Source organism: Actinorhabdospora filicis (genome assembly GCF_030269765.1).
Classification (GTDB): domain Bacteria; phylum Actinomycetota; class Actinomycetes; order Mycobacteriales; family Micromonosporaceae; genus Actinorhabdospora; species Actinorhabdospora filicis.
This window is the reverse complement of record NZ_BSTX01000007.1, coordinates 114,021-201,459: the sequence shown is the minus strand read 5'-3', so window position 1 is coordinate 201,459 and position 87,439 is coordinate 114,021. Positions and strand designations below refer to the sequence as shown.

General features: G+C 71.5%; 74 protein-coding genes (1 of these 74 running past the window's edge). 34 read left to right on the top strand and 40 right to left on the bottom strand.

The window, feature by feature from the left end:
- Positions 1-649: 649 nt before the first annotated feature.
- From obgE to QSK10_RS32705, 6 genes are all read right to left on the bottom strand, one after another.
- Positions 650-2,092 carry a GTPase ObgE gene (gene obgE / locus QSK10_RS32730; protein ID WP_285667414.1) on the bottom strand — a complete coding sequence of 481 codons (1,443 nt, stop codon included), beginning with the start codon at positions 2,090-2,092 and terminating at the stop codon, positions 650-652.
- A gap of 115 nt (positions 2,093-2,207) precedes the next feature.
- On the bottom strand, positions 2,208-2,465 hold the full coding sequence (gene rpmA / locus QSK10_RS32725; RefSeq protein ID WP_285667413.1) for a 50S ribosomal protein L27: 258 nt from the start codon (positions 2,463-2,465) through the stop codon (positions 2,208-2,210).
- Positions 2,466-2,474: 9 nt separating this feature from the next.
- The gene (rplU, locus tag QSK10_RS32720; RefSeq protein WP_285667412.1) at positions 2,475-2,789 is read right to left on the bottom strand and encodes a 50S ribosomal protein L21; all 315 of its coding nucleotides are present in this window, start codon (positions 2,787-2,789) and stop codon (positions 2,475-2,477) included.
- 92 nt (positions 2,790-2,881) lie between these two features.
- Positions 2,882-5,149: an Rne/Rng family ribonuclease gene (locus QSK10_RS32715; RefSeq protein WP_432705390.1), complete on the bottom strand. Its 2,268-nt coding sequence runs from the start codon at positions 5,147-5,149 to the stop codon at positions 2,882-2,884.
- A gap of 140 nt (positions 5,150-5,289) precedes the next feature.
- A complete protein-coding gene (locus QSK10_RS32710) occupies positions 5,290-6,063 on the bottom strand; it encodes a TIGR03936 family radical SAM-associated protein (protein WP_432705391.1) in 774 nt (257 codons plus the stop codon).
- A gap of 78 nt (positions 6,064-6,141) precedes the next feature.
- Positions 6,142-8,115 carry a TIGR03960 family B12-binding radical SAM protein gene (locus QSK10_RS32705; protein WP_285667408.1) on the bottom strand — a complete coding sequence of 658 codons (1,974 nt, stop codon included), beginning with the start codon at positions 8,113-8,115 and terminating at the stop codon, positions 6,142-6,144.
- A gap of 93 nt (positions 8,116-8,208) precedes the next feature.
- On the opposite strand from QSK10_RS32705, the gene QSK10_RS32700 reads away from it, so the two are divergent.
- The 4 genes from QSK10_RS32700 (at position 8,209) to QSK10_RS32685 (ending at position 12,431) form a co-directional block, all read left to right on the top strand.
- Positions 8,209-8,886, top strand: a complete 678-nt coding sequence (locus tag QSK10_RS32700; protein ID WP_285667407.1) for a hypothetical protein — start codon at positions 8,209-8,211, stop codon at positions 8,884-8,886.
- 131 nt (positions 8,887-9,017) lie between these two features.
- Positions 9,018-9,998 (top strand): hypothetical protein, encoded by a 981-nt coding sequence (locus QSK10_RS32695; RefSeq protein WP_285667406.1) that lies wholly within the window; start codon positions 9,018-9,020, stop codon positions 9,996-9,998.
- A 109-nt stretch (positions 9,999-10,107) separates the two neighbouring features.
- The gene (locus tag QSK10_RS32690) at positions 10,108-11,061 is read left to right on the top strand and encodes a hypothetical protein (protein ID WP_285667405.1); all 954 of its coding nucleotides are present in this window, start codon (positions 10,108-10,110) and stop codon (positions 11,059-11,061) included.
- 125 nt (positions 11,062-11,186) lie between these two features.
- Positions 11,187-12,431: a hypothetical protein gene (locus QSK10_RS32685; RefSeq protein ID WP_285667403.1), complete on the top strand. Its 1,245-nt coding sequence runs from the start codon at positions 11,187-11,189 to the stop codon at positions 12,429-12,431.
- A 53-nt stretch (positions 12,432-12,484) separates the two neighbouring features.
- Here QSK10_RS32685 and QSK10_RS32680 read toward each other — a convergent pair whose 3' ends face one another.
- The 5 genes from QSK10_RS32680 to QSK10_RS32660 all read right to left on the bottom strand — a co-directional run bounded on the left by QSK10_RS32680 (position 12,485) and on the right by QSK10_RS32660 (position 18,658).
- Positions 12,485-13,933, bottom strand: coding sequence for a hypothetical protein (locus QSK10_RS32680; protein WP_285667402.1), 1,449 nt, complete (start codon positions 13,931-13,933; stop codon positions 12,485-12,487).
- Positions 13,930-15,174 (bottom strand): type VII secretion protein EccE, encoded by a 1,245-nt coding sequence (gene eccE, locus QSK10_RS32675; protein ID WP_285667401.1) that lies wholly within the window; start codon positions 15,172-15,174, stop codon positions 13,930-13,932. The genes QSK10_RS32680 and eccE overlap by 4 nt, the downstream gene beginning before the upstream one ends.
- Positions 15,175-15,301: 127 nt before the next feature.
- Positions 15,302-16,522: a S8 family serine peptidase gene (locus QSK10_RS32670; RefSeq protein WP_285667400.1), complete on the bottom strand. Its 1,221-nt coding sequence runs from the start codon at positions 16,520-16,522 to the stop codon at positions 15,302-15,304.
- 73 nt (positions 16,523-16,595) lie between these two features.
- A complete protein-coding gene (locus QSK10_RS32665; protein WP_285667399.1) occupies positions 16,596-18,215 on the bottom strand; it encodes a hypothetical protein in 1,620 nt (539 codons plus the stop codon).
- Between the two features lie 11 nt (positions 18,216-18,226).
- Entirely contained in the window at positions 18,227-18,658 is a 432-nt protein-coding gene (locus QSK10_RS32660; RefSeq protein ID WP_285667398.1) for a hypothetical protein, read from the bottom strand.
- 176 nt (positions 18,659-18,834) lie between these two features.
- On the opposite strand from QSK10_RS32660, the gene QSK10_RS32655 reads away from it, so the two are divergent.
- A complete protein-coding gene (locus QSK10_RS32655) occupies positions 18,835-19,368 on the top strand; it encodes a hypothetical protein (RefSeq protein WP_285667397.1) in 534 nt (177 codons plus the stop codon).
- Positions 19,369-19,461: 93 nt separating this feature from the next.
- Here the strand turns inward: QSK10_RS32655 and QSK10_RS32650 are convergent, their stop codons facing one another.
- From QSK10_RS32650 to eccCa (QSK10_RS32635), 4 genes are all read right to left on the bottom strand, one after another.
- Positions 19,462-19,899 (bottom strand): hypothetical protein, encoded by a 438-nt coding sequence (locus QSK10_RS32650; RefSeq protein WP_285667396.1) that lies wholly within the window; start codon positions 19,897-19,899, stop codon positions 19,462-19,464.
- A 9-nt stretch (positions 19,900-19,908) separates the two neighbouring features.
- Positions 19,909-21,651, bottom strand: coding sequence for an alpha/beta hydrolase (locus QSK10_RS32645; RefSeq protein ID WP_285667395.1), 1,743 nt, complete (start codon positions 21,649-21,651; stop codon positions 19,909-19,911).
- A gap of 484 nt (positions 21,652-22,135) precedes the next feature.
- Positions 22,136-22,429 carry a hypothetical protein gene (locus QSK10_RS32640; protein ID WP_285667394.1) on the bottom strand — a complete coding sequence of 98 codons (294 nt, stop codon included), beginning with the start codon at positions 22,427-22,429 and terminating at the stop codon, positions 22,136-22,138.
- 52 nt (positions 22,430-22,481) lie between these two features.
- On the bottom strand, positions 22,482-26,471 hold the full coding sequence (eccCa, locus tag QSK10_RS32635) for a type VII secretion protein EccCa (RefSeq protein WP_285667393.1): 3,990 nt from the start codon (positions 26,469-26,471) through the stop codon (positions 22,482-22,484).
- A gap of 196 nt (positions 26,472-26,667) precedes the next feature.
- Between eccCa (QSK10_RS32635) and eccD (QSK10_RS32630) the strand changes: the two genes are divergently transcribed.
- The 6 genes from eccD (QSK10_RS32630) (at position 26,668) to mycP (QSK10_RS32605) (ending at position 32,989) form a co-directional block, all read left to right on the top strand.
- Positions 26,668-28,062: a type VII secretion integral membrane protein EccD gene (gene eccD / locus QSK10_RS32630; RefSeq protein ID WP_432705389.1), complete on the top strand. Its 1,395-nt coding sequence runs from the start codon at positions 26,668-26,670 to the stop codon at positions 28,060-28,062.
- 179 nt (positions 28,063-28,241) lie between these two features.
- The gene (locus tag QSK10_RS32625; RefSeq protein WP_285667391.1) at positions 28,242-28,559 is read left to right on the top strand and encodes a WXG100 family type VII secretion target; all 318 of its coding nucleotides are present in this window, start codon (positions 28,242-28,244) and stop codon (positions 28,557-28,559) included.
- A 15-nt stretch (positions 28,560-28,574) separates the two neighbouring features.
- Complete coding sequence (locus QSK10_RS32620; protein WP_285667390.1) at positions 28,575-28,865, top strand: WXG100 family type VII secretion target; 291 nt, start codon at positions 28,575-28,577, stop codon at positions 28,863-28,865.
- Between the two features lie 206 nt (positions 28,866-29,071).
- Positions 29,072-30,463: a type VII secretion protein EccB gene (eccB, locus tag QSK10_RS32615; protein WP_285667389.1), complete on the top strand. Its 1,392-nt coding sequence runs from the start codon at positions 29,072-29,074 to the stop codon at positions 30,461-30,463.
- 9 nt (positions 30,464-30,472) lie between these two features.
- Positions 30,473-31,741, top strand: coding sequence for a S8 family serine peptidase (locus tag QSK10_RS32610; RefSeq protein WP_285667386.1), 1,269 nt, complete (start codon positions 30,473-30,475; stop codon positions 31,739-31,741).
- A 39-nt stretch (positions 31,742-31,780) separates the two neighbouring features.
- A complete protein-coding gene (gene mycP / locus QSK10_RS32605) occupies positions 31,781-32,989 on the top strand; it encodes a type VII secretion-associated serine protease mycosin (RefSeq protein WP_285667383.1) in 1,209 nt (402 codons plus the stop codon).
- Positions 32,990-33,365: 376 nt separating this feature from the next.
- On the opposite strand, the gene QSK10_RS32600 is transcribed toward mycP (QSK10_RS32605), so the two are convergent.
- From QSK10_RS32600 to QSK10_RS32590, 3 genes are all read right to left on the bottom strand, one after another.
- A complete protein-coding gene (locus QSK10_RS32600; protein ID WP_285667381.1) occupies positions 33,366-35,099 on the bottom strand; it encodes a hypothetical protein in 1,734 nt (577 codons plus the stop codon).
- Positions 35,100-35,172: 73 nt separating this feature from the next.
- Positions 35,173-35,472 carry a hypothetical protein gene (locus QSK10_RS32595; protein WP_285667379.1) on the bottom strand — a complete coding sequence of 100 codons (300 nt, stop codon included), beginning with the start codon at positions 35,470-35,472 and terminating at the stop codon, positions 35,173-35,175.
- Between the two features lie 33 nt (positions 35,473-35,505).
- On the bottom strand, positions 35,506-36,183 hold the full coding sequence (locus QSK10_RS32590; RefSeq protein ID WP_285667377.1) for a hypothetical protein: 678 nt from the start codon (positions 36,181-36,183) through the stop codon (positions 35,506-35,508).
- Between the two features lie 194 nt (positions 36,184-36,377).
- On the opposite strand from QSK10_RS32590, the gene QSK10_RS32585 reads away from it, so the two are divergent.
- Positions 36,378-37,784 carry an AAA family ATPase gene (locus QSK10_RS32585; RefSeq protein ID WP_285667376.1) on the top strand — a complete coding sequence of 469 codons (1,407 nt, stop codon included), beginning with the start codon at positions 36,378-36,380 and terminating at the stop codon, positions 37,782-37,784.
- Positions 37,785-37,914: 130 nt separating this feature from the next.
- On the opposite strand, the gene QSK10_RS32580 is transcribed toward QSK10_RS32585, so the two are convergent.
- The 3 genes from QSK10_RS32580 to eccCa (QSK10_RS32570) form a co-directional block, all read right to left on the bottom strand.
- On the bottom strand, positions 37,915-38,199 hold the full coding sequence (locus QSK10_RS32580; RefSeq protein WP_285667375.1) for a WXG100 family type VII secretion target: 285 nt from the start codon (positions 38,197-38,199) through the stop codon (positions 37,915-37,917).
- 31 nt (positions 38,200-38,230) lie between these two features.
- Positions 38,231-38,530: a WXG100 family type VII secretion target gene (locus QSK10_RS32575; protein ID WP_285667374.1), complete on the bottom strand. Its 300-nt coding sequence runs from the start codon at positions 38,528-38,530 to the stop codon at positions 38,231-38,233.
- A 161-nt stretch (positions 38,531-38,691) separates the two neighbouring features.
- A complete protein-coding gene (eccCa, locus tag QSK10_RS32570; RefSeq protein ID WP_285667372.1) occupies positions 38,692-42,669 on the bottom strand; it encodes a type VII secretion protein EccCa in 3,978 nt (1,325 codons plus the stop codon).
- A 197-nt stretch (positions 42,670-42,866) separates the two neighbouring features.
- Between eccCa (QSK10_RS32570) and eccD (QSK10_RS32565) the strand changes: the two genes are divergently transcribed.
- Positions 42,867-44,261, top strand: coding sequence for a type VII secretion integral membrane protein EccD (gene eccD / locus QSK10_RS32565; RefSeq protein ID WP_285667371.1), 1,395 nt, complete (start codon positions 42,867-42,869; stop codon positions 44,259-44,261).
- 50 nt (positions 44,262-44,311) lie between these two features.
- Here the strand turns inward: eccD (QSK10_RS32565) and QSK10_RS32560 are convergent, their stop codons facing one another.
- The gene (locus tag QSK10_RS32560; RefSeq protein WP_285667369.1) at positions 44,312-45,418 is read right to left on the bottom strand and encodes a S8 family serine peptidase; all 1,107 of its coding nucleotides are present in this window, start codon (positions 45,416-45,418) and stop codon (positions 44,312-44,314) included.
- Positions 45,419-45,551: 133 nt separating this feature from the next.
- Between QSK10_RS32560 and eccB (QSK10_RS32555) the strand changes: the two genes are divergently transcribed.
- The 12 genes from eccB (QSK10_RS32555) (at position 45,552) to mycP (QSK10_RS32500) (ending at position 55,611) form a co-directional block, all read left to right on the top strand.
- On the top strand, positions 45,552-46,982 hold the full coding sequence (eccB, locus tag QSK10_RS32555) for a type VII secretion protein EccB (protein ID WP_285667368.1): 1,431 nt from the start codon (positions 45,552-45,554) through the stop codon (positions 46,980-46,982).
- 713 nt (positions 46,983-47,695) lie between these two features.
- Complete coding sequence (locus tag QSK10_RS32550; protein ID WP_285667367.1) at positions 47,696-48,046, top strand: hypothetical protein; 351 nt, start codon at positions 47,696-47,698, stop codon at positions 48,044-48,046.
- A complete protein-coding gene (locus tag QSK10_RS32545; RefSeq protein WP_285667366.1) occupies positions 48,043-49,236 on the top strand; it encodes a hypothetical protein in 1,194 nt (397 codons plus the stop codon). Before QSK10_RS32550 ends, QSK10_RS32545 begins: the two co-directional genes overlap by 4 nt.
- 196 nt (positions 49,237-49,432) lie before the next feature.
- Positions 49,433-49,759, top strand: coding sequence for a hypothetical protein (locus QSK10_RS32540; protein WP_285667365.1), 327 nt, complete (start codon positions 49,433-49,435; stop codon positions 49,757-49,759).
- 27 nt (positions 49,760-49,786) lie between these two features.
- Positions 49,787-50,734, top strand: a complete 948-nt coding sequence (locus QSK10_RS32535; RefSeq protein ID WP_285667363.1) for a hypothetical protein — start codon at positions 49,787-49,789, stop codon at positions 50,732-50,734.
- On the top strand, positions 50,731-51,735 hold the full coding sequence (locus QSK10_RS32530) for a hypothetical protein (RefSeq protein WP_285667362.1): 1,005 nt from the start codon (positions 50,731-50,733) through the stop codon (positions 51,733-51,735). The genes QSK10_RS32535 and QSK10_RS32530 overlap by 4 nt, the downstream gene beginning before the upstream one ends.
- Positions 51,736-51,751: 16 nt before the next feature.
- The gene (locus QSK10_RS32525) at positions 51,752-52,111 is read left to right on the top strand and encodes a YbaB/EbfC family nucleoid-associated protein (RefSeq protein ID WP_285667361.1); all 360 of its coding nucleotides are present in this window, start codon (positions 51,752-51,754) and stop codon (positions 52,109-52,111) included.
- Between the two features lie 2 nt (positions 52,112-52,113).
- Positions 52,114-52,545: a YbaB/EbfC family nucleoid-associated protein gene (locus QSK10_RS32520; RefSeq protein ID WP_285667360.1), complete on the top strand. Its 432-nt coding sequence runs from the start codon at positions 52,114-52,116 to the stop codon at positions 52,543-52,545.
- Between the two features lie 72 nt (positions 52,546-52,617).
- Positions 52,618-53,214 carry a DUF4126 domain-containing protein gene (locus tag QSK10_RS32515; protein WP_285667359.1) on the top strand — a complete coding sequence of 199 codons (597 nt, stop codon included), beginning with the start codon at positions 52,618-52,620 and terminating at the stop codon, positions 53,212-53,214.
- Entirely contained in the window at positions 53,211-53,756 is a 546-nt protein-coding gene (locus QSK10_RS32510; RefSeq protein WP_285667357.1) for a hypothetical protein, read from the top strand. The genes QSK10_RS32515 and QSK10_RS32510 overlap by 4 nt, the downstream gene beginning before the upstream one ends.
- Positions 53,753-54,361, top strand: a complete 609-nt coding sequence (locus QSK10_RS32505; protein ID WP_285667356.1) for a hypothetical protein — start codon at positions 53,753-53,755, stop codon at positions 54,359-54,361. Before QSK10_RS32510 ends, QSK10_RS32505 begins: the two co-directional genes overlap by 4 nt.
- Positions 54,362-54,417: 56 nt before the next feature.
- Positions 54,418-55,611: a type VII secretion-associated serine protease mycosin gene (mycP, locus tag QSK10_RS32500; RefSeq protein WP_285667355.1), complete on the top strand. Its 1,194-nt coding sequence runs from the start codon at positions 54,418-54,420 to the stop codon at positions 55,609-55,611.
- 58 nt (positions 55,612-55,669) lie between these two features.
- Here the strand turns inward: mycP (QSK10_RS32500) and QSK10_RS32495 are convergent, their stop codons facing one another.
- The 3 genes from QSK10_RS32495 to eccCa (QSK10_RS32485) all read right to left on the bottom strand — a co-directional run bounded on the left by QSK10_RS32495 (position 55,670) and on the right by eccCa (QSK10_RS32485) (position 60,441).
- Entirely contained in the window at positions 55,670-55,954 is a 285-nt protein-coding gene (locus QSK10_RS32495; protein WP_285667354.1) for a WXG100 family type VII secretion target, read from the bottom strand.
- Between the two features lie 10 nt (positions 55,955-55,964).
- The gene (locus QSK10_RS32490) at positions 55,965-56,306 is read right to left on the bottom strand and encodes a WXG100 family type VII secretion target (RefSeq protein ID WP_285667353.1); all 342 of its coding nucleotides are present in this window, start codon (positions 56,304-56,306) and stop codon (positions 55,965-55,967) included.
- Between the two features lie 166 nt (positions 56,307-56,472).
- Positions 56,473-60,441, bottom strand: a complete 3,969-nt coding sequence (gene eccCa / locus QSK10_RS32485) for a type VII secretion protein EccCa (protein WP_285667352.1) — start codon at positions 60,439-60,441, stop codon at positions 56,473-56,475.
- 150 nt (positions 60,442-60,591) lie between these two features.
- Between eccCa (QSK10_RS32485) and eccD (QSK10_RS32480) the strand changes: the two genes are divergently transcribed.
- Positions 60,592-62,001, top strand: coding sequence for a type VII secretion integral membrane protein EccD (gene eccD / locus QSK10_RS32480; protein WP_285667351.1), 1,410 nt, complete (start codon positions 60,592-60,594; stop codon positions 61,999-62,001).
- Positions 62,002-62,066: 65 nt separating this feature from the next.
- On the opposite strand, the gene QSK10_RS32475 is transcribed toward eccD (QSK10_RS32480), so the two are convergent.
- The 3 genes from QSK10_RS32475 to QSK10_RS32465 are packed head-to-tail and all read right to left on the bottom strand — an operon-like array spanning position 62,067 to position 65,003.
- Positions 62,067-63,371 (bottom strand): hypothetical protein, encoded by a 1,305-nt coding sequence (locus QSK10_RS32475; RefSeq protein ID WP_285667350.1) that lies wholly within the window; start codon positions 63,369-63,371, stop codon positions 62,067-62,069.
- 9 nt (positions 63,372-63,380) lie between these two features.
- Positions 63,381-63,836 (bottom strand): hypothetical protein, encoded by a 456-nt coding sequence (locus QSK10_RS32470; RefSeq protein WP_285667349.1) that lies wholly within the window; start codon positions 63,834-63,836, stop codon positions 63,381-63,383.
- 9 nt (positions 63,837-63,845) lie between these two features.
- Entirely contained in the window at positions 63,846-65,003 is a 1,158-nt protein-coding gene (locus tag QSK10_RS32465) for a type VII secretion protein EccE (RefSeq protein WP_285667348.1), read from the bottom strand.
- A gap of 146 nt (positions 65,004-65,149) precedes the next feature.
- Here QSK10_RS32465 and eccB (QSK10_RS32460) point away from each other — a divergent pair, with 146 nt between their 5' ends.
- From eccB (QSK10_RS32460) to QSK10_RS32450, 3 genes are all read left to right on the top strand, one after another.
- Complete coding sequence (gene eccB, locus QSK10_RS32460; protein WP_285667347.1) at positions 65,150-66,532, top strand: type VII secretion protein EccB; 1,383 nt, start codon at positions 65,150-65,152, stop codon at positions 66,530-66,532.
- Positions 66,533-66,602: 70 nt separating this feature from the next.
- Positions 66,603-66,995 carry a hypothetical protein gene (locus QSK10_RS32455; RefSeq protein ID WP_285667346.1) on the top strand — a complete coding sequence of 131 codons (393 nt, stop codon included), beginning with the start codon at positions 66,603-66,605 and terminating at the stop codon, positions 66,993-66,995.
- Between the two features lie 3 nt (positions 66,996-66,998).
- A complete protein-coding gene (locus tag QSK10_RS32450) occupies positions 66,999-67,949 on the top strand; it encodes a WXG100 family type VII secretion target (protein ID WP_285667345.1) in 951 nt (316 codons plus the stop codon).
- Between the two features lie 151 nt (positions 67,950-68,100).
- On the opposite strand, the gene ileS is transcribed toward QSK10_RS32450, so the two are convergent.
- The 5 genes from ileS to QSK10_RS32425 form a co-directional block, all read right to left on the bottom strand.
- Entirely contained in the window at positions 68,101-71,232 is a 3,132-nt protein-coding gene (ileS, locus tag QSK10_RS32445; RefSeq protein ID WP_285667344.1) for an isoleucine--tRNA ligase, read from the bottom strand.
- 244 nt (positions 71,233-71,476) lie between these two features.
- Positions 71,477-72,352, bottom strand: coding sequence for an oligopeptide/dipeptide ABC transporter ATP-binding protein (locus tag QSK10_RS32440; protein ID WP_285667343.1), 876 nt, complete (start codon positions 72,350-72,352; stop codon positions 71,477-71,479).
- On the bottom strand, positions 72,349-73,320 hold the full coding sequence (locus QSK10_RS32435) for an ABC transporter ATP-binding protein (protein WP_285667342.1): 972 nt from the start codon (positions 73,318-73,320) through the stop codon (positions 72,349-72,351). Before QSK10_RS32435 ends, QSK10_RS32440 begins: the two co-directional genes overlap by 4 nt.
- Positions 73,317-73,952 carry an ABC transporter permease subunit gene (locus QSK10_RS32430; RefSeq protein WP_285667341.1) on the bottom strand — a complete coding sequence of 212 codons (636 nt, stop codon included), beginning with the start codon at positions 73,950-73,952 and terminating at the stop codon, positions 73,317-73,319. Before QSK10_RS32430 ends, QSK10_RS32435 begins: the two co-directional genes overlap by 4 nt.
- A complete protein-coding gene (locus QSK10_RS32425) occupies positions 73,945-74,793 on the bottom strand; it encodes an ABC transporter permease subunit (protein ID WP_285667340.1) in 849 nt (282 codons plus the stop codon). Before QSK10_RS32425 ends, QSK10_RS32430 begins: the two co-directional genes overlap by 8 nt.
- A gap of 350 nt (positions 74,794-75,143) precedes the next feature.
- Between QSK10_RS32425 and QSK10_RS32420 the strand changes: the two genes are divergently transcribed.
- From QSK10_RS32420 to QSK10_RS32410, 3 genes are all read left to right on the top strand, one after another.
- Positions 75,144-77,255, top strand: coding sequence for an anthranilate synthase component I (locus QSK10_RS32420; protein ID WP_285667339.1), 2,112 nt, complete (start codon positions 75,144-75,146; stop codon positions 77,253-77,255).
- 97 nt (positions 77,256-77,352) lie between these two features.
- A complete protein-coding gene (locus tag QSK10_RS32415) occupies positions 77,353-77,670 on the top strand; it encodes a hypothetical protein (protein WP_285667338.1) in 318 nt (105 codons plus the stop codon).
- Positions 77,671-77,673: 3 nt separating this feature from the next.
- Complete coding sequence (locus tag QSK10_RS32410) at positions 77,674-79,323, top strand: alpha/beta hydrolase (RefSeq protein WP_285667337.1); 1,650 nt, start codon at positions 77,674-77,676, stop codon at positions 79,321-79,323.
- Positions 79,324-79,345: 22 nt separating this feature from the next.
- Here the strand turns inward: QSK10_RS32410 and ndk are convergent, their stop codons facing one another.
- Entirely contained in the window at positions 79,346-79,747 is a 402-nt protein-coding gene (gene ndk / locus QSK10_RS32405; protein ID WP_285667336.1) for a nucleoside-diphosphate kinase, read from the bottom strand.
- 175 nt (positions 79,748-79,922) lie between these two features.
- Here ndk and QSK10_RS32400 point away from each other — a divergent pair, with 175 nt between their 5' ends.
- Positions 79,923-80,828 (top strand): VOC family protein, encoded by a 906-nt coding sequence (locus tag QSK10_RS32400; protein WP_285667335.1) that lies wholly within the window; start codon positions 79,923-79,925, stop codon positions 80,826-80,828.
- On the opposite strand, the gene rarD is transcribed toward QSK10_RS32400, so the two are convergent.
- Positions 80,815-81,735 carry an EamA family transporter RarD gene (gene rarD, locus QSK10_RS32395; protein ID WP_285667334.1) on the bottom strand — a complete coding sequence of 307 codons (921 nt, stop codon included), beginning with the start codon at positions 81,733-81,735 and terminating at the stop codon, positions 80,815-80,817. The two genes, QSK10_RS32400 and rarD, sit on opposite strands and share 14 nt — an antisense overlap.
- A gap of 182 nt (positions 81,736-81,917) precedes the next feature.
- Between rarD and QSK10_RS32390 the strand changes: the two genes are divergently transcribed.
- Entirely contained in the window at positions 81,918-83,180 is a 1,263-nt protein-coding gene (locus QSK10_RS32390) for a bifunctional folylpolyglutamate synthase/dihydrofolate synthase (RefSeq protein WP_285667416.1), read from the top strand.
- Here the strand turns inward: QSK10_RS32390 and QSK10_RS32385 are convergent, their stop codons facing one another.
- The 5 genes from QSK10_RS32385 to efeO form a co-directional block, all read right to left on the bottom strand.
- Positions 83,181-83,708: a DUF3592 domain-containing protein gene (locus QSK10_RS32385; RefSeq protein ID WP_285667333.1), complete on the bottom strand. Its 528-nt coding sequence runs from the start codon at positions 83,706-83,708 to the stop codon at positions 83,181-83,183.
- Complete coding sequence (locus tag QSK10_RS32380; protein ID WP_285667332.1) at positions 83,708-84,919, bottom strand: LCP family glycopolymer transferase; 1,212 nt, start codon at positions 84,917-84,919, stop codon at positions 83,708-83,710. The genes QSK10_RS32385 and QSK10_RS32380 overlap by 1 nt, the downstream gene beginning before the upstream one ends.
- 170 nt (positions 84,920-85,089) lie before the next feature.
- Entirely contained in the window at positions 85,090-85,494 is a 405-nt protein-coding gene (locus tag QSK10_RS32375; RefSeq protein ID WP_285667331.1) for a DUF4233 domain-containing protein, read from the bottom strand.
- 112 nt (positions 85,495-85,606) lie between these two features.
- A complete protein-coding gene (efeB, locus tag QSK10_RS32370; RefSeq protein ID WP_285667330.1) occupies positions 85,607-86,854 on the bottom strand; it encodes an iron uptake transporter deferrochelatase/peroxidase subunit in 1,248 nt (415 codons plus the stop codon).
- 28 nt (positions 86,855-86,882) lie between these two features.
- Positions 86,883-87,439: the 3' end of an iron uptake system protein EfeO gene (efeO, locus tag QSK10_RS32365; RefSeq protein ID WP_285667329.1), read on the bottom strand. Its footprint extends 586 nt past the window's final position; the window shows 557 of its 1,143 coding nt (coding positions 587-1,143); the start codon falls outside the window, past its right edge — the gene reads right to left on this strand; the stop codon is at positions 86,883-86,885.

Here is an 87,439-nt window from a genome sequence, read left to right as displayed (position 1 = left end):
ACCACACACCAACCGGGAAACCCGGCCGACATGCCAGTGTGCAAGAGCCCTGCACAAACTGACCAAAAACACCCTGTTGAGTTCTCAAACAACACACCCACACCAAGAACCAAGTCACTCTGGACCAAATCCCGACTGGCGGGTATATTCACTTTGTCTTACTCGTTCTCGCTGTCTTACCGTCTTGCTCGTCTTACTCTAGCAGGCCCATTTTCACCCGCTCTTTCCGGTCTTGCCTGTCTTACTCTACCAGGCCCGTTTTCGACTCCCTTTCGGGGGTCTTGCTCGCTCCTGGCCGGTAAGTCCGGCTTTTCCGGTCCGCCCCACTCTAGTACCTCGGATTTCGCGGCCGTTTCCGGCCTCTCACCCTCGGCCCCGTTTGAGGCGCAACCCCTCGAACTTACCACCCGGGCTCCGGGGCGTCAACCGGAGGTTCTGTGACCTTCGCGGCGCGCGCCCCATCGCGATCGGTTGTTCGATCCGTGGGATTGGTGCCTGCGAGTCGTACAAGCCGGTATCGAGTGACTCTCGGTCTCTCTCGCCGTCTTGTCCGGTTCCCCGCTGGCTTCGAAAACATTACGCGGCCGTTTTCCGGCTGGAACACCGGGGTCCGACTGCGGTTCGAACCCCGGTGTAACCGCTGGTAGAGCTACTTTCCGCGCTTCTTTTCGATCTTCTCCAGCTCCGCGTGCAGCTCCGCGCGGCGCTCCCGGCGCATCGCCAGGCGCTCGGCGGCGCTGACACGGTCGGTGCTGTCCAGACGCGGGTCGGTGCCGCGCGGCGCGGCCGGCGCGCCTTCGAAGCTGAGGAGCGTCGGCTCCCAGTCGAACTCCTGGGTGCCGATCCGGACCGGGCTGCCGGAGACCGCGCCGGCCTTCGCCAGTGCTTCCTCCACCCCGAGCCGGGCGAGACGGTCGGCGAGGTAGCCGACGGCCTCGTCGTTGTTGAAGTCGGTCTGCCGCACCCAGCGCTCGGGCTTGGCGCCGCGGACGACGAAGAAGCCGTCCTCCTCCTCGGTCACCGTGAAGCCGGAGTCGTCGACGGCCTTCGGCCGGATGACCAGGCGGGTCGGCTCGGTCTGCGGCTGCGCCGCGCGGTGCTCGGCGACGATCTCGCCGAGCGCGAAGGACAGTTCCTTGAGCCCTTCACGGGTGGCCGCGCTCACCTCGTAGACGCGCAGGCCGCGTTCCTCCAGCTCGGGCCGGACGAACTCGGCCAGCTCCCGGGCCTCGGGGACGTCGATCTTGTTCAGCACGACCACGCGCGGCCGGTCCTCCAGACCGCCGTACTCGGCCAGCTCGTGTTCGAGCGCGTCGATGTCGGAGAGCGGGTCGCGGCCCGGTTCGAGCGTCGCGCAGTCGAGCACGTGCGCCAGCACCGCGGTGCGCTCGATGTGCCGCAGGAAGCGGATGCCCAGGCCCTTGCCCTGCGCCGCGCCCGGGATCAGGCCGGGCACGTCGGCGATCGTGTACGTCTGCCCGCCGGCCTGGACCACGCCCAGGTTCGGCACGAGCGTGGTGAACGGGTAGTCGGCGATCTTCGGCCGCGCCGCCGAGAGCACCGAGATCAGCGAGGACTTGCCCGCCGACGGGAACCCGACGAGCCCGACGTCGGCGACGCTCTTGAGCTCCAGGACCAGGTCGAGGGCGTCCCCGGGCTCCCCCAGCTCGGCGAAGCCGGGCGCGCGGCGGCGGCTGTTGGCCAGCGCGGCGTTGCCGCGTCCACCCCGGCCGCCCTCGGCGGCGATGTAGGTGGTGCCCGTGCCGACGAGGTCGGCCAGCACCTGGCCGTCGGAGGTCTGCACGACCGTCCCCTCGGGCACCATCAGGATGAGGTCCTCGCCGTTGGCCCCGTTCTTCATCGAGCCCTGCCCGCCCTTGCCGTTGCCGGCCTTGGCGTGCGGGCGGAAGTGGAAGTCGAGGAGCGTGTGCACGCCAGGGTCGACGGTCAGGACGACGTTGCCCCCGTGCCCGCCGTTGCCCCCGTCGGGCCCCCCGAAGGGCTTGAACTTCTCCCGGTGGACGGACACACACCCATGGCCGCCGTTACCGGCCTGGACGTGCAAGACGACGCGATCGACGAAGCTGGTCACCAGACCACTGTCCCTTGAAAAACTTGCGCTGACATGGAAAACACCCGGGCCGGAGGTGCGACACCTCCGGCCCGGGTGGGACGTTTCGCGCGGCCCCGCGAGGGGGCCGGCTGTCTTACTGCTCGGCGGAAACGATGTTCACGGTCTTGCGACCGCGCTTCGAGCCGAACTGCACGTGGCCGGCGGCCAGCGCGAACAGCGTGTCATCGCCGCCACGGCCGACCAGGTCACCCGGGTGGAACTTGGTGCCACGCTGGCGGACCAGGATCTCACCGGCGTTGACCAGCTGGCCGCCGAAGCGCTTGACGCCCAGCGACTTCGCGTTGGAGTCGCGGCCGTTCCGCGAGCTTGACGCACCCTTTTTATGGGCCATCTCGGTTACCTACTTCCCGCTGGTGATGCCGGTGACCTTGACGCGGGTCAGCGGCTGGCGGTGCCCCTGGCGCTTGTGGTAGCCGGTCTTGTTCTTGTACTTGTGGATCTTGATCTTGGGGCCCTTGGTGTGCTCCACGAGCTCACCGCTCACGGTGACGCCGGCGAGCTTGTCGGCGTCGGTGACGACGGTGGTCTCGTCCACGAGCAGGACGGCAGGCAGCGTGACGGAGTCGCCCGGTTCGCCTACGAGCTTCTCCACCTCAAGTACGTCGCCTTCGGCGACCTTGTACTGCTTGCCGCCGGTTTTGACGATTGCGTACATGGGACGCTGGTCTCCTTCGAATCCGAATTTAGGCCGTCGACTAGGGTACTTCACCTTGGCGGGCGGCCCCAAACGGGGCCGCGTGCCGGTGGTCACTGGACCGGTTCGCCCACCTTGCGGCTGCCGGCCAGCACGGCCTGGACAGCTTCGGTGGCCGACCCGTCGCCCGACTGGGCGCCCTCGTCGTCGTTCGCCTTCTGGTCGTTCTTGCCGTTCCGTTCCGCCTTCGGCTTCTCGGACTTGGCGTTCTTGCCGCCACCCTGCTGGGCGCGGCCGCCCTTCCCGTTCCCCTGGCCGTTGCCGTGGCGGTCGGGCTGGTCCATGTGCACGATCACGCCGCGGCCCTTGCAGTGCTCGCAGACTTCGGAGAACGCCTCCAGCAGGCCCTGGCCGATGCGCTTGCGCGTCATCTGGACCAGACCCAGCGAGGTGATCTCGGTGACCTGGTGCTTGGTGCGGTCCCGGCCGAGGCATTCGGTGAGCCGGCGCAGGACCAGCTCCCGGTTGGCCTCCAGGACCATGTCGATGAAGTCGATGACCACGATGCCGCCGAGGTCGCGCAGCCGCAGCTGACGCACGATCTCCTCGGCCGCTTCGAGGTTGTTCCGGGTGACGGTCTCTTCGAGGTTGCCGCCCTCACCGGTGAACTTGCCGGTGTTGACGTCGATGACCGTCATGGCCTCGGTGCGGTCGATGACCAGGTGCCCGCCGGACGGCAGGAAGACCTTGCGGTCGAGCGCCTTGAGCAACTGCTCCTCCACGCGCAGGTCGGCGAACACGTCGCCCCTGCCGGTGTGCCGGTGCAGGCGGTCGACCAGCTCCGGGGAGACCTGGACGAGGTAGTCGCGGATCTCGTCGTAGGCCTCGTCGGTGTCGACGACGACCTCGCGGAAGTCCTCGTTGAAGACATCGCGGACGACCTTGGTGATCAGGTCGGGCTCCTGGTAGAGGAGGACCGGCGCGCCGCCCTTGGCGGCCTTCGCCTCGATCTCCTCCCACTGGGCCTTCAGGCGCTCGATGTCGTTGGCCAGCTCGACCTCGCTGGCGCCCTCGGCGGCGGTGCGCACGATCACGCCCGCGCCCTCGGGGACCAGCTTCTTCAGCACCGACCGCAGGCGGCGGCGCTCGGTGTCGGGCAGCTTGCGGGAGATGCCCGAGGCGTTCCCGTTCGGCACGTACACCAGGTGGCGGCCCGACAGCGCGATGTGGTTGGTCAGGCGCGCGCCCTTGTGACCCATCGGGTCCTTGGTGACCTGCACCAGGACCGAGTCGCCGGACTTCATGGCCTGCTCGATGGAGCGGGCGCGCCCGGCCAGGCCGGTGCGGTCCCACTGGACCTCGCCGGCGTACAGGACGGCGTTGCGGCCGCGGCCGATGTCGACGAAGGCCGCCTCCATGCTCGGCAGCACGTTCTGGACCTTGCCCAGGTACACGTTGCCGGTCATGCCCTGCCCGCCGGAGCGGGTGACGTAGTGCTCGACCAGGACGCCGTCCTCCAGGACCGCGATCTGGGTGCGCTCGGCGAGCTGGCGGATGACCATCTGCCGGTCGACGGCCTCACGGCGCGCCAGGAACTCCGACTCGGTGAGGATCTGCGGGCGCGTACGGTGCTGCCCGCGTCCGTCCCGGCGGCGCTGGCGCTTGGCGGCCAGGCGGGTGGAGCCGGACAGGCCCTGCACCTCGTCCTCGACCGGGCGCGGCTTGCGGATCTTGACGACGACCTCGGTGCCCGGCTCGGCCGGGGTGTCCCCGCCCTCGGCGTCGGCGTCACCGCGACGGCGGCGACGGCGACGGCGACGGACGCCGTCACCGGCGTCACCCTCGTCGTCGTGGTCGGCGGACGTCTCGGCGGACGCGCGGCCGGACGCCGGAGCGTCCTCGATCTCGTCCTCGCCCTCGCCGTCGAAGTCGGCGACGCCCTTGCCGCGGCCACGGCCACGGCGGCCGCGCCGACGGCGGCGGCGGACGCCGTCGGCGTCCGTCTCGTCGTCATCGTCGTCCTCATCGAGGGCGGCGACGGCCGGCTCGGGCTCGACGGGCGCGGCCTCGGCGACCTTCTTCCGCGAACGGCGGGTGCGCTTGGCGGGCGCCTCGGCAGCCTCTGCGGGCTGCTCGGCGGGCTTGGCGGGGGTCTTGGTGGTGGTGGGAGTTTCGGCGACCGGTGGGGTGACGTCCTCGCCGCCCCGGGTGCGCTTACGGGTCGTGGTGGCCTTGGCGGCCTTCTTGGCGGCGGGCGTGGAGCGCGTGGGCTGGCGATCGTCGGTCACCGCGGGGGCCGGTGCGGCCTCCGGGGCGACGAACAGGATCGGCGCCGGTTGAACTCTGCCGCCCGCTGTCTGCTTCGGCTCGTTATCGAGCATGTGGGTCTTACTCCGTATCCGACCGCACCCGGGCGCGAAAACGCTGCCACGCGGGCGCGGGCTTGTCGACCGGCGGCCTGCTGGCCACCGAAAGTCCTCTACCTGGTCGACACACTTAGACCAGGGCCACCGGATGGCGGCTATGCCGTGACGGCCGTGCCACGATCGGGCCCGAGCGGGTCGGTGAGACCGGCTGCCGCGGCCGGGGAGGGCCCCGCGCCGTTGCCGGACTCCACGCCCGTGACGGAGGGAGTGGCCCCTTCGCCGTGCTCGGCGATCATGCCCTGGGCAAGCCGGGTGACTCGGGGTGGCACCGGCGGCTCCAACCCGGCTGCGACACGCAGACCGGCCAGGACGTCATCGGGCCGTACAGACGGCGTGACGTGCTGTACGACAAGGTCGAGTATGGCACATGAGTCGGTGTCGGCCGCGTGCGGCGCGGTCTCGGCCCCGGATTCGTCACTGTTCAGGGAGAGGCGCGCCACCGGCCCGCGGGCATCGATGGTGCGCAATCCCTTCTTCGTCATGCGCTCGACGAGCACCTCATCGGCGGATAGGAAGGCCTCGATGGCCGGCGTGGCGGCCTCCCGCGCGACCCCCGGGAGCTCCAGCCGCCACAGGGACGCCTCGATGCGCTCATCGAGGCCGCCGCCCTGCGCCTCGACGGCCTCCACGACGTCCAGACCAGGGGGAAGAGCCGCGTCGAGGTCCCGGCGGAGGTCGGCGGGATCCATGCGCTTCTGGAGGGCGATCTCGGCGTACTCGGCCTCGCTGGCCACGCCGGTGGGCGCGGCCGAGACGTAGGAGATGCGCGGGTGCGGGTGGAAGCCCGACGAGTACGCGATGGGCAGATGGGCGCGCCGCACGGCGCGCTCCAGGGCGCGGGCGAAGTCACGGTGAGACGTGAAACGCAGTGGGCCGCGCTTGGTGTAGCGGATGCGGACCCGCTGGACGACGGGAGCCTGCTGCTCGGGCTGTACGCGTGCCATGGGTTACGCCTCGTCCGCCTCGTAGGAGTGGTTGCTGGGGACGTGCCCCCGCGTACCCGCGATGGCCAGGGGGAGGAGCTTCTTGCCGGTCGGGCCGATCTGGATCTCGGTGTCCATGGCCGGGCACACGCCGCAGTCGAAGCAGGGCGTCCACCGGCAGTCGTCGAGCTCGACCTCGGCGATGGCGTCCTGCCAGTCCGACCACAGCCAGTCCTTGTCCAGGCCCGAGTCGAGGTGGTCCCACGGGAGGACCTCCAGCTCGCCGCGCTCGCGCGTGGTGAACCAGGCCAGGTCGAGGCCGTGCGCGGCCAGGGCCTCATCCGCGGCGCCGGCCCACCGCTCGTAGGAGAAGTGCTCGGTCCAGCCGTCGAAGCGGCCGCCCTCGCGCCAGACCTGGAGGATGACGTCGCCGACGCGGCGGTCGCCACGCGACAGGAGTCCTTCGATGAGCGAGGGCTGCCCGTCGTGGTAGCGGTAGCCGATGGAGCGGCCCAGGGACCGGTCGCTGTTGATCGCCTTCTTGAGCAGGTCGAGACGGCGGTCGATGACCTCCGGGTGCTCCTGGGCGGCCCACTGGAACGGGGTGTGCGGCTTGGGCACGAACCCGCCGATGGACACCGTGACCCGGATGTCCTTGTTGCCCGCGGCGGCGCGCCCGGCCCGGATGACCTCGTGGGCCATCTTGGCGATGGCGACCACGTCCTCGTCGGTCTCGGTGGGCAGGCCGCACATGAAGTAGAGCTTGACCTGGCGCCAGCCGTTCCCGTAGGCGGTCACCACGGTGCGGATCAGGTCCTCTTCGCTGACCATCTTGTTGATCACGCGGCGGATGCGCTCGCTGCCGCCCTCGGGGGCGAAGGTCAGGCCCGAGCGGCGCCCGTTGCGGGACAGCTCGTTGGCCAGCGTCACGTTGAAGGCGTCCACGCGAGTGGACGGCAGGGACAGCGAGACGTTCTCGCCCTCGTAGCGGTCGGCGAGCCCGGAGCAGACGTCGCCGATCTCGGAGTGGTCGGCGCTGGACAGCGACAGCAGGCCGACCTCGTTGAAGCCGGACTGGTCGATGCCGCGCTGGACCATCTCGCCGATGGTGGTGATGGAGCGCTCGCGCACGGGCCGGGTGATCATCCCGGCCTGGCAGAAGCGGCAGCCGCGGGTGCAGCCGCGGAAGATCTCCACGGCGTAGCGCTCGTGGACGCTCTCGGCGAGCGGGACGAGGGGCTTCTTGGGGTAGGGCCAGGCGTCGAGGTCCATGGTGGTGCGCTTGTGGACGCGGAAGGGCACGTCGGCGCGGTTGGGGATGACGCGCTGGATGCGGCCGTCGGGGAGGTAGTCGACGTCGTAGAAGCGGGGGACGTAGACGCTCTCGGTGCGCGCGAGGCGCAGGAGGAGCTCGTCGCGGCCGCCGGGGCGTCCCTCGGCCTTCCAGGCGCGGATGATGCCGGTGATCTCCAGGACGGCCTCTTCGCCGTCGCCGAGGACGGCGGCGTCGATGAAGCGCGCGATGGGCTCGGGGTTGAAGGCGGCGTGGCCGCCGGCGATCACGATCGGGTGATCCTCGGTGCGCTCGGCGGCGTCCAGGGGGATGCCGGCGAGGTCGATGGCGGTGAGGAAGTTGGTGTAGCCCATCTCGGTGGCGAAGGAGACGCCGAAGGCGTCGAAGGAGCCGACCGGGCGGTGGGCGTCGACGGTGAACTGGGGGACGCCGTGCTCGCGCATGAGCTTTTCGAGGTCCGGCCAGACGGCGTAGGTGCGCTCGGCCAGGACGTCGGGCTGCTCGTTGAGGACCTCGTAGAGGATCTGGACGCCCTGGTTGGGCACGCCGACCTCGTAGGCGTCCGGGTACATGAGGGCCCACCGTACGACGGTGTCCTCCCACGGCTTGGTGACCGCGCCCAGTTCGCCACCGACGTATTGGATCGGCTTCTTGACCAGGGGAAGCAGTTGTTCCAGCTTCGGGTACACCGACGTCACGCTCATAACGGACCAGCCTAACTTCCGGCCCCCGTACCCTTGGCGGGAGTGGGGGTGCGGCGTGACGGCCCCCGCCCGTATTGATTCAGCGAGGTGATCGTGACCACAGCCGAAGCGGCCGCGACCCCGGGCAAGTACCGGGGGCGGAGGCGGCCGCCGAGCCGCCGACGGCTGTTCCTCAAGGTCGCCGTGGTCCTGGGCACGGTGACGGTGGTGCTGGTCGGGGTCGGGGTGGCCATCGCCACGACGGTGAGCTCCGACGACGAGAAGGGCCGCTACGGCGACGGGGTGGCCGATTTCTGCCCGCTGGTGGACGCCGCGCCGCTGACCGGTTTCGGGTTGGGCGAGCGCGAGCGGCATCCCCAGAACGTGGCGGAGCCGCGTCCGCCGGCGACGGGCTGCCTGGTGCTGCTCAGTGGTGAGGAGCAGGCGGCGACGTATCTGACGGCGGAGTTGCGGGCGTCGATGCGGGTGTATCCGAGCGTGACCGACGCGCTGGCGGGGTACACGGGGACCCTGGACTTCGAGCGTTCGGAGGGCCGTGAGCCGGAGTTGCTGCACGGCCTGGGTGAGCAGGCGGGTTTCGTGGCGTCCTCGGCGTCCTCGGCGAGCGAGGGTGTGGAGTTCCGGTTGCGGGTGCGTGACAGCAACGCGACCTTCGACGTGACGGTGTTCGCGCAGGGTCTCGCCCCGGACGCGGTATCTAACGATCAGGTAAAAGACGCGCTTTTGAAGATCGGGACGAAAGTCCTCGAAGGGGCGCGGCAGGGGACATAACACCCGTTGTCGGCTGGCGGGTCCGGGGCACTATCGAATGGCTCGGGAAGTTCGCGTCACCGGCACGGCTCTTTCACGGGGCAGCGCGCCCTTCCCGTCCGAAGCAGACAACGCCGTAGGAGGCAAAGACCGTGACCGGTCCGTACCCGCCACCGCAGAACGACGGTTCCTGGCAGCCGCCGCAGGACCCGACGGCGGGTTCCTGGCAGCAGCAGCCGCAGGATCCGACCTCCGCGGGGAACTCGTATGAGCTGTACCCGCAGTCCGGCGGCTGGCCGGAGCAGAACCCGCAGCCGGTGACGGGAGTCCCGGCCTCGGGTCAGCCGTACGGTCCGCCGCAGCCGGTGTCCGGGCAGCCTTATGGCCCGCCGCAGCCGGCGTACGCGCCGCCTCCTCCCGGTGGCTACCCCCCGCCGACCGGTCAGTTCATGCCGCCCGGGCCGCCGCAGGCGCCGTCGGGCGGCAACAAGGGCTGGATCTTCGGCGGTATCGCCGTCGGCGCGGTGATCCTGCTGCTGGTGATCGGTTTCATCGTGGTCAACGCGATGAACAAGAAGGACGACAACTCGGCGTCCAACTCGGGTTCGAACTCCAACTCGCAGGGCACCGACGACAAGGGCAAGGACGACCCGAACCCGCCGGCCGCGTCGGGTTACAAGACGGTGGCCGACATCTGCACGACGTTCACCGAGTCCGACTACAGCGCCTCGGGTCTGGGGGAGCAGAAGACGCCGCAGTCCAGCTCCAACGACAGCGGGTACAGCAAGGACATGCGCTGCACGGTGGACCTGGAGGGCAAGGACTACAACCTGGGCACCCTGGACGTCGAGGCGACGATCTACCAGGACCAGTCCTCGGTGTCGACCGGCTTCGACTCGATGGTGTCGATCTACGCCAGTTCGGGCACGGCCACCGACCACCCCGGTTTCGGTGAGAAGGCGAAGCTGGTCTTCGACCCGTCGATCGGGCCGACGGCCTACCTGTTCGTCCAGGACAAGAACATGGTCCTGATGGTGCGCATCTTCACCACCGACGACAAGACGGCCAACTCCAAGCTGCAGACCACGGTCGAGACCGTGACGAAGAAGGTCATGACGGCCCTGGCGGCCTAGTGAGCCGACGATGGGCCGGGTACCCCGCTGGGTGCCCGGCCCTTTTCCATACCGGCGACAATGAGCGGGCCGCGACGCCCGCGCGGCATCGAGCAGGAGGCTTTTTGCGATGACCAGTCCGTTTCCCCCGCCGTCGCCCTCGGAGTGGGGCCGTGACGGGGCGCAGCCGCCGGACGATCCGCCGGCGTCGTCCCCGACGCAGTACGAGCTCTACCCGGCCGACGGCGGCTGGCCCGAGCAGCAGCAACAGCAGCCGGTGACGGGCCCGCCGTACCCGCAGCACCCGCCGGCGTACACGCCGCCCCCGCCCCCGCCGGTGTACCAGCAGCCGGTCTACCAGGTCCCGCCGCCGGTGGTGCAGTACCCGCAGCCGGTGGCCTATCCGCAGCCGGTCGTCGTCCAGACCCGCAACAACAACAAGGGCTGGATCATCGGCGGTGTCATCGCGCTGGTGGTGATCCTGGGCTGCGGCGGTGGCTGGCTCGCGCTGCGCGGGGTGATCAGCGGGATCGGCGACGCCGCGGGGGGCGGCTCCGATGACCCGCCGATGGCCTACTCGGCGTCGGTTCCGGCGGCGCCCTCGAACGGGCGCTACAAGACGACCACGGACTACTGCGCGACGTTCACCAGCACGCGCCTCACCACGGTCCTGAAGCTGGGCATCGACGGCACGCCCGCCAACAGCAACAGCGACTACGGCGACGGAACCGGGAACGGCTCGTGCTCGTTCTCGATGAACACCGACGCCAACAGCAGCAGCCGTAACGGCTACGACTACGCGATGTTCTCGATGCATCTGACCATCGACAACGGCGACTACAACAAGAGCGCCTTCGAGAGCAGCAAGCAGTACATGATGGGCACCGAGGTCGAGCTGAAGGTGGGCGCGAAGTCCTACGCCACCTGGCAGTCGGACACCAGCCGTGAGCTGAAGCTGGCCATCCTGGACGGGAACATGCTGCTGGAACTGGACCTGTACACCTCGCAGGAGAACGCCACGCAGAGCGCCTTCGCGGCGCTGGTTCAGGACACCGCCAACGAAATCATGACCAGCCTCGGCTGAGTCCGGGTGCGGACGGCGGTGGCGCTTCCGACTACGCTGCAAGGTCGTACGTGAGAAAGTCGCGTCAATCTATGCCTCAGGCGGTGCAGGGCGCCGCCGCCGAGCCGCCAACGTGGAGGTTTGCAGTGGGCTCGCATCACGCCCCCGGAGACGACCGGTACTCCCAGGACGACCCCCGGACGCGGCGGGCCCGGGAGCAGCGGCGAGAGCCCGACCCCGGGTCGCCCTACGGGCGTCCGGCGCCGGAGGGCCGCGGAGGGTACGCGGGTGCGCCCACGAACCCCTACGCGCAGCAGCAGCCTCCTCAGCCGCCCCCGCAGGCCCCTCAGGCCGGGCGGCACGGCGAGGAGCAGCCCTACGGCGGCGGGTACCGGCCCCAGCAGCCGCCCGCCGAGGCGCCCCGGCGCCGCCGCCGCTACGCCGAGGAGGAGCCCGAGCGCGCCTACGAGCCCGCACCGGCTCCCCCGTACGAGCCGGCCCGGCCGTCCTACGACCCGGCGCCTTCGTACGACGAGGCGCCCGCGCCGGTGTGGGCCGACGCGCCCGCCGCGCCGCCGCGCCGGTACGAATCCGACGACGACCGTCCCTCCTCGTGGAACGACGACCAGGCCACCCAGGTCTACAGCCACCTCGGCTACGTGCCGCGCGAGGAGCGCCGCCGCCGTCCGGCCGCCCCGGAGCAGGAGGCCTTCAGCACCGAGGCCTCCGCCGATGACAAGAAGTTCAAGTCGATGCGCCGCGCGCGGCGCGCCAGCGGCAAGGCCAAGGCGTTCATGGCCATCGGCCTCGTGGTCGCCCTCGCCCTCATCGGCGGCGGCGTCTGGTACCTGATCAACGGCAGCGGCGACGACGGCCGCACCGACACCGGCGGGGCCTACGCGGCGCTGGAGAATCCCTGCTCGGTGCTGGACCTGGCCGCGGTCTCCGACCTGGGCCTGACCGAGGACACCGCGCGGCACCGCCAGTCCAGCGAACCCAAGTCCGACGGCGGGGCCGCCCAGACCTGCGCGGTCTCCCTGACCGGCGCCGACGGGCTGGGCGTGGACGTCGGCTTCGACGCGCGCGTCTTCGACTCCGCCGCCAAGGCCCGCAACGACTGGGAGTTCAAGATGGACGCCCAGAAGACCAAGGGCGGCAACGGCTGGAAGCTCACCGAGCTGGGCGGCGAGCCCGGCACGCAGGCCTACGCGCTGCTGCAGTCCTGGAACGCCGATGCCGGTTCGGCCGACTACCGGCTGGTCTTCTGGCACGAGAACGTGTCGGTGGAGTCGCGGCTGACGATCCTCAAGCAGAGCCAGGTCGACGAGAACGACCTCGCCAAGCGCGCGATGGAGCTCGCCAAGGCCTACATGGCCAAGTGGGCGGCCTGAGGTAGAAACGAAGAAGGCCCCCGCCGGTTCGGCGGGGGCCTTTCCCATGCGCGTCAGTAGCCGCGGTGCGGATTGCCGAACAGGCGCGTCTCGTGGGAGGTGGGGGTGCACCACACGAAACGCTCCGGGACGCCGTCGCGGACCACGGCGACCATGTCGTCGTACATCATCTGCAGCAGCCGCAGGTTGTCGCTGCTGACCCGCAGCGACGTCGAGGCGGCCGGGGCCTCGTCGGGGTGGAGGCGCTGGAGGATCGTCAGGTGCGCGTCCTCCACGGCCTGCGAGCCGTAGACGGTCAGGCGCGGCAGGACGGTCAGCTGCGTCCGCCACGGGCCCAGCACGGGCGTGGTGGCGGTGCCGTGGTCGCCGACGTCGTAGACGTAGAGCGCCGGGGAGTGCGGGTTGGCGTCGACGGTGACCGGACGGTCCCCCGCCAGCACCGCCAGCCGGTCGTCGCGGCCGGTGGCGGCGCGTCCCAGGCCCTCCCACTCGCGCGGGCGGACGGTGCAGACGGCGACGCGGGCGCCCAGCGCCAGCGCGCGGAACACCACGACCTTCGCCGCCCACAGGCCGCCCACGAGGGCCGCGCGCGTCGGCTCGGGCCGGAAGAGGGGCATGACGACGGGCTTGCGCTCGGCGTCGCGCCCGATGACCAGGCCGGCCGGGGGCGCGGGCGTGGCCAGCAGCTCCAGCGCGCGGGGGGTGGCGATGTGGCGTCCGGCGCCCAAGGCGTCGATGGTGCGGCCGTCGGGCCCGGCGTCGGCCTCATCGGCGACCGTGGAGGGGCCCTGGCCGCCGTAGACGGTGCCGGAGCGCCCGGCGCTCTTCGGGCCGAAGATGCCCGGGGAGAACTGGCTGGACGGCGGTCCCGAGACCGGCGGGCCGGAGACGGGTGGCCCCGACACCGGCGGAGCCGAGACGGGAGGCGCCGAAACCGGGGGTGCCGAGACGGGCGCCGGGGACATCATCGGCGGAGCCGATACGGGCAATGGAGTCGGCGGAGCCGATACCGGTGGTGCGGGCGGCGGCTGGTAGGCCGGGGGCTGCGGGTGCCCCTGGGGCGTCAGGGCGTCCATGCGGCCGCTCAGGGTGCCCGGCAGCGGGTCCGGGCGCAGCGCGGGGACGCTCGCCCGGCCCGGCGAGGTCGGCGGGTTGGGGTTGGCCGGAGGAGGCGTGGCGCCCGTGGGGGCGTCCGGGGCCACCGGGCGCGCCGAGCCGTACACCGTCGCGCTCGTGCGCGGCGACTGCGGATAGGGCGTCGGCGGCTGCGTCGGGGAGTCCGGCTGCGGGGGACGGGCCGAGCCGTACACCGCCGCGCTGGCGCGTCCGGTGCTCGGCGGCGGGACCGCCCCGGGCGGCTGGATGAGCCCGGGGACGCTCGCGCGCCCCGACTGGGTGCGCGGCTCCTCCGGCTGCTCGGCCTCGGGCTGCTGGGGCGGGTACGGCGGACGGTATCCCTGCGGCGGCGGTTGCTGCTGGTACGGCGAGTTCGGGTCGCTCATCGCGGACCTCCTCCGGTGGGGGCCGAGGCGTAGGCGGCCGGGCCGTGCTCGCCGTCGAGGCGGGCGAGGCGGGCACCGACGGACGCGGCCGCTTCGCGCAGGCGCCCGTTCACGGCCGATGAGGTGCTGGGGTCGCAGGACAGGCGCACCAGCCCGCGGACCTCGACGCGGCGCTCCAGGGGCGCGCCGTCGGGCGCGCGGCGGGAGACGGGCCCGGGCGAGATGGTGACCGAGACGGTGGTGAAGGCCGCGGGCACGGCCGCCATCTCGTCCAGGACGCGCGGGAGGGTGTCGATGCCGCTGGGCCAGGTGCGGACGCGGTGGGTGATGTGCTCCAGTCCACCGGCCTGCCAGGCCCGCCAGGTCTCGTTGGTGCGGGGGTTGGCGGTGGGGCTGATGGAGGTGAGCGCCAGCGACTGGCGCAGCGCGGCGCGCAGGCCGTCGTCGTCCAGGACGCGGTGGGTCACCCCGGCGTTGCGCAGGGCCTTGCCGATGCGGGAGACGGTGACGGCGATGGACTTGTGCACGCCCTCCACTCCCCCGCCGCGGTTGACCGCGGCGTCGGCGGCGTCCCCGAGGTCGAGGCGCACCGCCAGCCAGCTCGTCTGGTGCACGACGGCGGCGGTGCCGCCGAGGAGCTCCTGGTAGGACTGGGCGGCCGGGCTGCCCTGGATGGCCACACCGACGGGCACGGTGTGGGCGACGACCTGGATGGCCGAGACGGGCGCGCCGGCCTCGGTGAACAGCCGCGCGAGCCGCTCGAAGGGCACGGGGGCGCCGATGCCGTCGGGCCCGCCCATGGCGAGCGCGGCGAACCAGCCGCCACCGTCGCGGGCGACGCCGATGATGGTGTCGCGGTCCTCGACGCGGCTGACGCTCACGTCGGGCGACAGCTGTTCGAGGAGGTCGTCGTCGCGTACCTGCATCGCCGCCCGGCGGCGTGCCGAGAGCCGCCGGCGCGCGGGGAAGGCCTGGTACAGCCAGCGTCCGCCGCTGCGCGCGAAGACCGCGATGAGCAGCACCAGCGCGACGGCCCCGCCCGCGATCTGGAACGGCGGCGCCTTCGTGATCGTGGCGGCCACCGCGACGGCGGCCAGCTCGACCGCGACGAGCTGCGCGATCGTGAAGGGTCCGAGCCGGTTGCGGATGGAGGCGGTGAACGCGACCTTGTTCTCGCGTTTCTGGGCGCCGCGGATCTGGGCGCTGCCTCGGGCGCGCGGCGGCGCCTGCACCATCGTCATGTCTTGCGGCCCTCCTGAAGGGTAGGCGGCGGGCTGCCTGTTCGTACGAATACGGCCATCCTACGAGTCCGGGGCCACCGGTGTGGGGACGGCTTGACGTGCGCGGCAGCGGGGTCGGTCCGGGCGGTCAGGGCCTCCGCCATTGCGCGTCGTCCCCGGGCGGTGGCGGTGGCCCCTGCGGCGGTGCCGGAGGCGTGACGGCCGACGTGGCCGGGCGCCTCCTCCGCGCCGATCGCACGACGAGGATGACGACGACGGCGACGAGCAGCAGCCCGCCGGCGGTGACGGCGACCGGGACGAGACCGCTGGTGCCGGAGCCGGTGTCACTCGCGGCGGCGGCCGGTCCGGACGAGAGGGTGTCCACCGGCGGGGTGGCGTAGGCGACGTCCTCGGTGAGCGCTCGCAGCGGATCGACGACGCCGTAGCCGTACTCGACGTCCGGGCCGGGCGCGCCCTTGTCGTCGGCGGTGAGCAGGAGCCGCTCCAGCATCTGCCGGCGGTTCAGGTTCGGGAAGCGCGACTTGATCAGCGCGAGGGTCCCGGCCACGATCGGGGCCGAGTAACTGGTCCCGGCCGCCTCGCGGTAGCCGCCGCCGGCCTTCGCCACCGTCATCGGCGCCGCCGGGGCGGAGATCCCCAGATAGCCCGCCTGGACGACGTGCTGCACCGAGCCGTCCCAGAACGCCGCGCCGGTGGTCGTGCCGGTGACCGCGACCGCGCCGGTGAACGCGGCCGGGTACATCGTGGTGTACCAGGTCTCGTACGGGCGCTCGCCCTTCTTGTTGCCCGCGGCGGCGATGACGGGGACCTCGTGGGCGGTGGCGTAGTCGACGGCCGCCTGTCCTTCGGCGTCCCCGGCGTTGCCGCCGAGGGAGGCGGTGATGACGTCGGCGCCGTTGTCCACCAGCCAGCGGATCGCCTCGGCGATCATCGGGGCGGACAGCTCACCGTTGGCGTCGGTGGCCCGCACCGAGATGACCTTCGCGCCGGGCGCGATGCCCAGCACGCCGTCGGGGTCGTCGTGGCCGACGAGGACGGAGGCCACGCCGGTCCCATGTGTGTCGGAGGGCGCCAGGCCTTTGCCGCCGGTGCCGCCCAGGTCGGCGCCGGGCAGGACGCTGCCGGTGAGGTCGGGGTGGGTGGCGTCCACGCCGGTGTCGATGACGCCGATGGTGACGCCCTCGCCCTTGGTGATCTTGTGGGCCTCGGCGACGCGCAGCTCGGACAGGTACCACTGCCCGTCGCGCGTGGCGTCGGCGGCAGCGGCCGGTGGAAGCGCCAGCGCGCCCGCGATGACGGAGGCGCTCAGGGCGAGCGCGGCGGCTCGGCGGGACATCCTCTTGGGCACCGGTGGCGGTCCTTTCCCTGTCGGCCGTCGGGAACGGGGCCCGGAGCGATGCGCTCCGGGCCCCGTCCGCAGGCTATTCGGATCGGCCGGTGAAGGTCGGTCCGGCCCCGTGTTCTCCCGTGTAAGGGAGCTGCGAGGTCATGACCCCGGGGACGCCGCCTTCGACGCGGAAGAGCTCGTCGTCGAGCGGGCCGTCGCCCTTGAGGGTCTCCTCGTCCTCTTCGCGCCGCTTATTGGCGTTCGGACGCATGAGGGACTGGTTGGCGTTGCCGCGAGCGCCTCGCATGACGCCGTTCTCGGAGACCTTGACGGGCTTGGAGGCCACCGAGCGGACGCCGGGCTGGCCGGCACCGCGCGAGGGCGCCGCGCCGCCGTTGCGGCCGCTGAGCACGCCCTCGCCGGGTCCACCGGGAGCGCGGACGCCGGAGCGGCCGGGCAGGCCGTTGTTCCGCTGGCCGAGCACCGAGTCGGTGACCTTCCCGTACGGCGTGTTCTTCACCGGCGGGTTGCCGCCCTTCGGCGGGACACCCGGCCCGCCCTTCGGGGGCACGCCCGGACCGCCCTTGGGCGGCGGGTACGTCCCCGGGGGCTTCGGTCCCCCGCCCGGAGGCTTCGGGTAGGTCCCCGGGGGCTTGGGGTAGGTGCCCGGAGGCTTCGGTCCCGAGCCCGGGGGCTTCGGGAACGTCCCCGGCGGTTTCGGCGGCGGCGGCTTGACGCCTCCGCCCGGAGGCGGCAGCGGGGTCACCGGCGGCGGGATGTTCGGTGGCGGCGTCACCGGCGGTGGCGTCGGCGGCAGCGGCGTCACGGGCGGCGGTGGGGTCGGCACCGGTGTCGGGGTCGGTGTCGGGAATTCCGGCGTCGGGAACTCCGGCTTCGGCGGCGGGGGCGTCGGCGGAGGCGGAGTCGGCGGCGGGGGTGGCGGGTTGTGCGGCGGAGGTGTCGGGGTCGGGGTCGGTGGTGGGGGCGGAGGCGGAGGTGGCGGGTTGTGCGGCGGAGGCGACGGCACCGACGACTTCGGGTGCGAGCCGGGACCACCACCGGGGCCACCGCCGGGACCGGAGTACTCCTTCCACTCACCGACGTCCTTGACCTCCGGACCTGCGTCCAGCGGCTTGTAACTCGGCGGGTAGAAGATGTCGTCCTGGTAGACCTTCTGGTAGGTGTTGGTGGCACCGGTCATGATCGTGTCGGCCTGGGCGTTGAAGTTCGCGCCGTTCTTGTACTGCCCGCTCATGACCGAGGCCTCGGTCGGCGCCTTCGGGTGGTCCCAGAGGTCGGAGATGCCACCCAGCCCGAACAGCTTGTCGTGCCGTTCCTTCTGCTCCTTGTCGAACTTCTGGCCGGCGTCGGTGAACGACTGGTGGAAGCTGGTGTAGACCTGGTCGATCTCACGCCGGGCCGAATCGGCCTTCTCCGCGATGGCGGTCCAGCCCGAGTCGTTCTTCCCCGCGATGCGGGACGATTCGGTGATGACGGTGCGGATCTTGTCCACCTCGGCGAAGAAGACGTTGGCCGCCGCGCCTTTGAACTGGCCCTTGAGCGGGGCGACATATCCGTCGAAGGCTTCGAGATAATCGTCGAAGAACTTCTTCATGTTGGCCCAGCCCGCCGCCTGTTCCCGCATTTGGGCGGGCTTGTCGGCGTCGGCGATCTCTTTGATCTCTTTGACGTTGAACTTGCTGAAGTCTCCCATGTCCCTCCCTCCTAGATCTCAGGACGGTGCCGCAGGCCGGGAGGCGGGTCCGGCGGAAGATTGAGCTTCGTCCGGATGTCCTCTTCGGTGGCGGCGTTCAGTTCGTCCGTGGAGCGGTAGGCCGCCGCCATCGCCATCGCGATGTTGGCCAGCGAGGCCATGCCCCGCCCGAAGTCGTTCATGAGCTTGGTCCCGGCGGCCATGGCGCCGGTGTGGTAGTTCACGATGTGTTGAGACGGCTCGTTGCGCGGATCCACGCCGAGGGTCTTGCCCTCGGCGTAGAGACCCGAAGGATGGACATTCGGGTTCTGCAGGGCGCCGTTCACCGTGATCGCCGAGGGCATGATGTTCTTCTCGACCTCGGCTCGCAACGCGAGCGCGAACGTGCGCAGTGAAAAGACATCGACCTCGACCGGGTCGTGAGAGATGTCGTTGTCTCCCATGCACTCCTCCCCCATTGCCGGTGGCGGGCGACAGCTGGGGGCATGTCGGCATCCGCCTATACGAATGGTGTCGCGAGCGTACCGAGGGCGCGCAACCCACGCCAGGGGTCGCGGTGTCGATATGGCACCGATCCGGGGTACGCCACCGATATGGACTCCGATCGTTACATCCGGTGATGGAACTGCATCGGGGAGCGGGCCGGGCGCGGCCGTACGAAATGCACAAGCGGGCCCGGGAGCGGCGGGCGCGGCAGGTGGGACGGCTGTGCCGCCGGATCCTGCTGCCGCTGCTGACGCTGCTGCTCGTGGGCGGTCTGGGGCTGGCGGCCTACGCCACGCTCGGCGGTGATCCGGCCAGTTACGAGGCGCCCTACCGGTGGTCGGGCGGCCCGGTGTACCTGGCGGGTGGCGCGTTCCGGGACGGCGGTGCCGCCGAGGGCGAGGCCGCCTACGCGGAGTGCCTGGTGCGCCCCGACGACGGCGAGGTGCGCGCGGTGGGTGTCCCCGCCGGTGGGCTGGCGCTGCCGGCGTGGTTCACCGGCGCGGCGACCGTCACGTGTGGACGGTCGGTGTCGGTGACCTCGGGCCCGCAGGTGCTGCTGTACCCGTACGCGCTGAACCGGACGGTGCTGGTGGCGCTGGCCGCGCTGACCGTCGTGGTCGGGTGGGCTGGGTTCAGACTGGGCGCATGGGGTTCGCGCCCAGGGTGACGGAAGCACCCACCCGGTGCCTGCGATCCACCCCTCCGCCAGGAGCCCCACCCGGGCGCGCATTCGCGCCCGGGGTGAGCGTCGCGTCCTCCCTCAGTCGGCGAGGGCGATCGTCGAGGCGGTGATCCACAGATTTCCGAGCCTGCCCTGCTTGAGCGAGACCACGCATCCGTCGGCGGGGTGGCGGACGTGCACCGCGCGGAACCAGTCGGGGTGCGCGCCGGGCTCCTCGGCGGTGTCGGAGACCGGGCGGTAGCCGCGTTCGGCCCAGAAGCGTTTCAGGACCTCGAAGTAGCGCTCGTTGCGGACCGCGGGGACCTCGTCGTCGGGCAGGTCCTCCAGGGTGCAGGAGACCTCGACGTTCACGTACTCGCCGGGCCCGAGCTCACCGGCGTCGTAGCCGATGGCGTTGCGGATGCCGGGCGCGAGCCGGACGGGGACGGCCAGGGCCGCGATCGCCTCGGCGATGTGCTCGTCGGCGCGGACGTAGGCCTCCTTCTCGGTGGGCGTCGGCCGCATCGGAGTTTCCATGCCGTCTCCCTACTTCCGGTGGTCGCCGGTGACCGTGCCGCCGTTGCCGGTGACGATCTTGGCGATGTTGTCGCGGCTGGCGTTGCCGTCGTCCCAGTACTCCGAGTGCGCCGCCCCCGACAGGTGCGGGTCGAAACCGACGGGGACGGTGACGCTGGGACCGAAGGGCCCGAGCGGATCGTACGTCTTGGTCTTGATCTCGGGTTTCATCAGCGGAGTGCCGGGGTCGCTGGCGAACTTGTGCCCGCCGAAGTCGGCGGAGCTGGGGTTGTGGCCGTGGATGAGGTCCACGTCGGGATTCAGCGGGTTCTGCATGCGCACGAGGTCGCCGGGGTCCAGCGCGTACTGGATCGGGTCGTTCTTGGCGTGCGTGGAGTACACGTGGTTCGGGTCGAGCCCGAGATCGCCGGCCTTCTCGACGCCGACGCCGGGACTGCCGACGAAGACCGCGTTGTCGATGTCGAGGCCGTGGTCCTTGGCCGCGTAACCGACCACGGTGGACCCGTAGGAGTGCCCGAGGACGGTGTTGGTCGAGCGCGGCCCGTCATGGGTGACGCGCAGGCCGTCCTGGAACAGGTCGAGGTCGTTGCCGGCGTTGACCGCGTACTTCGGGTCGGTGGCGTCGCCGCCGGGCGGGAACTGGATGATCTTGTCGGGCGCGTCGTAGCCGAGCCAGAGGATGCCCGCGGTGCGTTTGGTCGGGTCCATCTGCTGCGCGTCGAAGACCATGCGGTCGACGCGGTTGATGTCGCCGCCCACCTTCGACAGATCGGCACCCGTGCCGGGGATGTAGGTGACGATGTTGTCGGCGGTGTCGGGGTTGCCCACGGCGACGATGGCCTTGCCGTCGCCGGAGGTGTCGACGCCGAGCAGGTAGGCGCGGCGGTCATTGCTCTGCATGCCGTCGGCGTCCTTGCCGTCACCGCCGGCGGCCAGCAGGCGCTGCTCGATGCGGTCGAGACCGGCGAGCTTGCCCTGGAGGTCCTTGTACTCGCCGGTGCCCTCCTTGCCCTCGGCCTTGAGCCGGTCGAGCTCGTCGCGGATGCGGTGCTGCTCGCGGGCGAGGGTCAGCCGGTTGGCCTGGTCGCGGTTCTCGGCGGGGACGCCGTCGAGCCAGCCGACCTTGTCGGGGAAGTGCGCGATGAGGTACTGCCGCTCCTCGGGACTCAGCGAGTTCCACCAGTCGCGGACCTTCTTCGGGTCGGTGCCGCGCGGCGGGATCTTGTCCGCCGGATACGGCTTGCCCTTCGTGCCCGGCACCGTCGCGCGCAGATCGGTCGTCGCGGTGGTGTCGGCGGTCGTGGCGTACTGGACGGCGTCGCGGATCGCGGTCTGCGCCGCGTCGACGAGCTTGTACACGCCCGCCCACGCCGGATGCCCGCTCGGCGGGCCGTCCTCGGGCCGCACGGTGAGCGTCCCGTCGGCGGCGATCTGCGCGGGAATCGCGCGGGCGTCGGCGACGGCGTCGGAGAGCATGGACTTGGCCTTGTCCAGCTCACCGGCGAAGTCGGCGAGGATCTGGTCGCAGCGCTGGAGCATGAGCACGGCGTCATCGGTCTCGGTGACGGCGTTCTTGATGGCGGTCGCGGCGGCGTCGGTGCCCTCGCCCTCCCAGGCTTCGGGAAGCGCGCGGAGCTGCTTGGCGGCGTCGTCACTGCGGTCGATGAGCTTGTCGGCGAGGTCGCCGTAGGCCTTGGCGGCATCGCGGAACGGTTGTGAGTTGGCGGAGGTCAGCTGGGCGTAGGTGACCATCGGGGACTCCCGAGGGAAGTGGTGTGCCGGATGGGATCACCGTAGGGAAGCGCGTGTGAAACCCCCGTGAGCGGCGGGGACTTCGGGTGAGGGGGGTTCAGCTGTTCGTGGTGGGGTGGGGGTGGGGTGGCGCGGCCCCTGCGGTGTCCCGGCCGGTTGCGGGCGGTCGGTGCGAGAGCGCAGGCGCTTCGCCCTGCACCCGACCAGGCGCTTCGCCCTGGACCAGACCAGGGAACTCCGTCCCCTGGACCCCGGAAGTCAAGACACTTCTCCCGAGCCGGAGGAGGGCTCTGTTCCTCGGCACCCGCTTGCGTCGTGGTTCTGGGGGCTGGTTGCGCCGCCGCACGCGCGCGTCTTTCTCAGACACGCGGTCAAGACACTTCTCCCCGCGTGGGTGGCCGCTCTCGCACCTCGGCTTATGGCTTGTCGCGGCTTACGGCCCACGGCCTACGGCTTGTCGTGGGTGCTCTCGTCCCGGGGGTTGTCAGAACGAAATGTCGATCGACGAGCCGTTGTCGTCCTTCCAGCCGTCGTCGAAGCCGCCGTCCTTCGACTCCGGTACGCCTTCGTCGACCTGGTCGTCGTAGCGCATCAAGGGCTTGCCGGTTTCGCGTTCGTAGCGGCCCAGGACAGGGGGGACGGCACGTTTCGCGGGGGCCCAGACGTCGGCGTCGTCGACGTAGTCGTCGGGGCCGAAGGCGGGGGGTTCCTCGGCGGCCGCCGGGCGGAGGGCGCCGTAGGCGTCGAGCGAGGCGCGACGCGCGGGTTCGGCGGACATGGCGGAATTCCTTCGCGTGGGGTGGGCACGGCCTGGTCCAAGTAAAGCGCAATCAGACGCGCGGCTCCACATAGGCGAGCTGGACGAGGCGGACGCCCTCGCGGCGGGTGATGAGATGGCCGCGGCCGGGAGGCAGCGGGCGGGCGCGGACGTTGCCGAGCAGGGTCCCCTCGTCCTTGGGCGCCGAGCCCTGGAAGCCGGGCGAGGCCAGTTCGCGCAGGCGGTTGATGAAGCTCTCGTAGAGCGCCCGGCTGGCACCGCCGGAGCGGCGGGTCAGCACGATGTGCATGCCGATGTCGCGGGCCTGGGAGGCGAACTCCAGCAGCGGCAGGAGGGGGTTTCCGGAGCCGCCGATGATGAGGTCGTAGTCGTCGATGAGGACGAACAGCTCCGGCCCGGTCCACCAGCTGCGGCTGCGCAGCTGCTCGGGGGTGATGTCGGCGGGAGGCAGGCGGCGCTCCATGGCCACCGCGATCTGGCGGACGGCGTCCTGGCTGACCGCCGAGGACGAGCAGTACTTGAGCAGGTAGTCCTCGGGCACCTCGCCGAGGAGGCTGCGCCGGTAGTCCATGAGGATGATCTTGGCTTCGCCCGGCGCGTAGTTGTTGGTGATGCCGCGGGCGAGGGAGCGCATGAAGGTGCTCTTGCCGGTCTCCACGTCGGACAGGAACACCAGGTGCGGGTCCTGGTCGAAGTCGAGGTAGACGGGCTTGAGGTCGTTCTCGGCGATGCCGATGGGGATGCGGCCCTTGCGGTCGGGGTCGACGGCGGTGGGCAGCGCCTCGAAGGACAGCTTCTCGGGGAGCATCCGCACCTGCGGCGCCACCGGCCCGGTCCAGGCGTCCTTGACGCGGGTGACCAGCTCGGCGAGCCCGTCGGAGACCGTCGAGGCGTCGCTGACACCGTCGAGGCGGGGCAGCGCGGTGAGCATGTGCTTGGCCTCGGGGGCGAGGCCGCGTCCGGGGCGGCCCACGGGGACGGCCTCGGCCTCGCGGCGGCCGACGTTGGAGTCGAAGACGTCGCCGAGGCGGAACTCCAGCTTCGAGCCGAGCAGGTCGCGGACGGCGGGCCGGAAGTCCGACCACTTGTTGGCCGTGCCGATGACGTGGACGCCGTAGGACAGGCCGCGCTGGGCGATCTGCGTGACGTTGTCCTCGATGTCCTCGAAGTCGTTGCGGATGGTCAGCCAGCCGTCGATCACGAGGAACACGTCGCCGAAGGCGTCCTCGGGGTACTTGCCCTCGCGCCGGGCGCGGCGGTAGGAGGCCATGGAGTCGATGCCGCGCGAGGCGAAGGCGCGTTCGCGCTCCTCCATCATCGTGAAGACCTCGGCGACGGTGCGGCGGACCTGGTCGACGTCGAGGCGCTGCCAGACGCCGCCCACGTGCGGGAGGTCGCGGACGCCGGCGAGGGAACCGCCGCCGAAGTCCAGGCAGTAGATCTGCGCCTCGCGCGGGGTGTGCGACAGGGCGATCGCGGCGACGACGGTGCGCGCCGCGTTCGACTTGCCGGTCTGGGCGCCGCCGACGATGCCGATGTGCCCGGCGGCTCCGGCGAGGTTGAGGGTGAGGACGTCGCGGCGCTGCTCGTAGGGCTTGTCGACGATGGCGACGGGCACCTGGAGCGCGCCCTGGAGGTCCTCGCGGGTCACCGTGAGGCCGCGCTCGGGAGTGGTGGTCAGCTGCGGCAGCAGAGCGTCGAGGGTGGGCGGCGCGTCGAGGGGTTCGAGCCACACCTTGTGCGCGGGCACGCCCTTGCCCTCCATGCGGCCGACGAGGACGTCGAGGAGGGTGTCGCCGACGGCCTCATCGTCGACCTCCTCGATGACCACGGGCGCCTCGGGCTCCGGCGGCGGGGCGACGAAGTTGGCGGTGAACTCCTGGACGGAGGGCCCGCCGGCGGCGGCGATGGCCAGCTCGGCGGCGCTGCGGCGGTAGACGCCGGAGACGTAGGCGGCCTTGAAGCGGGTGAGGGCCTCGGTGCCGAACTTCAGGTAGCCGTGCCCGGGCGAGCGCGGCAGTTCGTAGGCGTCGGCGACGCCGAGGACGCTGCGGGACTCCACCGCGGAGAAGGTCCGCAGGCCGATGCGGTACGAGAGGTGCGTGTCGAGGCCGCGCAGGCGTCCCTCTTCGAGTCGCTGGGAGGCGAGGAGGAGGTGGACGCCGAGGGAGCGGCCGACGCGGCCGATCTGGACGAACATGTCGATGAAGTCGGGTTTGGCCGACAGCAGCTCGGAGAACTCGTCGCAGATGATGAGCAGGCTGGGCAGGGGCGCCAGGGGCGCTCCAGCGGCGCGGGCGCGTTCGTAGTCGCGCAGGGAGGCGAACTTGCCGGCCGAGCGCAGGAGTTCCTGGCGGCGGTTGAGTTCGCCTTCGATGGCGTCGAGCATGCGGTCGACGAGGGGCAGTTCCTCGGAGAGGTTGGTGATGATCGCCGAGGTGTGCGGCATCTTGTCCATGCGCGTGAAGGTCGCGCCGCCCTTGAAGTCGACCAGGACGAAGTTGAGGGTCTCCGGGGAGTGGTTGCAGGCGAGGGCGAGGACGAGGGTGCGCAGGGCCTCGGACTTGCCGGAGCCGGTGGCGCCGACCATGAGGCCGTGGGGTCCCATGCCCTCCTGCGCCGATTCCTTCAGGTCGAGTTCGACGGGCTGGCCGTCGGGTCCGACGCCGATGGGGACGCGGAGGCGGTCGCGGTTGGGGCGGGGCGCCCAGTGGCGGTTGGTGTCGAACTCGTAGGGGTCGCCCAGGTCGAGGAGGTCGTTGAAGCTGAGGTCGCCCATCAGCGGGGAGACCTCGTCGCCGCCCTGGCCGAGGGCCGACAGGCGCAGGGGGGTGAGGCGGCGGGCGAGGGTCTCGGCCTCGGCGTGGCTGAGGCTGTCGGCGGTGCCGACCTCGTCGCGGCTGTCGCCGCCGACCGACCACAGCTTGCCCTCGGCGTCGACTTCCACGACGAGGTAACCGGCGTCGAGGTTGCGCGGGGGCGGGTTGGTGAGGTCGATGAGGGTGACGCCTTCGACGCCGCCGTCGGTGGCGAGGGTGTCGGAGCCGCCGGCGTGGCCGCCGTCGATGAGGACGACGACGTGCTTGTCGTCGGTGGGCGGGGTGGCGGGGTTGAAGCGGGGGCGGTGCTCGATGAGGTCGCCGAGGTGCTCCTCCAGCTCGCGCAGGGACGGCGCGATGAGCCGGATCTGGCCGAGGGCGTCGGTCTGCTCGGGGTGGACGGCGTGCGGCAGCCACTTCGCCCAGTCCCAGCGGCGCTGGTGCTCGGGGTCGACGCAGAAGGTGACGAGCATGTCGTCGGGGGCGTGCCAGGCGACGGTCTGGGCGAGCAGGGCGCGGGCCAGGCCGCGGGCGCGGGTGGCGTCGCCGCGGATGTAGATGCGGGAGAAGCCGCGCAGGTCGATGGCCACGGGCAGGCCGTCGACGATGGCGTAGGTGGCCACGAAGCGGCGCAGCGCGGCCGCGCAGAGCGGCTCGATGTCCTCGATGGGCCGGGTCTCGGGCGGGATCATGCGCGTGGCGAGCCGCTGTGGGCCCAGGCCCATGCGGATGACGCCGAAGTCGCCGTCGGCGGTGCGCCGCTCCCACACCCGGGCGCTGCCCACGGTCGACCAGAGGGTGTCGGGGTCGGGGTGGCGGTAGAACATCGCGCGTTTCTGGTCGCGGACGGTCTTGCGGACGCCGCGGCGCAGGTGCCCGAGGCGGCGCAGGTAGTCGCGGCGCATGTTCAGCATCTCGCGCTTGGAGGGCTGGCCGCCGCCCTGGAAGAGCTGCGTGATCATCATGCCGAGCATGGAGACGCCGAAGAGGCCGCCGGTGACCAGCCGCAGGGTGTAGCCGCCACCGCCGCCGGTCGCGCCGGGGCCGGCGAACATCAGCATCATCGCGCCGGAACCGGCCAGCATCGGGACCATCATGATCATCTGGCCCCACTGCTTGCCGCCGGGTTCGGGCAGCTCGGGCGGGGCCTCCAGGGCGAGGTCGCCCTCCGGCAGATCCGGCGCCGGGCGGCGCGGACGCCGTTTGATCACGACGAGACCCACGGGTGGTCCTCCTGACTCGCGGCCTACTGGCGGGCTCTCCATCGTCGAGTGCCCGCCCACTGGCGGTCACCGCGGCACAGGGCGGCGCCCGCTCGCGGGCACTGTAGCGGCATGTGTCGCGTGGGGCCAAGGTATGCGAGAGCCTGGTAGTTTCGGCGCACTCGAATACTTCCACCTAAAGAGATGGACGTACCCGGTGAGCACGCCCCTTCGTACCGGCCTGGCCCGGCTAACCATATCGGCACCGCGCCGCCGAATCGACCTCGTGCTTCCCGATCATGTGCCGCTGGCCGAATTGCTGCCCACGGTGCTGGAGTACGCCGGGGAATCGGCGGCCGATGACGGGGAAAGGCACGGCGGCTGGTCCTTGCGCAAACCCGACGGGAAACCTCTCGTCGCCACTCAATCGCTGGCGATGCAGCAGATCCGCGACGGCGAGATCCTGCATCTGGCACCGCGTTACGCCGACTGGCCCGAGGGCGAGTACGACGACGTCGTGGAGGCCATCGCCGACGGCGCCAAGGTTCTCGGCACGCCCTGGCAGGGCCGCCACACCCGCCGCACGGGCCTGACCCTCGCGGTGATCCTGGGTGTCGGGACGCTGTTCGGCGTGCTGTCGACCGGCCCCGGCTGGCTGGTCACCGGTGTCCTGACCGCCGCCATCGGCTTCGGCCTGCTGGTGGCGGGTCTGGTGCTGTCGCGGGCCTCGGGCGATTCCTTCGCCGGTGGCGTGATCGGCGCGATCGGCCTGCCCTTCGCCTTCACCGGCGGATACCTCGCCCTGGGCGGCGATCTGCCGCTCGGCGGCTTCGGCGCGCCGCAACTGCTGGTGGCGTCCTCGGCGCTGCTGCTGGCCGGGATCCTCGGCTTCGTCGGCATCGCCGACCTGCTGCGGGTCTTCACCGCCGCCGCGCTCGTCGGCCTGTTCGGCATCGTCGCCGCGCTCGTCGGGCTGTCCTCGCTGGGACCCGACGGGGTCTCGGCGATCGTGGCGACGATGGCGGTCACGCTGCTGCCGATGTGCCCGCTGCTGGCGATCCGGCTGGCGAAACTGCCGATGCCCGAGCTGCCGCAGACGGCCAAGGACCTGGTGAAGGAGGGCAGCCCGCCGCCCAAGGACCGGGTGTTCTCCGCCGTCCTGCAGGCCGACGAGCTGCTGACCGGGCTCATCATCGGCGCCTCCTTCGTGGCCGCGGTCGCCGAGTTCGTGCTGTCCCGGACCGGCACCGAGCCCGGCAAGGCGCTGCTGATCGGCACCATCGCGTGCGTGTTCCTGTTGCGAGCCAGGCTCTTCCCGGCCGTGCGGCAGCGGATCCCGCTGCTGATCACCGGCGTCATCGGGCTGTCGCTGCTGGTCGCCGACCTCATCGCCGGACTCGGCAAGCCGGCCGCGCTGGCGGTCCTGCTGGGCGGCGTCCTGCCGATGGCCGGACTGGTGGCCGCCGCCGGGATCGGTTACGCCAAAAGGACACCCTCGCCCTATCTGGGCCGCATCGCCGACATCGTCGACATTCTGCTGATCATCGCGATGGTTCCGCTGGCCTGTCTCGTTCTGGGGCTTTTCGGACTCGTGCGCGGCTTCGGCGGCTGATTCCCGTTCAGCTCACGCCAATTTCACATCCGATCCCCTTGACTGAGTGCACTAGCGTGACTTGACACACGGCGATACCTTCGCCGTCGCACCAACTCCCGCCGCTCGTTCGGCGGGGCACCAACCCAAAGCGGGATCCCCACTCGGGGGAGCCCATGACAGTGGGGGTGACTCCGAAGATGACCCAGGCAATTACCGGGCAACTAGAGACCACGGCGGGCCAGGTCGAGGGCACCGCGAGCGAGATCGCCGGCAACATGAACCGCCTCCTGATCGACCTCCAGCCCCTCCTGAAGGACTTCCAGGGCCCGGCCGGTAAGACCTTCCAGGGGGTGCAGATCGACGTCGAGCGTCAGCTCAAGATCATCGTCGACTCCCTCAACGAGGTCGCCCGCGGTGTCCGCGAGTCCGGCAAGGAGTTCGACGTCGAGGACTCCAAGGCCGTCGAAGAACTCAAGAAGACCATGCCCGACAGCACGATCATCGACGCACTCTAAGAGAGGGGAAACGACATGGGTGACTCTCTGGTTTACAACCACGGTTCCATGCACGCCGGTGCGGAATCGATCAAGGCCGCACTCAAGCGCCTCCACGAGCAGCTCGAACAAGTCGAGCGCAACGTCGCACCGTTCAAGGCGACCTGGTCGGGTACGGCGCGGGAGTCCTACGACATCCGCAAGAAGAAGTGGGACGGCGCCGCCGCCGAGATCGCCAAGTCCCTCGGCCTGCTCGGGCCGGCGCTGGCCAAGTCCTCCGACAGCATGAAGGCCACCGACCAGCGCGCCTCCCGCCACTTCGAGTAGCGCGCGCCCGGCCGGTCCCAACGAAGGCATCGCGGTCCCGGCACCGACATCCGTGCCTCCGCCAGGATCGGCCCAGACCGCTCACGCGGTCGGTACAGAACGTGGCGCCCGCCCCGGCGCTCAAGCCTCCCCAAGGTGAATTGCCGGGACGGGCGCCGCCCCATGTTCGCGCTACGCGCCCTAGGGTGTGAGGCCGAGGAGGTGCGATGGCCAGTCGCAGGGACCAGCTGCACAGCTATCAGTTCATGGTGCAGCGGGTGGTGTCCGCGCTCGTCTTCCGCAAGACCGATCCCGACCAGTCGCCGTTCCGGCGCGCCGGGGGCGCGGTCTTCGCCAGCGTCATGGTCGCGGTGCTCGCCCTGGCCGTGGTCGGCGTCATCGGTTTCATCACCGGCGGACCGGCCGATCCCGAGGCCGCCAAGCAGTACATCATCGTGGAGAAGGAGACCGGCGCGCGCTACGTCCTCATCGACGGCGTGCTGCACCCGGTCCTGAACACCGCCTCCGGCGCGCTCATCGTCGGCAAGGCCGAGACGCTGTCGCGCTCCGGCAACAGCCTCGCGCAGTACCCGCGCGGCGCGACCGTCGGCATCCCCAACGCCCCCGACTCCATTCCCCCGGCCGACCGGCTGCTCAAGGACGGCTGGGCCCTGTGCTCGCGGCCCGGCGACGGCGGCCCGACCTCGGTCCTCTACGCCGGATCCCAGCCCGCGCAGGGCGTCCCGCTCGCGGCGGGGCAGGCCCTGACCGCGGTGTTCCACAAGGGACAGGCGGACGAGAAGTGGTGGCTGATCACCGACGGGCACCGCTACGGGCTCGCCAAGGAGCTCGTGGACGCCGTCGGCGGCAGCATCAGCGACCCCGCGATGAGCTTCACCGCCGAGGCCGCCTGGATCAACTCCATCCCCGAGGGCGCTCCGGTGAGCGTCCCGCCGGTGGAGAACGCCGGCCAGCCCTCGCAGGCGATCTCCGGCGCCAAGATCGGCGCGATGTTCGCCGACGCCACCGGCAAGCGCTACGTCGTCCTCGCCGACGGCTGGAGCGAGATCACCCCGCTCCAGGCGCTGCTGCTCCAGGCGAAGAACCCCGGCGCGACCATGGGCCAGGTGGCCAGCGGCCCCGCCATCGGCGCGCGCTCGGCGACCAGCCTGTTCCCCACCGGGACCGAGGGCGCGCCCGTCCTGTCGCTGCCGCCCACCTTCGTCCCCGTCGGCGCCACCGGCACCGCCTGCGCGATCTACACCGACCACAAGGGAGTGCCCGGCATCCTCGCCGACGCCACCATTCCCGCCACGTCGGGCATCAAGACCACCGAGACCAACGCCAACGGCGGCGATCTGGTCAACGAGGTCGTCATCGAGCCCGGCCACGCCGTCCTCGTGGAGTCGATGACCGGCGCCGAGGGCAGCGGGACGGTCCTGTTCGTGAACGAGATGGGCGTGGCCTACGGCTTCACCGACCGCGCCTTCATCGCCAGCTTCGGCTACACCGAGAAGGACATCGTCAAGCTCCCGGCCACCGTCACCGGCCGCCTGCCCACCGGCCCGGCGCTGGATCCGGTGAAGGCCAAGGAGAACGCCATCATGAAGGCGAAGTAGGAGACGGACGTGCGCCTCACCCGGATCCTGACCGCCGCCGCGCTCGTCCTCGGCGGCCTCGTGGCCACCGCCGCGCCCGCCGCCGCGGCCGAGGACTGCTTCACCGGCGGCGTCGACCTGACCACGGTGCCCTGGGAGCAGAAGATGCTCCCACCGGACAAGGTCGCGCCCTTCGCCACCGGCAAGGGCGTCATCGTCGCGCTGCTGGACACCGGCGTCGAGGCGAGCCATCCCGCGCTGAAGGGCCGCGTCCTGCCCGGCCGCGACTTCCTCAAGTCGGGCGCCGCCGACACCGACTGCGTCGGGCACGGCACCGGCGTGGCCGGCGTCATCGTCGGCAAGAGCCCCGACGGGAAGTTCAAGGGCGTCGCGCCCGGCGCCCAGATCCTGCCCGTCCGCGTCGTCGACCGCGACCCGCAGGCCCCCGAGGACAAGACCGGCGACAAGGCCGTCAAGCCCGAGGAGTTCGCCGCGGCCATCAACTGGGCCGTCGACCAGCACGCCGACGTGATCAACATGTCCCTCAAGTACGACACGCCCTACCCCGTCATCGAGAACGCGATCAAACGCGCCCACGACGCCGGCGTGGTCCTGGTCGCCTCCGGCGGCAACGACCACAAGGACGACGAGTACAAGATCAAGGGCAAGGACACCATCAGCTACCCCGTCGGGTACGCGGGCGTCCTCGGCGTGGGCGCCATCGGCCCCACCGGCAAGCGGGCCCCGATCTCCGAGATCGGCGAGTGGATCGACCTGGTCGCCCCCGGCGAGAGCGTCACCTACGCCACCCGCGACGGCAAGTACGCCGCCACCACCGGCACCAGCCTGTCCGCCCCCTACGTGGCGGCCACCGCCGCGCTCATCATCGAATCGCACCCCGAACTCAAGGGCAAACCGGACGAGATCGCCAAGCGCATCCTCGGCACCGCCTCCCCCGCCCCCGGTGACGCCGGGTACGGCGCGGGCATCGTCGACCCCTACCGCGCGGTCACCGACCAGATGACCGGCGACGCCCCCGCCGCGATGGAGCCGATGACCGTCGCGCCCGTCGATCCGGCGCAGGCCGCCGCCGAACGGGCCTACCGGCACAACCAGGACATGGCGACCTGGATCGCCCTGGGCACGCTGACCGGCGTCGTCCTCATCGTCACCGCCGTGGGCGCCCTGCGCCGCGGCCGCCGCCGCAAGTGGCGCGTGGCGCGCGCGGCGCCCATCGACGACGGGCCCGACGACGGCGACGGCGCTCCCATCCAGCTGCTGCGGGACCTGAAGATCTGAGCCCGCCGAGGGGGTGACCGGCCCCGCTAAGCTGTCCGGGTGTCACGCGAACCCCTCCTTTCCCGGCGAACGGCCGCCCTCGCGCTGGCCGCTTCGCTCCTGGGCCTGACCGGCACCATCGCCGTACCCGGCCAGGCGAGCGCGGCCAACCAGTGCGGTCCGGAGGTGACCGCGCCCCTCAGTGACAAGCAGTGGGAGCTGAAACGGCTCCAGCCGGAGAAGGCCTGGCCGCTGTCGGAGGGCGAGGGCCAGGTCGTGGCGGTCATCGACTCCGGCGTCTCCAACCAGCCGACGCAGCTCGCACCGCAGGTCCTGGACGGCAAGGACTACGTGGGAAGCGACGCGCACTGCGACAACGTCCCGCACGGGACGATCATCGCCGGCATCATCGCCGCCGCCTACAACGAGAAGAACCCGCAGTACTACGGGATCGCGCCCAAGGCGAAGATCCTGCCGATCCGGGTCGCGGAGGACTCCTCGAAGTTCGCGCAGGACGAGAACTCGCCGAAGAAGGTCGCCGACGCGATCCGGTGGGCGGTGGACAAGAAGGCCACCATCATCAACCTGTCCCTGCGCACCGATGACACCCCGGAGCTGCGCAGCGCGGTCCAGTACGCGCGGCAGAACGACGTGGTGATGGTGGCGGCCTCGGGCAACACCGGGGAGAACCTGACGGCGGGCGCGACGGTGTACCCGGCGGCCTATGACGGCGTGATCGGCGTGGGCAGCGTCGACCAGAACGGCGCGTGGGTGGGCACGTCCAACCCGGCGTGGTTCGTGGACGTGGCGGCGCCCGGCTCGGAGATCACCGGCATCGCGCCGCGCGGCAACGGGTACGGCGTGATGAAGGACGGCGGGACGAGCTTCGCGACCGGTTTCGTGTCGGGCACGGCGGCGCTGGTGCGGTCCTACTACAAGGATCTGACCGCCGATCAGGTGATCGAGCGGATCGAGGCGACGGCGGACTCGCCGCCCGGCGGCTGGTCGAAGGAGTTCGGGTACGGGGTCGTGAACCCCTACCGGGCGGTGGCCTCGCTGGACGGGAAGCTGGCGGGCGCGCCGCGGACGGTCGGCAGTGAGCAGATCAGCGCGCCGCAGGCGCCGGTGGATCCGCTGCGGGGCATGAAGATCGCCGCGTCGCTGACGGCGGCGGGCGCGGTGGCCGTGACGATCGTGCTGCTGTCGGCGTTCCTGGTGCGCAGGCACGTGCGGCGGCGGGCGGCGGGCGCGCGGACGGCGCAGCCCTAGGACCCGTCCTGCGGGTCCGCGACAGGCCGACGGCGTTTCAGGACCCTCGGTGCCTCTCGCTACACCGCTCTCCCGGCCTCGAACAACGCCGGTACGGTGCCGCAGGACCGGCTTGCGGGAAACACAGAGCTTCAAGAACACAGAGCTTCAAAAACCCAGCCGACACCGTCTCGTACTCACGAGACCCGCCCCGGCCGGGTTCCCGAAGCCAGTGGGCCGTGGGCGCGGCTGAGGCCGCCGCTCGCGGCCTTTCAGTGTCTTCGCCCCACTCGGTACACCGTGGCGTTCCGGACGGGCCGTGGGGCCCGCTGGCGGCGGATACGCGAAGGCCGGTGTCGGTAACCGACACCGGCCTTCGCGTTGTGGGGTCTATCCGCTAGCGCAGCAGCGACGGCGGCGCGTCGTCACCGTCGGTGCCCCAGACGTCGTCGTCCTCCTGGAGCCACGTGCCGTGCTCTTCGTTCTCGTTGCCGTGGGCGCCGCCGCGGCCGCCACCCATCATTCCGGCTCCGGCGCCCTTGCCACCGGCTCCGGCCGCGCCCTTGCCGGCACCGGCTCCGGCGCCGCCCATCATGCCCATGCCGCCGCGGCCCGCGGCGCCCTTGCCGGCCGCGCCCGCGCCGACGCCACCGGCGCCCGCGCCGCCGAGCATGCCGACACCGCCACCGGGGGTGCCGACACCGCCGCCGCCACCGGGCGTCCAGCCACCGCCACCGGGGGTGCCGATGCCGCCGCCACCGCCGGGGTTCCAGCCGCCGCCACCGGGCGGGACCTTGGAGAAGCCGGGGTCGCCGACGCCCTGGAAGCCACCGTGGTCACCCGGGGGCTTCACGCCCGGGGGCGTGATGTCGGGCTTCGGCGGGTCGTAGGGCTTGGGGGTGGGGATGTCGGGAGTGTCGCCCGGCTTGATCGGCGGGGGAACATCCGCCATCGGGCCCTTGGGCAGGCCGCCGGGCGGGGGCACGCTTCCGGGCGGCGGGCCGCCGAGCCCGGGCGGAGGCGTGTTGGGGTTCTCACCGGGCAGCCCGGGCGGGGGCGGCGTGGTGGTGTCGAGCTTGGGGTGGTCCTTGCTGTAGTCATCATTGGCGGTGTTGACCCGCTTCTTGATGTCGTCGGCGGTCTCGCGGTAGTTCTTCTCGTAGTCCTCGTAGATCTTGTCCTTGGCCAGGCGCGCGACGCTCGTCGTGTAGTTCTCGGCGAACTTCTTGGCGTCGCCGTCCGAGCGCTGCTTGTCGGCGGGCAGCGACTCGCAGCTCTCGCCGGGCTTGGGGGTCTTCGCCTGGTAGGCGTAGCCGCGTCCGCCGTAGGCGTAGAAGTGGATGTTCGGGTTGGCGCAGGACTTGAAGTGCGCCGTCCACGAGGAGGTCATGTTCGAGTAGTCGCTGGAGGCGCCCTGCATGCCGTTGACGAGCTTCTCGGCGGCCTCGGCCAGCCCCATCTCGTGGCAGTCGCCGACGTGCCACGGCGGGCGGATGTGCACCCGGTCCTCGGAGGACGTGCCGCCCTCGTGCGACCACACCTGCGCGGCCGGGAAGCGGCAGCCGGTCTGCTGCTGGCTCAGGTTGGTCGCGTAGTTGTTCAGACCGGTGATGATGGTGTCTTTGTCCGAGTTCGTCTCACCCCCCAGGTTCCCGAGGATGTCGTCGATGAACTTGTGGGTGGCGGTGACGCGCTCGGTGAACTTGGTGAAGTCGTCACCCTCCCAGCTGCCCTTGAGGGTCTCGAACGCACTGGTCAGCGCGGGCTTGGTCGTGGTGACCATCGGCGACTTGACGTGCGCGTTCCAGCCGGTGCTGATCGCCATGATGGCGTGCACGCCGGGCGGACGGACCGCGTGCAGCACCTCGGCGTAACGCTCGGGCGAGGGCGCGGTCTTGCCCTGGGCGGGCAGCGGCGGGTCGATGTCCTGGTCGCTGACGCGGCCCGACCACAGCTCCTCCCAGGCCTTCTCCTCCTCGGACTTGGCGAGCTTGCAGCCGTCCTTGTTGCAGTGGCTGCCGGAGGTCTGGTAGACGTCCTTGCTCGCGCCGTCCCCGACCTTGACCCCGGTCTTCTTGAGTTCGAGGTTCTCGGGGACGTTCTCCGTTCCCGGGGGCTTTCCGTTCGTCATTCGTCTCTACTCTCGTCTACTCGAACAATGCCTACGCCGCCCCGGCCCGATGCCGGGCGGGAGCCGGGAGCCGTCAGGACTTGGCCGTGTTGGTCGTCTCGGTCTCGTCGTAGTTCTTCAAGGTCGTGTTGCAGGCGTCGTCGATGGCTTCGAGGGCGCTCTTGAGCCGGTTCAGATCGGCCCAGACCTTGTTGAAGTTGCCCTTGTAGGTCTCCAGCGCCGTGTTCGCCTCGGGGAACTTCCCGAAGGCGGGCTCGACCGAGAGGTTGTTCTTCACCCCCGCGATCATGGTGTCCTCGACCAGGTCGAGCTGCTCGCGCACCACCTTCTGGTATGCCCGCAGCGCGTCGGCACTGAACTTGATGCCCGCCATGAGGCAAGCCCCTTTCTCACATGTAGGTAGATCTCAGCCCGCGAGCTTGCCGGAGGCGGAGGTGTAGAACTTCCCAATGGTTTCGGTCACGGTGGCCTTGACCTCGTCGAGGGTGAAGGGCCACTTGTCCTTGAAGGTCTCGTCCGAGGCCACCTGCAGCTGGATCTTCACCAGGTAGGAGTCCTTCTGGACGAGCGCGTAGATCATGTTGTCCGAGCTGCCCTTGCTGACCACGACCGAGCCCTTGGTCCAGTCGCCGGTCAGGTCGGTGGCGGTGTCCGCGGGGTTCTTCTTCACCGCGGCCAGCCGGTCGGTGTACTGCTTGGCGGCCTCGTCGGCGGTCGGATAGGCCACGACCGACGCGTTGAGCCGGGACGGCGGGACGACGCTGGTGCCGAGCGGCTCCTGGGTCAGCTGCGCCGAGCACTGCGGGCCCTCGGGGTCCTGGCCGGTGCCCTTGGGGATGTCCGAGGGGCCGTTGGTGTAGCCGGTGGAGTGGAGAGTGCTCGCCAGCTGCGAGAGGTCGACCAGCTCGCACACCTTCAGCGAGGCGACCTTCGTGGTCAGGTTGCCGCCGTTGTCGCCACCGGACGGCGTGTCGCCGCCCTTGTCGCCGCAGGCGGAGGCGATCAGAAGCAGGCCCGCGCCCAGAAGCGCACCGGCGAGCACGCGGACGCGACGCCCGCGCGCGGTCGGAGTCTGTTGGCTCATGTCCCTGGTTTCTCGTGTAATCGGCCGTTTCGCGCACGCGCGCGAAGGGCCTTGTACCGACGGCCGGAAAGCACTACTTCCGTCACATGCTAGCCACCTCCGTCAACCGCCGGACGGGTCGTTGACGCCCGACCGACGTGCGGGCCTCCCCCGCGCGGCTAGACTGGCGCGTCCCGGTCGGCGCGGAGGTGATGGTGACCAGGAGCGACATTCCGGACCGCGAGCCGGCCCGGCGGCTGCTCGCCGGGTTCACCACCGACAGCCTCCCGCACGCGTCTCTCGGTCTGCTGTCCGGACGGCGGCGAATCGGTAAAACCACGCTGGCGCGTCAGACCGGCGGTCTCCTGCACACCGCGACCGACGCCGGTCACCGCGCTTCGCTGGAGAAGCTGCGCGGGGACCTCGCCGCGCACCTGGGCGCCCCTCCCCCGGACTTCGGCACCTGGCCGCAGGCCCTGGACGTCCTGCTCGCGCTGGGCCGCGACCGCGCCTTCACCGTCGTCATCGACGACACCGCCGAGCTGTACCGCTCGGAGAACCGGATCCTCGACCAGGTCGCCGCCGCCTTCGACCCGGCCCGGCCGGAGGTCGCCGAGTCCCGGACGCGCCTGCTGCTGAGCGGTTCGGCGGCCACCCACTTCGGCGAGCCGCTGCTGCGCCACAAGCCGCTGCGCGAGCGGGCCGTCCTCGACCTGCGCCTGGAGCCGCTGGGGTACCGCGCGGCCGCCGAGTGGTGGGGCGTGGGCGATCCGGCGGTGGCGATGCCGCTGTACGCGATCCTGGGCGGGACGCCCGTCCACCGCGACCTGGCCGGTCCCCCACCGCTGTCCGCGGCCGACATTCGCGACTTCTGCCGGCGCACGGTCCTGGAGCCCTCGCACGAGCTGTTCGACATCGCCATCCGCTTCATGCGCGACGAGATCGGCCCGACCGACATCGGCTGGTACCGCACGATTCCGTTCACCATGGCCTTCGGAACCGCCTCGCTGCTGGAGCTGGCGAAGCACTTCGCGGTGGAACCCGTCGAGCTGCGCCGCCACCTGGCCACGCTGGTCGCCTGCGGCCTGGCCGAGAAGCGCGCGAACCTGCTGTCCCCCGGCGACGTGCTGTTCCGGATCGCCGAGCCGCTGCTGACCTTCTACCACGCGATGATGCGCACCGACCTGGGCCGCCTGCGGCGCGGCTACATCCACGACTTCCTGTGGGAGCGGCGCGCCTCGCGCTTCTCGGAGATGGTGCTGAACCCGCAGTGGGCGGCGATCTGCCGGGAGTGGGCGGCCGGGACGGACCGCTTCGGCGAGGCCGTCCACGTCGGGCGCGGCTACGTCCGCGACCCGGAGAACATGCGGCCGGTATCGGCCGACGTGATGGTGCTGGGCGAGCCCGTGGACGGCGGTCGCCCCCGGCTGCTGGCCGCCGGGCTGTGCCGCTGGGACGCCCCGGTCACCGCCGGGGACGCCGCGACGCTGCGCCGGGCGGTGGAACTGGGCGCGGGACGCTACGACGTCTCGGCCACCCGGCTGCTCGCCTTCACCGGGCCGGGCGTGGAGTCGGTGCCGGGACTGGAGATCGTCACCGCCGGGACCGTCTACGAACTCTGACGCATAAACAACGGCGGCCCACCCCGCGAGAACGGGATGGACCGCCGGGAAGGCCTGCGCGTCCAGTGCCGGGCTCACCCGACCGATGGTCCGGGTGAGGCAACGTGGACCGTGGGTCCTGCCGGGAGAACTACCAGGAGGCGGCGTTGGAACGCTCGGTCTCGTTGTAGTTGTCGTGGGCCTGGCCGACCGCCGCGGCGATCTGCTCCAGCAGCTCCTTGATGTCGATGACCGACTGGCTCGCCGCGGCCTGGTGCTCGTTGTACGCGTTGGCGTCCTGGCCTTCCCACTCGATCTTGGCGAGCTGGCCCTTGAGGTCCTCGATCTCCTGCTGGATCTGCCCGGCGATCTTGCCCATCTCGGCCTGAGCGCCCTGCATGGCCTCGTAGCTGACGAGGATCCTGTCACCACTCATGTCGCTTCTCTTTCCTCTCTAAGGCGGTCGGCTAGATCGCGCTGAACTTGTCGAGAACCTGCGCCGAGGCCTCTTCGTTCGAGGCGATCGAGTGGCCGGTCGACTTCAGCTGCTCGGAGATCGCTTCGAGAGCGTCCATGAGAGTCTTCGCCTCGCCGTTGTACGTCTCCATGACGCGGTTGAACGCGCCGGCCGCCTGGCCCTGCCAACCGCTGGCGAGCTCGGCGATCAGGCTGCGCAGCGCCGACAGCTGGCCATCGATGTTGTCCTTGGTCGTCAGGACGTCCTGGCTGGCCTTCTGAATGGTGGCGACATCCGCGATAATTGCCACGGGTCAACCTTCCTGTAGTCGGATGATGTTCACCGCCGAGCCGGGGAGCCGACGGCACGGGACAAGCGCCCGCCTTCCGTTGGCACCCACGATAGCCGGGCCGCGCAAACCCGTGCCGTCACGATTTTGCGACGAATTGACGGACAAGCACGGCCCGGACATCACGAGACCTCGCCCCGGAAGACGGTCTGGATCAGTTGCTCGCCGTCGCGGCGGCGCACCAGGGTGCCCCGGCCGGGCGGCTGCTTGCTGGGCCGCAGGGTCCCCAGGACCTGGCCCTCCTCGCGGCGGCCGTCCATCAGCAGACCCGGCGCGTCCAGCTCCTTGAGGCGCTGGATGACCGGTTCGTGCATCGCCCGGCCGACGCCCGACATGCGGCGGGCCAGGATGATGTGCAGGCCGATGTCGCTGGCCTGCGGGATGAAGTCGGCCAGCAGCGCGAGGGGGTTGGAGCGCCCGACGGCCACCAGGTCGTAGTCGTCGATGAGGAAGAAGACCTCCGGACCCGTCCACCAGCTGCGGTTACGCAGCTGGTCGGGGGTCACGTCCGGGCCCGGGAGCCGCAGCTCCAGGCGCTTCTTCACCGCACCGACGGTCTTCTCGAACTGGGTGGAGTTCATCGAGTAGTCGAGCAGGTGCTCGCCCTCGACCGCGCCCAGCATCCCGCGCCGGTAGTCGGCCATGATGATGCGCGCCTGGTCCGGGGTGTACTTCTCGGTGATGGACTGGGCGATGTGCCGCATGAGGTTGCTCTTGCCGCATTCGGAGTCGCCGAAGATCATCAGGTGCGGCTCGTCGTCGAAGTCCAGCAGCACCGGCTTCAGACCCGCCTCGTTGAGGCCGATCGGGATGCCCTGGGCACGGCGGCCGACCATCGGGGCCAGCTCCTCCATCCGCAGGTCGCGCGGCAGGAGACGGACCTTCGGGACCGTCGGGCCGCGCCAGGCCTTGCGGACCTCGGCGACCATGTGCGCCACGCCCTCCTGCAGGTCCTCGTCGCGCTGGTGCCCGTCGATGCGGGGCATCGCGGTGAGGAAGTGCAGCTTCTCCTTGGTCATACCACGCCCCGGGGTCTTCTCCGGGACGTTGCGGGCGGCCTTGCGGTCCAGCTCCGACTCCGAGGGGTCGCCCAGGCGCAGCTCCAGCTTCGTGGCCAGCAGGTCGCGCATGTTCAGCCGGATCTCGGCCCAGCGGTTGGCCGAGATGACCAGGTGGACGCCGAAGCCGAGGCCGCGACCGGCCATCGACAGCAGCGTCGACTCGAACTGCTCGTAGTCCTCGCGCAGGGTGCCCCAGCCATCGACCACGAGGAACACGTCGCCGTACGGGTCGTCGGCGTGCTCGCCGCGCGCCCGCAGGCGGCGGTAGGCGTTCATGCCGTCGATCTGGTTCTCGGCGAAGCGGGCCTCGCGGTCGTCGATGATGCTGTTGACCTCGGAGATCGTGCGGCGCACGCCCTCCTCGTCGCGACGGCCGTAGACGCCGGCCACGTGCGGCAGGTCGCCCAGGCCGCGAATGGTGCCGCCACCGAAGTCGAGGACGAAGAACGCCGCCTCGCGCGGGGTGTGCGTGAGCGCCAGCCCGGAGATCATCGCGCGCAGCATGGTGCTCTTGCCCGACTGCGGGCCGCCGACGATGGCGACGTTGCCGCCCGCGCCGTCCAGTTCCACGGTGAACGGGCTGCGCCGCTGCTCGAAGGGCCGGTCGACCTCGCCGAGCACGGCCATGAGCCGCCCATTGTGGTTCCAGCCGACCGGGGTCAGGCCGCGCTCGGGGTCGATCCCGAGCTGCGGCAGGACCCGGTCGAGGCTCGGGGGCTCCTTGAGCGGCGGGAGCCACACCTGGTGCGCGGGCCGTCCGTGGCCGCGCATCTTGTGGACCATGACCTCCAGCATCGAGATTTCCTTGCCCTCGTCGTTGACCGGAGTCTCGACGGCGACCTCTTTCTCGCGGGGCTTCTCGATGACGGGGATGTAGTCCAGGTCGTAGTTGACGAGGTTCACGTCCTCGCGGACCTTCGGCGCGCCCGGCAGGCCGGGTGCGCGTCCGGTCGGCTTGTAGGCACCCGAGACGTAGGCGGCGCGGAAGCGCTGCATGGTCTCGGTGCCGACCTTGAGGTAGCCGTGACCGGGCGCCTGCGGCAGGTCGTAGGCGTCGGGGACGCCCAGGACGACCCGGGACTCCACCGCCGAGAAGGTCCGCAGACCGACGCGGTAGGAGAGATAGGTGTCCAGACCCCGCAGCTTGCCCTCTTCGAGGCGCTGCGAGGCCAGCAGCAGGTGCACGCCGATGGACCGGCCGATCCGGCCGACCTGCACGAACAGGTCGATGAACTCCGGCTTGGCGACCAGCATCTCGGAGAACTCGTCACAGATGATCATCAGCGCGGGCAGCGGCTTGAGGGGCTCGCCGGCCAGGCGGGCCTTCTCGTAATCCTGCCGGTTGACGTAGTTGCCCGCCGCGCGCAGCAGTTCCTGACGGCGCACCATCTCACCGGCGAGCGCGTCCTGCATGCGGTCGACGAGGGCGATCTCGTCGGCGAGGTTGGTGATGACCGCCGAGACGTGCGGCATCTCGTCGAGGAACGCGAAGGTCGCGCCGCCCTTGAAGTCGACGAGGACGAAGTTCAGTTCCTCCGACGAGTGGGTGGCGGCCAGGGCGCCGACGATGGTGCGCAGGACCTCGGACTTGCCGGAGCCGGTGGCGCCGATGAGCAGGCCGTGCGGGCCCATGCCCTCCAGCGCGGCTTCCTTGAAGTCGATGTCGACGACCTGCCCGTCGGGGGACATGCCGAGCGGCACCTTCATGAACTCCCGCATCGGGCGGGGGCGCCAGTGGATGCTCGGGTCGAGCGCGGCGGCGTCACCGAAGCCGAGCAGGTCGGGCAGTTCCATGACCGTGGACAGGGGTTCCTCGGTGGTGGCCTGCTGCTGCTGGGAGAGCCGGTAGGGCGCCATCTGCCGGGCGATGCCCTCGGCCTGGCTGATGGACAGCATGTCGGGGACGCCGAGGGGCGCCTGGCGGGTGCCCTGGTCGTGGGACACGCTGCGGCCGTCGCTTTCCAGGCACAGCAGGAAGCGGCCGGAGTCGCGGGGCACGTACCCGGACAGGTCGAGGACGGTGGTGCCGAGCAGGCCGCGCCCGGCGAGCTGGCAGTTGGGGGCGACCTCACCGCCGTCGAGGATGACCAGGATGTGCGGCTGCCCGGCGAGGGGCTTGGCCTCGGGCCCGAAGCGGCCGCGGCCGGAGAGCTCGTCCTGCAGGGCGCGTTCGAGGCTCATCATGTCCTCGAAGGCCAGGCGGGCGGCTCCGGCGGCGTCGCTGCGGGACTTCGACTGCAGGTGCGGCATCCACTTGGTCCAGCGCCAGCGGTCCATGCGCTCGGGTGCGGCGACGACGGCGATGATGAGGTCGTCGGGCGAGTGCAGGGCCGCCAGCTGGCAGACGATGCTGCGGGCCATGGCGGTGGTGATGTCGTACTCGCCGCGCAGGACGACCTTGCTGAACGAGCGCACCGACATCGAGATGGGCAGGTCGCGGACGCTGTTGTGGGTGCGCACGAACCGGCGCAGCGCGATGGCGCTCATCGGTTCGAGGTCCTCGACCGGTTTGGTCTCCGGTGGCACGATTTTGACGGCGAGCCGCTGCGGGCCCTTGGCCACGCGGACCTCGCCGAAGTCGTCGTCGGTGGTGCGCCGCTCCCACATGCGCGCCGAGGCCACGATCGACCACAGCGAGTCGGGTTCGGGGTGGCGCCACTGCTGGGCGGCGCGCTGCTGGTCGGCGGCGCGGCGGACGCGGCGGCGGGCCTGCGCGAGGTACCGCATGTAGTCGCGGCGCTCGGCGTTGAGTTCGGCCTTGTCCTTGCCGCCGGTGTTGCCGATGTTGCTGACGGCCATGCCCAGCATGGAGACGCCGAAGAGGCCGCCGGCGACGTAGGACATCGCGCCGCTGCCGCGGTTCCCCATCATCATCATCATGGCCCCGGCGCCGCAGATCATCGGCAGGATCATGAAGATCTGGCCGAAGCTCTTGGGGAGGATCTCGGGCAGTTCCGGGGGCGATTCGAGCAGGAGTTCACCGCGCGGCAGTTGCGGTCCTCGGCGGCGGGGTGGCCGCTTGAACAGTTCGGTGCTCACCGGATGCCCTTCTCGGACTTTTCACACTGGGGTTGACCTAGACCTTACTGACGTGCGCCACATGGGGTCCATCGGCCGTCGTGAGCCCGGGTTGCGCGCCTCGGTAGGCTGACCGCATTCCCGCCGCCCGTGGCCGCAGATCCCCCGCGCGTCCCGGCCGATCCCGGCGGGAGGTCGCTTCATGGGAGGAGCCATTCGTGGCCGGCACTGCGAACGGGGAACTGACCCGCGTCACGATCGTCAGCCCGAACACGCGGGTCGATCTGGCGCTGCCGTCGGAGGTGCCGTTGGCGGAGCTGCTGCCGACGATCCTGCGGCACGCGGGTGAGGAACTCGCCGACGAGGGTGCCTCGCACGGTGGCTGGGTGCTGGCGCGCCTGGGCGGGCAGCCGCTGGATTCCGGGCGCAGCACCTCGCAGCTGACGGTGCGCGACGGTGAGCTGCTGTATCTGACGATGCGGCAGAAGATGGCGCCGGAGATGGTCTTCGACGACGTCATCGAGGCGGTGGCGACGGCCACCAACAACCGGGGTTCACGCTGGGACCAGCACTCCACGCGCAAGTTCAGCCTGACGGTGGGCGTGTGCGCGCTGCTGGCGGGTGCGCTGGCGGTGCTGTTCTCGGGTCCGCCGCAGTTGTACGGGGCGATCACGGCTTTCGTGGTCGCGGTGGTCCTGCTGTCCGTTTCGGCGGTTTTCGCCCGCGCGCTGCGCGCGACCGACGCGGCGGTGGCCTTCGCGCTGGTGTCGCTGGCGTACGCGGCCGTCGGCGGTCTGCTGGTGGGCGCCGGTGACCGCGAGGTGGGCGAGCTGACCTCGGCGAACCTGGTGATGGCGACCTCGGCGGTGCTGGTCTTCGCGGTCCTGGCGCTGGTGGCCGTGGCCGACCGGGCGCCGCTGTTCCTGTCGGCGTCGTTCTGCGCGGTGGCCTTCGGCATCGCGGCGGGGACGTCGATGGCCCTCGACGGCAACGCGGCCCTGGGCGCGGCGATCGTGGCGTCCCTGACGTTCATGCTGGTCCCGGCGACGCCGACGCTGTCGCTGCGGCTGGCGCGGGTGCCGATGCCGCAGCTCCCGGCCAACGTCGAGGAGCTCAAGCAGGACAACTACTCGGTCAACGGCACCGAGGCGCTGGACCGTTCGGCGCGCGCCAACGACTTCCTGACCTCGATGTACGGGACGATCGCGGTGATCAGCTTCGCGTGCTGCATCGCGTTGTCGCTGGACGGCGGCGTCCCCGGCTGGCTGCTGACCGGTGTGCTGTCGCTGGTGCTGCTGTCGCGGGCGCGGGTCCTGGTGGTCCGCAGCGCGCGGATCCCGCTGCTGACGGCGGGCATCGCGGGCCTGGGCCTGCTGACCCTGGCGGTCTTCGCGGCCTCGCCGACGCTGATCCGGCTGACGGCGGTCCTGGGCGGGCTGCTGGTGATCACGCTGATCGCGGTGTTCTACGGCCTGGCGGTCACCGGGAAGCGCATCTCGCCGATGTGGGGCCGCACCCTCGACATCGCCGAGATCCTGCTGATCGTGGCGATCGTGCCCCTGGCGGGCTGGATCGGCGGTATCTACACGATGATGCGCAGCCTGAACGGATAGTCCGAGACGTACGAAAAGGGCCCCGCCGACCGGCGGGGCCCTTTTCGCGTTCAGTACCGGCCGGGCGGGCCGGGCGGGATGCGCCGCCGTCGCTTGCCGCGCACGACCAGGACGATCACCAGCACGAGGACGCCGAGGAGGACGATCGCCGCGATCGGGACGATCACGAGCTTCACCAGCAGCGACCGGTCCTGCTCGACGCGGTCCTCGGCCGCGCCGGAGAGGGCGTTGGCGGGGTCGCCGAGCGGGTTCTCGCCGACGTGCGGGACGTCCTTCGTCAGCGCCGCCTCGGCGTCCACGAGGCCGGTGCCGTAGACGTCGTCGCGGCCGGGCGCCCCGGCGTCGGCGGCGGTGGAGACGAGCCGGTTGATGAGGTCGGGCCCGCTGATGCCGGGGTACTTCGCGGCGACCAGCGCGGCGACCCCGGAGACGAGGGCGGTGGCGATGCTGGTGCCGCTGCCCTTGGTGTACCCCGGGTCGGTGCCCGGGTTGTCGGGGGTGATGCCCATGACGTCGACGGCGGGCGCGACCAGGACCGTGCCGGGCCCGGTGGCCGACTTCTCCCAGATCTTCCCGTCCTGCCCCACCCCGGCCACCGCGACCACGCCCGGCAGGTTCGCGGGCGCGCCCACTCCGGCCGAGGGGTCGTTGCCCGTACCGGCGATGACGACCGCGCCCTTGCCGAGGGCGTACTTGACGGCCTCGATCTCGGTGTCGGAGGCGCTCCCCCCGGTCAGCGAGACATTGATGATCTTGGCGCCGCTGTCGGCGGCCCAGCGGATGCCCTCGACCATGGGCCCGGCGACGAACTCCGCACCGCCGGAGGTGACCTGCACCGGGAGGATCTTCGCGCCCGGCGCCACCGACAGGATCTGCCCGGCCATGTCGGTGCCGTGCCCGGCGCGGTCGCGACGGGGGTCCTCCTCGACGAAGCTCTTGCCGTCCAGGACGTGCCCCTCCAGGTCGGGGTGCTTCCCGACGCCGGAGTCGACCACGGCGACCACGACGCCCTCGCCGGTGCTGATGGCCTGCGCCTGCGCGGCCTTGATCGCCTCCAGCTGCCAGCCGGTGATCTTCGCCGTCGCGGGCTGCGCCCACCCCGTCAGCAGTACCGTCGCCGCCGCGATCGTCACCGCCGTCCTGGACCGTGCGGTCATGACCGCCTCCGTTTCGGTTGCGCGGACTGCGCCGACCATACCGAGACCGGGCCTCGGCCGCGAGGGTGACGAGGGGCCCTAAGGTGGGGGCACACGTCATCCAACCGACGACACCCCCGGCAGAGGTTCGCAGATGCGTTCGCGTAAGGAACAGGTCCAGGCCCACCGGTTCGTGAGCCACCGGCTCATCTCCGCGCTGCTCCTGGGCGATCCGGAGAGCACCGAGACGCCCATGCGGCGCATCGGCCTGTCCGTCATGGGCAGCGTCATGGTGATGGCCGTGATCGCCGCCGCGTTCGGCATCTACGGCGTGTTCAAACAGGGCGGCGGCAAACCCCAGGCCGATGTCCTGATCATCGAGGAGGAGACCGGCGTCCGCTACCTCTACGGCAGCCTCGCCGGGGCCAACTCCAAGCCCGCGCTCTACCCCGTCCTCAACTACTCCTCGGCGCGCCTGATCCTGAACAAGCCCGAGGTGGAGACGGTCACCATGTCGCAGAACTCCCTGCGCGACTACCCCCGCGGCCTCCCCCTCGGCATCCCCAACGCGCCCGACACCCTCCCCCTCCCGGAGAACCTGACCCAGAACGGCACCGCCTGGAACGTCTGCAGTTCCAGCCCCCGCCCCGCCGCCAGCGGCCTGGTGACCCAGGTGATCGTGCAGAACCTCACCGGCGGCGAACTCCCCGGCGACAAGGCCGTCCTCGTCCAGGACTCCGCGGGCAAGGACGAGTTCCTGCTCCTGAACGACAAGCGCTTCCACGTCACCGCCTTCGCCAAAACCGCCCTCGGCATCACCAACCAGCCCATCCCCGTCACCAAAAAGGTCATCGACGCCCTCCCCGCCGGGCCCGACCTCGACCAGATCCGCGTGACGAACGCCGGCGGCAACAGCAACCGCCCCGTGGTCGGCTCCACCGCCAAGGTCGGCGCGGTCTTCACCACCTCCGGCAAGTTCTTCGTCCTCACCGACCGCGGCCTCATCCCCGTGGGAGCGGTCGCCGCCAAACTCCTCGGCGGCGAGACCGAACCCATCCCCGCCTCGGCCTCCGACATCAACTCCGCCCTCGCCCCCGACGCCGGCGGCATCGAAAAACCCGGCTTCCCCCAGGAAGTCCCCGTCGCCAAGCAGGTCACCGGCGACCACACCGCCATCTGCGGCGTCTACACCCCCGGCGCCGGCATCCAGGTCATGACCTACGGCCACGCCCCCGAAGACCTCGTCATCCCCGACAACACCACCCTCATCGACACCACCGGCCTCGCCGACCGAGTAGTGCTGCCCGGCGGCCGCGGCGTCCTCGCCCAGGACCAGCCCACCGACGGCGCCACCTCCGGCCAAACCGTCTACCTGATCAACCAGCAGGGCAACAAGTACGGCCTCGTGGCATCCCAGGGCTCCGACCCCAAGGCCGCCCTCGGCTACTCCTCGGTGACCCCGGTACTGGTACCCGGCTCGTTCCTGAACCTGCTGCCCTCGGGCGTGGCCCTGAGCCAGCACGCGGCATTGCAGAAGGTGATCGAAACGGCCCCGGACCAGACCCCGGACCCGGCGGCGAGCTAGCGGCGATGAGTTCGCGGTGAAGAAGTGGTGAAGAAGAAGTAGTAGGGCACGAGGAACACGGAACGACGACCGGGGCGAGCCGAGCGGCTCGCCCCGTGGCGTGTGCGGGGGTGGGCGGGGCGGGGCTGGGGGGTGCGGGGTGGAGTGATGGGGGCGGGAAGAAGAGGTGCGGGCCGGGCGGGACAAGGCGGCGGGCGAGCAGGGTGGACGAAGTGGGTGGCCCACGTACCGCAAGGTGCCCCACAGACCCGGCGCGAAGCGCAGATGCCGACTTCGGGTGGTGGGGTCCTTCGTCGGTCGGCCGCAAAGGAATCGGTAACGAGGGTTCTGGGGGTGTCAAGCCGCGTTCTTTGGCTTGACACCCCCAGGTTCGTCGTTATGGTGCCGGGGCCGACCGACGAAGGACCCCACCGCACGCAAAGAACAACCCAAAACAAGCCCGACCATGCCCTAAGCCCGTGGACAACGGCCCGCAACCCAAGGCGAAGCCCCCTTCCGAGAGAGGCCCAGGTCCAGGACAGCGTCCTGGTCGGGGCAAGGGCTGAAAGCCCAGGCCAGACGGCGATGGGACCCCAGCGCCAACCCCCGGGACAGCACAAGGGCGATCCGTGAGGGGGCGGACAAGAAGCGCGACAGCCGGGAGTCAGCCACTACGACAAACCCCCTCCAACCCGCTACTGTTATCCAACACACACCCCACCCCGAGGACGGCCATGGCCAACACCGACGTCGACGTCTCCTCCCTCGACGGCTTCCTAGCCAACCTCGCCAATCGCCGCATCCAGCTCGAAACCGTCATCGCCAAGATGAACGAACAGCTCAAGGACAAACCCCCCGCCCTGGGCACCTTCCAGCACGCCAACACCAGCAAGGCCGTCTACGCCAAGCACTACGGCGAGTTCGCCGACCGCATCAATCGCCTGATGGACGCCGTCGTAGCCGCCGAGCTCGCCACGAAGCGCATCGCGGAGAACTACCGCACGGCCGAGCAGCTGAACTCTCTGAGCGCCACGAGCATCGGGTCGCGCTTGGACGACGTGGACACCGCACTGGAGAAGAAGTGAGCGATCTCGACGCCTATCTCCCCCCGTACCAGTCGCAGGACCATGCCGCGCTGTGGAAGTCGTTGCAGGCGGGTGATCCGGGGCAGATCGATGGTTTGGCCGCGACGTGGGTGAATCCGATCCGGGCGACGCTGGACGACTTCGTCCTGGATCTGGACCGCGATCTGACGGACCTGATGGACTACTGGAGCGAGAAGACCGAGGGTGGCGCGGAGTTCAAGCGGCGGTTGAGTCTGGTGATCCAGTTCGCCGATCAGCTGGCGGGTCACGTGGGCACGATCAAGGACAATCTGCACGCGTGGAAGACGGCTTTGGAGACGGCGCAGGGGAATGCTCCGGATCCGGCCGACACCGATGATTCGGGGCGCACGATCGCGGGTGCCGCGATCGGGACGGCGATCCTGGGTCCGGCGGGTGCTCTGATCGGTGGTCTGATCGGGCATGAGCAGGACGAGGAGCAGCGCCGGGAGGCGCGCGAGAAGATCATCATGATCATCGCCGAGCTGGCGCGGGAGTACGACACGAAGGAGGAGATCAAGTCTCCTCCGCCGCTGCCGCCGGTGGATCTGCCCGATTCGGTCAATCACGGCAACCCGGGCATGAAGGCGATCGACGGGACGGTGATCCCGACGGCTTCGGCGTTCACGCCGAAGGCGATCGCGACGCCGGACGACGGGGAGCCCGCGCCGGAGAAGCCGGGTGAGCCGCCGGTGATCGGGCCGCCCGGTGGCGAGACCGATCTGCTGGGGGTCGGCGACGGGACGCTGACCGGGGTGAACGTGGGCACGTCGGGCACTTTGGGTTTCGCGGCTCCGGGTGGGAGCACGTTCGCCGCGTCGCCGCTGAGCGGTGGGGCGGGGCTGTTCCCGGGCGCGGCGACGCTGCGGGGTGGGCGGCCGAGTGTGACGGCGCTGGAGAGCGCGAAGTCGCCAGCGGCGGCCAAGACCGAGGCGGCGAAGGCCGTTCCGAACGCGAAGGCCCCGGCGCGTCCGCCGAGCGCGCGGACCGCGCCCGACGAGGAGTCGCGGGACCGGGTCTACGAGACGTGGCTGACCGAGGACGACATGGTGTGGGGCGATGCCGCCGAGCCCGCCCCGGCGACGCTGGGCGCGCGGTTCGTCCCCGAGCCGCCGGAGCCGCCGAGGGCGGCCGTGAAGGAGATCGAGGGGCCGCCGGAAAACCTCGCGTGAGGGCCGATTCGACCCCAGAGGACTCCGTCCGGCCACAAAACCGACGGGAATTATTCGGCTGGACTTCACACTCGTTGATCAATTCCTTTAGGATGCCCGGAAGGCCGCCGATCATGGGCCCGGCAGGCGGGACGGCCAGGTCAGTCCCGCCATGTCCGTGATCGGTCACCGTCACCCTTCTGGAAGAGGCTCTGCAATGTCTTTCCACGTCGACTTCGCCGGTATGACCGCCGCCGAAGGGCGCTTGAAGCGACTGTCGGACAACAGCTCCGACATCGCCACGGTCGCCAAGGACGCCGACCCGGAGTGGTTCATCTGGGGCCTGTTCGGTTCGCCGCTGGCCGCGGGCTACTTCCCGCTGGCCGAGCAGATCCACACCCACCTCAAGGATCTGACCGAGGCGCTGAACGCCAATGCCACGCGCATCAATGAGTGCGCCGCGCAGTACAAGCAGCGCGAAGAGGACACCACCGCGACGATGGACATCATCCAGCGGCGCCTCGACGGCAAGAAGCCCAGCTAACCGCCACCCCCGACAGGAGTTCCCACCGTGGGCGACGAGTCCCCCGACATCACCAAGCACAAGGACTACGACAAGGTCAATGACGACGGCTCGATGCTGTCGGGTGACTGGGGAAGCCGTAACAGCTACGTCGAGAGCCTCGACGGGCTCAAGGACAACATCTGGGCCTATGCGCAGATCGACAAGATCAGCGAGAACATCGGGAATCTGTCCGAGGGCAAGGAGATCCCGGGCAGCCTGATGGAGATCGGCGTCCAGATCACCGACTTCGCCGGAAACGTCGGCGGCATGATCGCCGACCCGATCGGTTGGCTGGCGGCGGCCGGGCTGGGCGTCCTCATCGACTTCGTGCAGCCGCTGGAGGACATCCTCGGCATGGCGACGGGCAATCCCGAGCGCATGGAGGACGAGGGCAAGAAGTGGAGCGCGGTCATCGACTCCCTCGAACCCCTCGCCAAGGAGGTCCAGGAGGCGGCCAGCACCGACCTGTCCCAGTGGGACGGGGAGGCCGCGGCCATCGCCAAGCGGCGCCTCGGGCAGCTGTCGGCGGCGATCGTCGACGTCAACCAGCAGATCAACTGGGTCCTGGGCGTCATGGAGGCCGCCAAGGCCGTCGCCTCGATCCTCCAGGACGTCATCAAGACCATCATCGGCGGCTTCATCGGCGAGCGCCTCATCGCCTGGGCGGTGGCGACGTCGACGGCGGCGGTGAGTTTCGGGGCGTCCTTCGCGGCGTTCATCGCCAACACGCTGATGGCGTACTCGCGGGCGATGGTGCGGATCATGTCCTTCGCCAACCGGGGCGCCAACATCTTCGCCAAGATCCTGAAGCTGGTCGTGCGGCTCGGTGAGGTGCTGGGCAAGGGCGGCGGCGCGGTCTTCGCGATCGTGAAGACGCTGCCGGGCGTGGTCCAGAAGGGCATCAACGCCGCCGGGAGCTCCGACTCGACCGCCGTCACGGATTCCATGCAGTGACGGCGCAGTGGTCGCCACCGTCGCCGGGCTGGGAGGTGTCGGCGCATCCGGCGTCCCCCTACCGGTTCGGCGCGGACACGGCGGCCGCGGGCGAGGGGATCCTCGATCTGCGTCTGGGCGGTCGGCGCGACACCCGTTCGGCGGGCGTCGAGTTCGCCTACCGGGACCGGGTGCGGGTGCCGCGCCCGCAGGCGCCGGTGGTGCTGGTGGACGGCCGTCCGGCCCTCCAGGGCTGGGGGCACGCACGCGTGTCACTGCCGTCGGGGCCTCGCGTGGTCGAGGTGCAGGCGGGTGTGTCGCGGGTGTGCCGGGTGGTCGAGGTGCCCGAGCGGGGTGCCGTCGAGCTCGATTACGCGCATCTGTGGCCGAACCGCTTCGACAGCGGCGAGGACGAGGCCGCGCTCGGCCCGCGTGGCCGGACGGCCGAGCGGCCGGGTCTGTTCGCGCGGCTGCTGGGCCGGGGCGCGGCGCCGGTGCCGGTGGACGGCGTGTTCCTGCTGGACCCGGGTTCGCGCGCGGTCCCGGAGCTGCCCGGCGGCCACGGTGGTGTGCTGGTGCGCGCGCGTTTCGCGATCGCCCCGAACAGCCGTGACCGGCTGGACGCGCTGGTCGCCGCCGGTGGCGACGCGACCGCACTGACCTCGGCGTGGCTGACGCTCGGCGAGCCCGCGCCGCTGGCCCATCGTCCGTGGGTGGCGCCGTTCACCCTGGCGGTGGCCGGGCGGACGCGGACGCTGCCGTGGGGTTCATGGCTGGTGCCGGTGCCCGAGGGCGTCCACGAGGTCGTGCTGGACTCCACGGCGCCGGCGGCGTCGCTGGTGGACGGGGACACGGTGGTGGATCTGGCCATGGGCCTCAAGACCGCCGAGGCGCGGGTGCGGGCGGGGAAGGTGACCGAGCTGCGCTACCACGTGTCGGTGACGTTGCGGCCGCGCGCGGCCGGTCCGGCGCTGGACGAGTACGCGACCACGGTCTTCGCGACCGCGATGCGGCTGTGGTGAACGGAGGATGGTGATCATGGCCGATTTCGGCCGGGACATGCAGAACCGGGCGGGTGAGATCCAGCGGATCGTCGCCGAGGCCCGGGCGGAGAGCAGCAGCGCCGACTACGCCGTGAAGGTCGTGGTCGGGCCGGGTGGCGCCGTCCACGACGTGGAGGTGACCGGGCGGGCGGGCAAGTACACCGCGCGCGAGCTCGGTGAGCTGATCGTGGCGCAGCTGCGCGAGGCCAACCGCGCGATGGGCGTGGAACTGACCGCGCGCCTGTCGGAGGTCATGGGCGGCCCGGCGCCGGAGGTGTCGACGTCGCTGCCGACGGCCGAGGAGCTGCGGCGGCTGCGCGAACGCAACGAGCGCGATCTGGCGGAGGAGCAGTAGTCATGGTGGACAACCCGCTCGCCGGTTTCGGCAAGGACAATCGCGGCCGGAGCCTGGAGGACGCCGACGAGCTGCGCCGCGCGCTGGGAAAGATGCTCGATCAGGCCAACGCGACCCTGAAGGCCTTCGAGGACGCGCGCGCCGAGACCGGCGCGCTGGTCGCCGAGGGCCGCTCGGAGGACGGGCTGGTCCTGGTGGTCCTCGACGACGACGGCTCGGTCTCGCGCGTCGACATCGACGACTCCGCGATGGGTCACCCCGCCTCGATCGGCCGCTCGGTGCTGGACGCGATCCACCGCGCGCAGGCCGAGCACGCCCGGCAGATGGCGGCGATGGCCGACAAGCTCGCCGGGATGGACGTGATGAAGATGGTCGACGACGCCATGCCGGAGGAAATGCGCGAGCGCTTCAAACGGGAGCAGCCGCGCTGGTGAGCCCGGTGACGCCTTGACGGCGTCGCGTACTCTCCAGGCGTCCGCACCGTACGGCGTCGAAGGGACCGGCCGATGTTCGCCGCGCTGACCGGCCTGGGGCTGTCCTCGGCGGCCGGATTCAACGCCTACATCCCGCTGCTGGTGGTGGGGCTCGCCTCGCACGTCACCGACCGGGTCGCGCTGCCGGCCGGGAACGAGTGGATGGGCGCGTGGTGGGCGATCGGGCTGTTCTCGGTGCTGCTGCTCGTGGAGATCGTGGTGGACAAGATCCCCGTGGTCGACCACGTCAACGACGTGATCCAGACCGCGATCCGCCCGGCCTCGGGCGGCGCGGTGTTCAGCGCGACGGCCGCCGCCGGTGAGGCCGACTCGTGGCTGGCCGACCGGCCGTGGATCGGCTGGCTGGCCGGTATCGTCTGCGCGCTGGGCGTGCACGCGGTCAAGGCGCTGGCCCGGCCGGTGGTCAACGCGACCACCGCGGGCGTGGGCGCCCCCGTGGTGAGCACCGTCGAGGACGGCGGCTCGCTCGGGATGAGCCTGGTGGCGATCTTCGCGCCGATCCTGGTCGTGGTGTTCCTGGCGCTGTTCGCCTTCATCGGCTACCGCTTCGTGCGGCGGATCCGGCGGCGCAGGGCGCGCAAGCTCGCGGCCCGGACGGCGGCGGCGTGAACGACGAGGTGACGCGGCGGCCGTCCACGGCCCTGGGCCTGGTCACCCGGCTGGTGGTCCTGGCCGCGGTGGTCGCGGTGATCCTGGCGGGCGTGGTCGTGGTGTGGCGGGCGGCCGATCCACCGGTGCCGCCGGACTGCTCGGCGCTGCCGCAGGACCTGGGCGCCGCCGTCGGCATCCAGGGCCCGGCGCCGGTGTTCTATGTGGACGACGAGGAGAACGCGCGCCACTGCGAGTGGCACGTCTCCGGGGTGACCGGGCGGGTCTCGGTGACCGTCTTCGCCCGCGACTTCTGGGACGCCCCGGCGCGGCTCACCGAGCTGCGGCAGGACGTGGAGAAGGAGGTGGCGGTGTCCCCCGGCGACTTCGGCGAGGGCTCCTTCACCGCCGAGCGGGCGAGCTACGGCGACCACTCCGGCGTGGTCGGTTTCCGCGCCGGTGACCTGGTGGTGCTGGTGGAGGTCTACGACAAGCAGCCGACCACCTCGGACGCGGTGACACGAGCGGCCGAGGCCGCCCGGCGTGTGCGGGTGGCGCTGTGAGGGCCCTGCTGGTGTGGCTGGCGCGGGAGCGGCCACGCTCGGCGAACCCGGTCCACCGTGGACTGACGCGGGCGATCCTGTGGCTGCTGCCGCTGTGCGCGGTGGCGCTGCTGGTGATCCGGGCCTACGCGGTCCCGGAGGCGCCGGACGACCTGGACCCGGCCTATCCCGACGTGTGCGCCGAGCTGACGCCGCTGGCCGCGAAGGTCCTCGCGGCGTCCACACTGGACGACCGCACGCTGGACCGCGACTCCACCCGCTGCGAGTGGCGGGCCGGGGAGTCGCTGCTGCGCGTGGAGGCGCAGCGGCCGCTGTACGTGTCGTCGGGTGAGACGGCGCTCGGCGAGGCCGCCGAGGACTACCGCGACAAGGTCGACGGTGCGCGGGGCACGACCGGCGTGACGCCCGTCCCGCTGGTCGGCGTCGGCGTCGGCGTCGGCGACGAGGCGGTGTGGGCGGCGGGCGAGGACCGGAGCGTCCTGGTCGCACGGGTCGGGCCGCACGTGCTGGAGCTGACGGTGTCGATGGCCGACCCGCCGCAGAACCAGGCGCAGACGGCGATGCTGATCGCGATGGCGCTGCTGGAGCGGCTGCCGGCGGAGTGACCGGCCGCGCTGTCCATGGGACAGCGCGGAACGGCCGGTTTCTCTACTGTGAGGCCATGCCGCTCCTCAAGCGCCTGGCCGTCCGCGCGGCGGCCGCACTCCTGGTACTCGCGCCCGGCGTCCTCATCGGGCCCTCGGCGGCCTTCGCGGCGTGTCCCGGGGTCGAGGGCAGTCTGGATCCGGGTCCCGAGCCGGTGCAGCAGACCCGACTGGGCCTCAAGCGCGCCTTCGCGCTGGCCACCGGCGCGGGCGTGAACGTCGCGGTCATCGACTCCGGCGTCGCCGCGCACCCCGTCTTCGGCGGCAAGCGCGTCGAGGGCGTCGATCTCGTCGACAAGAGCCGCCCGGGCGGGGGCCAGGGCGCCGACTGCGACCTGCCCAGCCACGGGACGGGCGTCGCCGGGATCATCGGCGCCCAGTACGCGCCGTCGAAGTCGACCTACTACGGGGTGGCGCCCGCGGCGAACCTGTTCTCGGTGCGGGTGTGGGGCGAGAAGAAGCCCAGCCCGGACCCCGGCGCCGCCGACTGGCTGGCCGAGGGCGTCGAGTGGGCCGTCACCAACAAGATGAACGTGATCAACATGTCGATCACCACCACTTTGGACTCGCCCCGGCTCAAGGAGGCCGTCAAGCGGGCCTCGGAGGCCGACATCGTGGTCGTGGTGGCCTCCGGCAACTCCGGCGACCAGCAGGGCAAGCCCGAGTACCCGGCGGCCTGGGCCGGCGAGATCGACGGCCTGATCGCGGTGGCGGGCGTGGACGCGGTGACCGGCGAGCGGGTGAGCTCCTCCTCGTCGGGCCCGTGGGTGGGCGTCGCGGCCCCCGGCGACAACATCGTCATCCCGGCCTCGACGGGTGAGAAGTTCAATCTGGACAAGGGCACCAGCTTCGCCGCGCCCTTCGTCGCCGGTACCGCCGCCCTGCTGCGAGAGCGGTTCCCGGACCTGTCGGCGAAGCAGATCGTGCGCCGCATCGAGGAGACCGCCAACCATCCGGCGGCCCGGCGCGATGACCTGGTCGGCTACGGCGAGGTGAACCCCTACGCCGCGCTGACCGCCGATCTGCCCGCCGAGGTGACCAGCCAGGCCGCGGAACCGGCCGCTCCCCCGGTACTGACCGCCGACGAGTACACGCGCACCCGGCAGTGGGCGCTGGCGGCGGTGGCGATCGCGGCGGTCCTGGTCGCGCTGCTGATGGCGGGCCGCTTCAGCGTCCCGCGCGGCAACCGGCGCGGCTGGCGCGGCGAGTAGCCGACGGCATGAAGCCCCCGGGCCGGGACGGTCCGGGGGCTTACGCGTGAGCGCCGGGTCAGACCTGGAACTGCTTGGCGTTGTACAGCTCGGTGTTGACGTACTCCTCGCGCGCCTGCCCCACGGTGGCGCCGATGCGGTTGAGGGTCTCGTTGAGGCCCTGGGTGGCCTTGGCCCACTTGGCCTTGTACTCCTCGTAGGCGGCCTGGTCCTGGCCCTGCCACTCCATGGCCTCCAGCTTCGCGGCGAGACCGTCGAGGATCCCGTCGAGCTGGGCGGCGGCGGCCTTGATCTCGCTCTCGGCCTGCTCCAGCTGGCCGGGGTCGACTTTAAGTCGCGTCATGGCGAACCTCTCAGGCGCTCAGGGGGGTGACGGTGGGGATCTGCAGGTCGGCCATGACGTTCGACACGACGGTGCTCTGGTCCTGGTCGGTGTTGGAGTGGTTGGCGCTGACCTTGTCGATCAGCTGGCCGATGCCGTCCAGGGCCTCATTGAGGTCGGTGGCGTGCTTGTTGTACTGGATCATCAGCTCGTTGAAGGCCTGCGAGGCGTGGCCGTGCCAGGCGACCTGCACGAGGTCCTCGCACTCCTTGCGGACCTTCTGGATCTGGGCCTCGGCGTCGTGGACGGCGGTCCGGATGTCACTGGCGCCTTGACCCAGTGACTCGAAATCGACTTCGAGCGGTGCGCTCATGCTGGTGCCTTTCTATTCGTCTCGACCTGGGTCCGTTATGGACGGTCCACTGCTCTTGTCAGAGGTCATGGCGCTTGCGAGCCGAGAACTCGGAACCGACTCGACGGTATCGAGACCCGTTCGGCCGCGCTGTCCCCCATGGACGAATGCCCCGAAGCGGACATCGTCAGCTCTCGTGGCGCGGGGTCGCCCAGGCCACCTGGACGAGCCCGACGCCGTTGCGGCGGACCAGCGTCCCGCGCCCGGGCGGCTGCTGCGAGGGCCGCACGTTGCCCAGCACCGCGCCCTCGTCGCGGTCGCCGGACAGGATCAGCCCGGGCGCCTGGAGTTCCTTGAGCCGCTGGAGGACCGGGTCGTACATGGCCCGGCCCAGGCCGCCGGAGCGGCGGGCCACGATCAGGTGCAGGCCGACGTCCCTGGCCTGCGGCAGCAGCTCCACCAGGTTGTGCACGGGGTTGGGGCTCTGCCCGGCGATGATGTCGTAGTCGTCGACCAGGACGTACAGCTCCGGCCCGGTCCACCAGTTGCGCGCCCGCAGCTGCTCGGGCGTCACGTCCGGCCCCGGCATCCGGTGCTTGAGGGCCTCCCGGACGCCGCCGAGCAGCTCCGCGGCGGCCTTCTGGGTGGCGACGTAGCCGGTGAGCCGGTCGTCGTCGATCTCCCCGAGCAGCGAGCGCCGGTAGTCGACGACGACGAGGCGCACCTCCTGCGGGGTGTGCTTGGCGACGAGCTGGGCGGCGATCGCGCGCAGCACGTTGGTCTTGCCCGACTCGCCCTCGCCGAACACCATCAAGTGCGGCTCGTTGGCGAAGTCGAGGCCGACGGGCGCGAGGTGGCTCTCGTTGACCGCGAAGGGAAGCAACGGCGTCGTGGCGGGCGCGGGCAGTTCGGCGAGGCCGACGCGCGCGGGCAGCAGGCGCACGGCCGGGGCGGGCGCGCCCGTCCAGGCCTTGGTGACGCGGGTGACCAGGTCCGAGACGCCGTCGGCGAGGTCGTCGTGGGAGGAGCGGCTGTCCACTCTGGGCAGTGCGGTGAGCATCTGCATCGCGTCGACCGACAGGCCGCGCCCGGCGGCGCGTTCGGGCACGTTCCAGGCGGACTTGCGGTCGATCTCCGATTCCGAGGGGTCGCCCAGGCGCAGTTCGAGGCGGGTGCCGAGCAGGTCGCGCAGGGCCGGGCGCATGTCGGTCCAGCGGTTGGTGGCCAGTACCAGGTGGACGCCGTAGCCGAGGCCGCGCTGGGCGATGGCGGTGACGGCGTCGATGAGCTCCTCGAACTCGGCGCGGACGGTGGTCCAGCCGTCGATGATGAGGAAGGCGTCGCCGAAGGGGTCCTCGGTGAACTCCCCGGCGGCCTTGCGGCGCCGGTAGGAGGCCATGGAGTCGATGCCGTGCTCGGCGAACAGGGCCTCGCGATCGTCCAGAAGGGACGACATCTCGGCGACGGTGCGGCGGATCTTGTTCAGGTCGCGGCGCCCGGCCACGCCACCGACGTGCGGGAGCCCTTCGAGGCCGCGCAGGGTGCCGCCGCCGAAGTCCAGGCAGTAGAACTGCACCTGCTGTGGGGTGTGGGTCAGCGACAGGGACGCGATGAAGGTGCGCAGCGCGGTGCTCTTGCCCGACTGGGTGCCGCCGACGATGACCACGTTGCCGCCCGCTCCGGCCAGGTCCACGGTGAGCAGGTCCCGGCGCTGCTCGAAGGGCCGGTCGACGATGCCGAGGGGGACGGCCAGGCCGCCCAGCCCGTTCCAGCCGGCCGGGCACAGTCCACCGTGGACGGGGTCGGGGCGCAGGTCGGGGTACAGGTCGGACAGCGCCGGGGATTCCGACAGCGGCGGCAGCCACACCTGGTGGGCGGGCGGGCCCTGTCCGGCGAGCCGGTCGGTGATGACGGCGAGCATGGAGTTCTTGACGATGTCGTCGGGGTTCTCGGGGGTGTCGTCGTCTTCGGGTGCGGCGTCGGGGACGGCGAGGTCGGGCAGGGGCATGTGCCCGGGTTTGAAGGCGACCATGCGGCCGAGGGACCCGCCGGGTCCGCCGTCGCCGGCGCGGGCGCCCCGGTAGATGCCCGAGACGTAGGCCGAGCGGAACCGCAGCATCGTCGAGGTGTCGATCTTGAGGTAGCCGTGGCCGGGCGCCTGCGGGAGCTCGTAGGCGTCGGCGACGCCGAGCACGACCCGCGACTCCATCGCGGAGAAGGTGCGCAGGCCGATGCGGTAGGACAGGTGGCTGTCCAGGCCGCGCAGGCGTCCCTCTTCGAGGCGCTGCGAGGCGAGGATCAGGTGGACGCCGAGGGAGCGCCCGAGGCGGCCGATCATCACGAACAGCTCGATGAAGTCGGGTTTGGCCGACAGCAGTTCGGAGAACTCGTCGCAGACGATGAGCAGGCTGGGCAGCGGCGCCAGGTCGGCTCCGGCCCGGCGGGCCTTTTCGTAGTCGCGCTGGGAGACGAAGTTGCCCGAGGCGCGCAGGAGCTCCTGGCGGCGGGTCATCTCACCGGCGATGGCGTCGGCCATGCGGTCCACCAGGGGCAGTTCGTCTTCGAGGTTGGTGATGACCGCCGAGGTGTGCGGGAGCCGGTCGAGGGTCGCGAAGGTCGCGCCGCCCTTGAAGTCGACCAGCACGAAGTTGAGTTCCTCCGAGGAGTGCGTGATGGCCAGGGCCGAGACGATGGTCCGCAGCAGCTCGGACTTGCCCGAGCCGGTCGCGCCGATGACCAGGCCGTGCGGGCCCATGCCGCCCTGCGCGGCCTCCTTGAGGTCCAGGAAGATCTTCGCGCCGGTCGGGTCCAGCCCCAGCGGGATCGACAGGCGGTCGGCGGTGGGCCGGTTGGGCCGCCAGATCAGCCGCGGGTCGAGCGTCCCGATGTCGCCGACGCCGAGCAGGTCGGGCAGCTCGGCCGACACGGCGAGGGGCTCACCGGTGCTGGTCACCGCCGAGGGCCGGTGGCGCGACAGGCGCCGGGACAGCGCGGCGGCCTGGATCTCGCTGAGCGCGTCGGGCGTGCCCAGCGGCGTCCGGCGGCCCCGGAAGACCATGTCCAGCGCCGACGGCGTGACGTCGAGCCGCAGCATCCATCCGCCCGCGTGGCGCGGGACCGTCCCCGACAGGTCGAAGACGGTCACCCCCGCCAGCCCCGGTCCCACCAGGTCGCAGTCGGGGTCGACCTCGCCGCCGTCGTGGATGACGATGACGTGCGGGGTGTCGGTGAACGAGCCCTGCTCGGCGTTGCCGCGCGCCCGGTCGGCGAGCTGGTCGGCCAGCAGCGTCTCCAGCTCGCTCATGGTGTCCACGATCAGGCGGCGCGGACCGGCGGCGTCCAGGACCCCGTCGAGCTGCGCGTGCGGGAACCACTTGACCCAGTCCCAGCGCTTCATCCGCTCCGGTGAGGCGACCACGGCGATCCGCAGGTCCTCCGGGGAGTGGAACGCGGCGGCCTGGCACAGCATCGCCCGCGTCATGTCCTCAATGGACGCCCGCTCGCCGCGCACCGCCACCCGCCGAAACGCCCGCAGCTGCAACGCCATCGGCATGTTCGGCAGTGTGGAGTGGGCGCGCACGAACCGGCGCAGCGCCAGCGCGCTCATCGGCTCCAGGTCCTCCACCGGCTTCGTCTCCGGCGTGGAGATGCCCACCGCCAGCCGCTGCGTGCCCACCGCCAGGCGGACCTCGACGAAGTCGGGGTCGAGGGGCCGCCGCTCCCACAGCCGCGAGGAGTTGATCATCGTCCACAGCGCCGAGGGCGCCGGATGCCGCCACAGGATCGACTGCCGCTGCTGGGCGGCGGCCCGGCGGATGCGGCGGCGGGCCTGCGCCAGGTAGCGCATGTAATCGCGCCGCTGGTTGACCTGCTCGCCCTTCTTGTCGCCACCGCCCATGTAGGACGCCCCGAACATGCCCACCATGGACAGTCCGAACAGGCCGCCGACGATCCAGCTCAGCGGGCCGCGCGCCGCGCCCCGGTACAGCAGCATCATCGCCGCCACCCCGGCCAGCATCGGCAGCATGAACAGGATCTGCGCGACGTTCCTGGGCGCCGGGACGGGCAGGTCCGGCGGTGGTTCCAAGGCCAGCTCGCCGTCGGGCATCGGCGGTCCCGCCGTCCTGGGCGGCCTGGTGAACACGACGGTACTCATGCTGCTTCCCAACGCTTCAAGGGTGGGGGGATACCGGCATCGTAGGAGCCGCGGCGCTTCCGTGGGGGGCACGCGAGGGTCAGCGGGAACCGCCCCCGGCCCGATACGCTCCGCCCGAGCGCACCTCGCGCCCCTTCGAGGAGATACCCCATGACCGTCACCAGCGAGCTGTGCCGGGTCACGATCGTCGCCCCGCACACCCGGATGGACATCGCGCTGCCGAGCCACGTCCCGCTCGCCGAACTGCAGCAGGACCTGCTGCACTACGCCTCCGGCGGACCCGACGCACTCGACCTGGCCGACGCCGGGGCCGCCAAGGGCGGCTGGGTCCTGGCCCGGCTCGGCAAGGCGCCCCTCAACCCCGACCTCTCGCCCCGGCAACTGGGCATAGTGGACGGTGAGGAGCTGTTCCTCCAGCCCTACGCCCAAACCGGGCCGGAGATGGTCTTCGACGACGTCATCGACGCCGTCGCCACCGCCGCCGGGGAACGCGCCGGACGCTGGCAGCAGTCGACCAGCCGCGCCTTCGGCATCGGCCTGGGCACCGTCGCGCTGCTCGGCGGCGCCGCGGCGGCCATCGCCACCGGCGGCGCGGCGGCCTTGTGGACGTCCCTGGCCGTCGGCGTCGCACTGCTGCTGGCCGCGCTGGTCATGGCCCGCGCCCTCGGCAGCACCCGCGCCGGCACCGTCTTCGGGCTCGTCGCGCTCGCCTACGGCTTCGTCGGCGGCTCGCTGCTGCTCGCCGAGGGCGGCGGCGTCGAGGCGATCGGCGCGCCGCACCTGCTGACCGCCGGGACCGTGGTGACCGTGTTCGCGGTGATCGGCGGCATCGTCGTCCCCCGCTCCGCGCCGGTCTTCCACGCCGCCGTGATCTGCGGGGTCGCCCTCACCGTCGGCGCGGCCCTGTGCACGTTCCTGCCCGGGCGCATGGTCACCCCCGGCCGCGCGGCCGTCGCCGTCGCCGTCCTGGCCCTGGCGTTCCTGCCCGCGCTGCCGATGTTCGCCTACCGCGTGGCCCGCCTGCCGATGCCGACGATCCCGACCTCGCCGCAGCAGCTGCGCACCGACGCCGAATCGGTGGACGGCGAGCTCGCCCTCAAGCGCAGCGAGCGCGCCGACGAGCACCTGACCGCGCTGCTGGCGACCGTGGCGGCGATCGCGGCGGCCGCCGAGGTTCTGATGCCGCTGGACGAGACGCTCCCGGCGGCGCTGACCACGGGCTGGCTGGCGTTGCTGCTGCTGGTCCGCGCCCGGGTGTTCCCGACGATCCGGCAGCGGCTGCCGCTGCTGCTGGCCGGTGTCACCGGCCTGGGTTCGCTGGCGGTGGCGACCATGACGGCCGACTGGGCCGACACCGTCAAGCTGCCGGTGGTCCTGGGCGGGCTGATCGCGCTGGCCCTGATCGCCCTGGGCTACTCGCTGAGCGTGGCGGGCAAGCGCATCTCGCCGTCGTGGGGGCGGGCCCTGGACATCGGCGAGATCCTGCTGATCGTGGGCGTGGTCCCGCTCGCGCTGTGGGTGTGGGACGTGTACTGGACCTTGCGGACCATCAGCGGCTGAGAGCGGCGAGTGTCTTTGTAGTGCAGGGCCGCTCCCCCTCGGGAGCGGCCCTTTTCGCGTCCGCGCTACATGCCGATCACCGGCGGAGCGGTGTTGTCCTCGCCGTGCCAGGCGTCCTCGTCCTCGGTCAGCCAGGTCTCATGGCCGCCGGAGTCGGAGTTGCCGTGGCCGCCGCCCATGCCTCCCATGCCGCCCATCGGCGCCATCCGCGACGCCGCACCGGCCCCCGCGCCGATCGGTCCCATGCCCGGCTGCTGCTGCGGGGCGGCGACGCCGGTGGCCACACCGGGTCCGCCGGTGCCCGCGCCGAGCCCGCCGCCCACTCCCCCGCCACCTCCGCCACCGGCACTGGCCAGGCCGGTGGAGGGGTCGTAGGAGCCGGGATCGTAGGGATCGGGCTCGTAGGGGTCCGGGTCGTAGGGATCCGGCTTGTACGGATCGGTCTTGCCGGGGTCCTGCGGATCCTGGCCGCCGGGATCCTGGTCCTTCGGGTCTTGGCCTTTCGGGTCTTCACCCTTGGGGTCCTGGCCGCCCTTGTCCCCGGGCTTCTGGCCCGGGTCGGCGTTCGGATCGGTCTTCGGCTTGGTGTCCGGCTCGGTCTTGGGGGTCTCGACCTTGGGCGTGGTGGTGTCGGGCTTCTTGCCGCCGGGGTCGGTGGTGGGCTTACCTCCGCCGGTGTCGCCGTCCTTGTCCTTGTCGTCCTTGGGCTTCTCGGCCTTGTAGGGCTCGATGATCAGGTCGTTCTTGATGGCGGTGTAGTCGACGATCAGCTGGAGCTCCACCTCGTGGGCGGCCTTCTGGCCCATCTCGTACCACTGGGCGATGCGCGTCTTGGCCACACCGTGGTCCTTGGTGGGCTCGACGACGATCTCCTGCGCCTGCACGGGCGGATACCAGCCCAGATGGAGGGTCAGGTCGGGTTCCCAGATGCGGTAGGCGGCCGCCTTGTAGTCGAAGTCCTCACCGATGTACCCGTTGGCGTCGGCACCGGCGTCGTGCTGGCCGTTCGCCCGTGAGTCCTGCCTGCCGATGACCGGCATCGGCATCGCCTTCTGCGCCTTGGCGAGCGCCTCGGCGGCCTTCTCCAGCGCCTTGGTCACCGGGCCGATGGCCTTGTGCCGGTCGGCGAGGGGGTCGGTGAGCTTCACATCGACGTACTTGCGGAAGGCCGACCCGGCCGGGCCGTGCCATCCGGTCTCGCCCTTGGGCTTGGTGGTCTTGGCGATCTCGGCGGCGTCGCCGCTGTGGCCGTCGAACTGGTTGCCCACCGAGGTCAGCTCGGCGGCGAACCGGTTGATCGCCTCGGGCTTGCCCTTGACCTTGATGCGCCAGATGTAGTCTTCCCAGTTCCCACGGTCCTGGTCGGCCATGCCATCCTCCTAGGCGGGTTTCACCGGCTTCTGCTGCGCGGCGACCTCCAGATCGGCCAGCGCCTTGGCGACGGTGGTCTTGTTGTTCTTCTCTACGTCGTCGTACTTGTCGGAGACCGTCATCACCTTCTCCAGCAGGCCGTAGAGCTGCTGCTCGGCCGCCGAGGCGTCGGCTTCGAGCTGCCCGAGGCTCTTGACGAGGAACGGCATCAGGTCGGTGCGGGCGACCCGCACCTGACCGAACATGCCGCCCACGTCGTTGGCCGCGCCGCCCGCGCCGGGCAGCTGCTCCTTGAGCCGCTGCACGCTGGCGACGGCCTCGCCCTTGACCCGCTCGCCGAGGGCGTAGCAGTTCCCGCCGAGCTGCTTGAAGCTCGCCGGGCCCTCGTGGGCGATGCGGTACTTGCGGTTGCGGGCGTCGCCCTCGGCCCATTCATCGGGCCGCTCATCCTCTGGTTTCGCCATCTCGCCTCCTCACCATCCGCCGCCGGTCAGCGCCGACGCGTACACCGACGGCCCTTGTTCGCCGTCACATCGCTTCAGCCGCACGCGGTAGGCCCGTGCCAGGGCGGCCAGGCGTCCGCAGATCTCCTCGATGCGGTCCTCGTCCCCGGCGAGGCGGACGAGGCAGCGCACGTCCAGCCTTTCGTCGCCGCGACGGGCGGTGAGGCGCCGCATGGACACCGACACGGTGGTGAAGTCGGCGGGCAGCTCGGTCACCGCCGTCCACAATCGACGGACGACGCGCGGCTCGGCGAGGCGGCCGTGGAGGGCGTAGGTGACCTGCGCGAGGGTGCCCACGTGCCAGGAGTTCCAGCGCTCGCGGACGCCGTCGGCGACCGCGACGGCCACCGTCTCGCCGCCGACGGAGCGGCGGATGGCGTGCGCGAGTTCGGTCTCGCCGAGCGCGCGCAGCCGGACGCCCGCGCCCTCGGCGCCCTTGGTGAGCCGGGAGACGGTGGAGGTCAGGGCCCGGTGGACGCCCTGCTCGCCGCCGCCGCGCCCGGCGGCCACCGGCGCGGCGTCGACCACGTCGAGGCGGGCGGCGCACCAGGTCTCGCGGTGGGCGACGGTCGGGTCGCCGCCGAGGAGCTCGCGGTAGGACAGGGCGCAGAGCGCGCCGGGGTCCACACCGGTGCTGGGCACGGGGACGCTCTGGGTGAGCACCTGGACGGAGCTGACCGGCGAGCCGCCGTGCGCCAGGATCTGGGCGAGGACGTCGAAGGCGCGCGCAGGCGGCTCGTCCTGCTCGACGGCCATCGCGGCGTACCAGCCCGCGCCGTCGAAGGCCACACCGAGGCTGCCGCCGCGTTCGGCCACGGTGGACAGTCGTGGGCTCGGGGCGAAGTCGGCGGGTGCGCCGGGTCGCGCCAGGGCCGTCCCGGCGGCGCGATCGGCGCGGCGGCGGCCGCGCAATCGGCGCCACACCGCGATTCCGGCGTACCACCAGCGCCCGCCCAGGCGGCCGAAGGTGAACAGCAGGACCAGCGCCGAGAGGGTGGCCACGCCCGCGAGCACGGGACGCGGCAACGGCAGCGCCAGCATGGCCGCCGCCAGCGCCAGTTCCAGGACGACCAGTTGCGCGACACCGATCGCGCCCAGCCGCGCCCGGCCGGCCGGTGACCTCGTCATCAGCCCAGATCCTTTGCGTGTCAGGGGTTGTTCGCACGCGTGCCGGGCGGCCGGAGCCGATCCTCGCACGGTCTGCGTGGCAGTCACGTTAGCGGTAAGTTCCCCCTCGACGCTGTCCCGTCATCACCCCGAGGGAGCCGGCCGCCATGCGGACCAGACGTGAACAGGTGCAGGCCCAGAGGTTCGTGGTGCGCAGGATTGTCTCGGCGATGCTGAGCGCGAATCCCGAGACCCTGGACCTCCCGATGCGGCGCATGGCGCTGTCCCTTGTGGGCGGTTTCCTGGCCGCGGTGCTGGCCTGTGTCGGCTTCTGGGTGGTCGGGAAGCTCTACCCGGGCGGCGCGACGGCCTGGCAGGCGCAGGGCACGATCGTCATCGAGGAGGAGACCGGGGCGGTCTACGTCTACCGGGACTCGGCGCTGCTGCCGATGGCCAACTTCGCCTCGGCGCGGCTGTACGTGGGCATCGAGGCGCCGGTGGTGACCACGGTCCATCAGTCCTCTTTGGAGGGCACGCCCCGGCAGGGCATGTACGGGATCCCGGACGCGCCCAAGGCCCTGCCGGACCCGAAGCTGTTCGTGAGCCAGCCCTGGCAGATGTGCAGCACCTCCGACCCGGCCGCACCCACCCGGCACGTGATGCGGGCCGTCGTCGGCCAGCGGCCCGCGACCGGCCTCGACCTGGCCGGGCGGGCGATGCTGGTCGCCGACGACGCCGGTGAGTACTACCTGCTGTGGAACGACCGGCTGTGGCTGCTGCCGAAGGCCTCGGCGGCCACCACGATGAAGGCGCTCGGGGTGCCGCAGGACCGGCCGGTGGCGATCTCGCAGTTCCTGGTCCCGCTGTTCTCGCGGGGACCGGACCTGGCCGTGGAGGCCACCGGGGACGCCGTCGTCGTCGCCGACCAGACGCTCCAGCCGGGCACCGTCATCCGCTCCGGCGAGCTGTACTACCTGGTCACCGGGGGCCACCTGGAGCGCGTCGGCGTCCTGGCCGCCACGATCGCCTTCCACGGCGACCCGGCGACGGTGAGATCCGTGCCGCAGAACCAGATCCTGGACTCGATGATCCAGACCCCGGCGCCCTCGCAGAAGGAGGCGCTGCCCGACGCTCCCCCGCAGGTCCACGTGCCCGAGCAGGACACCCGTGACACCGCGGTGTGCGCGGTCTCGACGGGCGCGGCGGGCCCGAACGGGACGCCCTCGCACGCCGAGGTCTACACGCCGACGCCGCCGGTCCTGACGGCGGCCAACACCAGGCTCACCGTCGCCATCACCGGCAGGGTCTCCTACCTCGACCTGCCCGCCGGTCGCTCGGCGCTGGTGCGGGCCACGGTCAGCCCCGGCGCGGGCGGCGGCACGGTCTACCTGGTCACCGAGGGCCGCAAGTTCGGCATCGCCGACGCCGCCTCGCTCACCGCCCTCGGCTACGGCAAGTCCACCGTGGACGAGGTCCCGGCGCAGTTCCTCGGGCTCATCCCCGACGGGGCCGCGCTGTCGTCCCAAACGGCCCGAACAGCTGTTCCATAGGGACAGCGCGGGGCCTCCACTGTGTCCTATCCTGACGCCGAAACCCCCACGCGACCGTCTGGGAGGCATCATGCCGGGCCCCGCCTCGGACAGCACCATCGACGTCAACACCGAAGCCCTCGAAGAGTTCATGCAGGTCTTCGAGCAGCTCCTGGCCCTGCAGAAGTCGGGTCAGGGCTCGGTGCACAGCACCACCGGCAAGGCCCTCGGGACCTTCGACGCGGCCACCCAGACCGCCGCCAAGCACGACGAGATGCGGCGCGAGCACCTGGTGCGGCTCAAGCGGCTGCTGGCCGCGCTCCAGGCGACCGAGAAGTCCACCGCGCAGACGATCGTCAACTACGACGACTCCGACGCGGTGGCCAAGAGCAACATGAACGCGTTCTTCGCCGCGCTGGCCGAGACCGGCTCGGTCGGCGACGCCCCCGGCATGATCGAGGGCTCCGGCCCGAAGGAGGCATAGGCGATGGGAGGCTACGACGGCTGGAGCATCGAGCAGCTGACCGGCGCGATCTTCTCGGCCGATCCCGATGAGATCGACGACTCGGCCGGATCCTGGCACTCCGCCCAGAAGCGCACCGAGGAACTCGGCCGCCTGCTGGCCAAGAAGCTCGAAGCCCTCATGCACGACTGGAAGGGCCTGGCCGCCGGCGAGTTCGACGCCTACATGAAGGCGATCCACACCTTCTGCGGCTCCCTCAGCGAGGACCAGGGCGAGATGGGCGACGGCATGTGGAAGTGCGCCACCGCCGCCAAGCAGGCCCGCGATGACGCGACGCAGGCCCTGAAGCTCCCGCAGAAGACCAAGGAGCAGAAGGAGATCGTCCGCAAGAAGCTGGTGAAGATCCTCACCGGCCTGGCCACCGGCTACAAGGGAGCGGCGAGCTCGTCGTTCAAGGCGCCCACCAAGGCCCCGGCGAACCTGCCCACGGTGGAGGACCCGGAGCTGGAGCCGCAGGACGTGGTCACCACGCTCGAACCCGAGCCGGGCAAGCTCGACCCGGGCGCGCCTCCCTACGACCCCACCCCCTACGACCCGGTGCCCTCCGAGCCGGTCCCGTACGTGCCGCAGCCCGGCTACGACAACGGCGACACCGAGACCGGCCTGGCCAGCGCCACCCCGCTGGGCCTGGGCGCGGCCACCGGCGGTCCCGGCGGCGGCTTCGGGCCGGGCTTCAGCCCGGGCGGACCGGGCACCGCGACGGGCCTGGCGGCGGCGGGCGGTCCCGCGTTCGGGACCTTCGGCGGCGCGCCCGCCCCGGCGCGCGGGCCGGCCATGGGCTCCGGCGCCGCCGGGCGCGGACACCAGCACGAGGACGAGGAAGAGCAGGGCAACCGCACCTGGCTCACCGAGGACGAGATGGTCTGGGGCGGCGCGGAGGGAACTCCGGCGGCGGTGGTCGACCAGCGCGGCTGAGGGCGCGGCCACGTTCTTTGAGACATCGGGGACCGTGGCCCACGGCCTCTCCCCCGACCCGGCCGCCCGGTCGTGGACCGTGGCCCGCGCGGCCTACGAGGGAAGGGCCTCCCGGCGCACCGGGAGGCCCTTCTCTTCGTGCTCTTGCGCGTCAGCCGTCGGTGCGCTTGACCAGTACCCGGACCGCCACGCCCTCGCCGATCTCGCCCCGGAAGGCCTCGTCGCCGAGTTCGGTGTAGCCGAGCTCGCGGGTGAGGGTCTCGCCGGTGACGAACTCGCGGTGGGTCTCCACCGCCGCGCGCGCGTCCTCGGGCAGGTCGGCGACCACGGTGATGCGGTCGGTGACGGCCAGGTCGGCGTCGCGGCGGGCGGTCTGGATGACCCGGACCACGTCGCGGGCCAGGCCCTCGGCGGCCAGTTCGGGGGTGACGTCGGTGTCGAGGACGACCACGCCTCCGCCGGGCAGCGCGGCGGTCCGGTCGGCGGCGGTGACGAGCATGGTGAGCTCGTACTCGCCGTCCTGGAGTTCGACCCCGCCGACGGTGACGGCACCGTCCACGATGGACCAGTCACCGGACTTGTGCGCCTTGATGACCCGCTGGACGTCCTTGCCCAGGCGCGGCCCGAGGGCGCGCGGGACCAGGCTGAGCGTCTGCGTGCAGTACTCGCCGAGGTCGCCGGTGAACACGACCTCCTTGACGTTGACCTCGTCGGCGATGAGCTCGGCGTAGGGCCGCAGCTCCTCGACGCCGGGACCGGCGACGGTGAGCGTCGCCAGCGGCAGGCGCACCCGGCGGCGGGTGGCCTTGCGCAGCGACAGCGCCGCCGAGCAGACCTCGCGCACGGCGTCCATGGTGGACACCAGGGCGGGGTCGGCCGCGCCGGCCGTCTCCGGCCAGTCCACCAGGTGCACCGAGCGCCCGCCGGTCAGGCCGCGCCAGACGTCCTCGGTGACCAGCGGCAGCAGCGGGGCCGCCACCCGGCACACCGTCTCCAGCACGGTCGCCAGGACGTCGAAGGCCCGCCGGTCGCCCTGCCAGAACCGGTCGCGCGAGCGGCGCACGTACCAGTTGGTCAGCGCGTCCAGGTAGGACCGGACCTGCGCGGCGGCACCCGACAGGTCGAAGGCGTCCATCGACTGCCGCACGCCCTCGACGAGGTCGTCGGTCTTGGCCAGCACGTAGCGGTCGAGCAGGTGATCGGAGGCCAGGGCGCCGGTGCGCGCCGCGTGCGGCGTGGCGTCGTAGCCCTCGGCGTTGGCGTAGAGGCTGAAGAAGTACCAGACGTTCCACAGGGGCAGCACGACCTGGCGGACGGCGTCGCGGATGCCGCTCTCGGAGACGATCATGTCCCCGCCCCGCACCACCGGCGAGGAGATGAGCAGCCAGCGCATCGCGTCGGCGCCGTAGGTGTCGAAGACCTCGTAGACGTCGGGGTAGTTGCGCAGGCTCTTGGACATCTTGCGGCCGTCGTCGCCCAGCAGCGTGCCGTGCACGACGCAGTCGCGGAAGGCGGGCCGGTCGAACAGCGCGGTGGCCAGCACGTGCATCGTGTAGAACCACCCGCGCGTCTGCGGGGTGTACTCCACGATGAAGTCGCCCGGGTAGTGGTTCTCGAACCACTCGCGGTTCTCGAACGGGTAGTGCACCTGGGCGTAGGGCATCGAGCCCGACTCGAACCAGCAGTCGAGGACCTCGGGGACCCGGCGCATGGTCGAGTTGCCCGTGGGGTCGTCGGGGTTGGGCCGGGTCAGGTCGTCGATGAACGGCCGGTGCAGGTCGGCCGGGCGCACGCCGAAGTCGCGCTCCAGCTCGTCGAGCGAGCCGTAGACGTCCACGCGCGGGTAGTTGGGGTCGTCGGAGACCCACACCGGGATCGGCGAGCCCCAGAAGCGGTTGCGGGAGATCGACCAGTCGCGGGCGCCCTCCAGCCACTTGCCGAACTGGCCGTCCTTGATGTGCTCCGGGGTCCAGGTGATGCCCCGGTTCAGCTCGACCATGCGGTCGCGGAAGGTCGTGACGGCCACGAACCAGCTGGACACGGCCTTGTAGACCAGGGGCGTGTCGCAGCGCCAGCAGTGCGGGTAGGAGTGCGTGTAGCCCTCGTGGCGCAGGACGACGTCGCCGCGCTCCTTGAGCTCGCGCACGATCGGCTTGTTGGCGTCGAAGACCTGCACGCCCTGGTAGTCGGGCACGATCGCGGTGAAGCGGGTGTGCTCGTCGACGGTCATGACGGTGGGGATGCCGACCGAGGCGCAGGCGTTCTGGTCGTCCTCGCCGAAGGCGGGCGCCATGTGCACCACGCCGGTGCCGTCCTCGTCGGAGACGAAGTCGGCGCCGATGACCTGGAACGCGTTGGGGGTGTCGGCGAGGTAGTCGAACAGCGGGGTGTACTTGCGCCCGACGAGGTCGCGGCCCTTGAGCTCGGCGACGACGGTGGCCTCGCCGAGTTCCTTGGCGTAGGCGGCCAGGCGGGTCTTGCCCAGCACGTAGCGCCGCCCGTCCTGCTCGACGACGACGTAGTCCAGGTCGGGACCGACGGCGGCGGCGAGGTTGGAGGGCAGGGTCCAGGGCGTGGTCGTCCACACCAGCAGCTTCTCGCCGCTCTCCAGCTGGAAGCCGACGGTCAGCGCCGGGTCGGTGCGGTCGCGGTAGACGTCGTCCATCCGCGTCTCGGTGTTCGACAGCGGCGTCTCGCAGCGCCAGCAGTAGGCGAGCACGCGGTAGCCCTCGTAGATCAGGCCCTTGTCGTAGAGGGTCTTGAAGGCCCACATGACGCTTTCCATGTAGTCCAGGTCGAGGGTCTTGTAGTCGTTGGCGAAGTCGACCCAGCGGGCCTGGCGGGTGACGTAGCGCTCCCACTCGCCGGTGTAGCGGAAAACCGACTCGCGGACGGCCTCGTTGAACTTGCCGACGCCCAGGGCCATGATCTCGGCCTTGGTGTTGATGCCCAGCTGCTTCTCGGCCTCGACCTCGGCGGGCAGGCCGTGGCAGTCCCAGCCGAAGCGCCGCTCGACGCGGCGGCCGCGCATGGTCTGGTAGCGCGGTACGACGTCCTTGATGTAGCCGGTCAGCAGATGCCCGTAGTGGGGCAGGCCGTTGGCGAAGGGGGGACCGTCGTAGAAGACGAACTCGTTGCTGCCGTCCGACCCGGCCGGGCGGCGGTCGATGGATGCCTGGAACGTCCCGTCGGCACCCCAGAAGTCGAGAATGCGCTGCTCCACCTCGGGAAGCTTGGGACTCGCGGGCACCCCCCGCTGCGGGTCGTCCTTGGGATATGGCACGTCATCGCTCCTTCGCACCGGTCTGCGTTCTCCTCGGTGCGAGGACGAGCCTTGGCCCGCGGTACCACCCCGCTTGACGCCGCCGGAGCGACGCCCTCTCATCGGACGGCTGTGACGGGCCGCACCCGTCCGGTTCTACTGAAGCCCTCGTGGGGCTCTTTCTTCCGGAGGCTCACCGGTGATGGCCGGGTCAACGCCGTGCTGCGGCAAGTGTAGCGGGACGCGGTGAAACGCTCCGCCCGGTTTACCAGACGGTGGCCACCGACGCGTAATGGCAGGCGGCCTCGGCGCCACCGGCGCGCGGGCGCGGCGCGGGGGCCTCGGCGGAGCACTTCCCGCGCTGGAGGGTGGTCAGCTCGGCGGCGAACTTGGGGCAGCGGTGCCGGAAGCGGCAGCCGCCGGCCGGTGCGTCGGGACGCTCCTCGGCCAGCGGGACGCGCCGGCGCCGCCGCTCCCGGCGCGGGTCGGCGACGGGCACCGCCGACAGCAGCGCCTGGGTGTAGGGGTGTGCGGGCGCCTCGAAGACCGCCTGCGCCGGTCCGCGCTCGACGATCCCGCCGCGGTAGAGGACGGCGACGCGCTCGGCGAGCTGCCGCACATCGGCCACGTCGCGGGTGAGATAGAGGTAGGCGGTGCCGAGGCGTTCGCGCACGGCCCGCAGCAGCGCCGTCAGCTCCGCCCGCGCCGAGGGGTCGAGGTCGGCGACGGGTTCGTCGAGGACCAGGACGCCCGGCCGCAGCGCCAGGCCCCTGGCCAGCGCGGCCCGCCGCAGCTCGGGCGCGGGCAGGTCGGCGGGCCTGCGGCGGCCGTCGCCGGGTCCGAGGCCGACGAGGGTGAGGAGCTCGTCGCGCCAGGCGGGGTCGTGGCGGCGGTGGACGCGCATGGGCTCGGCGACGCTGTCGGCGATGGTCATGCGCGGGTCGAGGTCGGGGAACAGCCCGTGGACGCCGTCGGCGGGCAGGCCGCCGGAGGTGGGCCGGTCGAGGCGCAGGAGGAGGCGGGCGAGGGCGGTCTTGCCGCTGCCGCTCTCGCCGACCACGGCGAGGGTCTCGCCGGGGGCGATGTCGATGGTGACGCCGGTGAGCGCGCCGCGGCGGGTGAGGTTCTCGGCGATGATCATCCGAAGACCGCCCGGGCGGTGACGCCGTCGAGGCGTTCGGCGAAGTGGCAGGCGGCGACGCGGCTGGGCCCGAGGTGGCGCAGGGCGGGCGCCTCGTCCAGGCAGCGGCGGACGGCGAGGGGGCAGCGGGCGGCGAAGACGCAGCCGCCGGTGAGGGGGTCGCCGGGTCCGTGACCGGTGGGGAGCGGCCGGGAATGGAGTGTGCGCACGACGGGCAGCCGCCGGGCGGGCAGGTCGACGCGGGGCACGCTGCCGAGGAGCCCGAGGGTGTAGGGCATCCGGGGTCCGTAGAAGACCTCCTCGGCGGTACCGCCCTCGACCATGCGACCGCCGTAGAGGACGACGACGCGGTCGGCGTGCCCGGCCAGCACGCCCAGGTCGCGGGTGATGAGGACGAGCGCGGCGCCGGTGCCGCGCACGACGTCCATGAGGCGGCCCTGGGAGGTGACGTCGAGGGCGGCGGTGGGGTCGTCGGCGACGATCACGTCGGGCCGGTTGGCCACCGCGATGGCCACCGCGGCGCACTGGGCGGTGGCGGTGGTGAGCTCGTGGGGGTAGGCGCGGGCGGCGCGGGCGGGTTCGGGGACGCCGAGGGCGGCCAGCAGGTCGGTGGCCACGCGGCGGGCCTTGTCGCGGGTGGTGCGCTGGTGGGCGTGGAGGGCGAGGGCGACCTGCTCGGCGACGGTGCGCACGGGGTCGAGCCAGCCGCGCGGTTCGGCGGGGACGTAGGCGATGCCGCTGCCCCTGATCGCGCTCCACCCGGCGTCGCCGACGGTGGTGAGGTCGCGTCCGTGGAAGCGGACGGAACCGGTGGCGGGCACCAGCCCGAGCAGCGCGGGGGCGAGCAGGTGCGCGCCGGAGCCGCTCTCGCCGATGACGCCGACGGTCTCGCCGCCGCCGAGGCGGAAGCACACCCCGGCCAGCGCGTCCCCCACGGTCAGCCCGGACACCTCCAGGACGGTCCTCACGCTCTCCCCCCGGTGGTCAGGCGCACCGCGAGGCACACCGCCAGCAGTACCCCGAGGGCCGCGCCGGGCGAGGGCCCGGCCAGCAGCCGCCCGAGGCTGTCCCCTTTCGCGTCGAGGCCGCCCAGCCCGAGCCCGGCCTCGATGACCGCGGCGGCGCCCATGCTCAGCAGCCAGCCGGCGCCGATGGCGCGGGCGGTGCCGGGCAGGACGTGCCGGACGAGCAGCCGGACGCGGCCAGCGCCCGCCGAGCGGGCGGCGTCCATGAAGCCCCGGGCCCGCACGGCCGCGGCCCGCTCGCGGACCGCCCACGCCACCGGCGGCCAGCAGGCCAGGCCGAGCGCCACCGCCAGGCGCGCCCAGGACGCGCCGGTCCCGGCGAGCGCGGCGGCCAGGCCCAGCGCGGGCAGCGCCAGCAGCGTCCCGGTGATCCAGCCCAGGGGCAGGAGTCCCCAGGCGGTGCCGATGAGGGTGGCGATGGACGCGGCCACCACGGCCATCGCGAGGCTGCCGCGCGCGGCCCGCATGAGCTCGGCGACGGCGTCGGCGCGCGGCCAGGAGCTGGGCCCGGCGAAGGCGAAGAGCGCGGCCATCGCCAGCAGCACGGCCCCGGCGGCCCGGCGCGGGTCACCCATGGCGCACCCGCGGGTCCAGGGCGGCGCGGGTGAGGTCGGCGGCGATGCCGACGGCGATGACGGCGGCACCGGCGACCAGCAGCCACGCGGCGACGGCGTAGGCGTCGCGGGCGCGCAGCGACTCCGGCAGCCACGCACCGAACCCGGGTCGCGCCAGGACGCCCTCGGCGACGACGAGGGCGGCGAGGAGCCCGGCGGCCAGGCTCGCGGCGGCGGTGACGCCGCTGGTGAGGGAGGCGCGGACGGCGTGCCTGCGCACCGCGACGCGGTGGCGGACGCCCAGGACGCGCGCGGGATCGACCAGTCCCGTCTCGGCGGCGGGCGCGCGGCGGCGCACGGCCAGCGCGGCGAGGGCGAGCCCGCCCAGCAGCAGCACCGGCCGGGTCCCGGCCTCGCGGGCCAGCAGCAGCGGGCCGGTGGCGGCCGCGCCCAGGCCGAGTAATCCGGCGGCGATGACGGCGGCGTCGGCGGTGCGGTGGCGGGCGGCGACCGCCGCGACGCCCCCGGCGACGGCGAGGCCGGTGACGGTCAGGACGCCCAGGCCCAGCAGCCGCGCCGAGCCGCGCACGCGCTCGCCGAGCTCGCGTCCGACGCTCTCACCGGTGACCGAGGGTCCCCACCTGCCGCGCAGGAGACCGGTGTCGCCGTGTCCGCCCAGGCCGGTCAGCCACGTCCAGTAGCGTTCGGGGACCGGGCGGTCGAGGTAGAGGCGCTCGCGCTCGGCGGTGGTCGCCGGTGCGGGCGCGGCGGGCCCGTAGAAGGCCACGCCGAAGGCGAGCACGGAGATCAGCAGCAGCGCCGGTAACGCCAGGGCGAGCCTGCGCGCGGTGTGAGCGAGCACGTGGACCTCCCTCCCTAACGGCCCGGTGCCCGGTGCACATACGGTCGCACAGATCACGACGGTGCGTCGATACAGTTCACGACAGAATCCGTTCCGTTACCGGTCCGTGATGCACACGTGACGCGGGTAGGGGGACGGTCACCGTCCCAACCACCGGACGGCGAGGTCCGGTATCGGGGACTTCCCGTGCTAGAGTCGCGCCCATGCGAACCTTCCCCCATCTGCGCTGGTGGCGCCGCTAGAGGCGGCGTGGAATTCGCATGGAGTCGTGACGACCGCCGGGAACTCGGCGGTCGTCTCTGTCTGAGGCGCCCCATCCCGGCGAGCGAGCCGAGGGATGACGAGGGGCAATGAACCAGACCGAACTGACCACCGCCGGGGGCGCGCGCGTCCTCCGCACCACCGAAGTCTTCGACCCGGCGGGCCTGCCCGCCATCGTGGCGGCCGTCGAGACCGCGCGCGGCGGGGTCCTGAGCTCCGGCATGGAGTATCCGGGCCGCTACAGCCGCTGGAACCTCGCCTACGTCAACCCCGCCGTGGAGGTCACCGCCCACGGCCGCACCCTGAGCGTGCGCGCCCTCAACGCGCGCGGGACGGTCCTGCTGCCGCTGCTGCGGCGGGCCGTGGACGGCCCCACCGACGCGCCCGGCGGGTTCAGCGTCCACGTCGCCGAGAGCGAGGGCGTCCTCAGCGAGGAGCGGCGCACCCGGCGTCCGACCGTGTTCACCGCGCTGCGCGCGATGATGGCCGCGCTCGCCGTCGACGACCCGCACCTGGGTTTCTACGGCGCCTTCGGCTACGACCTGTCCTTCCAGTTCGAGCCGCTGACGCTGGCCATGGAACGCGACCCGCGTGACCGGGACCTGGTGCTGCACCTGCCCGACGAGGTCTACGTCGTGGACCGCAAGCGCGAGCGCGCACACGTCCACCGCTACGAGTTCACCGTGGACGGCGAGTCGACCGAGGGCCTGCCGCGCACCGCCGAGGCCACCCCGTACCGGGTGGCCACCGAGGTGCCGGCCCCGCCGGTGCCGGGGGTGTACGCGGGCATGGTCCGCGAGGCCAGGGAGCGCTTCTTCCAGGGCGACCTCTTCGAGGTCACCCCCAGCCACACCATGCACGCCGCCTGCGATTCGCCGGCGGCGTTTTACGAGCGGCTCACGGCCGCCAATCCCGCCCCCTACGAGTTCTTCTTCAACCTCGGCGAGGCCGAGTACCTCGTGGGCGCCTCCCCGGAGATGTACGTGCGCGTCAGCGGACCGGTGGGCGCGCGGCGGGTGGAGACGTGCCCGATCGCCGGGACCATCCGGCGCGGCGCCGACCCGCTGGAGGACGCCGCGCGCATCGCCGAGCTGATCGGCTCGGCGAAGGAGGAGTCGGAGCTGACGATGTGCACAGACGTCGACCGCAACGACAAGTCGCGCGTGTGCGTCCCCGGCAGCGTCCAGGTCATCGGGCGCCGCCAGATCGAGATGTACTCCCGGCTCATCCACACCGTCGACCACGTCGAGGGCGTGCTGCGGCCGGAGTTCGACGCGCTCGACGCGTTCCTCACCCACACCTGGGCGGTGACGGTGACCGGCGCGCCCAAGAACTGGGCGATGCAGTTCATCGAGGACCACGAGAGCACCCCCCGCCGCTGGTACGGCGGCGCGGTCGGGTTCCTCGGCTTCGACGGGACCGCCAACACCGGCCTGACCCTGCGCACCGCGCAGATCCGGGACGGGCTGGCGACCGTGCGCGCCGGGGCGACGCTGCTCTACGACTCCGACCCGGAGGCCGAGGAGCGCGAGACGCACCTGAAGGCCCGCGCGCTGCTGGAGTCGGTCGGCACGCCCGTTTCGGACCCCGGGAACGCCGCCGTGGTGACCGAACCGGCCGGTGCGGGCCTGCGGGTGCTGATGGTGGACCACCAGGACTCCTTCGTGAACACCCTCGCCGACTACTTCCGCCAGCACGCCGCCGAGGTCACCACCCTCCGCTTCGGGTTCCCGCCGTCGATGCTGGACGACCGGCCCGACCTGGTCGTCCTGTCGCCCGGTCCGGGCCGCCCGGCCGACTTCGACTGCGGCGGCCTGCTGTCCGAACTGGACGCCCGCGGCCTCACCGCCTTCGGCGTCTGCCTGGGCCTGCAGGCGATGATCGAGCACGGCGGCGGGAAACTGGCGCTGCTGCCCGAGCCCGTGCACGGCAAGCCCGGCCAGGTCAAGGTCCTGGGCGGCGAGCTCCTGGCGGGCCTGCCCGACGAGTTCACCGCCGCCCGCTACCACTCCCTGCACGCCAAGGCCGACCAGGTCCGCGGCGGTTTCACCGCCACCGCGATGACCGATGACGTGGTCATGGCCATCGAGGATCCGGTCAAGCGCCGCTACGCCGTGCAGTTCCACCCGGAGTCGATCCTGACCGCCGCCGGGCGGGCCGGGCACCAGATCGTGTCGAACGTCCTGCGCCTGTCGCGTTAGGACGGTGGCGGGGGCGGTCGCGCGGGACAGCGCGGGACCGCCCCTTTGCCTTACGCTCCCGTCACGAGAGGGGCGGTCACGAGAGGCGGGAGCGGCCATGGAATTCGAGTACGGCACGGTGAAGTCCATCGCGGCGAAGGTGATCACCGCGGGGACCGAGATCACCGACTACATCGGACGGTCACGGGGCGTCATCGAGCGCACCGCCCAGGGCAATGACGGCTTCGCCTCCGCCAAGGCGCTGTCCACGATCGCGAAGAAGCTCGTCGAGGACACCCTCAAGGCCGCCGGCAAGTGCGCCGACACCGGCCAGAAGGTCGTCGAGTCCGCCGAGAACTACCGGCGCACCGAGAGCACCGTGAAGTCCGAGGTGAACCTCGCCAAGGAGTACCTCGGCGCCGTCCCCGGGATGTGAGCCGTGGTCGACTACCGGCAGCTCAAGGACGCCCGCCCGGCGGTGTGGACCGAGGGCGGCACCAAGGCCGCCTCCATCGGCCGCGACATGGACCAGTACGCCGAGGACGTCGGCAAGTACGGCAACGACCTCGACCGCGCCTGGCAGGGGAACGACGCGGTCGCCGCGCGCCACTCCATCGTCGAGGCCTCCCGCGACTACGTCCAGGCGCAGGTCGCCTTCACCGCCATGGGTGAGATCCTCGGCAGGCTCGCCCACGACGTGACCGAGGCGCAGAAGATGCTCAATGCCGCCGAGGACCACGCCGCCCGCGTGCCCGCGAAGATCCACCCCGACGGCAGCGTCACCGCCGACCCGCCGCCCGAGGCCCGCAAGTCCGACGGCTGGATGGCCTCCATCCGCCAGGGCGTCGAGGCCGTCGCCGACGAGATCAAGCGCGCGCTGGAGCTGGCGAACAAGGCCGACAAGGACGCGGCGAAGGCCCTCGCGGCGATCACCACGCCCGAAGCCCCCAACGTCGACCCGCTCACCGCGCTCCAGACCCGGCCCGAAGGCCACGACGGGCAGCCGCCCACGCCCGACGAGGTCAAGAAGTGGTGGGACGGGCTCAGCGAAGAGGAGCAGGAGTCCCTCAAGAACGAGTACCCCGGCATCGTCGGGAACATGGACGGGATCCCCACCACCGACCGCGACGACGCCAACCGCGTCACCCTCGACTACGCCCGCGAGCAGAACGACCGGGACATCGCCGGCGCCAAGGCCGAACTGGACCGGCTGCGGCACGAGGTCGGCGAAGGGAAACTCGACCCCTTCGACCCGAGACTCGACGCCGCGCGGCAGAAGATCGAGGACCTGGAGGCCAAGAAACACGGCCTCGACGCCATCGACGCCCGCCTCAACGACGGCTCGAAACCCCAGGCCCACCTGCTGTCCCTCGACCCGCAGAACGACGGCAAGGCCGCGGTGGCCATCGGCAACCCCGACAAGGCCGACAATGTCGCCACCTACGTCCCGGGCACCGGCGGCGGCCTCAACGACGGCTTCAAGACCGACATCGACCGGGCCGACCAGATGCAGAAGGACGCCGCCGGGCGCGACCCGTCCAAGACCACCGCCTCGATCGTCTGGCAGGGCTACGACTCACCCGACGAGCTCACCGACGCCACCGACCCGAAGTACCGCCACCAGGCCGCCGACGACCTGGCGCGCTTCCAGCAGGGCCTGCGCACCACCAACGAACACGGGCCCGACCACTCCCGCAACACCCTCCTCGGGCACAGCTACGGGGCCTCGGTGGTGGGCACCGCCGCCGAGAAGCACGACCTCAAGGTGGACAACCTCGTCCAGGTCGCCGCCCCCGGCAGCGGCCAGGACCACGGCACCACCGCCGCCGACTACAAGGGCCACCCGAAGGTCTACGCCTCCACCGGCAACCTCGACGTGATCAACCTCGCGCGCGGGCTCCACGGCGCCGACACCGTGAGCCACGGCTACGGCGCCAACGTCTTCGACGGCGGCTATACCGGCCACACCGGCTACTGGAACGACGACGCCTACAACGAAAGCGTCAGCAAGATCGTCACCGGCACCGGCGGGGAGGTCGGGAACATCCCGCCCGAGCAGTTCTCCAAGTACCGCGCGCCCCACCGCTGAGGCGCGCGCCCGGCCCCTCGGCTCAGCCGAACCAGAGCTTGATCTCGCGCTCGGCCGACTCCTCGGAGTCGCTGGCGTGGATCAGGTTCTCCCGGTTGGACAGCGACAGGTCGCCCCGGATCGTGCCCGGCGCCGCCGCGCGGCCGTCGGTGGCCCCGGCCAGAGCCCGGATCACCGGGATCGACTCGTCACCGGAGACGATCAGCGACACCAGCGGCCCGCTGAGCATGAACTCCTTCAGCGGCGGGTAGAAGGGCTTCTCGACGTGGTCGGCGTAGTGGGCGTCGGCGAGATCGGCGTCCATGGTGCGCAGCCGCATCTCCTCGATGCGCAGGCCCTTGCGCTCCAGGCGCGCCAGGATCTCGCCCACGAGGCCGCGCCGGACCGCGTCCGGCTTGATCAGGACCAGGGTCCGCTGAGACACGTCGGTGTCCCCCTTCTGGGTGTACAGGATGGGCGGCCAGCTTAACCGGACGGCCGACCTCCGCGAGCCGAGGACCGGCGTCCCGGGCGTCGCCCGGATGGTTGCCGCCGGAGCGTGACGGGATCTAAGCTGCGCGCAGACACCCGTCCCCCGCGTGTCCACAAAGGAGTGATAGATGGCGGTTCGGCAGCGGCGGCCCGCGCGCAGGCCGATGTCGGCGCGCCTCCTGGGAGCCGGGTTTTTACTTCTCGTCGCGTTCTTCCTGGCCGCGCTCGCCGTCGGCGCGCGCGACCTCACCATGGGCCTGCTGGCCTTCCTCTTCCTCTCCGCCGGAGTGGCGCTGCTCACCTATGAGCGGATGCTGAACCGGCTGCGCCAGGCCGGGCGGGCCGCGCCCCGCAACAACCCCTCCCCGCTGGAGGAGTTCAAGGCCGAGCTGCGCCACGAGGACGAGGAGGACGACGAGGGCCTGCGCGAAAAGGAGGCCGAGGAGGAGGAAGAGGACGACGGCCTGGGCTTCGACGACCTGGAGCGCACCTTCCGCGCCGAGGAGCCCGAACCCGCCCCGGCACCTCCCCCGCCGCCCCCGCCGGTCCCGGCGCCGCGGCCGTCACCGGTGAGCGACTCCTACACCGCCGCCGGGCACCTCGACGCCCCTCAGCCGGCCTGGGACACCAAGCGCGCCTTCGTCAGCGAGACCTCGCTGCCGGCCGCCTCCGTCCGGGACGTCGCGGCCACCCTGGTCGTGGCCGACCTCACCCGCTCGGTGGACTTCTACGTCGGCCTGCTCGGCCTGGTCGAGCTGGACCGCAGCTCCGACGCGGTGCTGCTGGAGGCCGGGTTCGGGCGGGTCCTGCTCTGCCACCGCGACGACGCCCCCGTGGCCCGCGGCTCGCTGATGCACCTGGCCCTGGAGGTCCCGGACGTGGCCAACGCGTTCCTGCAACTCCAGGAGCGCGGCGTGATCTTCAGCCACCCGCCTCGCGCGGCCATCACCGGCGAGACCTACGAGGTGCTGGCCGCGTCCTTCACCGACCCCGACGGGCACGGCCTGGCCATCACCGAGATCAGGGAACGCTGACCGCGACCGGCTCCCGCCGCACCGCCCTGACCCGCCGCACCGCGTCGAAGCTGAACAGCGCCAGCGCGCCCCAGACCAGGCCGAAGCCCAGCCAGCGGCCCACCGGCATGTCCTCGCCGAAGACGAAGACGCCGATGGCGAACTGCAGGACCGGCCCGATGTACTGGATCATGCCCATCACCGACAGGGGCAGCCGGTTGGCCGCCGCCCCGAAGAAGATCAGCGGGACGGCCGTCACCACACCGCCGCCCGCCAGCAGCAGCGCGTGCCCGACGGAGATGGACGCGAAGGTCCCCCGCCCGCTCGCCTCCAGCCAGCCGATGAAGGCCAGCGCCGGGATCGCCATGAACGCCGACTCCACGAACAGGCTCTCCCCCGGCGGCAGGCCCAGGCGCTTCTTCACCGCGCCGTAGGCGGCGAAGCTGAAGGCCAGGGCCAGCGCGATCCACGGCGGGTGCCCGTAGTCGAGGGTCAGGACGCCCACGGCCACCGCGCCGGTCGCCACCGCCGCCCACTGCCAGGGCCGCAGCCGCTCACCGAAGAAGGCCACGCCGAGGGCCACCGAGACCAGCGGGTTGATGAAGTAGCCCAGGGAGGTCTCCACGACCCGCCCGGCGTTGACGCCGTAGATGTAGATGCCCCAGTTGACGGTGATCACCAGGGCGGCGATGCCGACGCCGAGCAGCTTGCGGCGGTTCTTGAGCAGGCCGCCCAGGGCCGAGGGCTTCTTCGTCCGCACCTTCACCGCGTACAGGAGCAGGCCGGTGAAGGCCACCGACCAGAGGATGCGATGGCCCAGGATCTCGACGGCCCCGGCGGGCTTGACGAGTTTCCAGTAGAGGGGGACCAGGCCCCACATGCCGTACGCGGCGAACGCGGCGAGATAGCCGCGGCGGGAGTCGCTCACAGAAGAAACGTACGGTGCGCGATGGGAATCGGCACTTACCGGGCCGCGTGACGCCCGGCACAGATCACCCGGCGGCGACCCCCGGGTCGGCCACGCCCGCCCCGCCCGCGGATTAGGCTCTCGTCGTGACCGACGACTTCACCGCCGCCAACGCCGAGCTGGAGGCCAGGGGCTTCACCCGCATGGTCTTCGACCTGGACCGCATGAAGGCCCTCCTGGACCACCTGGGCAACCCGCAGCGCGCCTTCCGCTCCATCCACCTCACCGGCACCAACGGCAAGACCACCACCGCGCGGATGATCGAGTCACTGCTGCGCGCGCACGGCCTGCGCACCGGCCGCTACACCAGCCCGCACCTGAAGACCATCCGCGAGCGCATCAGCATCGACGGCGAGCCGATCTCCGAGGAGGACTTCGTGCGCGTCTACGGCGAGGTCGGGCCGGTGGCGCACCTCGTCGACGCGCAGCTCGGGGAGACCCTCACCTACTTCGACGTGACCACGGCCACCGCGTTCGCCGCCTTCGCCGACGCGCCCGTCGACGTCGGCGTCATCGAGGTCGGGCTGGGCGGCGAGACCGACTCCACGAACGTGCTGGGCGCCGAGGTCGCCGTCATCACCCCCATCGGCATGGACCACGCCGAGTTCCTCGGCGACCGGATCGAGGACATCGCCGACATGAAGGCCGGCATCGTCCACAAGGGCGCGACGCTGGTCACCGCCCGCCAGGAGCCGGAGGCGATGGAGGCGCTGCTGCGCCGCACCGCCCAGGTCGGCGCGAGCGTGGTCCGCGAGGGCAAGGACTTCGGCGTCGAGGAGCGCTACCTGGCCTTCGGCGGGCAGGTGCTGACCCTCCAGGGCCTCGGCGAGCGCTACGAGGAGGTCTTCGTGCCCCTCCACGGCGCGCACCAGGCACAGAACGCGGCGGTGGCGCTGGCGGCGGTGGAGACGCTGCTCGGCACCGGCCTGGACGCCGAGGTCGTGCGCGAGGGCTTCGCGCAGGTCACCTCGCCCGGCCGGCTGGAGCGCGTCCGCACCGCCCCGACGGTGCTGCTGGACGCCGCGCACAACCCGCACGGCATGAAGGCCACCGTCGACACGGTGCGCGACGAGTTCTCCTTCGAGCGCCTGGTCACCGTGATCGGCTCGGTGGAGGGCAAGGACGTGCTGGGGATGCTGGAGCTGCTGGAGCCCATCACCGACCGGCTGATCGTGACGCGCAGCTCGACGCCGCGCGCGATGGCCCCGGCGAAGCTGGGCCGCCTGGCCGAGGACGTGTTCGGCGAGGAGCGGGTCCGCGTCGTCCCGCACCTGCCCGACGCCATCGAGCTCGCGGTGACCCTGGCCGAGGAGGACCAGGGCGTGACCCTGGGCACGGCGGGCGTGCTGATCACCGGCTCGGTGTTCACCGTCGGCGAGGCGCGGACGCTGCTGGTCCGCGAGTAGCTACTCGCCGAGGGCCTGCCCGAACAGCCGCGTCACCGCGAACAGCCCGCCGCAGGCCAGGATCGCCCCGAAGCCCCCGCCGGCCGCCAGGACGCACCGCTCGCCGAACGAGACGTGCTCCACGGCCCGCGCGGGGTCGTCCGGGTCGTAGCGGACGGTCTTGCGCTCGGCCCGATTCGCCGACAGGTAGGTGTAGGACGCTCCCCCGGCGTCGGTGTACCGGTAGGCCCTGCGCCCGGCGCGGTGGTCGGGTTCGGCCATGACGGCCACGCCGTGGCGGTCGAACCAGGCGAACCTGCGCAGCTCGGCCAGCACGGTGAGCGCCACGGCCGTCCCGAAGCCGGTGAACAGCAGGATGCCGAACAGGACCGCCGCGTACCCGCCGTGCCCGATGACCGCGGCGGCGATCTCGGCGGCCAGCGCCAGGGCCGCCACGGCGCCGAGGGCGGCGAACCGGCCCTTGCGGCGGGGTCGCGGGCGCGCCGGTGGCGCGGTGGTCTCGCGGTCCAGCAGTGCCGGGGATGTCATCAGCGGCCTCCCCGGTTCTCGTCCTCACCGGTCTTGGGCTGCTCGCCGGGGTCCTTGTTGATCAGTTCGGGGTGGGTGCCGAGGAACTCCGCCATGTCGTCGGCGCGCAGGGCGGCCCACAGGTCCTTGGCGCCGGGTTCGGCCATGAGCACCGAGGCGTCCCCCATCCACGTCGGGTAGGCCGGGACGCGGACGGTGGTCATCGCGCCGGGTTTGATGCCGCGCAGGGTGTAGGCGACGTCGGTGGGCAGCATCCCGGTGGGGCACTGGACGGTGAGGGTCGCGCCCACCTTGTCGATGAGCGCGGTGATCTTGCCGAAGTCGCTCAGGTAGCCCTCGTCCTCGGCGCGCTTGAGCAGCGACTTCACGAACTGCTGCTGGGTGCGCTGCCGCTGGAAGTCGCCGTCGGGGTAGTTGCGCTGCCGGACGATGTCCAGCGCGTCGACGGGCCCGTAGGTCTCGCAGCCCTTCTTGAAGGTCTTGTACGAGTGGATCGAGGTGAGGTCGTCCTCAAGGCACAGCTCGACGCCGCCGACGAGGTCGACGACCTCCTTGAAGGAGTTGAAGTTGATGATGGCGGCGCCGTCGAACTTCAGCCCGGTGAGGTCGCTGACCGTCTCGGCGAGCAGCTTGAAGCGTTCGGCGCGGGTCTCGCCGCCGAAGACGTAGGCGGCGTTCACGCGCTGCTCGCAGGGCGACTGGTCCTCGTAGCAGCGCTTGATGGGGACCCACAGGTCGCGCGGGATCGACACCAGGTAGGCGCGCTGGAGGCCCTTGGGGATGTGCAGGACCATGATCGTGTCGGTGCGGGCCTCGGCGTCGGCGTTGAGGGTGTCGCGCGAGTCGGTGCCGATCATCAGGAAGTTCAGGGGGCCGTCGGTGGAGACGTAGTCCACGCCGGTCTTGACGGCGGTCTCGCCCAGCAGGTTCTCCTGCGCGACCGCGTCGTTGACGTGGCCGGTGAGGGTCCGGGCGGCGTAGACGGCGCCACCGGCGGCGAGCATGAGCAGCACGCCGACCACGACCATCGTCTTGGCCCACCACGGGGACTTCCCGCGCGCGGCGGCCACGACGGGCTCGGGCTCGGCGAAGGACTCGTCGGCCTCCTCGGCGGGGGCGGCGGTCTCGGGTTCCCCGGGGCCTTCGGCGGGTTCGGGAGAGCCGGTCTCGCCGGGCACCTCTCCCGCGCCGTTTTCGGGAGCCTCGCTCATGCTGGACCGTCCTCGAAGAAGTTGCTGCCCGATTGACCGGCAGCTCTCCGAGATAAACGCGTGGAAGTGTTCGGCGGGTTGCCACGGCGGACGATCTTGGCCGGATCGTTACGCGTGCGTACCGCCCCGCACCTGCGCCGACACCCTGGGTGGCGGGTGGGGTTCAGTGACTAACCGGGGGTCGTGTCGCGCACCGGCGGGCGCGAGAGGACCTTGCGCACGTGCAGCGTGTACAGCCACGCTCCGAGGAAGACCACGCCGATCGCGGTCAGCGACCAGTGGAAGAAGTAGCAGGGCAGCAGCGCCAGCTGGAGCACCGTCCCGGCGTGCCAGGCCCAGGCCCGCTTCGTCATGCCCGCCAGCACGATCGCGGCCGCGGTGAGCACCAGGACGACCGTCACCGCCCAGCCCAGGTGCGGCACCTTGAGCATCCGCATCGGCGCCAGCGCCATCAGCAGGACGATGGCCTCCAGGCCCAGCACGCTCGCCCCGAGGGTGCGCACCGCCCGCTTCGGGTCGCGCAGACCCGAGCGCGTCGCGTCGTCCTCGCCGTTCTCCACCAATACCGCCTCCAAGCGGCCATCGTACGCAGCCGCGCACGGGCACCGGCCGTGGGCGCGGGCGCGGGGGACCCACCTCACCGGACGCGAAAGGGCGCGGCCCGAAGGCCGCGCCCTCTCCGGATCGTCAGGCGAACAGACCCTCGCCCCAGAACCCGCCCGGTCCCGCGACGCCCGGCGGGCACGCGAAGAGCCCGGAGCCGACGTGCCGGATGTACTCGTTCAGCGCGTCACCGCCCAGGTTCTGCTGGATCGGCACGAACCCGGTGCGCGGGTCGCGCTGGTAGGCGATGAAGAACAGGCCCGCGTCGAGGCGGCCGAGCCCGTCGGAGCCGTCGGCGAAGTTGTAGCCGCGCCGCAGGATCCGCGCGCCCTTGGCCTGCGTGTGATGGGCGAGCCGGACGTGCGCGTCCATCGGCGTGGCGGGCTTGCCGTCGGGGCCCTTGGCCTCGAAGTCCAGCTCGTCGAACTCGCCGGTGGCGTGCATGGGCGCCCCGGCCTTCTTGGTGCGGCCGATGACTCCCTCCTGCTCGGCGAGGGAGGTGCGGTCCCAGGTCTCGATGGTCATCCGGATGCGCCGGGTGACCATGTACGACCCGCCGGTCATCCACGCCGGGCCGTCGCCCTGCGGCACCCACACGTGCTCGTCGAGGAGCTGGGTGTCCTCGGCCTTGATGTTGTTGGTGCCGTCCTTGAAGCCCATCATGTTGCGGGGCGTGACCTGGTCGCGCGTGGTCGCCGAGGTGCGCCCGAAACCGAGCTGCGACCAGCGCACGGAGACCTTGCCGAAGCCGATGCGGGCCAGGTTGCGGATGGCGTGCACCGCGACCTGCGGGTCGTAGGCGCAGGCCTGGACGCACAGGTCGCCGTCGGAGATCTCCGGCCGCAGCGCGTCGCCCACGAAGTGCGGCAGCTCGGCCAGCGCGGCCGGTTTGCGGTCGGCGAGCCCGAAGCGGCCGTCGAACATCGACGGCCCGAACCCGATGGTGAGGGTCAGCCCGCCCGGGGGCAGGTCGAGGGCCTCACCGGTGTCGTCCGGCGGGGCGGCCGGGTGCCCGTCGACGGCGCCGGTCGCGCCCGCCGGGTGCCCGGCGGTCATCTGCGCGGCGGCGGCGCTCCAGGCGCGCAGCAGCGCGATCAGGTCGTCCCTGGACTTGGTGATCAGGTCGAAGGACGCGAAGTGCAGCCGGTCCTGGGCCGGGGTGGTGATCCCGGCCTGGTGCGTTCCGTAGAACGAGATCGGCGCCGAGACGTCGGCGGCCTGCGCGACGCCGGACGGGCCGAGCGCCAGGGACGTCCCGGCCACGCCGACGGCGACACCGGCGCCGCCGACGAGCCCGAGCATCGTCCGCCGCGAGATGTTGCTCTCGCCCATGGCGACTGCTCCTTACTGGGTAGGGGCGTTACTGGGTGGGGAGGACCTTGGCGCCCACGTGGCTGAGCGGCTCGGCGAGCGCGTTGACCACGTCCGACAGTTCCTTCAGCTCGGTCTGGGTGAGCTCGTTGTGGAGCTTCCAGCCGTCCCCGGACTTGTACTTGGCGAGGGTGTCGTTGACCGTCTTGAAGGCGGTGTCGAGGGTGCCCAGGAAGGCCGCGTCGCGCTTGGCCAGGACGGGCCGGAGGGCCTCGATGGCCTGCTGCGCGCCGGAGACGTTGGCGTTGATGTCCCACAGGTCGGTGTGGGAGAAGACGTCCTCTTCGCCGGTCATCTTGGTGGCGGCGACCTCGTCGAGGAGCTCCTTGGCGCCGTTGCCGACCTGGGCGGCCGACAGCTCGGCGCCCTTGGCCTTCTCGGCGATGGTCTTCACGTCGGCGATGAGCCGGTCGGCGATGGGGCCGGAGTCCTTGATGTCCTTGCCGATCCAGAGGTCCTTCTCCAGCTTGTGGAAGCCGGTGAACTCCTGGCCCTGGGCGAGGTCGGCCTCGCGGCCGTCGATGAGCGGGTCGAGGTCGCCGAAGA

What these genes read in the sequence shown, in the direction of transcription:
- rpmA (WP_285667413.1), bottom strand. Translation starts at nt 2,465, where the DNA reads ATGGCCCATAAAAAGGGTGCGTCAAGCTCGCGGAACGGCCGCGACTCC.
- rplU (WP_285667412.1), bottom strand. Translation starts at nt 2,789, where the DNA reads ATGTACGCAATCGTCAAAACCGGCGGCAAGCAGTACAAGGTCGCCGAA.
- QSK10_RS32715 (WP_432705390.1), bottom strand. Translation starts at nt 5,149, where the DNA reads ATGCTCGATAACGAGCCGAAGCAGACAGCGGGCGGCAGAGTTCAACCG.
- QSK10_RS32705 (WP_285667408.1), bottom strand. Translation starts at nt 8,115, where the DNA reads ATGAGCGTGACGTCGGTGTACCCGAAGCTGGAACAACTGCTTCCCCTG.
- QSK10_RS32690 (WP_285667405.1), top strand. Translation starts at nt 10,108, where the DNA reads ATGACCAGTCCGTTTCCCCCGCCGTCGCCCTCGGAGTGGGGCCGTGAC.
- QSK10_RS32680 (WP_285667402.1), bottom strand. Translation starts at nt 13,933, where the DNA reads ATGAGCGACCCGAACTCGCCGTACCAGCAGCAACCGCCGCCGCAGGGA.
- eccE (WP_285667401.1), bottom strand. Translation starts at nt 15,174, where the DNA reads ATGACGATGGTGCAGGCGCCGCCGCGCGCCCGAGGCAGCGCCCAGATC.
- QSK10_RS32665 (WP_285667399.1), bottom strand. Translation starts at nt 18,215, where the DNA reads ATGGGAGACTTCAGCAAGTTCAACGTCAAAGAGATCAAAGAGATCGCC.
- QSK10_RS32660 (WP_285667398.1), bottom strand. Translation starts at nt 18,658, where the DNA reads ATGGGAGACAACGACATCTCTCACGACCCGGTCGAGGTCGATGTCTTT.
- QSK10_RS32655 (WP_285667397.1), top strand. Translation starts at nt 18,835, where the DNA reads ATGGAACTGCATCGGGGAGCGGGCCGGGCGCGGCCGTACGAAATGCAC.
- QSK10_RS32650 (WP_285667396.1), bottom strand. Translation starts at nt 19,899, where the DNA reads ATGGAAACTCCGATGCGGCCGACGCCCACCGAGAAGGAGGCCTACGTC.
- QSK10_RS32645 (WP_285667395.1), bottom strand. Translation starts at nt 21,651, where the DNA reads ATGGTCACCTACGCCCAGCTGACCTCCGCCAACTCACAACCGTTCCGC.
- QSK10_RS32640 (WP_285667394.1), bottom strand. Translation starts at nt 22,429, where the DNA reads ATGTCCGCCGAACCCGCGCGTCGCGCCTCGCTCGACGCCTACGGCGCC.
- QSK10_RS32625 (WP_285667391.1), top strand. Translation starts at nt 28,242, where the DNA reads ATGACCCAGGCAATTACCGGGCAACTAGAGACCACGGCGGGCCAGGTC.
- QSK10_RS32620 (WP_285667390.1), top strand. Translation starts at nt 28,575, where the DNA reads ATGGGTGACTCTCTGGTTTACAACCACGGTTCCATGCACGCCGGTGCG.
- eccB (WP_285667389.1), top strand. Translation starts at nt 29,072, where the DNA reads ATGGCCAGTCGCAGGGACCAGCTGCACAGCTATCAGTTCATGGTGCAG.
- QSK10_RS32600 (WP_285667381.1), bottom strand. Translation starts at nt 35,099, where the DNA reads ATGACGAACGGAAAGCCCCCGGGAACGGAGAACGTCCCCGAGAACCTC.
- QSK10_RS32595 (WP_285667379.1), bottom strand. Translation starts at nt 35,472, where the DNA reads ATGGCGGGCATCAAGTTCAGTGCCGACGCGCTGCGGGCATACCAGAAG.
- QSK10_RS32590 (WP_285667377.1), bottom strand. Translation starts at nt 36,183, where the DNA reads ATGAGCCAACAGACTCCGACCGCGCGCGGGCGTCGCGTCCGCGTGCTC.
- QSK10_RS32580 (WP_285667375.1), bottom strand. Translation starts at nt 38,199, where the DNA reads ATGAGTGGTGACAGGATCCTCGTCAGCTACGAGGCCATGCAGGGCGCT.
- QSK10_RS32560 (WP_285667369.1), bottom strand. Translation starts at nt 45,418, where the DNA reads ATGACCGCACGGTCCAGGACGGCGGTGACGATCGCGGCGGCGACGGTA.
- eccB (WP_285667368.1), top strand. Translation starts at nt 45,552, where the DNA reads ATGCGTTCGCGTAAGGAACAGGTCCAGGCCCACCGGTTCGTGAGCCAC.
- QSK10_RS32550 (WP_285667367.1), top strand. Translation starts at nt 47,696, where the DNA reads ATGGCCAACACCGACGTCGACGTCTCCTCCCTCGACGGCTTCCTAGCC.
- QSK10_RS32540 (WP_285667365.1), top strand. Translation starts at nt 49,433, where the DNA reads ATGTCTTTCCACGTCGACTTCGCCGGTATGACCGCCGCCGAAGGGCGC.
- QSK10_RS32525 (WP_285667361.1), top strand. Translation starts at nt 51,752, where the DNA reads ATGGCCGATTTCGGCCGGGACATGCAGAACCGGGCGGGTGAGATCCAG.
- QSK10_RS32520 (WP_285667360.1), top strand. Translation starts at nt 52,114, where the DNA reads ATGGTGGACAACCCGCTCGCCGGTTTCGGCAAGGACAATCGCGGCCGG.
- QSK10_RS32515 (WP_285667359.1), top strand. Translation starts at nt 52,618, where the DNA reads ATGTTCGCCGCGCTGACCGGCCTGGGGCTGTCCTCGGCGGCCGGATTC.
- mycP (WP_285667355.1), top strand. Translation starts at nt 54,418, where the DNA reads ATGCCGCTCCTCAAGCGCCTGGCCGTCCGCGCGGCGGCCGCACTCCTG.
- QSK10_RS32495 (WP_285667354.1), bottom strand. Translation starts at nt 55,954, where the DNA reads ATGACGCGACTTAAAGTCGACCCCGGCCAGCTGGAGCAGGCCGAGAGC.
- QSK10_RS32490 (WP_285667353.1), bottom strand. Translation starts at nt 56,306, where the DNA reads ATGAGCGCACCGCTCGAAGTCGATTTCGAGTCACTGGGTCAAGGCGCC.
- eccCa (WP_285667352.1), bottom strand. Translation starts at nt 60,441, where the DNA reads ATGAGTACCGTCGTGTTCACCAGGCCGCCCAGGACGGCGGGACCGCCG.
- eccD (WP_285667351.1), top strand. Translation starts at nt 60,592, where the DNA reads ATGACCGTCACCAGCGAGCTGTGCCGGGTCACGATCGTCGCCCCGCAC.
- QSK10_RS32475 (WP_285667350.1), bottom strand. Translation starts at nt 63,371, where the DNA reads ATGGCCGACCAGGACCGTGGGAACTGGGAAGACTACATCTGGCGCATC.
- QSK10_RS32470 (WP_285667349.1), bottom strand. Translation starts at nt 63,836, where the DNA reads ATGGCGAAACCAGAGGATGAGCGGCCCGATGAATGGGCCGAGGGCGAC.
- QSK10_RS32465 (WP_285667348.1), bottom strand. Translation starts at nt 65,003, where the DNA reads ATGACGAGGTCACCGGCCGGCCGGGCGCGGCTGGGCGCGATCGGTGTC.
- eccB (WP_285667347.1), top strand. Translation starts at nt 65,150, where the DNA reads ATGCGGACCAGACGTGAACAGGTGCAGGCCCAGAGGTTCGTGGTGCGC.
- QSK10_RS32455 (WP_285667346.1), top strand. Translation starts at nt 66,603, where the DNA reads ATGCCGGGCCCCGCCTCGGACAGCACCATCGACGTCAACACCGAAGCC.
- QSK10_RS32450 (WP_285667345.1), top strand. Translation starts at nt 66,999, where the DNA reads ATGGGAGGCTACGACGGCTGGAGCATCGAGCAGCTGACCGGCGCGATC.
- QSK10_RS32440 (WP_285667343.1), bottom strand. Translation starts at nt 72,352, where the DNA reads ATGATCATCGCCGAGAACCTCACCCGCCGCGGCGCGCTCACCGGCGTC.
- QSK10_RS32430 (WP_285667341.1), bottom strand. Translation starts at nt 73,952, where the DNA reads ATGGGTGACCCGCGCCGGGCCGCCGGGGCCGTGCTGCTGGCGATGGCC.
- QSK10_RS32420 (WP_285667339.1), top strand. Translation starts at nt 75,144, where the DNA reads ATGAACCAGACCGAACTGACCACCGCCGGGGGCGCGCGCGTCCTCCGC.
- QSK10_RS32415 (WP_285667338.1), top strand. Translation starts at nt 77,353, where the DNA reads ATGGAATTCGAGTACGGCACGGTGAAGTCCATCGCGGCGAAGGTGATC.
- QSK10_RS32400 (WP_285667335.1), top strand. Translation starts at nt 79,923, where the DNA reads ATGGCGGTTCGGCAGCGGCGGCCCGCGCGCAGGCCGATGTCGGCGCGC.
- QSK10_RS32390 (WP_285667416.1), top strand. Translation starts at nt 81,918, where the DNA reads ATGGTCTTCGACCTGGACCGCATGAAGGCCCTCCTGGACCACCTGGGC.
- QSK10_RS32385 (WP_285667333.1), bottom strand. Translation starts at nt 83,708, where the DNA reads ATGACATCCCCGGCACTGCTGGACCGCGAGACCACCGCGCCACCGGCG.
- QSK10_RS32380 (WP_285667332.1), bottom strand. Translation starts at nt 84,919, where the DNA reads ATGAGCGAGGCTCCCGAAAACGGCGCGGGAGAGGTGCCCGGCGAGACC.
- efeB (WP_285667330.1), bottom strand. Translation starts at nt 86,854, where the DNA reads ATGGGCGAGAGCAACATCTCGCGGCGGACGATGCTCGGGCTCGTCGGC.